90 protein-coding genes, 1 tRNA gene, 1 rRNA gene and 1 other RNA gene (2 of these 93 only partly in view) are annotated in these 115,343 nt (G+C 68.3%); 44 read left to right on the top strand and 49 right to left on the bottom strand.

All coding sequences use genetic code 11. The features are described from left to right. Positions 1–77: ribosomal RNA gene (locus RS883_RS11120) — 16S ribosomal RNA — on the bottom strand; it reaches 1,410 nt to the left of the window's first position. Between the two features lie 425 nt (positions 78–502). Continuing rightward, positions 503–1,213, bottom strand: a complete 711-nt coding sequence (locus RS883_RS11125; RefSeq protein WP_315760263.1) for a FadR/GntR family transcriptional regulator — start codon at positions 1,211–1,213, stop codon at positions 503–505. A gap of 132 nt (positions 1,214–1,345) precedes the next feature. Here RS883_RS11125 and RS883_RS11130 point away from each other — a divergent pair, with 132 nt between their 5' ends. From RS883_RS11130 to RS883_RS11150, 5 genes are read left to right on the top strand one after another with little or no spacing between them, the layout of a single operon-like run. Continuing rightward, a complete protein-coding gene (locus RS883_RS11130; RefSeq protein ID WP_315760264.1) occupies positions 1,346–2,944 on the top strand; it encodes a sodium:solute symporter family transporter in 1,599 nt (532 codons plus the stop codon). A gap of 2 nt (positions 2,945–2,946) precedes the next feature. Beyond that, complete coding sequence (locus tag RS883_RS11135) at positions 2,947–3,804, top strand: 2-dehydro-3-deoxygalactonokinase (RefSeq protein ID WP_315760265.1); 858 nt, start codon at positions 2,947–2,949, stop codon at positions 3,802–3,804. Next, positions 3,801–4,430, top strand: coding sequence for a 2-dehydro-3-deoxy-6-phosphogalactonate aldolase (locus RS883_RS11140; protein ID WP_315760266.1), 630 nt, complete (start codon positions 3,801–3,803; stop codon positions 4,428–4,430). The genes RS883_RS11135 and RS883_RS11140 overlap by 4 nt, the downstream gene beginning before the upstream one ends. 12 nt (positions 4,431–4,442) lie before the next feature. Beyond that, a complete protein-coding gene (galA, locus tag RS883_RS11145; RefSeq protein ID WP_315760267.1) occupies positions 4,443–6,920 on the top strand; it encodes a beta-galactosidase GalA in 2,478 nt (825 codons plus the stop codon). Beyond that, complete coding sequence (locus RS883_RS11150; protein ID WP_315760268.1) at positions 6,917–7,927, top strand: glycoside hydrolase family 53 protein; 1,011 nt, start codon at positions 6,917–6,919, stop codon at positions 7,925–7,927. Before galA ends, RS883_RS11150 begins: the two co-directional genes overlap by 4 nt. 55 nt (positions 7,928–7,982) lie before the next feature. Here the strand turns inward: RS883_RS11150 and RS883_RS11155 are convergent, their stop codons facing one another. The 7 genes from RS883_RS11155 to RS883_RS11185 are packed head-to-tail and all read right to left on the bottom strand — an operon-like array spanning position 7,983 to position 19,729. Then, entirely contained in the window at positions 7,983–8,318 is a 336-nt protein-coding gene (locus RS883_RS11155; RefSeq protein ID WP_315760269.1) for a hypothetical protein, read from the bottom strand. A gap of 60 nt (positions 8,319–8,378) precedes the next feature. Next, complete coding sequence (locus RS883_RS11160; RefSeq protein ID WP_315760270.1) at positions 8,379–9,593, bottom strand: Gfo/Idh/MocA family oxidoreductase; 1,215 nt, start codon at positions 9,591–9,593, stop codon at positions 8,379–8,381. A 54-nt stretch (positions 9,594–9,647) separates the two neighbouring features. Next, positions 9,648–11,261 carry a DUF5597 domain-containing protein gene (locus tag RS883_RS11165; RefSeq protein WP_315760271.1) on the bottom strand — a complete coding sequence of 538 codons (1,614 nt, stop codon included), beginning with the start codon at positions 11,259–11,261 and terminating at the stop codon, positions 9,648–9,650. Continuing rightward, entirely contained in the window at positions 11,258–13,591 is a 2,334-nt protein-coding gene (locus tag RS883_RS11170) for a TIM-barrel domain-containing protein (RefSeq protein ID WP_315760272.1), read from the bottom strand. The genes RS883_RS11165 and RS883_RS11170 overlap by 4 nt, the downstream gene beginning before the upstream one ends. A gap of 29 nt (positions 13,592–13,620) precedes the next feature. Continuing rightward, positions 13,621–15,156 carry a tryptophan halogenase family protein gene (locus RS883_RS11175; protein WP_315760273.1) on the bottom strand — a complete coding sequence of 512 codons (1,536 nt, stop codon included), beginning with the start codon at positions 15,154–15,156 and terminating at the stop codon, positions 13,621–13,623. After that, entirely contained in the window at positions 15,153–16,694 is a 1,542-nt protein-coding gene (locus RS883_RS11180) for a tryptophan halogenase family protein (protein WP_315760274.1), read from the bottom strand. Before RS883_RS11180 ends, RS883_RS11175 begins: the two co-directional genes overlap by 4 nt. A 26-nt stretch (positions 16,695–16,720) precedes the next feature. Beyond that, the gene (locus RS883_RS11185) at positions 16,721–19,729 is read right to left on the bottom strand and encodes a TonB-dependent receptor (RefSeq protein WP_315760275.1); all 3,009 of its coding nucleotides are present in this window, start codon (positions 19,727–19,729) and stop codon (positions 16,721–16,723) included. Between the two features lie 385 nt (positions 19,730–20,114). Here RS883_RS11185 and RS883_RS11190 point away from each other — a divergent pair, with 385 nt between their 5' ends. From RS883_RS11190 to RS883_RS11235, 10 genes are all read left to right on the top strand, one after another. Further along, a complete protein-coding gene (locus RS883_RS11190; protein WP_315760276.1) occupies positions 20,115–21,272 on the top strand; it encodes a sensor histidine kinase in 1,158 nt (385 codons plus the stop codon). Further along, positions 21,259–22,056 (top strand): LytR/AlgR family response regulator transcription factor, encoded by a 798-nt coding sequence (locus tag RS883_RS11195; protein ID WP_315760277.1) that lies wholly within the window; start codon positions 21,259–21,261, stop codon positions 22,054–22,056. Before RS883_RS11190 ends, RS883_RS11195 begins: the two co-directional genes overlap by 14 nt. 67 nt (positions 22,057–22,123) lie before the next feature. After that, a complete protein-coding gene (locus RS883_RS11200) occupies positions 22,124–23,029 on the top strand; it encodes an alpha/beta hydrolase (protein ID WP_315760278.1) in 906 nt (301 codons plus the stop codon). Positions 23,030–23,157: 128 nt separating this feature from the next. After that, the gene (locus RS883_RS11205; protein ID WP_315760279.1) at positions 23,158–23,550 is read left to right on the top strand and encodes a hypothetical protein; all 393 of its coding nucleotides are present in this window, start codon (positions 23,158–23,160) and stop codon (positions 23,548–23,550) included. A 53-nt stretch (positions 23,551–23,603) separates the two neighbouring features. Beyond that, complete coding sequence (locus RS883_RS11210; RefSeq protein WP_315760280.1) at positions 23,604–24,074, top strand: DUF5991 domain-containing protein; 471 nt, start codon at positions 23,604–23,606, stop codon at positions 24,072–24,074. Positions 24,075–24,151: 77 nt separating this feature from the next. Next, positions 24,152–24,676, top strand: coding sequence for a TetR/AcrR family transcriptional regulator (locus RS883_RS11215; RefSeq protein WP_315760281.1), 525 nt, complete (start codon positions 24,152–24,154; stop codon positions 24,674–24,676). A gap of 18 nt (positions 24,677–24,694) precedes the next feature. Next, complete coding sequence (locus RS883_RS11220) at positions 24,695–25,327, top strand: hypothetical protein (protein ID WP_315760282.1); 633 nt, start codon at positions 24,695–24,697, stop codon at positions 25,325–25,327. 26 nt (positions 25,328–25,353) lie between these two features. Further along, on the top strand, positions 25,354–26,097 hold the full coding sequence (locus tag RS883_RS11225) for a zinc ribbon domain-containing protein (RefSeq protein ID WP_315760283.1): 744 nt from the start codon (positions 25,354–25,356) through the stop codon (positions 26,095–26,097). Positions 26,098–26,123: 26 nt separating this feature from the next. Further along, positions 26,124–26,456: a hypothetical protein gene (locus tag RS883_RS11230; RefSeq protein ID WP_315760284.1), complete on the top strand. Its 333-nt coding sequence runs from the start codon at positions 26,124–26,126 to the stop codon at positions 26,454–26,456. A 4-nt stretch (positions 26,457–26,460) separates the two neighbouring features. Continuing rightward, the gene (locus RS883_RS11235; RefSeq protein WP_315760285.1) at positions 26,461–28,092 is read left to right on the top strand and encodes a hypothetical protein; all 1,632 of its coding nucleotides are present in this window, start codon (positions 26,461–26,463) and stop codon (positions 28,090–28,092) included. Here the strand turns inward: RS883_RS11235 and RS883_RS11240 are convergent. The 9 genes from RS883_RS11240 to katG form a co-directional block, all read right to left on the bottom strand. Further along, positions 28,089–29,060 carry a hypothetical protein gene (locus RS883_RS11240; protein ID WP_315760286.1) on the bottom strand — a complete coding sequence of 324 codons (972 nt, stop codon included), beginning with the start codon at positions 29,058–29,060 and terminating at the stop codon, positions 28,089–28,091. The two genes, RS883_RS11235 and RS883_RS11240, sit on opposite strands and share 4 nt — an antisense overlap. Further along, positions 29,057–30,148: a GNAT family N-acetyltransferase gene (locus tag RS883_RS11245; protein ID WP_315760287.1), complete on the bottom strand. Its 1,092-nt coding sequence runs from the start codon at positions 30,146–30,148 to the stop codon at positions 29,057–29,059. Before RS883_RS11245 ends, RS883_RS11240 begins: the two co-directional genes overlap by 4 nt. After that, positions 30,145–31,269 carry a hypothetical protein gene (locus RS883_RS11250; protein ID WP_315760288.1) on the bottom strand — a complete coding sequence of 375 codons (1,125 nt, stop codon included), beginning with the start codon at positions 31,267–31,269 and terminating at the stop codon, positions 30,145–30,147. Before RS883_RS11250 ends, RS883_RS11245 begins: the two co-directional genes overlap by 4 nt. After that, positions 31,266–32,138 (bottom strand): ThiF family adenylyltransferase, encoded by an 873-nt coding sequence (locus RS883_RS11255; protein ID WP_315760289.1) that lies wholly within the window; start codon positions 32,136–32,138, stop codon positions 31,266–31,268. Before RS883_RS11255 ends, RS883_RS11250 begins: the two co-directional genes overlap by 4 nt. Beyond that, positions 32,135–33,082, bottom strand: a complete 948-nt coding sequence (locus tag RS883_RS11260) for a hypothetical protein (RefSeq protein ID WP_315760290.1) — start codon at positions 33,080–33,082, stop codon at positions 32,135–32,137. Before RS883_RS11260 ends, RS883_RS11255 begins: the two co-directional genes overlap by 4 nt. 86 nt (positions 33,083–33,168) lie before the next feature. After that, positions 33,169–33,891: an SAM-dependent methyltransferase gene (locus RS883_RS11265; protein ID WP_315760291.1), complete on the bottom strand. Its 723-nt coding sequence runs from the start codon at positions 33,889–33,891 to the stop codon at positions 33,169–33,171. 69 nt (positions 33,892–33,960) lie between these two features. Next, positions 33,961–34,992, bottom strand: coding sequence for a ferritin-like domain-containing protein (locus RS883_RS11270; protein WP_315760292.1), 1,032 nt, complete (start codon positions 34,990–34,992; stop codon positions 33,961–33,963). Positions 34,993–35,003: 11 nt separating this feature from the next. Then, entirely contained in the window at positions 35,004–35,879 is an 876-nt protein-coding gene (locus RS883_RS11275; RefSeq protein ID WP_315760293.1) for a ferritin-like domain-containing protein, read from the bottom strand. A gap of 288 nt (positions 35,880–36,167) precedes the next feature. Next, on the bottom strand, positions 36,168–38,405 hold the full coding sequence (katG, locus tag RS883_RS11280) for a catalase/peroxidase HPI (RefSeq protein WP_315760294.1): 2,238 nt from the start codon (positions 38,403–38,405) through the stop codon (positions 36,168–36,170). A gap of 278 nt (positions 38,406–38,683) precedes the next feature. Here katG and RS883_RS11285 point away from each other — a divergent pair, with 278 nt between their 5' ends. The 9 genes from RS883_RS11285 (at position 38,684) to RS883_RS11325 (ending at position 48,632) form a co-directional block, all read left to right on the top strand. Further along, positions 38,684–39,352 (top strand): SAM-dependent methyltransferase, encoded by a 669-nt coding sequence (locus tag RS883_RS11285; RefSeq protein WP_315760295.1) that lies wholly within the window; start codon positions 38,684–38,686, stop codon positions 39,350–39,352. Positions 39,353–39,424: 72 nt separating this feature from the next. Continuing rightward, entirely contained in the window at positions 39,425–40,171 is a 747-nt protein-coding gene (locus RS883_RS11290; protein WP_315760296.1) for a GntR family transcriptional regulator, read from the top strand. Between the two features lie 94 nt (positions 40,172–40,265). Next, positions 40,266–41,627, top strand: a complete 1,362-nt coding sequence (locus RS883_RS11295) for an amidohydrolase family protein (protein WP_315760297.1) — start codon at positions 40,266–40,268, stop codon at positions 41,625–41,627. After that, on the top strand, positions 41,624–42,934 hold the full coding sequence (locus tag RS883_RS11300) for an MFS transporter (protein ID WP_315760298.1): 1,311 nt from the start codon (positions 41,624–41,626) through the stop codon (positions 42,932–42,934). The genes RS883_RS11295 and RS883_RS11300 overlap by 4 nt, the downstream gene beginning before the upstream one ends. Further along, positions 42,931–43,728, top strand: a complete 798-nt coding sequence (locus RS883_RS11305; RefSeq protein WP_315760299.1) for a gluconate 2-dehydrogenase subunit 3 family protein — start codon at positions 42,931–42,933, stop codon at positions 43,726–43,728. Before RS883_RS11300 ends, RS883_RS11305 begins: the two co-directional genes overlap by 4 nt. Then, a complete protein-coding gene (locus RS883_RS11310) occupies positions 43,728–45,506 on the top strand; it encodes a GMC family oxidoreductase (protein WP_315760301.1) in 1,779 nt (592 codons plus the stop codon). The genes RS883_RS11305 and RS883_RS11310 overlap by 1 nt, the downstream gene beginning before the upstream one ends. A gap of 15 nt (positions 45,507–45,521) precedes the next feature. After that, positions 45,522–45,911 (top strand): c-type cytochrome, encoded by a 390-nt coding sequence (locus tag RS883_RS11315; protein ID WP_315760302.1) that lies wholly within the window; start codon positions 45,522–45,524, stop codon positions 45,909–45,911. Continuing rightward, entirely contained in the window at positions 45,908–47,143 is a 1,236-nt protein-coding gene (locus RS883_RS11320; protein ID WP_315760303.1) for an iron-containing alcohol dehydrogenase, read from the top strand. The genes RS883_RS11315 and RS883_RS11320 overlap by 4 nt, the downstream gene beginning before the upstream one ends. Before the next feature lie 13 nt (positions 47,144–47,156). Beyond that, complete coding sequence (locus RS883_RS11325; RefSeq protein WP_315760304.1) at positions 47,157–48,632, top strand: NAD-dependent succinate-semialdehyde dehydrogenase; 1,476 nt, start codon at positions 47,157–47,159, stop codon at positions 48,630–48,632. Between the two features lie 234 nt (positions 48,633–48,866). Here RS883_RS11325 and RS883_RS11330 read toward each other — a convergent pair whose 3' ends face one another. Together RS883_RS11330 and RS883_RS11335 are read right to left on the bottom strand one after the other, a co-directional pair. Beyond that, entirely contained in the window at positions 48,867–49,646 is a 780-nt protein-coding gene (locus tag RS883_RS11330; protein WP_315760305.1) for an enoyl-CoA hydratase, read from the bottom strand. Further along, positions 49,643–50,776 (bottom strand): CoA transferase, encoded by a 1,134-nt coding sequence (locus RS883_RS11335; RefSeq protein ID WP_315760306.1) that lies wholly within the window; start codon positions 50,774–50,776, stop codon positions 49,643–49,645. The genes RS883_RS11330 and RS883_RS11335 overlap by 4 nt, the downstream gene beginning before the upstream one ends. A 224-nt stretch (positions 50,777–51,000) precedes the next feature. On the opposite strand from RS883_RS11335, the gene RS883_RS11340 reads away from it, so the two are divergent. From RS883_RS11340 to RS883_RS11350, 3 genes are read left to right on the top strand one after another with little or no spacing between them, the layout of a single operon-like run. Beyond that, a complete protein-coding gene (locus tag RS883_RS11340) occupies positions 51,001–52,872 on the top strand; it encodes a PQQ-binding-like beta-propeller repeat protein (protein ID WP_315760307.1) in 1,872 nt (623 codons plus the stop codon). Positions 52,873–52,883: 11 nt separating this feature from the next. Beyond that, positions 52,884–53,210 (top strand): hypothetical protein, encoded by a 327-nt coding sequence (locus RS883_RS11345; RefSeq protein ID WP_315760308.1) that lies wholly within the window; start codon positions 52,884–52,886, stop codon positions 53,208–53,210. Then, the gene (locus tag RS883_RS11350; protein WP_315760309.1) at positions 53,210–53,734 is read left to right on the top strand and encodes a gamma carbonic anhydrase family protein; all 525 of its coding nucleotides are present in this window, start codon (positions 53,210–53,212) and stop codon (positions 53,732–53,734) included. The genes RS883_RS11345 and RS883_RS11350 overlap by 1 nt, the downstream gene beginning before the upstream one ends. A gap of 244 nt (positions 53,735–53,978) precedes the next feature. Here RS883_RS11350 and RS883_RS11355 read toward each other — a convergent pair whose 3' ends face one another. From RS883_RS11355 to RS883_RS11365, 3 genes are read right to left on the bottom strand one after another with little or no spacing between them, the layout of a single operon-like run. Then, on the bottom strand, positions 53,979–54,968 hold the full coding sequence (locus RS883_RS11355; RefSeq protein WP_315760310.1) for an SMP-30/gluconolactonase/LRE family protein: 990 nt from the start codon (positions 54,966–54,968) through the stop codon (positions 53,979–53,981). Between the two features lie 11 nt (positions 54,969–54,979). Beyond that, positions 54,980–55,408: a hypothetical protein gene (locus tag RS883_RS11360; protein WP_315760311.1), complete on the bottom strand. Its 429-nt coding sequence runs from the start codon at positions 55,406–55,408 to the stop codon at positions 54,980–54,982. A 17-nt stretch (positions 55,409–55,425) separates the two neighbouring features. Further along, positions 55,426–56,319, bottom strand: a complete 894-nt coding sequence (locus RS883_RS11365) for a cupin domain-containing protein (RefSeq protein ID WP_315760312.1) — start codon at positions 56,317–56,319, stop codon at positions 55,426–55,428. Between the two features lie 106 nt (positions 56,320–56,425). Between RS883_RS11365 and RS883_RS11370 the strand changes: the two genes are divergently transcribed. Together RS883_RS11370 and RS883_RS11375 are read left to right on the top strand one after the other, a co-directional pair. Beyond that, a complete protein-coding gene (locus RS883_RS11370) occupies positions 56,426–57,748 on the top strand; it encodes an MFS transporter (RefSeq protein WP_315760313.1) in 1,323 nt (440 codons plus the stop codon). 20 nt (positions 57,749–57,768) lie between these two features. Then, positions 57,769–58,743: a cupin domain-containing protein gene (locus RS883_RS11375; protein ID WP_315760315.1), complete on the top strand. Its 975-nt coding sequence runs from the start codon at positions 57,769–57,771 to the stop codon at positions 58,741–58,743. A gap of 215 nt (positions 58,744–58,958) precedes the next feature. Here the strand turns inward: RS883_RS11375 and ffs are convergent. From ffs to RS883_RS11400, 5 genes are all read right to left on the bottom strand, one after another. Then, an RNA gene (gene ffs, locus RS883_RS11380) (signal recognition particle sRNA small type) lies at positions 58,959–59,056 on the bottom strand. 24 nt (positions 59,057–59,080) lie between these two features. Beyond that, on the bottom strand, positions 59,081–60,166 hold the full coding sequence (locus RS883_RS11385) for a catalase family protein (RefSeq protein WP_315760316.1): 1,086 nt from the start codon (positions 60,164–60,166) through the stop codon (positions 59,081–59,083). Between the two features lie 64 nt (positions 60,167–60,230). Continuing rightward, positions 60,231–60,569 carry a 2Fe-2S iron-sulfur cluster-binding protein gene (locus RS883_RS11390; protein ID WP_315760317.1) on the bottom strand — a complete coding sequence of 113 codons (339 nt, stop codon included), beginning with the start codon at positions 60,567–60,569 and terminating at the stop codon, positions 60,231–60,233. Continuing rightward, positions 60,566–61,657, bottom strand: a complete 1,092-nt coding sequence (locus tag RS883_RS11395; protein WP_315760318.1) for a cysteine desulfurase family protein — start codon at positions 61,655–61,657, stop codon at positions 60,566–60,568. Before RS883_RS11395 ends, RS883_RS11390 begins: the two co-directional genes overlap by 4 nt. Continuing rightward, entirely contained in the window at positions 61,654–62,718 is a 1,065-nt protein-coding gene (locus RS883_RS11400) for a cysteine desulfurase family protein (protein ID WP_409977415.1), read from the bottom strand. Before RS883_RS11400 ends, RS883_RS11395 begins: the two co-directional genes overlap by 4 nt. 141 nt (positions 62,719–62,859) lie before the next feature. On the opposite strand from RS883_RS11400, the gene RS883_RS11405 reads away from it, so the two are divergent. Together RS883_RS11405 and RS883_RS11410 are read left to right on the top strand one after the other, a co-directional pair. Next, a complete protein-coding gene (locus tag RS883_RS11405) occupies positions 62,860–63,516 on the top strand; it encodes an alpha/beta hydrolase (RefSeq protein ID WP_315760320.1) in 657 nt (218 codons plus the stop codon). Positions 63,517–63,519: 3 nt separating this feature from the next. Beyond that, complete coding sequence (locus RS883_RS11410) at positions 63,520–63,999, top strand: GFA family protein (RefSeq protein WP_315760321.1); 480 nt, start codon at positions 63,520–63,522, stop codon at positions 63,997–63,999. Here the strand turns inward: RS883_RS11410 and RS883_RS11415 are convergent. Beyond that, on the bottom strand, positions 63,996–65,237 hold the full coding sequence (locus RS883_RS11415) for a threonine synthase (RefSeq protein WP_315760322.1): 1,242 nt from the start codon (positions 65,235–65,237) through the stop codon (positions 63,996–63,998). The two genes, RS883_RS11410 and RS883_RS11415, sit on opposite strands and share 4 nt — an antisense overlap. Positions 65,238–65,312: 75 nt before the next feature. Here RS883_RS11415 and RS883_RS11420 point away from each other — a divergent pair, with 75 nt between their 5' ends. Further along, positions 65,313–66,314, top strand: a complete 1,002-nt coding sequence (locus RS883_RS11420; RefSeq protein ID WP_315760323.1) for an acyltransferase — start codon at positions 65,313–65,315, stop codon at positions 66,312–66,314. Here the strand turns inward: RS883_RS11420 and RS883_RS11425 are convergent. The 3 genes from RS883_RS11425 to RS883_RS11435 form a co-directional block, all read right to left on the bottom strand. Further along, positions 66,259–67,662 (bottom strand): pitrilysin family protein, encoded by a 1,404-nt coding sequence (locus RS883_RS11425; RefSeq protein WP_315765079.1) that lies wholly within the window; start codon positions 67,660–67,662, stop codon positions 66,259–66,261. The two genes, RS883_RS11420 and RS883_RS11425, sit on opposite strands and share 56 nt — an antisense overlap. Next, positions 67,662–69,077 carry a pitrilysin family protein gene (locus tag RS883_RS11430; RefSeq protein WP_315760324.1) on the bottom strand — a complete coding sequence of 472 codons (1,416 nt, stop codon included), beginning with the start codon at positions 69,075–69,077 and terminating at the stop codon, positions 67,662–67,664. The genes RS883_RS11425 and RS883_RS11430 overlap by 1 nt, the downstream gene beginning before the upstream one ends. Before the next feature lie 81 nt (positions 69,078–69,158). Beyond that, positions 69,159–70,484, bottom strand: a complete 1,326-nt coding sequence (locus tag RS883_RS11435; RefSeq protein WP_315760325.1) for a hypothetical protein — start codon at positions 70,482–70,484, stop codon at positions 69,159–69,161. A 291-nt stretch (positions 70,485–70,775) separates the two neighbouring features. Here RS883_RS11435 and rpoB point away from each other — a divergent pair, with 291 nt between their 5' ends. Both rpoB and rpoC read left to right on the top strand, forming a co-directional pair. Beyond that, positions 70,776–74,921: a DNA-directed RNA polymerase subunit beta gene (rpoB, locus tag RS883_RS11440; protein WP_315760326.1), complete on the top strand. Its 4,146-nt coding sequence runs from the start codon at positions 70,776–70,778 to the stop codon at positions 74,919–74,921. A 127-nt stretch (positions 74,922–75,048) separates the two neighbouring features. After that, complete coding sequence (gene rpoC / locus RS883_RS11445; protein ID WP_315760327.1) at positions 75,049–79,332, top strand: DNA-directed RNA polymerase subunit beta'; 4,284 nt, start codon at positions 75,049–75,051, stop codon at positions 79,330–79,332. Positions 79,333–79,557: 225 nt separating this feature from the next. Here rpoC and RS883_RS11450 read toward each other — a convergent pair whose 3' ends face one another. The 4 genes from RS883_RS11450 to RS883_RS11465 form a co-directional block, all read right to left on the bottom strand. Next, positions 79,558–80,178 carry an ATP-binding cassette domain-containing protein gene (locus RS883_RS11450; protein WP_315760328.1) on the bottom strand — a complete coding sequence of 207 codons (621 nt, stop codon included), beginning with the start codon at positions 80,176–80,178 and terminating at the stop codon, positions 79,558–79,560. Continuing rightward, positions 80,168–80,848: a molybdate ABC transporter permease subunit gene (gene modB / locus RS883_RS11455; RefSeq protein ID WP_315765083.1), complete on the bottom strand. Its 681-nt coding sequence runs from the start codon at positions 80,846–80,848 to the stop codon at positions 80,168–80,170. Before modB ends, RS883_RS11450 begins: the two co-directional genes overlap by 11 nt. 189 nt (positions 80,849–81,037) lie before the next feature. Further along, positions 81,038–82,978, bottom strand: coding sequence for a glycoside hydrolase family 127 protein (locus RS883_RS11460; protein WP_315760329.1), 1,941 nt, complete (start codon positions 82,976–82,978; stop codon positions 81,038–81,040). A gap of 144 nt (positions 82,979–83,122) precedes the next feature. Continuing rightward, positions 83,123–84,385 carry a hypothetical protein gene (locus tag RS883_RS11465; protein ID WP_315760330.1) on the bottom strand — a complete coding sequence of 421 codons (1,263 nt, stop codon included), beginning with the start codon at positions 84,383–84,385 and terminating at the stop codon, positions 83,123–83,125. Positions 84,386–84,555: 170 nt separating this feature from the next. On the opposite strand from RS883_RS11465, the gene RS883_RS11470 reads away from it, so the two are divergent. From RS883_RS11470 to RS883_RS11485, 4 genes are all read left to right on the top strand, one after another. Continuing rightward, positions 84,556–85,239, top strand: coding sequence for an SDR family NAD(P)-dependent oxidoreductase (locus RS883_RS11470; RefSeq protein WP_315760331.1), 684 nt, complete (start codon positions 84,556–84,558; stop codon positions 85,237–85,239). 252 nt (positions 85,240–85,491) lie between these two features. Further along, the gene (gene gyrA, locus RS883_RS11475) at positions 85,492–88,293 is read left to right on the top strand and encodes a DNA gyrase subunit A (protein ID WP_315760332.1); all 2,802 of its coding nucleotides are present in this window, start codon (positions 85,492–85,494) and stop codon (positions 88,291–88,293) included. Beyond that, the gene (locus tag RS883_RS11480; protein ID WP_315760333.1) at positions 88,283–88,639 is read left to right on the top strand and encodes a DUF952 domain-containing protein; all 357 of its coding nucleotides are present in this window, start codon (positions 88,283–88,285) and stop codon (positions 88,637–88,639) included. The genes gyrA and RS883_RS11480 overlap by 11 nt, the downstream gene beginning before the upstream one ends. A gap of 79 nt (positions 88,640–88,718) precedes the next feature. Continuing rightward, positions 88,719–89,780: an SDR family oxidoreductase gene (locus RS883_RS11485; RefSeq protein ID WP_315760334.1), complete on the top strand. Its 1,062-nt coding sequence runs from the start codon at positions 88,719–88,721 to the stop codon at positions 89,778–89,780. A 13-nt stretch (positions 89,781–89,793) separates the two neighbouring features. Here the strand turns inward: RS883_RS11485 and RS883_RS11490 are convergent, their stop codons facing one another. From RS883_RS11490 to RS883_RS11515, 6 genes are all read right to left on the bottom strand, one after another. Next, positions 89,794–91,179 carry an alpha,alpha-trehalose-phosphate synthase (UDP-forming) gene (locus RS883_RS11490; RefSeq protein ID WP_315760335.1) on the bottom strand — a complete coding sequence of 462 codons (1,386 nt, stop codon included), beginning with the start codon at positions 91,177–91,179 and terminating at the stop codon, positions 89,794–89,796. Then, entirely contained in the window at positions 91,176–92,972 is a 1,797-nt protein-coding gene (locus RS883_RS11495; protein ID WP_315760336.1) for a glycoside hydrolase family 15 protein, read from the bottom strand. Before RS883_RS11495 ends, RS883_RS11490 begins: the two co-directional genes overlap by 4 nt. Continuing rightward, on the bottom strand, positions 92,969–93,724 hold the full coding sequence (gene otsB / locus RS883_RS11500; protein ID WP_315760337.1) for a trehalose-phosphatase: 756 nt from the start codon (positions 93,722–93,724) through the stop codon (positions 92,969–92,971). Before otsB ends, RS883_RS11495 begins: the two co-directional genes overlap by 4 nt. 71 nt (positions 93,725–93,795) lie before the next feature. Next, positions 93,796–95,268 (bottom strand): NAD(P)/FAD-dependent oxidoreductase, encoded by a 1,473-nt coding sequence (locus RS883_RS11505; protein WP_315760338.1) that lies wholly within the window; start codon positions 95,266–95,268, stop codon positions 93,796–93,798. A gap of 191 nt (positions 95,269–95,459) precedes the next feature. Then, positions 95,460–99,659: a translocation/assembly module TamB domain-containing protein gene (locus RS883_RS11510; RefSeq protein WP_315760339.1), complete on the bottom strand. Its 4,200-nt coding sequence runs from the start codon at positions 99,657–99,659 to the stop codon at positions 95,460–95,462. Then, positions 99,659–101,887, bottom strand: a complete 2,229-nt coding sequence (locus RS883_RS11515) for an autotransporter assembly complex protein TamA (RefSeq protein ID WP_425475055.1) — start codon at positions 101,885–101,887, stop codon at positions 99,659–99,661. The genes RS883_RS11510 and RS883_RS11515 overlap by 1 nt, the downstream gene beginning before the upstream one ends. A 213-nt stretch (positions 101,888–102,100) precedes the next feature. Here RS883_RS11515 and RS883_RS11520 point away from each other — a divergent pair, with 213 nt between their 5' ends. Then, entirely contained in the window at positions 102,101–103,129 is a 1,029-nt protein-coding gene (locus tag RS883_RS11520; protein ID WP_315760340.1) for a YihY/virulence factor BrkB family protein, read from the top strand. Here RS883_RS11520 and RS883_RS11525 read toward each other — a convergent pair. Both RS883_RS11525 and RS883_RS11530 read right to left on the bottom strand, forming a co-directional pair. Next, the gene (locus RS883_RS11525) at positions 103,126–103,593 is read right to left on the bottom strand and encodes a DUF1203 domain-containing protein (RefSeq protein WP_315760341.1); all 468 of its coding nucleotides are present in this window, start codon (positions 103,591–103,593) and stop codon (positions 103,126–103,128) included. The two genes, RS883_RS11520 and RS883_RS11525, sit on opposite strands and share 4 nt — an antisense overlap. Before the next feature lie 87 nt (positions 103,594–103,680). Continuing rightward, on the bottom strand, positions 103,681–104,184 hold the full coding sequence (locus RS883_RS11530; RefSeq protein WP_315760342.1) for a helix-turn-helix domain-containing protein: 504 nt from the start codon (positions 104,182–104,184) through the stop codon (positions 103,681–103,683). 61 nt (positions 104,185–104,245) lie between these two features. Between RS883_RS11530 and RS883_RS11535 the strand changes: the two genes are divergently transcribed. From RS883_RS11535 to RS883_RS11545, 3 genes are all read left to right on the top strand, one after another. Beyond that, positions 104,246–105,349, top strand: a complete 1,104-nt coding sequence (locus RS883_RS11535; protein WP_315760343.1) for a branched-chain amino acid aminotransferase — start codon at positions 104,246–104,248, stop codon at positions 105,347–105,349. Positions 105,350–105,408: 59 nt separating this feature from the next. Further along, positions 105,409–105,483 (top strand) — tRNA-Gln (locus tag RS883_RS11540). An 87-nt stretch (positions 105,484–105,570) separates the two neighbouring features. Then, positions 105,571–107,334, top strand: coding sequence for a DUF885 domain-containing protein (locus RS883_RS11545; protein ID WP_409977344.1), 1,764 nt, complete (start codon positions 105,571–105,573; stop codon positions 107,332–107,334). A gap of 2 nt (positions 107,335–107,336) precedes the next feature. Here the strand turns inward: RS883_RS11545 and RS883_RS11550 are convergent, their stop codons facing one another. The 3 genes from RS883_RS11550 to RS883_RS11560 form a co-directional block, all read right to left on the bottom strand. Further along, positions 107,337–108,137 (bottom strand): transglutaminase family protein, encoded by an 801-nt coding sequence (locus tag RS883_RS11550; RefSeq protein ID WP_315760344.1) that lies wholly within the window; start codon positions 108,135–108,137, stop codon positions 107,337–107,339. Then, on the bottom strand, positions 108,137–109,072 hold the full coding sequence (locus RS883_RS11555; protein WP_315765091.1) for an alpha-E domain-containing protein: 936 nt from the start codon (positions 109,070–109,072) through the stop codon (positions 108,137–108,139). Before RS883_RS11555 ends, RS883_RS11550 begins: the two co-directional genes overlap by 1 nt. 153 nt (positions 109,073–109,225) lie before the next feature. Next, complete coding sequence (locus tag RS883_RS11560) at positions 109,226–110,713, bottom strand: circularly permuted type 2 ATP-grasp protein (protein WP_315760345.1); 1,488 nt, start codon at positions 110,711–110,713, stop codon at positions 109,226–109,228. A gap of 140 nt (positions 110,714–110,853) precedes the next feature. Between RS883_RS11560 and RS883_RS11565 the strand changes: the two genes are divergently transcribed. Then, on the top strand, positions 110,854–112,443 hold the full coding sequence (locus RS883_RS11565) for a class II 3-deoxy-7-phosphoheptulonate synthase (RefSeq protein ID WP_315760346.1): 1,590 nt from the start codon (positions 110,854–110,856) through the stop codon (positions 112,441–112,443). A 297-nt stretch (positions 112,444–112,740) separates the two neighbouring features. On the opposite strand, the gene RS883_RS11570 is transcribed toward RS883_RS11565, so the two are convergent. Further along, complete coding sequence (locus RS883_RS11570) at positions 112,741–113,067, bottom strand: HNH endonuclease (RefSeq protein WP_315765094.1); 327 nt, start codon at positions 113,065–113,067, stop codon at positions 112,741–112,743. 40 nt (positions 113,068–113,107) lie between these two features. Further along, complete coding sequence (locus RS883_RS11575) at positions 113,108–114,097, bottom strand: mannose-1-phosphate guanylyltransferase (RefSeq protein WP_315765095.1); 990 nt, start codon at positions 114,095–114,097, stop codon at positions 113,108–113,110. A 237-nt stretch (positions 114,098–114,334) separates the two neighbouring features. On the opposite strand from RS883_RS11575, the gene RS883_RS11580 reads away from it, so the two are divergent. Continuing rightward, positions 114,335–115,343, top strand: partial view of a TIGR03013 family XrtA/PEP-CTERM system glycosyltransferase gene (locus tag RS883_RS11580; protein ID WP_315765097.1) — the 5' portion only. Its footprint extends 380 nt past the window's final position; only the first 1,009 of its 1,389 coding nucleotides appear in the window; the start codon lies at positions 114,335–114,337; its stop codon lies beyond the right edge, outside the window.

The raw sequence follows: 115,343 nt of genomic DNA on the forward strand, positions 1-115,343 counted from the left end.
CGAAGCCTTCGTTCGACTTGCATGTGTTAGGCATGCCGCCAGCGTTCGTTCTGAGCCAGGATCAAACTCTCAAGTTTGATGTCCGATCTCGCAGCAGCCGGAATGGACCACCACGAAACCGCTCATTTCTAGGAGCCGTTCCTGCACAAATCATTTCACGTATGGAAACGTGTAAGGACATGCTGGCCACAGGCGTGAGCCCGTGAACCGTGGAACGACTTGACTTTAACCGAATACCTGACGCCTAAAAACCGCCAAGACCCGGAGCCGCCGCCCACATGTCCCTTCATCTCAATCACAATGTCAAAGAGCGACAAAAACCGACGCACTGTCCACCCCGTTTACCGGGTGACCCGTGCGCCTTGCTTTTGGTGACCGTCTGAGCGCTCCGTGTCGGTGCGCCCCGTCGGTGAGAGGCCATCTATGCGTCGAATCGGACCCCGTCAAGCGCGATGTTGGACTTTTTTGACGGCCCTGCATTTTTCTGCGGAACCGATCCCCTTCACGCCGTCGCGATCAGGTCGAGCACGTCGCCGATGATCCGCCGCATCGCCGTTCGCGCGCCTTCTACGTCGCGCGCCTCGATCGCGTCGGCGACCGCTGCATGGTCTCCGATATTGGCGCTCCGCCCCTTGATGCGGTTGGTATAGCGGATCGAGGTGCGCAGCGCCGTCGCGACCATCGTCTGGAACTGCGCATAGAACGGGTTCTTCGAGGCACGCAGCACCGCGACGTGGAACGCGATGTCGGCGTCGAGCACATTGCCGTGCCCCCGCTCGGCCTCCCGCATCTGGTCCAGGCCATCCCGGATCGCCTTCAGGTCGTCGGCTTCGTGGAAGCGCGCCGCCAGCGCCGCCGCCTCGGGCTCGATCGCGACGCGGAGCTCGTTGAACTGGCGAAGGAGCTCGACCGACACCTTTCGCTCCAGCAGCCAGCGAAGCACGTCGGGATCGAACAGGTTCCAGTTCGCGGAGGGCTGCACCACCGTCCCCTGCCGCGGCCGTGCGCTGACCAGCCCCTTGGCGGTCAGCATCTTCACCGCTTCGCGCGTAACCGATCGACTGACGCCATGCGCCTTGGCGATCTCCGCCTCGGTCGGGAAGCGCCTCGCTTCATAGCGGCCGACGACGATCGCCTTGCCCAGCGTGTCGAGCATCCCGTGCGTCAGGTTGCGTCCGAGGTCGACCGTCGGTTCTGCATCCCCGTTGCTCATATCGCTCTCCATCGCCGGCTTCTGGCCCAAAGGGCGGTCGCTGTCATGTGCTCGGCAGTGGACATGACGGTTTTGTCGTATAAATCATCATCCCCGGGGCCGTGAAGCCCCAGCGGCGGGAGGGGACCATCAATGAGACTGGCGCCGATCGATCTGGCGGTCGTGATCGTCTATGCCATCGCGATCTTCGCGCTGGCGCAATGGGTCAGCCGCGACAGGGGCGGACGGGCGAAGGACAGCTCGGACTACTTCCTCGCGTCTAAGTCGCTGCCCTGGTGGGCGATCGGCGCCTCGCTGATCGCGGCGAACATATCGGCCGAGCAGATCGTCGGCATGGCGGGCTCGGGCTACGCAATCGGCCTCGCCATCGCATCCTATGAATGGATGGCCGCGTTCACGCTGTTGATCGTCGGCAAGTTCTTCCTGCCGATCTTCCTTCAGAACCGCATCTACACGATGCCGCAGTTCCTGGAGCAGCGGTACGGGCCGTCGATCCGGACGATCATGGCGATCTTCTGGCTGGCGCTCTACGTCTTCGTCAACCTGACCTCGATCATCTGGCTCGGCTCGATCGCCGTCAACGAAGTGGCGGGCGTCGATCAGACGGTGGCGCTCGTCGCGCTCGGCGCATTCGCCCTCCTTTATCAGCTGCGCGGCGGATTGAAGGCGGTGGCGCTGACCGACATCGTGCAGGTGACGCTGCTGGTGCTGGGCGGCCTGCTCGTCTCCGCGCTGACGCTGCGCGAGATCGGCGGCGCGGGCGGGATCCTTGGCGGCTTTGCCGAGCTGACGCGGCGCGCGCCGGGGCATTTCGACATGATCCTCTCGCCCGACAATCCGCACTACAAGGAACTGCCGGGCATCGCCGTCCTGGTCGGCGGCATGTGGATCGCCAATCTCAGCTATTGGGGGTTCAACCAGTATATCATCCAGCGGGCGCTGGCGGCCAAGAACCTGGGCGAGGCGCAGAAGGGCATCGTGTTCGCGGCGTTCCTCAAAATGCTCATGCCGCTGGTCATCGTGCTGCCGGGGATCGCCGCGGTGCTGCTCGCCCCCGATCTCGACCGCGCCGATCAGGCCTATCCGACGATGCTGCGCCTGTTGCCGCCGGGACTGCTCGGCCTCGTCTTCGCCGCGCTGATCGCCGCGATCATCGCGTCGACCGCCTCCAAGATCAATTCGATCGCAACGATCTTCACGCTCGACCTCTATGCCAAGCGGCGCGGCATCCCGACCGGCGCCGAGGACGAGGCGCCGCGCGATCCTGCGACCGAACGCCGGCTCGTGCTGGTCGGCCGGGTTACCGCGTCGATCGCGATCCTGATCGCCATCGTGACGGCCCGCCCGCTGATCGGCCAGTCGGACCAGGCATTCCAGTTCATCCAGGAGTTCTCCGGCTTCTTCACGCCGGGCATCACCGTCATCTTCCTGCTCGGCCTGTTCTGGAAGCGCGCCAACGAAGCGGGTGCGATCGCGGCGGCGGTGTCGTCGGTCGTCCTCTCTTACCTGCTGCGCGAGCTGCTGCCCAGCCTTCCCTTCCTCAACCGGATGTCGCTGGTGTTCGCGCTCAGCCTGGCGCTCGCGGTCGTGCTGTCGCTGGTCGTCCGCGCGCGGACGGACGCCAACCGCATCACGATGGAGGGCGTCGTGTTCCGCACCGCGCCGAGCTACAACATCGCGAGCTTGGGGATCGTCCTGACCCTGATCGCGCTCTACGCGACGTGGTGGTGAGCATGGCATTTCTGGCGATCGACTGGGGCACGACCAACCGGCGCGTGTTCCGCATCGAGCATGGCGTGGTCGTCGCCACGGAACGCGACGATCGCGGCGCGTCGAGCCTGTCGCCCGCCGACTATCCGGAGGAGGTCGCGGGCATCCGCGCGCGGATGGGCGACCTTCCCGTGCTGATGGCGGGTATGGTCGGGTCGACGATCGGCTGGCGCGAGGCGCCCTATGTGGCCGCGCCCGCGGGCCTTGGCGACCTTGCCGCGTCGCTCGAGCGGATCGACGATCGGACGGCGATCGTCCCCGGTGTCGCCGTCCGCGATGCTGCCAACCCGGACGTGATGCGCGGCGAGGAAGTGCAGTTGCTGGGCGCGGTCGAGGCCGGGATGGTGCCCCCCGACGCCTTGCTCTGTCAGCCCGGCACGCATTGCAAATGGGTCCGCATGGTCAATGGCCGCATCGCCGGCTTCGACACCGCGATGACGGGCGAGCTGTTCGCGATGTTGCGGTTGCACGGCATCCTGGCGCCGCAACTCAAGGCGCCGGTCACCGATGGCGAGCCGTTCCGCGAGGGCGTGCGCCGCGGCGCGGACCGCGACCTGGCCGCCGCGCTGTTCAAGATCCGCGCCGCCAAGGTGCTCGGCTATCGCGACGATGCCGATGCGGCGAGCTATGCCAGCGGGCTGCTGATCGGCGCCGATGTGGCCACGCGGCTGGACGGCACGCCCGTCGCGATCCTCGCCGATGCAGCGCTCGGCAGCCTCTACGCCGCCGCGATGGAGACGCTGGGCGGCACCAGCACGCTGGTCGACAGCCACCAGGCGTTCGTCGCCGGCATCATCCGCATTCGGGAGCTTCAACCATGACCTATCGCCAGCGTTTCGATGAGGCGTTCGCACGCTTTCCGCTGATCGCGATCCTGCGCGGCGTTCGCCCGGACGAGGTCGTCGACATCGGCGAGGCGCTGGTCTCGGCCGGCTTCACCGTGATCGAGGTCCCGCTCAACTCGCCCGAGCCGTTCGAGAGCATCGCGCGGCTGTCGCAGGCACTCGAGGGTCGCGCGGTGATCGGCGCCGGCACGGTGCTGCGCGTCGAGGACGTGCACGCCGTCGCGGACGCAGGCGGCACGCTCGTCATCGCGCCCAACGCCAACCCCCGCGTGATCGCCGCCGCGGTCGAAGCCGGCCTCGTCGCCCTGCCCGGCATCGCCACGCCGACCGAGGCGTTCGCCGCGATCGACGCGGGTGCCGCCGCGCTCAAGCTGTTCCCTGCGGAGGGATCGACGCCCGCCGTGCTCAAGGCGATGCGCGCGGTGCTCCCGGCGGACACGCGCGTGCTGCCGGTCGGCGGGATCGCGCCCGATAATATGACGCCGTGGCGGTCGGCGGGCGCCGCGGGCTTCGGCCTCGGCTCGGCGCTCTACAAGCCCGGCATGAGCGCGGACGAGGTCGCCGAAAACGCGCGCGCCTTCGCCGCGGCGATCGCTCGCTGAAGGAGAACTGGCGTGAAGACTTCGCGACGGGAAGCGATCGCCGCCACCATGGCCACCGGCGTCATGCTGCCCCTGCTGGCGCGCGCGGGCGGCGCGTCGGCGACGCTCGCTGACGAGCCGTCGCCGCGCCGGATCGATCGGCTGGCCGAGTGGCGCTTCCACCTCGGCCACGCCAGCGACACCGCGCGCGACTTCGGCTTCGGGCGCCATCAGCGCACCTATGCCAAGGCCGGCGTGACCGCCGACGCGACCAAGCCGGACTATGACGACAAGGGTTGGCAGGCGGTCCGGGTTCCGCACGACTGGGCGGTCGCCCTCCCCTTTGCCGAGCCGAAGACGCCGCCCGCCAAGGACGAGGCCGACGCCGCCGCCGCGCACGGCTTCAAGGCGATCGGCCGCGACTTTCCCGAGAACAGCGTCGGCTGGTACCGCACCCCCATCTCGATCACCGCGGCCGATCGCGATCGGCGCGTCAGCCTCGAGTTCGACGGCGTGTTCCGCGACTGCATCGTGTTCGTGAACGGCTACATCGTCGCTCGCAACGAGAGTGGTTATGCGCCCTTCTCGATCTCGATCGGCGACTTCCTCGACTATGACGGTGGGTCGAACGTCGTCGCGGTTCGCGTCGACGCGTCGCTCGGCGAAGGCTGGTTCTACGAGGGCGCGGGCATCTATCGCCATGTCGACCTTGTCCGCACCGACGCCGTCCACGTGCTCCAATGGGGCAGCGTCGTTCGCACCACCATCGATGCGAGCGGTGCCGCCGTCACCGCCGCGCTGGAGGTCCGCAACGAGGGCCGATCGCCGGTCGACGCCGTCGTCCGCCAGCGCATCGTCGATCCCGCCGGCCGCGGCGCGGCAACACTCCCCGAAACGCGCCTCACCCTCGCGCCGGGCGTGACGGCGACCGCGACCGGCGAGGCGCGCATCGCCGCGCCGCAGCTCTGGTCGATCGAAACGCCCCGGCTCTACCATCTGCACTCCGAAGTGCTCGTCGGCGACCGCGTCGTCGATCGCTATGTCACCCCGTTCGGGATCCGCACGATCCGCTTCGACGCCGCGCGCGGCTTCCTCCTCAACGAGCGGCCGGTGAAGCTGCTCGGCACCTGCAACCATCAGGATCATGCCGGCGTCGGTGCGGGCATCCCCGATGCGCTCCACGCCTGGCGCATCGACCAGTTGCAGGAAATGGGCTCCAACGCGTGGCGCAGCGCCCACAACCCGCCCGCCGCAGCCCTCCTCGACCTGTGCGATGCCAAGGGCATGCTGATGATCGTCGAGGCGCGGCGGAACAGCAGCGATCCGGTCGCAATGGACGAGCTGACACGCATCCTCCGCCGCGACCGCAATCACCCGTGCGTCATCGCCTGGTCGCTCGGCAACGAGGAGCCGCAGCAGGGGAGCGCGCGCGGCGCGCGCGTGACGCAGGTGATGCAGGACCGGGTGCGCGAGCTCGACCCGACGCGGCCGACAACCTTCGCCTTCGACAGCAGCTGGGACGCGGGTGCGGCCAAGGTGGTCGACGTCGTCGGCTTCAACTATCGCACCGACAAGATGCCGGGGTTCAAGGCCGCCAATCCGGGCGTTCCCGTTTATGGCTCCGAAACGGGGAGCACCGTGGCGACGCGCGGCGCCTATGCCAACGATCCCGCCAGGCACGTCGTCCGCGCCTATGACACCGAGCATCCCTGGTGGGCGTCGACCGCCGAGGCGTGGTGGACGATCGTCGCCGACCGGCCCGACCTTGCCGGCGGCTTCATCTGGACGGGCTTCGACTATCGCGGAGAGCCGACGCCCTACCCCGCCTTCCCCAGCATCTCGAGCTATTTCGGCGTGCTCGACACCTGCGGCTTTCCCAAGGACAATTTCTATTATTATCGCGCGTGGTGGCGGCCCGACCAGCCGCTCGTCCACCTGCTCCCGCACTGGACATGGCCGGGGCGGGAGGGGCAGCCGATCGAGGTTTGGGTCCATGGCAATTGCGAAGAGGTCGAGCTCCTGCTCAACGGCCGCTCGCTCGGGCGTAAGCCGATGCCGCGCAACCGCCACCTCGCCTGGTCCGTGCCCTATGCGCCCGGCAGGCTCGAAGCGCGCGGGTACGACAAGGGACGCCGGACCGCGCGCGATCTGCGCGAGACCACCGGCGCGCCCGCATCGGTCGTGCTGACCGCCGATTGCCGGATGCCCGATGCCACCGGCGACGACGTCGTGATGGTCCGCGCCGAAATCGTCGACGCCCGCGGCCGCACCGTTCCCGATGCCGAGGACCTGATCCGCTTCGCGGTCGCGGGCGATGCCGCCGTCATCGGCGTGGGCAACGGCAATCCGACCAGCTGGGAGCCCGATCAGGCGAGCCAGCGCCGTGCCTTTGCCGGCCTCGCCCAGGCGATCGTCCGCGTCGGCCGCGACGTCCGGCCGATCCGCATCACCGCGACCGCCGACGGGCTAAAGGCGGGCGTGCTGATGCTGTTGCCAAAAGCCGTCGCATGATCCGCCGCACCTTCCTCGCGCTGGCAGCCTGTACGCTCGCCACCGCGCCGCTCCAGGCGCAGGACAAGTTGCCGTCCGCGTTCGCCTATGGCGCCGACATCAGCTGGGTGACAGAGCAGGAGGCGGCGGGGCTCAGCTTCCGCGATGCGCAGGGCAAGCCCGCCGACCTCTACGACCTCGTCGCCGACAACGGCATCGACACGATCCGCCTGCGCGTCTGGGTCGATCCGGCCAAGCGATGGAACGGCCGTGAGGACGTGCTCGCCAAGGCGCGGCGCGCGCGCGATCATGGCATGCGGATCATGATCGACTTCCACTACAGCGACAATTGGGCCGACCCCGGCAAGCAGATCAAGCCGGCCGCCTGGACCAGCCACGACGTCGATACGCTCACGAAGGCGGTCGCCGACCACACCCGCGACACGCTCGCCTATCTGAAGACCAACGGTATCGACGTCGCCTGGGTTCAGGTGGGCAACGAGATCACCAACGGGCTGTTGTGGCCCGACGGCAAGACCGACCGCTTCGATCATCTCGCCCGGTTCACCAATGCCGGCTACGATGCGGTCAAGTCGGTCTATCCTGGCGCCGAGGTCATCATCCACATCGACAATGGCTGGGACACCGCCAAGGCGGTGGGATGGTTCGACAGCTTCACGCGGAACGGCGGCAAGGTCGACGTGATCGGCCTGTCCTACTACCCCTTCTACACGCCCTCCAAGGACTGGAAGGTGGAATCGCCCAAGGTCGGCACGACGATGGCGACGCTGGTGAAGCGCTTCGACAAGCCCGTGATGATCGTCGAGATCGGCCACCAGTACGACCAGCCGGCCGAGGCGCGCGCGATGCTGACCGACATGATCCGCCGCACCCGCGCGATCGGCCCGATGGCCCGCGGCGTCGTCTATTGGGAGCCGGGCACGATCCCGACCTGGAGCGGCTACAGGCTGGGCGCGACGAACCGCGAGCACCAGCTGACGGAGGCGATGGCGGCGTTCCGGCATTAGCCGTGGAGCCGCTCGTCGGTGAGTAGTCAGACCGTTTTGAGTTGAGGGCGGCGGTTCAACTCCGTAGCGGAGCGGTCACGGTAATCAGGGCCGTATAATCGGGGTCCTCGACGGCCTCGTCTTCATCCGCCAACTGGTAGATGCCTGGACCCGCGGCCTCGATGGCATCAAGAACGGGAGCGATGACGAACGGCTCGTCATCGTCCTGAGAAATCATGATGCCGTCCTGCAGATCCGCGGATAGGACGGTTCCAAACACCTGGCGCTGTCGCAGAAATCGCCCGCTATGATCGACGTAGGTCAGGCCCAGCAGGAGCGTGCATCCGACCAGATCACGCGCGAACTCGGCGTCCCAGTCGTCGTCACCATCCAGGCTCTCGAACCTTCCCATACGACATGTCCCCACGTCGGCAATTGTCAGCAAGCGGACCTTGGCTGTCCGCCCGCCTCCTTACCGCCGCATCGTCCCATCCGGGTTGAGGTTCACGCTCCGCCCCGCCTTTGCGGACGCATAGATTGCCTCGATCAGGCGAATGTCGCGCAGTCCCATGTCGCCGCCGGTGCGGATCGGCTTGTTGTCGCGGATCGCGTCGGCGAAGTGATCGAGCTGGCGCGCGAACTGGACGTCCGGATCGCCGGGGTTGAACTCGCGCGCGTTCCGCCCCTCGATCCGCATCTTCTGCCCGGCATAGCTGGTCGCCGGGTCCATGATGAGCGCCCCCTCGGTCCCGCGCACCTCGGCCATGTTGATGCCGGCGGAGTCGTATGAGGTGACGAGCTGCGCCACTGCGCCTGACGGGAACTTCCACTGCGAGGAGACATGCGCGAAGATCGACGCGAACCGCGGGTCGCCCGCCGGCCGGAACGCCTCGGCACTGATCCGCTCGGGCATCTCGCCGGTCAGATAGAGCGCCGACTGGAGCCCGTAGATGCCGTAGTCCTCCAGCGGCCCACCGCCCGCCAGCGTGCCGTCGACGCGCCAATTCTCCGCCGCGGTCGTCGGCCCCATGCGATACGACTGCTCGGTGCGCAGCAGTCGGATCGTGCCGACCGCCTTCTCCTTCATCAGCCGCATCGCCTCCAGGTTGAAGGGCTCGAAATGCGAGCGATAGGCGAGCATCAGCTTGCAATTGGCGCGGCGACCCGCGGCGATCATCCGCTCGCAATCGGCGCTGGTGAGCGCCATCGGCTTTTCGCAGAGCACATGCTTGCCCGCAGCAAAGGCGCGCACCACCCAGTCGGCATGCAGCGCCGTCGGCAGCACAACATAGACCGCGTCGATCCGCCGATCGCGCGCGATCGCGTCGAACCGATCATAGCTGTAACGCGCATCGGCGGGCACGCCGTACGCGTCGCCCACCTGCTTCAGCTTGGCCGGATTGCCCGAAACGATCGCGGCGATGTGCGCGCGCTCGGCATTCTTGAAGCGCGGCATCATCTGGTTGAGCGCATAACCACCCAACCCCACGATCGCGATGCCGACGCTGTCCGGCCGCTTGCGCTGCGGCGGCGACGCCGGAAGCTTGACGCCACCCGGCAGCGGCTTGCCCTCGACCCGCGGCGCGCCGCCGGTCTGCGCGAGGGTCGAGCCCGCAAGCGCGGCAGTCGCGGCGATGCCGCCCCCCGCCTGGATGAGTCCGCGCCGCGTGATGCCGTCGTTCGCCATGATCCACTCCCTTTTGCCGCATCATGCGCAGCGAGCGCCCGATGCCGCAAGGGGTTAGCGGTAACTTGTCATGGTGACGCGCAGCATCACGGGCTCGGCGGTGAAGTTGAACCCATAATCCGACTGGTCGCCGTTCCACAGCCGCGTGGTCACCCATTTGCCGCCCACGAAGCTGCCTTCCTCGGCGCGGATGATCTCGCCGCTCTCGCCCGCCACCGGGTCGGCAAGGGCGATCCGCGCGCGCACGTGGCTGCCGGCGATCAGGAAGGTGTCGGGGGCGATCTGCGCGGCGACCAGCCCGCCGACCGGGCGATCGGCGTCTGGATGCGGATCGGTCTTGAGCCAGCTGGCCCATTCAGCCTCGCCCATCTGCCACTGGCCATATTCGGCCGAAACGCGCCAGCGGCCCATCACCTTGCCGCTCTCCGGCATCCCCTTGGCCGTGCCCCAGGTCGGGTGGTCCCGCGCGATCCGCGCCCAGTCGGCGGCGATCGGCGCGAACAGGCGATAGGGTGCGGCGAAGGCCGCGAGCGTGCCGTCCTCCAGGCTCTTGGCGCCGAGCGGGTAGTTGAAGAACCCCGTGCCATCCATGCCGAACGGCGCAAAACCGATCGCGCCCTTGCCAAGCGCCGGCCAGAAGAAGCGCGCGAAGTCGGCGGCATTGCCGATCTCCGGCACCATCAGCGCATTGTCGGGCCGCGCGTATTTGTCGAGGAACGCGGCGACTTCCTTGGGATCGCGCTTGTAGATGTCGGGGGCGACCAGATCGAGGTGCGGCGCTGCGGCCTTCCACACCGGGATCACGTTCCAGTTCGGCCCACCCGACGGCCCGACATCGCCGCCCTCGTCGGTGAAGGCGTTGCCGAGCGCCGCGTTGGTGTACATCGGCAGCGGCTTGACCGCCTTCCCGGCCGCGGCGACCGCGTCGACATAGCGGGCGAGGTGCCAGCTCTGGAAGAACTGCTCGGCACGCTTGCCGAACACCGCCTCCCACGTTCCCGCCTTGACCTTGAGCGCGCGGACGAGCTCGGCCGGGACCGGGCCCTTGAACAGCCGCTCGGCGGCGGGCGCGTGGTCGCGGGCAAGGCGATAGCTGCCCGCCTCGTTCTGGACCTGCACCATGATGACGGTGTTCTGCGCATCGACGCGCGCGAGATGCGTCATCAGCGCGACGAAGGCGCGGCGGTCGGCGGCGAGCGTCTCGGCGCCATGCGGGCTCAGCACGTAATGCGCCTTGCCCTCCGCGGTCCGCATCCGCGGGAAGCGCTTGCCGTCGCGCTTCACCCATTCGGGCGCGTAGCTCGCGCCGGTGTTCTTCCACGTCGCGAACCACAAGAGCACGAGCCTTTTGTCGTGCGCCCGCGCCTCGGCCAGCAGCGTGTCGACGAAGCCGAAGTCGAACCGGCCCTCGACCGGCTCGACCTGTTCCCAGGCGACCGGCATCTCCAGCGTGTTGGCGTGCATCGCCTCGACCACCGGCCACACCTTGGGGAGCGCGGCGGGATAGTTGCTCGAATTGTTCGCCTGTGCGCCGAGCATCAGGAAGGGCGCGCCGTCGACGATCAGCGCATGGCGCCCGTTCCTGCTTTCGAGCCGCGGCAGGGGCCGCTCCTGCGCCGAAAGCGGGGCGGCGAGAAGCGCGAGGGCGGCGAGGATCAGCGGCTTCACGGTGCGCGCACCACCTCGACCAGCGACGCGGCGTCCTGCCCGCTCGGCAGGCGGCCGCTTGCCGAAAGCCGACCACTCGCCTCGTTCCAGACGAGTTCGGCCTTCATCCCGCCCCCTCGCTGATAGGCGTTGGTGACGCCGTCGTCGTCGTAGAGCGTGAAGCGCGCATCGCGCCCCGGATAGACGCGGATCGCCTTCAGCGCCTGCTTCTCGCTGGTGTTCCGGATCGCCGCGCCCACCGGCACGATCGAGCCTGCGCGCACGAACAGGGGCATCCGCTCGATCGGCGCCGCCGCCTCGATCGTCTGGCCGCCGGTGTAGCGCTTGTTGGTCCACCAGTCGTACCAGTCGGCGCCCGCGGGCAGGTACACTGACCGGCTCGTCCGCCCCTGCTCCAGCACCGGCGCCACCAGGAATGCCGGCCCCAGCATATACTGGTCGCGGATGTCGGCGACCTTGGGATCGCTTCCGAAATCCATGAACAGCGCGCGCATGAACGGTGCCCCGCCCTCATAGGTGCCGCGCCCCAGCGAGTAGAGATAGGGGATCATCGAGTAGCGAAGCCGCAGCCAGTCGGCGAGGATCGGCTCGGCCGCCGCGCCATATTCCCACAGCGCCGTCGCCGGTCGCTGGCCGTGGATGCGCAGCGTGGGCGTGAAGCTGTTATACTGGAACCAGCGGACGAACAGCTCGGGATAGTCGCGGTAGCCCGCCCCCATCGCGGTCGCGCCGGTCGGATCGACCAGCACCGGCCGCTCCGCCGCCGGCCCGTTCGGCCACTGCCATCCGCCGGTGTCGCTGCTGGTATAGGCGATCCCGCTCGCCGCCATGCCCAGCGTCGCGGGCACCTGCCGCCGCAGTGCCTCCCAGCTCGAATGCACGTCCGCGGTCCAGAAGATCGCCCCCATCGCGGTCGCGCCGGTGAACGCCGCGCGCGCGAGGATGAGGTTGCGGAAATCCGGCCGGTCCTTTGCCGAGCCCTCCGCCACGCCGCCGGTGTGGACCAGCGGGAACAGGTTGTAGAAGCGGTCGCCCGAGCCGATCGAATAGAGCTTCCCCGCCGGGACCAGATCGGGCTCGGTCTCATCCAGCCAGAACCAGTCGAAGCCCTGGCTCGCAAGATTGTCGCGGATCCGCTCCCAGAACCACCTTCGCGCATCCGGATTGGTGCTGTCGAGCAGCGCCCCCGCCCGGTCCGAACGGACGGCAAGGCCATAGGCCGGCTGGCCGTCGGGATCCTTCAGGAACCAGCCCTTCGACGCGAGCATGTCGTAATACCGCCCCTCGCGCTCGTATCGCGGCCACACCGATAGCATGGTGTGGAGCCCGCGCGCGTGCAGTTCGCGGTTCATCCCCGCCGGGTCGGGGAAGGCGGCGCGGTCGATGTCCATCTGCCCCATCCGGGTCCAGTGGAACCAGTCGAGCACCATGACGTCGAGCGGCAGATTGCGGCTGCGATAGCCATCGGCGACCGCCATCAGCTCGGCCTGGTTCTCATAGCGCGCCTTGGACTGGATCAGGCCGAACGCCGCCTTGGGCGGCAGCGGGGTCTTGCCCGTCAGCCGTGCATAGCCGGCATAGAGCTCGTCCGTCGTCTTCCCCGTCACAATGAAGAACGACACCCGCTCACCGACGCGCGACTGGAAATGCGCCTTGTCGTTGATCCCCGGCGACACCGTCGTGACCGACGGATTGTCCCACAGGATCGCGTATCCCTTGTCGGTGACGAGGAAGGGCACGCACACCGTCTCGCCGGTCGGCGCATCGTAATTGTGGCGGCAGTCGATCGTCCGGCCGCGCAGGTCGAGTGCGCCTTCCTGGTTCTGGCCCAGCCCGTAATAATGCGTGCCCCGCACTTCGCCGAAGCTTGCGCCGACGCGGAAGGTCTTCTCGCCGCTCACCTCGTGCGGCGCCAGTTCCCAGCCGTCCATCGCCACGATCTCGCGCCCGTCCGCTCCGCTGACCGCGATCGAGACCGGCGGCAGCGAGGGCACGAAATAGCGCTCCATCTGCGTCGGTTGCCTGGGCCAGGGTTGCGCCTTGACCGTCACCGACAGCGCGGGCGAGGCATAGACGTCGCCCGCCGCCTCCGCGCGGTGCGTCCAGCCGGCCCGCTCCGGCTTGCCGCTGATGCCGTATCCCGGCCCCTTCTCGATCTCCGCAGGATCGAGCGCGATCGAGACGTGGACGATGCCGGGGCCATAGGGCTCGATCGACACGCGGCTGCCGTTGCGGTCGAGCATGGGAAAGCTTTGCGCCTGCGCCGCCGAAGCCGCGGACAGCGACAGGCCGGCGAGGAGAAGGTGGCGAACGGTCTTGGGCAGGGGCACTCGGTCACTCCGGCTGATGGGTACGCATCTCATCCGACGCGTCGCTCGGGCAATGGGTGGGCGGCCGTTCCGTCCAGAAACGCCTCATGGAACGGCAGCGCTTCGGCGGTGCGCGCGATCACGCTGCGCAGATGGGCCAGGAAGCGGCCGGTTTCGTCGGGCGGCAGCAGGACCGTCATCGGGTCGGCGGCGGCGGGCAGGATGTTCTGGCCGACCAGCACCGCAAGCCAGCTGTCCGTCGTGAACAGGCCGTTGGCGATCGGCAGCAGCCGCCCCTTGCCTCGCCACAGCGCCAGCCGCTCGGCCAGGCTGTCGGGCAGCGGCGCCGCGCGGACGTCGCACCAGAAGTCGGAATCGTCGCGCGTGCTGGCATGGTAATGAAGGATGATGAAGTCGCGGATATGCTCATATTCCTCGACCAGCCAGGCATTGTACGCGTCAATCTCCTCGCCCGCGAAACCGCTGTCGGGGAACAGCGCGAGCAGCCTCAGGATGCCTTGCTGGATGAGGTGGATGCTCGTCGATTCCAGCGGCTCGATGAACCCGCCCGACAGGCCGATCGCCACGCAGTTGCGCTCCCACATCCGCTCGCGCCGCCCCGGCACGAACCGCAGCACGCGCGGTTCGGCGGTGGCGGGCGCGTCCAGGCCGTCGATCAGCGCAGTCCGCGCCACCTCGTCGCTGGCATGGCTGCTGGAATAGACATGGCCGTTGCCGGTGCGGTGCTGAAGCGGGATGCGCCAGCGCCAGCCCGCGCTGTCGGCGGTCGCGCGGGTATAGGGGAGCGGCGGGCCGATCCGCTCGGTCGGGACCGCGACGGCGCTGTCGCAGGGCAGCCAGTGCCGCCAGCTTCGATAGGGCACGCCCAGCGCCTCGCCGAGCAGGAGCGCGCGAAACCCGCTGCAATCGATGAAGAACTCGCCCTCGACACGGCGCCCATCCCTCAGCGTCACGCCGGTGAGGAAGCCGTCCTCGCCGCGCTTCTCGATCGAGGCGATGCGCCCTTCGACGCGCCGCACGCCGCGCTGTTCGGCGAAGTTGCGCAGGAAACGGGCATAGAGGCCGGCGTCGAAATGATAGGCATAGCTCAGCCCAGAGAGCACCGCGTCGCGATTGGCCGTTGGCTTGGCGAAGCGACCGCGCATCGCCGCGGCGGCCGCGATCGAATAGGGGCCGAGCGCGCCGGGATCCAGATCGGGTCGCCGCAGCAGCCGCTGGCGCAGCCACATCTGGTGGAACGGCACACCCATCTGCGCGCGGCCGATCGTGCCGAACGGATGGAGATAGCGGTCGCCCAGCCGGCCCCAATCGACGAACTCGATGCCGAGCTTGAAGGTGGCCCGCGTTGCCGCGACGAACGCCGCCTCGTCGATGCCGAGCGCGGCGTTGAAGTCGAGCAGCGGCGGGATCGTCGCCTCGCCGACACCGACGGTGCCGATCTCTTCGGACTCCACCAGCGTCAGCGACATGCCCGCGGCGCACAGGCGCGACAGCGCGGCCGCGGTCATCCACCCGGCCGAGCCGCCGCCGACGATGACGACGCTCCGGATCGGCGCATGGCTCATGCCGCGTGCGCCCGCTGACCGAAGCGGTTGCTCTGCGCAAAGCGAACCAGCTCGCGATTGGAGGGCAGATGGCGGATCGCGTGGTCGGCCTGCGCCTTCACACGCCCGAACGCCGCCCTCGCTTCCTCATAGTGGCGCAGCGCCGGCGCGCGAGCCGACAGGTCGGTGCGCCATCCCATGCCGTAGAGCACATATTGCCAGCTCGCCTCGGCGAAGATGTCGACATTGGCGTCGACGTCGATCTCGTTGGGCGGGCGGTGGCGCCAGCGGTCGAGCCGCTCGGCCAGCGTGTCCGGAATGCTCGAAGCCTCGCGATTGTCGCGCCAGAAGTCCGAGTCCGCCCGTTCGCTCAGGCAGTAATGGAGCTTGAGGAAGTCGAGCGCGCGGGCATAGCGCGCGGCCATTTTGGCGTTGAACTGGCGCGCCGCGGTCTCGAACTCGCCCGCCCAGGGGAACAGGTTGGCGATCAGCGAGACCGCGATCTCCGACAGGACGATGCCGGTCGCTTCCAGCGGCTCGAAGAACCCGCTCGACAGCCCGACCGCGACGCAGTTGCGCTGCCAGCTGACCGGGCGATACCCCGCGTCGAAGCGGAAGCGCCGGACCTCCAGCGCATCACTCGCCGGACCGGCATGCGCGCGCAGCGCCGCCTCCGCCGCATCGTCGCTCTGATGCGCCGACGAATAGACGTGCCCGATCCCGCGACGCGCTTCGAGGCCGATGTCCCAGATCCAGCCCGCCGACTGCGCCGTCGCGATCGTGTACGAGGCGATCGGTGTGTCGGCCTGCGCATAGGGGAGCTGGAGCGCGACCGCGCTGTCGCAGAACAATTGCTCGCGCACGGATCGCCACGGGCTCGCCATCGCCTTGCCGATCAGCTCGGCGCGGAAGCCCGTGCAGTCGATGTACAGGTCGGCGGTCAGCGTACCGCGCTCGGCAAGCACCAGCCGCTCGATCGACCCGTCCTTCGCTAGGACCACGTCCTGGAGCGTGTCGACGAGATGCGTGACCCCCGCCGCCACCGCCGCATCGCGCAGCAGCTCCGCCAGCGCCGCCGCATCGAAGTGGAAGGCGTAGTTGAGCGGCGCGACGTAATCGGCATGGCTCGGCAGCTTGGGCGCGCGGTGCGCATCGGCCGCCAGCGTCTGCGGCGTGCAGGCCGCGTCCCACGGCACGTCGCCCGCGGCGCCCAACAGCCAATAGGGCAGCAGCTCCGGCCCCGACGGATCGGCGGCCTGAAAGGCATGGAGATACCGATCCCCCGCCCCGCCCGTTCGCCAGCCGTCGAAGCGTGCGCCCTGCTTGAAGGTCGCGCCGCATCGGCGGACGAGCTCGGCCTCGTCGATGCCGATCCGCTGGAGCGTGCGGCGGATCGTGGGGAACGTCCCCTCGCCCACGCCAAGGATGCCGATCGCCTGCGATTCGACCAGCGTGATCTCGGCCCCGCCGGGGCGGTCGGCGGCGAGCGTGCGCGCCAGATAGCCCGCGGCCAGCCACCCTGCGGTGCCGCCCCCGACGATCACGACGCGCCGTGCCATGCCTCCCCTCCCGCCCCGCGCTGCCGTCAGAACGCCAGGTTCAGCCCCAGCGCGATGCGGCGGTCGCTCTGGAACCAGCTTCGCCGATAAAGCTCATCATTGCGATAGCCGCCCATCAACGTGCGCTGCGTCGAATTGAAGACGTTGGTGCCCTTCAGCGTGAACGCGACGAAGTCGGTCGCCTTCCACGTCAGCCCGGCGTCGACCTGGCCATAGGCGTCGCCATAGACGGGCAGCGCGATCTGGATGCTCTGCCCCGCCGCGCCGGGCGCCGGCACATAGGTATAGGTCGGCGTCGTGCCGTTGGAGTTGGTCGACTGGAGATAGCGCGACCGCCACGAATAGGCGACGCGCGCCGACAGGCGATTGCGCTCATAGAGCAGGGCGGCGTTGAAGTTGTGCTTCGACAGGCCTTGCAGCGGCGCGTCGTTGCGAACCGTGCCGAAGATGTCGCGATAGATGTCGCCGGGGTTCTTGCTGTCGATGAAGGTGTAGTTGCCCTCGAACCCGAAGCCCGCCAGCACACCCGGCAGCATGTCGAGGAAGGCGCGCCCGCCGACCTCCACGCCCTTCACCTCGGCCGCCTCCGCCGCGGCGATATAGTCGGTCGCGGCGCCCAGGGCGGTCTCCGTCGTGCCGTCCTGGTAATAGATGGTGATGTCACGCTGCGTCAGCGAGAAGATCGGCAGGTCGCGCAGCCGCTTGTAGAAGCCGTTGAGGTAGAACAGCGTGCCCGGCTTCACATACCATTCGAACGACAGGTCCAGATTGTCGGCACGCGCGGGCGGCAGGAAGGGGTTGCCCGTCGCCGCGGTGAAGTTGGTGAAGATGCCGGGGCCGCCGGGCACCGGGTTGCCCGCGGTCGCCACCCCCGTCTCGCCGCTGCCGCGCGTGGCGTTGAACGTCGGCAGGTCGAGCGTGATGTTGTACGCCGCGCGGATCTTGGTGTCCTCGCTCGGCTGAAGCTGGACATTGATCGCCGGCAGGAAGCGCGTGAATTCACGCTCGCCACCTCGCGGATCGATCCGGCGCGCCAGCTCGACCGTCTGGCCGTCGCGGACATAGGTGAAGGCGTTCTGGACGATGAAGCCCTGCGACTCGTTCTTGATGCGAACCAGGCGCGCGCCGATGTTGCCGGTCACGCCCAGTCTGCCGGGCTCATAGTCGCGGCCGAACCGCGCCTGCGCATAGACGGCCCAGTTCTGCGTGCGCCAGGTGCCGAGATCCTGCGGCTGGAACTCGTTGGGACGCGCCCGCGCGCCGCCATAGGTGCTCGACTGGAGCGGCCCGGAGGCCGAGCAGTTGAACTCCGTCCCTGCCGGACAGAAGCCCGTGGGCGGCGGCCGGTGCAGGTCATCGACATCGACGTTGCGGACCAAATCGATCGTCGGCCACAGCATCTGCGCGGGCACGTTGACCTGTCCGTGGAAGAAATTGTCGAACGCGTACGCATCGACATCGCCCGGCGCCGCATTGGCGAAGGTGAGCTGCGGGTCGCCGTTCCATCCGCGGCCCAGCGCCGTCCAGGTATAACCGTTGTTGAAGTCGCGCTCGCGCCGGTCCGACCAGCGGGCGCCGGCCTTGATCGCGCGGAAGAAGCTGTCGTCCTCGAACTGGTATTCGGCGTCCAGATTGGCGCTGTTCAGCGTGCCGCGATTGTCCTCGTTATGCGGCATCGCCGCGGCCCAGAAGTAATTGGCCGGGTTGGTGAACCGCTCGCCCGAGGTGTCGACGCTCACGACGGGGAAGTCGCCCGACAGGTCGAGGCCGAAGGAGGATGGGAAACCCACCTCGCGGAAGATGGCGAGGCGGTCGACGGTCGAGGTCGACAGGATGTTCTGGTACGCGGCCGACACCTTGAACGGCCCCTGCCCCGGCCGCCACTCGACCTGAAGCGAGATGTCGCGCGTCAGCGATCCGGACCGTGTCCCCTCGGTCCCGCCCCCGCTCGTCACCGGCGCGCCGGTCGGCAGGAACGTCGTGTTGTCGCGCAGGAACATGCTGTCGGTCGAGATGAGCCCGCCATTCGCGTCGAACTGGCTGCGCGCGCGATCGACGACCAGGTCCTGCTGCGACACCAGCGAAAAATGCGACTGGTTGAGGTTTTCGTAGCGCGACTGGAAGAAGATGCCCGTGAACTCGAGGTCCTGGCTGGGCGCCCATTGCGCGGCGGCATAGACGCCGGTGCGGTCGCGCTGGAACTCCTCGTCGCCGAACGTGAAGCCGCCGGGGATGAACACGTCCTCGCTTTCGCCCGCCAGCCGCTTGCGGAAATAGGGCTCGGCGCGGATGAAGTTAGCGAGCGAGGTCAGGCGGCTGTGCGCCAGGTCGACGAGCAGGCCGATATCGCCGATCCCCGTCTCCCACCGGCCGGACACGAGCCCAGAGAAGGAATAGTCGGCGTTCTTGGCCAGGTCGCCATAGCTCCCCTCCGCACTGCCGGCGAAGTGCCAGCCGCGCGAATAGTCGAAGGGCAGCTTGGTGCGCAGGTCGATCTGGCCGCCGGTGCCGCCCTCGATCAGGTCGGCGGTCGCCGACTTGTAGACGTCGACCGCGGACATGAGCTCCGGCGTGACGTCGCCCCAGATCAGCGCGCGGCCGCCATTGGCGCTGAAGATCTCCCGCCCGTTCAGGCGCGACGCGACGCCGCTCAGCCCGCGGACCTGGATGCCCGATCCTTCGACAGAATAATGGTCGGGATCGTTGAGCGCGGCGAAGCGGACGATGCTGACGCCCGACACGCGTTGCAGCACTTCGGTGATCGAATTGTCGGGAAGCTTGCCCGCCTCGTCGGCGACGACCGAGTTGATGATGCTGTCGCTGCGGCGCTTGCGATCGTCCGCGGCCTGAAGCGCGGCGCGGCGGCCGGTGATGGTGATCGCCTCCGCCTGGTCGCCGCCTTCGTCGCCGGTCTGCTCGGCGGTGCCGGGTGCGTCGGCGTTGCTCTGCGCGTGCGCAGGCGCGGTCAGGAATGTCGCCACGACCAAGGTCGAGGCGCCCAGCCAGCGGACGAATTGCGGACGTAGCGTTGCCATCAGTGTCTCCCCTCCCATGCGTGCCACCGTCGTTCGGTGGGCGCCGGTTCGACGGGCGGCGCTTTCGACGAAGCGCGCGGCACCGGTCCGGCTCACACGAGGAATGAAGGACATGATTTGTCTGATAAGTCTATCACGCCGCCGCGGCGAAGTGCCTGAGATCGTTCACTTTCGCTAACCTCAGGGATCAAGTCGACCGGCCTGAAAAGCCGATAGTCCGCTTCGCAAACTCACGATCCGCTTCGTAACAATTCGGGGGTGTTCGGCGATTCATCTTGGCGCGGGGCGCGTCCCGGGCCGATTACTGATGCCTTGGCATCGCTCCCGATCCCGACTCGGCGGCGACCTCTTCAAAGCCAATCGGGTTTGTTGGATAACGCACCGCATGAAGTCCGCCGCCGTCGAGCTTGCCAGTCCCTTCGAGCCGCCCCGCGCCGTGGAGCGGGTTCGCGATGCCGCCGCGCAGCGCAACTGGTCGCCGCGCGGCGTCGTGACGATCATTGCGATCTGGACCGCCGCGGGCGTGTTCCAAGCGGTGCCGGACATGATCGGCGGCATCAACTGGACCGAGGTGATGGCGAAGTTCGTCGAAACCTGGTCCTGGGCGCTGCTGACCCCGGCGATTCTGATGATCGACCGGAGCCTGACCGCCGCCAATCTCAACGTCCTCCGCCTCGCGGTCGCGCACCTGTTGCTGAGCGTGCCGTTCAGCATCGTCCACACCTATCTGGCCGCGCTGATCCTTTATCCATTCCCGGCGGTCTGGTGGAATCCGCTGCGCAGCGTCGATTTTGGCGTCTATTTCTATCTGGGCGGCTGGATCACCTATTGCGCGTTCGTCGGCGCGCTTCAGGCGCTCAAGTTCCACAACCGGCTGCTGACGAGCCAGGTCGAGCTGGAGCGCGTGGAGAAGAGGCTGGTCGAGACGCGCCTCGACGCGCTGCGCCTTCAGCTCGAACCGCATTTCCTCTTCAACTCGCTCAATGCGATCTCGTCGGAGGTCGCCGCCCAGCCGGCGCTCGCGCGGGAAATGATCGAGGATCTGGCGACGCTGCTGCGCCATTCGCTCGACTGTCAGAACCGTTCGGAGATCAGTCTGGCGCAGGAGTTGGCGCTGCTCGACCGCTATATCGCCATTCAGAAGCACCGCTTCGGCGACCGCATCCAGTTCAGCATCGATGCCGATCCCGAGACGCTCGGCGCGCTGGTGCCGTCGATGTTCCTTCAGCCGCTGGTCGAGAATGCGGTGCGCCACGGCCTCGAACGACAGGTCGCGGGTGGGCATGTCGCGGTGTCGGTCGAGCGGATCGGCGACGAGCTGGAGGTCAGGGTGATCGACGACGGCGTCGGCCTGCCGGCCAACTGGCGGCCGGAGGTGTCGGCGGGCCTGGGCGTCCGCGTCACGCGTGAGCGGCTCCAGGCGCTCTATGCCGATGCCGGCGGGCACGCCTTCGACATCGCCCGGCGGCCGGAGGCCGGTACCGAGGTGACGATCCGCCTGCCGCTCCACGGTGTCGGCGGCGATCCCGATGCCTTCGCCTGACGCGCCGTCAGTCCTCGTCGTCGACGACGAGGCGCCGGCGCGTCGCCGCCTGACCGACCTGCTCGCTGCCGACGCCGCGATCGGCACGGTGCGGACGGCCGTCAACGGCGTCGAGGCGATCGAGGCGATCCGCACCGCGCGGCCCGACATCGTCTTCCTCGACGTGCAGATGCCCGGCATCGACGGCTTCGGCGTGATCGAGGCGATCGGCGCCGCCGACATGCCGCCGACCGTCTTCGTCACCGCTTATGACCGGTTCGCGATCCAGGCGTTCGAGGTGGAGGCGGTCGACTACCTCCTCAAGCCGTTTGGCGACCGCCGCTACGAACAGACGATGGCGCGCGTGCGGGCGCGGCTGCCGCAGCCCGGCGCCGCCGAGCCCGAGGACGGCAACGGTTTCGGTCCCGAAGTACTGAAGCTGATCGGCGCCCGCGCCAAGCCCGGCGCGATCTGGGACTGGATCGCGGTGCGCCAGCGCGACACGACGCGCTTGCTGATGACCGAGGAGATCGATTGGATCGAGGGCGCCGGCGTCTATGTCACCGTCCACGCCCAGGGCGAGGCGTTCCTGTACCGCGCGGGGCTGGCGGCCGTGGCCGAGCGGCTCGATCCGTTTCGCTTCGTGCGCATCCACCGATCGCACATCGTCAACGTCCGCGCGATCGCCTCGCTCGCCCGCCGCTCGCATGGCGAGTTCGAGGTGACGCTGAAATCGGGCGCGCAGCTCCAGATGAGCCGCACCTATCGCGCCGGCGTCGAGGCGATCCTGGGCCAGCCGCTCTGATCCGGTTGAAAAGCATGGCGGGTTGGTCGACCAAGATTCGATAACAACGCCGGGGGAGGCCCAAGCTATGATCTTCGCAAGTTTCTGGACGGCGCTGGCGCTCAGCATGGCGCCGTCGCCTCAGCAACCATCCGGCGAGCCGGTGCTGGGCATGGAAACGGTCCGCCTCTGGCCCGGCCGCGCGCCTGAGGCCAAGGGCGATGGCCCCGACGAGACGCCGACGCTGGCGATCATGCGCCCGCATCGCGGGCACGAGAACGGCACCGCGATCGTGGTCGCGCCGGGCGGCGGCTATGTCGGGCTCGCCGACAATCTGGAGGGGCGGCAGGTCGCCGACTGGTTCGCCTCTCGCGGCGTCACTGCTTTCGTCCTCAAATATCGCGTCGGGCCCAAGGCGCGGCTGCCGATCCCCTTCGCCGACGGGCAGCGCGCCGTCCGCTATGTTCGCGCCAATGCCGCCACGCTCGGAATCGACCCCGCGCGCATCGGCATGATCGGCTTCTCCGCCGGCGGCCATCTGAGCGCCACTGTCGCCACGCTGGGCGAAGCCGGCCGCGCCGACGCGTCCGACCCGATCGATCGCGTCAGCAGCCGCCCCGACTTCCTCGTCCTCGGCTATCCCTGGCTGGAGGGGATGAAGCTCGATGCGCGGGGCCGATCGCAATATTGCGACTTCTCGCCGGTCAATTGCGATCCGAAGCGCTTCGAACGCTATCAGCCAGTCCGCACCGTGACCGAGCGGACGCCGCCGACCTTCATCTATCACACCACCGCCGACGGCCTGGTCCCCGCGATGGGCAGCCTGCGCTTCTACGAGGCGCTTCAGGCGAAGAAGGTGCCGGTCGAACTGCACGTGTTCGCCAACGGCGACCACGGCACCGGCCTGGGCGGGGCCGACCCGGCGCTCGCGCGCTGGCCAGAACTGATGGAAAACTGGCTGCGCGCGCAGCGATTGCTGGATCGGAAACCCTGACGGCAGAGGGCCGCGACGCGCTCACCTCACCGCATGCTTCAAACAATTGACCGCTGTTCAGTTGCGATTAATTGAACAGCGGTCATTTTGTCCTTCGTCGCCCACACCGGGCACGAAGGAGAAGGACGATGAAGCGCAATACCCTGATCGCCGCCGCGCTCGCGACCGCCGCCGTCGCCGCAAGCCAGCCTGCCGCCGCCTATCCGCTCAAGGTCACCGGCCAGAGCCGGGCGAGCGCGCAACTCCAGGTCGACGTGCTCCGCCAGATCGCCGAATATTCCAGCCGCACGGGCGGCTGTCGCTTCCTCTATTCGGCGCACATGAACGTCATGCCGCGCGCCTATGTGCCGCGCCAGCCGACGCGCCCCGCGCCGCAGCTCGGCGGCCATTACGAGGTGTGGACCGTCAACGCCTGCGCCGCCAAGCAGCGGTTCCAGGTCGCGATGTGGCCCTCGCCCCGCGGCGGCGCCGACTTCGCCATCACCCCGCTGACCGGCCGGATGTCGCTCGCAACCTCTTGAGGCGTAGCGACGACTTGAACGTTACACCCCCGAATTCATCCAGGAGAAGCATCGTGAAGACGAAGTTCCTTGGCACCAAGACGATCGCTCTGACGATCGCCGCCGCCGCCGCGGCGCTCCCCGCCGCCGCACCGGCCCAGGTCGCGGCATGGAATGGCCGCTATGTCTGGGAGGAGAATGTCGGCCGGCACGGCGGCACCACCCCCCAGGACAGCATCGCGGCGTTCATCACCTACACGCTGCGCGTTGGGCCGGGTAACGGCCCCACCGGCTGCACGCTGAACGGTCAGGGGTTCCAGACCAACAAGCGGATCGTCTGCACCGTGACGCCGCAGGGCCGGTCGGCGATCGTCAAATTCTATGGCTATGGTCCCGACAACATGTTCGACGACGGCTATCGCCGCGGCCAGCCGCTGTTCACGCTGACGCGGGGGCCACGCGGCGTCGCCACGACGCTCCAGGCGCTTCAGGCGTCGAGCCGCACCACACCGCGCAGAGGCACGCTGTTCCGGCGCGCGGGGTAAGCGGGATCATGGGCAGGCGTTCCGATCACAGCCGCGAAGAATTGCGCGAGTTGATCCTGACCACGGGAGAGGCCCTGATGGCGGAAACTGGCCTGGCCGGCTTCTCCGCCAGAGAGGTCGCCAAGCGGGTCGGCTATACGGTCGGCACCATCCACAACGTCTTCGGCAACGTGGACGGGTTGGTGATGGCGATCAACACCGCGACCTTCGCGCTGTGGGCCGATGCACTCCGCACGCGGTTGGCCGAACCGGACAAGGATCGGATCGCCGCGCTGGTGAGCGCCTATTTCGCCTTCGCCCGCGACAATCCGCTGCGCTGGTCGGCGATCTACGAGCATCGCCTCTCGATCGAGGCGATCCCCGACGACCAGATCGAGGTGCGCGGGCGGCTGACCGGCATCGTCGTCGAGGAAGTGGCGGCGGCGCTGGACCGCGCGCCCGACGAGGGGGTGGGCACGCTCGCCCGCTCGCTGGTCGCGACGGTCCACGGCCACTGCACCTTCGACGCCAACGGATCCTGGGCGGCGATGGGCCAGCGCGATGCCGAGACGGTGGCGCTGGCCCGCGTGCGCGAAAGCATCGCGGCGGCACGGTCCGCCTGATTTTTGGGAGAGATCGACATGGGTCTCATCAAGCTACTCGGCCATTTCGCGAGCAAGCAGTTCCAGAAGACGCCGACCGGCTATGTCTATCGCTACAATGCGAAGGGACCGCCGGTGGCGGTGACGGCCGACGATTACGATCATTATGTCCGCCGCGCCGGCTGGAGCTTCATCTTCCACTGCGCCGGCTTCATGCTCGCGGTGATCGCCGCGGCGATGCTGACCGAACGCTGGTTCCCGAACGGCGACGAGGCGGGCGGCATGGTGCTGATGGGTCTGCTGCTCGTCGGCATCGTCTTCGGCATCATCAAGTCGCTCGCCTGGAGCATGCGCGCGCCCGAACGCGAACTCGGCGCCGCGCCACAGGGCGATGTCCAGGCACCCACCCGCCCGCAGCGCCCGGCCGGCGGCCGCAAGCCCCCCAAGGCCGAGCGTCACGTCTCGGGCTGGGTCTTCCTGTTCTACTTCATCGCCGAAATCGTCGCCGGCGCGGTGATCGCCACGATCGCCTATTCGATCTTCAAGTCGAACCAGGATCTGGCGATCGCGGCCGGCTTCATCGGCTTCGGCGCGGGCATGTTCATCGTCGACCACATCTGCGTCCGCCGCACCGGCGAAAGCGTGCTCTCCAACCTTCCCTACATCCCCTGAGTCCCCTTTCGAGAGGAGCAACTGTCATGGCCTTTTGCACCCATTGCGGCGCCCAGCTGCCCGCCGACGCCCGCTTCTGCCCCGATTGCGGAAAGCCCGCCGGCGCCCCCGCCGACACGGCGCCGGCCCCGCCGCCGGTCAGCCCGGCGCCCCCCGCACCGCCGATCGCCGAACCGCGACCCAGCCCCGATCCCGGGCCGACGCCGATGGGCATGCAGCGGGAGGCGCAGCAGCGTCGCCGCGGCGGCTCCGGCGGAGGCGGCGGGCTGATCCTGCCGATCATGGTCGTGGTGGCACTGTTCGTCATCGGCATCATGCTGTGGTCGCAGCGCGACGGCACCCGCCCGATCGCCGGCACCGATACCGAGGAAGCGCAGGGCAAGGCGTCCGGCGAAGCGACCGCCAGGAACACCGGCGACGATGACGCGGCAACCGCACCCGAGGCGCGCACCGTCGACCTAGACAGCCCCGACGACGCAACGAGGACGACCGTCATCAGCCTCGACCGCGCCTTCCGCGACGATCCGCAGGGTGCGCGCGCTCGCTATGCCGGGCCGGTGACCGTGAGCGGCACCGTCGCCGCGCCGACCCCCGGCGCCGCGCCGTCGATCTCGCTCGAGGGGCGAATGCCGTTCAACTATGTCGTCGCCAATCTCCGCGATCCGTCGGGTTTCGCCGGCGCCGCGCGCGGCAGCGCCGTCACGCTCACCTGCAGCGGCGTCACCGCGATCGCCGGCACGACGATCCTCCAGGGTTGCGCGCTCGACTGAGCGCGTTCGCAGCAGGAGCCAGGATGATGACGAGCGCCCCCGTCTTCCCGATCGTCAACCGGATCGCCTTGATCCTGTTTGCGCTGGCACTGGCGCTGGTGACCGCCATCGTCGCGCACGATCTGATCCAGGTTGCGCGCGGCTGCGCGCCGGGCGACACCGACTGCCAGCTGCGGATGCATCATTACCGCAGCAGCATCTCGCTCGGCGCATGGGTGGCGTGGCTCTGGGCGGTCGTCGCCCTGTGGTGGGCGCTGTCCCGCCGAGTGGCGGCGCGGGGACGCGCGAGCTGGTGGCTGGCGATCTTCTGGCTGCCGCCGCTGGTTCTCGCCGCCTACGCGCTCGATCTGGCCTTCTGAGCCGATGCGCAAGCGGCTTCTCCTGCCGATCGGCGCCGTCGCGATCGCCGCGGCGCTGCTCTGGGCCGGATCGCGGCCGGTGGGCGAAGCCGCGACGCGCTCGCCAGTCGCCGCCGATGCCGGCATCGCGGCGAGGGGCGCGGCGGCATTCGAGGGCGCGGCGTTCGGCGGCATCAGCATGGATGCACTCGACCGCAACGCCCTCCCCTGGCGCCTCGTCGCCGCGGCACTCGTCCTCGACGAACAGGCGCGCGACCCCGGCGCCCTGGTCGAACCCGCCACGCTGTCCCGCATCCTGGCGCGCTTCGGCTTCCTGACAGAGGCCAAGGTCGCGAACCGCCCCGCCGGCGTCGGCGAGCGACCCGGCGGCATGCCGCTCGGCCTCACCGCGGGCGACGTCGCGCCGGTGGGCGGCAGCGTCGTCCGCGTCGCCAATCTCGGCTGCGCGGCATGCCATGCCGGCGTCGCCTATCGCGCCGACGGCAGCCCCGATCCCGGCCGCGCGGTGCTCGGCATGCCCAACAGCTCGCTCGACCTCGAAGCCTACACGATGGCGGTGTTCGTGGCCTTGCGTCGCCATACCGGCGACGACCGCCTGCTGCCCACCGCCGCCGCGCTGTTCCCCGAAATGGGCTGGCGCGAGCGGACGAGCCTGCGCTTCCTCATCCTGCCGCTCGTCCGTCAACGGCTGGGCGAGCTCGACGGTCGCGACCGTCCGCTGCCCTTCCCCAATGGCACGCCGGGAAGCACCAACGGCGTCGCCGCGCTCAAATCGGCGCTGGGCCTCCCGCTGCTGGGCGGCGGGATGGCCGATGTCGGCACGGTGTCGATTCCCGAACTCGGCGACCGCGTGTGGCGGACCCGCCTGCTCGCCGACGGCGCCTACGGCGTTCCGGGCGAGGCGGCGCGGCCGACAACCGAGGCGGACCTCACCCCGGCCCACCTCGATGCGCTCGGCGCGATCACGACCTTCTTCACCGTGCCGAGCATGGGCGTGCATCCCGACGCCGCGATCGACGCGCTGGGCGATGCCGATGCGGTGATCGGCTTCCTCAAGGCCTATCGTCCCGCCCCCTTCCCCGGCGTGGTCGACTCCGCACGTGCCCGAACCGGCGCCACGATCTACGCGCGGAATTGCGCCGCCTGTCATGGCGATTATCGCATCGTGGGGCGCCGCGCACGACTGGCGCGCTTCCCCAACTGGATCGGCGAGGTCGGCACCGATCCGCTGCGCGCAACCGCGTTCGACCGCGCGCTCGTCGATGCGGTGGGGCGCAGCGCCTATGCCAGGCGGATCAGCGTCTCGGTCGGCAAGGGCTATGCCGCGCCGCCGCTGACGGGGCTCTGGGCGTCGGCACCGTACCTCCATAACGGGTCCGTCCCGACGCTCGACGCGCTGCTTTCGCCCGAACGGCGGCCGCTGCGCTTCCAGGTCGGCGGCCACGCGCTCGACTTCGATCGCGTCGGCCTGCGCCTCACGCCGGACGGGCGCTATCCGGCGGGCTACCGGCCCTTTTCGCGGCCGGTGTGGCTCGACGCCCGCCGGCCCGGCCGCGGCAATAGCGGCCATACGTTCGGTGCCGAGCTGCCCGACGGCGACAAGCAGGCGCTGATCGCCTTCCTCAAGCTTCTCTAGACGAGCAGTTCGTCGATCGGACGGCGCGCCCGTGCGGGTTGCTCCCCGATAGGCCGCCGCCCAATGCGGAACGCGCTGACGATCCGCCGGTCCTCGCCCAGCCCCGCCGCTCGCACCACCGCTGCCGCCGCCTCTTGATCGTCCGCCAGCGCGGCGAGCACCGCGGCGCCGAACCCCGCCGCCTCGATCCGCAGCCACAGGCGGTAGAAAGCGGCGCCGCTATCGAACGGCGCTTCGTCCGCGGGTCGATGAAACACGACCAGCCCCGCCGCGCCCGCGATCTTCGCCCCCTCGGCGAGCAGCGGCCGCGCCAACCCGATGCGATCGAGCAGCCGAAAACCCGGGCCGAGCACCAGCGCCGCCCCCCGCGCCTCGATCGATCCCATCGCCATCGCCTCGGCATTGAGCCCGTCGGTCGCCCAGCGTGGATGCCCCCGGTCGAGCCGCATCCACGACAGGAGTTCGCCGCGAAAACCACGCTCGCGCATGAAGCCATAGCTCGCCGCATCGTAACGCTTTGCGAGCCGCTTCAGCGTCGCCGGATCGGTGAGCACCGCCGCATCGTCGGCCGCCAGTGCCGCCGCAGCACGGCGATCCTCCGGCGACGGCGCCGCGAACTTGCCGCGCCAGGATCGCCGCGCCTCGACCGCTGCCGCCAGCGGATCGCCCTCACCGCCCGCCACCAGCCGCCACCCGGCAACCCCGCGCAACATCGCTTCGTCGCCCGGCACCCCGACGGGCACCAACGCCAGCCCATGCCGCCCGGCGGCGATCCGCATCCCCTCCGCTGCCGCGCCCAGGCTGATCCCCGCATCATTGCCGCGCGGATCGCCGACCGTCAGCCGGCAGCGCACATCCTCGAACAGCGCGAGCCCGTCATCGTCCACCAGCCGCCAGCGCGCGGGCTGGACGTTGTGGACGCTCGGCGCCAGCGCCGCCTCCGCCACCAGCGCGCGGCGATCGATCATGCGAGACCCTTGCGAAACAGATGAAGGTGGTGGAGCGGCCGCGCGCCGAGCTTCTCCATCTGGCGCAGGCTCGCCGCATTGACGTCGGCGATCCAGGTGATGCCGAGCTGCCGATAGCCCGCCTCGCGCAGGGCCGTCACCGTCCGCGCGAGCATGCCGCCCATCAGCCCCTGCCCGTGCATCGCCTGTGCCACCGAATAGAAGATGATGACCGCGCGCCGACGCCTCAGCCGATAGCGTAGATAGTGGAATGGGGTCGTCAGCCCGATGCGGGATCGGGTGGCGGCGAGCAGGCCGTTGAGATCGGGGATGCAGATGATCGTCCCGACCGGCCGCCCCTGATGCAGCAGCACCGACGACAGCCGCGGGTCGAGGATCGACATCATCTCGCCCGCCTGAAAGCGGAACTCCTCGGCAGTCAGCGGCACGAACATCGGATTGTCGGCGAACCCGTCGTTCAGCACCGCCCGCGCCTCCTCCATCCGCTCGGCAAAGCTCGCCTTGACGATGGGCGCGAAGGCGAAGTCGCCCCCGATCGGACGCAGGCCATCGATCCGCGCGTCGGCGAGGTCGAGCTCGAACGTCCGCATCGGGAAGAAGCGCTCGAACCCGTTTGCCTCCAGCATGCGCGGAACATGCGGCGGATTGACCACCATGTCGGTATAGGCCGGGCGACCGAAGCCACCGGTCATCACGCCGCATTGCTGCATCGCGGTCAGGTTGAAGTTGCCGACCAGCTCGGCCTCTCCCTGCTCGCGCGCGAACCGCTCCGCCGCACCGAGCAGTGCCGCGCCCGCCTCGGCATCGTCGGCGCAATCGAAGAAGCCGAACTGCGCGCGCCGCGTGCCGTGGACGACGTTCGACTGTCGGTGGACATGCGCGATGATCCGGCCGATCGGCCGGCCGCCGCGATGCGCGGTCCAGAAGGCGTAAGGGTTGCCGGCGGTCCAGAGCGGGTTGGCCGTGGGATCGAGCATCCGCCGCATGTCGCTCCGGAGCGGCGAGACATAGCCGTCCTCGGGCGCATAGGCGTTGAACGGCGCCTCGAAAAAGGCATCGACGTCGCCTGTCCGAAGCTCGATCGTCATGCGGGTCGCTCCACCAGTCGCGCAGCCAGCTCGATCTCGGCATCGAGCGCCGCCCCCGCAAGCCCGCCCGCGTTGATCGCGAGCAGCCGTGGCGGCACCCGCGACAGCCGCAACAGATGCGTCGCCTGCGCCGCCTGGAGCAGGTCGCGCGCGGCGTCGCCCGCCCGCTCGCCGGCGATCACGCGGCGGCGAAGCAGTTCGGCAAGGCTCGCTTCGGGATAGGCGGCAAGCGCCTGTCCCTCGATCACGCGCCCGCCCGCGAGCAGCGGATGCGCCGACAGGATCGCGGCGGGCTCGTCACTCTCGACCCGCGCGAGCGCCGCGACCAGTCCCGACGCGCGCGTCCGCCGCCCCGCCGCCCGCTCGATCAGCAACAGCAGCGCGGCGACCGCCCAGCCGGCGACGGCCAGCCTGGCCACCGTCTCGTCGGGCAGTGCCGGCAGCATCAGCAGCGCCGCGAGCACCAGCACGCCGCTCGCCCCCGATGCGACAGCGATGTCGGCCAGCAGCCCCGCGGGCGTGCCCCGATCGATCGTCAGCCGCGACGCGGCCAGCACCAGCAGCAGTATCGCGACGACCCCGCCGCGCACGGGCAGCGCGGGGAACAAGGCGACGAAATCGGTCAGCGCCAACGGAATGGTGAGCACCAGCGCGAGCAGGAACGTGTCCGCGGTCCGCCGCTCGGCCGGCCCCAGCCCGCCCCGCTCACGTACCAAAAGCGCGATCATCGCCGCGAGCATCACCGACTGGTACCCCGCGAGCGCCAGCACCGCGCCGTCGCTCCAGACCAGCCCCAGCGTCACCGCGACCCCGCTGAACACTAGCGCCCCTCCCAGCGCCAACAGCTTGACGCTTCGCGGCGCATGGCGGCGGCAAAGCTCCTCGACCAGCCGCACGGCGGCCAGCGGCAGCCAGGCCGCGACCACCATCAACGCGGCGATCACCGGCGCGCTCGGGCTTAACGCGGCGAGCAGCCGGAACGCCAGCAACCAGGCGGTCAAGGTGTAGAGCGCGCGCAGGCGAGCGCCGACCGCCGATCCCGCCCGCGCGACGCTCGTCCGCGCCACGAGCAGCGCGGCGAGCGCGAGCAGTGTGACGAGCGTCTCGACCGAAGCGATCACGCCATCATCTTCTGCATGAACCGCCGTACCGCAAAGCCGCGCATCGCGGCGATTGGCGTCGGCTTCGGCCCCTCGACGCGCATCCTGTGCGGGTTGAAGAAATAGCCGCGATGGTCGGTACCGCCTGAGCGCCCGAGGATGACGCGGATCGCCTCCTCCGCCATCATCGTCCCTGCCATCGTCACCATTGTCGCAAAGGAGAAGCGCGATCGCTTGCCCGCCGCGACCTCCGCGGCGATGTCGAGGTCGACATGCGCGTGGCTGCTGCTGTGCGTCAGCACATATTCGATCTCGCGCTGGAGGCATTCGGTGCGCATCTCGGGCGTCACCGCCGTCCAGTCGACGCCGACGGTCGGATAGCCAAGCCGCGCTTCCGGTCGCGGCGCCTCGGGCCGGACTACCGTCACCGAGGGGAGCGGCGAGGCGTACGCATCGATCACCGTTCGCCCATGCGCCGCCGCGCGGCGATAGAGGTGCACGCCCGCCGCCGCGTCGTCCATGCCGTTGACGATGACGTCGCTCGCGGGGACCAGCCGCTCCAGCGCGTCCGTCCACTCGGCGCCGAGCAGTTCGATCTCCGCCTCCGGATTGATGCGCAGCGCCCCCGCCCGCGCAGCCGCCGCCTTGTCCTGTCCAACCGTGTCCAGCGTCGCGAACAGCTGGCGGTTGAGGTTCGACACCTCGAACGTGTCGATATCGGCGATGGCGAAGCGGCCGACACCCGCGCGCACCAGCGCCATGAACGCTGCACCCCCCATCCCGCCGACGCCGGGGATCAGCACACGCGCCGCGCGCAGCCGCGCCTGCTCCGCCTCGGTCACGAAGCCGCGGTTGCGCGTCGTCATCTCGTCATAGCGGAACTCGGTCATCGCGCGGGCCTCAATCGATCAAGGGGTTTGTCGGCGGCGAGCCACTGGACCATCGGCGCGACCACCGCCTGGATGCCGAGGACGAGGCCCTGCACCGCCAGTTGCGGGATCGCGCTGCGCGGCACGCTCTTCGCCATGAAGCGCCGCGCGGTGGACAGGTCGATGCGCCCGATCTGCAGCACGTCGTCGCCGCGGTCATAGTCGAGCGCCTCGGCGCAGAAGCGGTTGTAGCGATCGTCGCGGTGCTTGGCGGCGACGTCGAACCGCTTCTTCAGATTGTCCGAGCCGCCGGTATAGGCGTCGGTGATAACCTGACGATCGGCATCGAAACCGGCATCCTCGCCCACCCCAAACGCCCCCCGCTCCCCCCGCATGATCTGGTGCGCCAGGTGGCGGTGCGCGAAGCTCGCCTGCGTGCCTGCCTGCGCCGGGAAGACGTCGTCGAACGTCTCGGCGACCATGCCGACGACCGCGGGCACCTGCGTCACGCTGCTGATCCAGAGCGGGCGGAGCCCCCGCCGGACGAACAGCGCGAAACAGGTGAGGCCATAGAGGATCCACGACAGCCCGCCGCTGCGCTCGGCCGGATCGACCATGACCAGGCCGAGGTGCAGCACCTCATGGGGCACGCCGCCCCGCTCCACCCGGAGCAGCGGCATCGCGTTGAACGCGACCGGCCGGCCGTCGCTCGCGCGCCGCACCAAGGTGACGACGCTCCGCTCCCAGGCGGCGCCATCCGGCGCGAACAGGCCGTAGTCGAGCTGCCGCCCATCCAGGCACGCGGCGACGACCGCTCGGCAGGCGGCAGTCAGCTCAGCCAACGCAGCCGGCGACAGCGCCAGCGCGGGCCGCTCGACGATCTCGACGCGGTGATCGCGCCCCGACCGGAAGCCGAGCTGGAGATACCGTCCCGTGAACGCCGCGAAGATGGCAATCGACCGCACCGCGCCTCCCTTAGCTTCGTTGGACAGACAGAACGAATTGGCCGCAATCCGCAAGGGGTTTGCGGCATCATGGGATCGCTGGTCGCTCAGGGCGCGCGGACGGCGCGCCAGCCCTCGCCATCGATGCTCGTGTCGCCGACGCGGCCTTCATAGGTGCGCCCGGCATGAACGAAGCGCAGGCGATCGCCGCGCAGCACGACCTCATTCAGCAACCCGCCGCCCAGCGTGCCGGCGACCTTCTGGTACCGCTGGTCGAGGTCGAGCGGGGCGCGGGTTCCGTCGGCCCGCATGAGCGTCCAGCGGCCGCCGACCACCGCCGGGACGATCCACAGATACACGCGGCGCGCATCGAGATTGACGAAGAAGTCATGCGTCCAGTCGCCCATGTCGAAGGCGTGGGAAACGACGCGCGCGCCCGGCTGCATCTCGTTAAGGATGCGCGGGCGCAGCCGCAGGTTGACCTCGGGCATCAGGTAGAGCGTCAGCACGTCGGCATCGCGCAGCCGCGTCTCGAACAAATTCTCGCGGCGAAAGCGGACGCGCTGCGCCACCTCCGCCTCCCGCGCGCGGAAATTGGCGCGGGCGACGAGGCGGGTGTCGATGTCGACGCCGATCGCCGTGGCCCCGCGCCTGCCCGCGGCGATCGGGATGCGGCCATCGCCCGATCCCAGGTCTAGGACGCGCTCGCCGGGCTTCACGTCTGCAAGGTCGAGCATCGCCGCGACGATCTCGTCGGGGCTCGGCACATAGGGCGCGTCGCGCGCCTGATCGGGCGCGGCGACGACAGCGATGGGCAAAAGCCAGAGCATTGCCGCGGTCGTAGCCGGTCGAGCGCCGTGGGCAAGCCCCGGCCGGATCACCGACCGGGGCTGCTCGGTTCAGTTCGCCTGGCTCAGCCGAACCGCGCCGTTGACGCCGGCGGGGAAGAACCCGCCCTGCTCCACCGCAGCCTTGTTGAGATAGACGATGTTGAGCACCTGTCCCGGCGTGCGGCTGAACGCGACCGCGTTGCCGTCGGTGGGGACGATGTTGGCGGCCTGATCGGCGCCCGAACCCTGCGAGCGGATGCCCTGGTCGATGTCGCTCGTTCCGTCGAGCGCGTCGCGCGCGTTCGAGATCGCCTCGGTCTTGTCGATCAGCGTCGGCGTCTCCACGCCCTTGCGGTAGAGCGTCGTGCGGATCATCGCGGCATGATACGCCTCGACCGCAAGGATGCCCGCCGCCGCCTCCAGGAACGGCTTGTTCGAGATGAGCAGCGGCGACGATCCCTTGTACGCCGTGACCCCGACATCCTCGAACAGGAAGGCGCCGAGAAGGAAGTTCTCGTCGCTGGAGAAGGGATCGAAGGACTCGCTCTCGCCGATCAGCCCCGCTGCCCGCGCCGCGGCGGAAAATGCGTCGCCGCTCCCGGTGCCCAGGTTGATCTGCGGCTGCGCGATCGCCGAGGTACCGAGCGCCTGGCGAAGGAACGCGACGTGCGCGACCTCGTCCTGCGCGATCTCTCGCGCGAAGCGGGCGATGGCGGGGTCGCTGAACGCCACGCGCCGGCCGCCGCGCACCGCACCCTGCGTCCCCGTGCCGCTGAGCAGGTTGTCGGCCAGCCCGGTCCCGAACGCCGCGAACGAATAGAACTGCGCCTCGAGATACTCAAGGTTGAGCGCGAAATTGAGCACGTCCTGGACCGAGGGCGCGGGCGTCGTCGGGCTGGGCGTAGGGGTCGGCGTGGGGCTTGGCGTCGGGGTGGGCCGGACGACGATGTCGTCGTTGCTGTCGTCGCAGGCGGCGAGCACCGCGGCGCCCGCCGCGACGAACGAGGCCTGGCCGGCGGTGCGGAGAAAGGCGCGGCGCGCATCGCGCCGCTCGTCGCAGGCGCGCAGGACGTTGGCGATCATGCTGTCATCATGGTTCATCGCAGAGCTCCTCAATTGGCCGCGCTGGTGCGGATGGTGCCGTTGACGCCGTTCGGGAAGAACCCGCCGGCAGAGACGGCAAGGCGGTTGAGGTAGGCGATGTTGAGCACTTGCCCCGACGTCCGGCTGAACGCGATGCCGTTGGCGTCTGCCGGCACGACGTTGCTCGCATCCTCGCGCGGGGCGACGCCCTGGTCGAGATCGTCCGGTCCGTCGAGCGCGTCGCGCGCGTTCGAGATCGCCTCGGTCGCGGCGATGATCGAGGGTTCGGCGATGCCCTTCTGATAAAGCGTCGTCCGCGCGATGCTAGCGTGATAGCCCTCGACCGCAAGGATGCCCGCGGCCGCCTCGAGGAACACGGGGTTCGAGATCAGCGTCGACGAACCCTTGTAGGCGGTGACGCCGACATCCTCGAACAGGAAGGTCGCGAGCAGGAAGTTCTCGTCGCTGGCATAGGGATCAAAGGACTCGCCGGCACCGATCAGCCCGGCCGAGCGCGCCGCCAGCGAAAAGGCGGAGGTCGGCGAGACGCTGAGGTCGAGCGCAGGCCGCGCGATCGCGTTCGTGGTCAGGAGCGAGCGGACGAAGGCGACGTGCAGCCGTTCGTTGGTCGCGATCTCGCGCGCGAACTGCGCGACGAAGGGATCGCGGAAATTGACCTGGCGCGCACCCGTCAGGTTGACCGTCCCGGCCGTGCCCGTGCCACCAACCTGCGCGGCATCGAGGTCGGTGCCGAACACCGCGCGGCTGTAGAAGGTCGCTTCCAAATATTCGAGGTTGAGCGCGAAGTTGAACACGTCGGCATCGGTGGGGGCCGCCTGGGCGCGCAACTGAGGCGCGCGGGTCGCAAGCGCCACGGCGCCGACCGCGCCGGCAGCCACGCCCATGCTGCGAAAAAAGTCACGTCGGTCGTTTCGACGGCGCCCATGCGCGTCGACCACACCCTCTTCCATGTGCATTGACGGTCTCCCTGGCCCATACCGGGCGAGGCGAGAACAGGCCGTGTAAGCCTTTGTTCCTCCTTATGTTTTTTACTTACATGATCCATGTGATGGACTTGTCGGACGATTGCGCGTTCGAACCGCGTCCATCCTGATCCACGTTACTTCAAGGAAAAGCGCCGCCGTGCGGGGAGCACGACGGCGCTGATCTACTGTGAGGATTTCTAAAACGGCTTACTCGGCCGGTTCGGCGACCCCCACCGGCTGGACGCTGTCCGGCTTCTGGACGACGTCGAAGCGGTCGGCGTTCATCACCTTGGTCCAGGCGGCCACGAAGTCGCGGACGAACTTCTCCTCGTTGCCGGTCTCGGCATAGACCTCCGCCACCGCACGCAGCTGGCTGTTCGACCCGAAGATCAGGTCGGTGCGCGTCGCCTTCCAGCGCTCGTGCTTGCCGGCGCGGTCATAGCCGATGAACTCCTCATCGGCGCTGGTGTCGACCACCTTCCAGAAGGTGTCGTTACCCAGCAGGTTGACGAAGAAGTCGTTGGTCAGCTGGCCCTTGCGGTCGGTGAACACGCCTTCCGGCGCGTCCTTGTGGTTGGCGCCCAGCACGCGTAGGCCGCCGACCAGCACCGTCATCTCGGGCACCGACAGGCCGAGCAGCGACGCCCGGTCGAGTAGCAGTTCCTCGGTCTTCACGGTGTGCTTGGTCTTGAGATAGTTGCGGAACCCGTCCGCAACCGGCTCCATCACCGCAAAGCTGTCGGCATCGGTCCAGTCCTGCTCAGCATCGCCGCGACCGCCGGTGAAGGGCACCTCGACGTCGAAGCCGGCATCCTTCGCCGCCTTCTCGACCGCCGCTGTGCCCGCGAGGACGATCGCATCGGCGACCGACAGAGACCCACGCAGTTCCTCGATCTTGGCGAGTACCTGCGCGAGCTCCTCAGGCTCGTTCACCGCCCAGCCGCGCTGCGGCTCCAGGCGGATGCGCGCACCGTTGGCGCCGCCGCGATGATCCGACCGGCGATAGGTCGAGGCCGAGGCCCAGGCGACCTTAACCAGCTGACCGACCGAGAAGCCGGCATCCAGGATCGCCGATTTGAACGCCGCAACGTCGGCATCCGACGGCGTGGTGCCGGCGGGCACCGGATCCTGCCAGATCAGGTCCTCGGCGGGGACTTCCGGCCCGAGGTACCGGACCTTGGGGCCCATGTCGCGGTGGGTCAGCTTGAACCAGGCGCGCGCGAACGCGTCCTTGAACGCCTCATGGTCGCGGCGGAACTTCTCGGAGATCACGCGGAACTCGGGATCGACCTTCAGCGCCATGTCCGCCGTCGTCATCATCGTCGGCACGCGCTTGTTCGGATCATGTGCCGCCGGCGCCATGTCCTCTTCCTTCTGGTTGATCGGCTGCCACTGCTTGGCGCCCGCCGGGCTGCGGACGAGCTCGTAGTCATAGTCGAGCAGCAGGCGGAAATAATTCTCCGACCATTCGGTTGGGGTGTTCACCCACGCGCCCTCGATCCCGCTGGTGATCGTGTGCTCGCCGATGCCGCTCTCATACGCGCTCGCCCAGCCGAGACCCTGGAGCGCGAGGTCCGCGCCCTCCGGCGCTTCGTCGACGAGCGTCGGGTCGCCGGCACCATGCGCCTTGCCAAAGGTGTGCCCACCCGCGGTCAGCGCCACGGTCTCCTCATGGTTCATCGCCATGCGGGCGAAGGTTTCCTTGATGTCGCGCGCCGACTGGAGCGCGTCGGGCACACCGCCCGGCCCTTCCGGGTTCACATAGATGAGGCCCATCTGGATCGCCGCCAGCGGCTGCTCCAGCTCGAGCTCCTCTTCGGGCAGGATGCGCGTCTTGTTGTCGGGATGGCCGACGAACTGCTCTTCCGAACCCCAGTAGATGTCCTTTTCGGGCTCGAACACGTCGCGGCGACCGCCGCCGAAGCCGAACACCGGCCCGCCCATATTCTCGATCGCGACATTGCCGGTCAGGATGAACAGGTCGGCCCAGCTGATGTGCTTGCCGTATTTTTGCTTGATCGGCCACAGCAGGCGCCGCGCCTTGTCGAGGTTGCCGTTGTCCGGCCAGCTGTTGAGCGGCGCGAACCGCTGCTGCCCGCTGTTGGCGCCGCCGCGGCCGTCCGCGGTGCGATAGGTGCCGGCCGCGTGCCACGCCATGCGGATGAACAGGCCGCCGTAATTGCCGTAATCTGCCGGCCACCAGGGCTGGCTGTCGGTCATCAGCGCCTTCAGGTCCGCCTTTAGCGCGTCATAGTCGAGCTGCTTGAACGCCTCGGCATAGTCGAACTCGTGACCCATCGGGTCGGGCGAGGTGCCGCCCTGGTTGAGGACCTCCAGCGGCAGCGAATCGGGCCACCAATCCTTGTTGGTGCGGCCCAGCAGCCCACGCACGGTCGTCGGCTTTTCGATCGGGCAGCCGCTCATCTCACCGGTCTTTGCGTCCATGCTCGTCTCTCCTGTGGTCGCGATTGATTGATGTTCTAGGCGCGCGGTCGGCGCCAGGGTAGGCGGATGTTTCGTTCACAGAAACCGGCCGATCCGATCAAGCGCTCCGCGGGTTCGATGAAGCGGTGGAATGGAACGGCGACCGGTGGCGGGTGCGGGTGTTCCAGGCGGCCGATGCGCCAAATGGTGGCGGGACCCGGTGACGCGGGCCCCCGAGTGCGGCTATGGCAGCGCGACGCACCCGGCACGCCGGCGTGCGGGAAAGCTTCGGAGCGACGATGAACGACGTGGAAACCGGTCTTACCCTGTCGCGCTGGAAGCGGTTGTGCATGGGTGTCGAGCGGCGCAGTCGCCTGCGCGCCCCACGCGGCCCACGCAACCGGTCGGCGGACCAGGCGCGCTTCTTTCGCGAATGGCTGCGCGATCCGGTCGGCACCGCTTCGGTCGCCCCGTCGGGCGAGGCGTTGGTCGCGCTCATCACGCGAGAGATCGGCGTCGACAGCGGCCCGGTGCTCGAACTCGGTCCCGGCACCGGCGTGTTCACCCGCGCGCTCGTCGGCCGCGGCGTCAACGAGCGCGAGCTGACGCTGGTCGAACAGAACCCCACCTTCGCCGCGCTGCTCAAGGCGCGGCATCCCGGCGCAACGATTCTGACGATCGATGCCGCGACGCTCGACCACGTGCTGGAGCCCGATGCGCCGGCGTTCGGCGCCGCCGTTTGCGGGCTCGGCTTCCGCAGCATGCCCGCCGCGACGACCGAGGCGATCCTCAACGCCGCGTTCGCGCGGATGCAGCCGGATGCGGCGCTCTACCTCTTCACCTATGGCCGGCGCTGCTCGGTCTCGCCGGCGGTGCTCGCGCGGCTGGGCCTCCACGCGCATCGCGTCGGCATCGCCTATCGCAACCTGCCGCCCGCATCGGTCTGGCGCGTCACGCGCACCGGCTGAGCCGAGTGTCCCGCACCGGCCGATCAACAAGCCTATCGCTCATAGACCAAGTCCTATAGGATCAGGTCCAACATGGCGGGCGACTTGACGATGCGGCACACTCACGAAGAAGCGACGATGCTGAACGACGGCGTCGCGCCCCGCCCGCGCGGCGCCCGCCCCGCCGCCGGCCCGACGATGGTGCAGCAGGCGTACGACCATCTGCTCACCGCATTGATGACGCTCCAGATTGCACCGGGCGAGCGCATTGCGATCGACCAGGTCGCGCGCCGGCTGAACATTTCCCAGACCCCGATCCGCGAGGCGCTGAGCCAGCTCGAGGCCGAGAAGCTCGTCCACAAGATGCCGAACGTCGGCTATCGCGCCAGCGCACAGATGACGCGCGACGAGGTTCGCGACCTGTACACCCTTCGCCAGCTCATCGAACCTTATGCCGCCGCCCGCGCGGCCGAGGCGGTGACCGACGCCGCGGTCGAGGAACTGGAGGCGATTGACGCGGCGATGTCGGCGGTCAGCGAAGCGGGCGACTATTCGCGCTTTGCGGAGGCGGACGATCGCCTCCACCGCCTGATCGCCGGGATGAGCGGCAATCGCCTGATCGCCGACACGGTCGAGCGGCTGCATTCGCACCTCCACATCTTCCGCGCGCTCTACAGCACCAATGCCCCGACCGAGGCGGCGGCCGAGCATCGCAAGATCATCGACGCGCTCGTCGCGCGCGATCCTGCGGCGGCCGAAAAGGCGGTGCGCACCCACCTAGAGCGCTCGCAGCAGCGGATGGATCGTGTGCTCGCCGCCGGTGCGGCGAACGCCAATTGAGCGCTTGACAGCCTAGACCCCGCACCGTACCCAAATCGTATATGATACGAAATGGAGAGGCGGGATGCGGCGGAGTTTGCGCCATAGCCTGAATATGCTGGCAACCAGCGCGGCGCTGATCGCGGGTGCAGGCATTGCAAGCGCTGAAACGGTGGTGCTCGAAAATTTCACGCTGATCGACGGCACCGGCCGTGCGCCGCAGCGTAACCAGTCGCTCGTCATGGTCGACGGCCGCGTGACCCAGGTCGGCCCCGCCGCCCGCATCAAGGCGCCGCGCGGCGCCACGCGCGAGAATCTGCGCGGCAAGTTCCTGATGCCCGGCATCATCGACAGCCACGTCCACCTCGGCCTGGTCGACGGCATCGACCAGAGCTTCCCCAAATATTACGATCGCGCCAATGTCGAGGAGCAGCTTAAGCTCTACGCCGCCTACGGCGTGACTTCGGTCTACACGCTCGGCACCGATGGCGACGAGATCCACACGATCATCGCCGACCAGCGCCGCATTGGCCGCATCGACGGCGCGCGCGCGTTCACCGCGGGTCGCGGCGTCGTCTACAAGGGCAGCTATGGCGGCGTCCCCGGCCTCGACCAGCAGGTCTCGACCCCGGCCGAGACGGTGGCGATGGTCCGGCGCGAGGTCGCCAAGGGCGATGACTTCGTCAAATTGTGGATGGACGACGAGTTCGGCGACGTGGCCGAGCGGATGCCCTATTCGATCAGCAAGGCCGCGATCGACACCGCGCACGCGCTCAACAAGAAGGCGGTCGGCCACATCTTCTATCTGGAGAACGGCGCCGGCCTCGTCTCGCAAGGCGTCGACGGCTTCATGCATCAGGTGCGCGACAAGCCCATCGACGCCAAGCTGATCGCCGACATGAAGGCCAGGCAGACGTGGCAGATCGCCTCGACGCTCAGCCGTGAGGCGTCTTTCACCTACAAGCTTCTGCCCTTCGTCGACGATCCCTTCTTCGTGCGCGGGGTCGCCCCCACGACGATCGCCGCGCTGAAAAGCCCGGAGCGGCAGGCGCGCCTGTCGAACGGCCCGCACTTCGGCAAATACCCGCAGGTCCTCGACCTCGCACTCCAGAACTTCGGCACGATGGCGAAGGCCGGCATTCCCTATGGCATGGGCACCGATAGCGGGCCGACCGCACGCTTCCCGGGCTATTTCGCGCATTGGGAGCTGGAGCTGATGGTCAAGGCGGGCGTGACCCCCCTCCAGGCGCTGACTGCGGCGACCGGCACCAACGCCAGGTTCCTGAACGCGCGCGACATCGGCACCGTCGAGCGCGGCAAATGGGGCGACCTCCTCGTCCTCGACCGCGATCCGACCGCCGACATCCGCAACACGCGCAGCATTCGCGCGGTCTACGTCGCCGGGCGCAAGCAGCCGACGATCTGGGAGACGTGCACCGGTCAGGCCGCCAACGCCTGCGGACCCGCGACGCGATGACCGATCACGCGCTTGCCCCAGAGGCGGCGCCGGCAACGGCGGGCGCGCGGCCGACGCGCGCGCGCCACGTCGTCCTGTGGCTGACGGTGCTCGCCTATCTCATCACCTATATGGACCGCGTCGTCATCTCGACCGCGGCGCCGTCGATTCAGAAGGAGTTCGGCTTCTCGAACCAGACGCTGGGCTGGATCTTCGCGTCGTTCCAGATCTCCTATGCGCTGTTCCAGATCCCGGGGGGCTGGCTTGGCGACCGGTTCGGGCCGCGACGCGCACTGTCGGGCGTGGTCGTCTGGTGGTCGGCCTTCACCGCGATCACCGCCACCACCTGGTCGGCGGGGTCGATGATGGTCTCGCGCTTCCTGTTCGGCATGGGTGAGGCGGGCGCCTTCCCCATCGCCACGCGCAGCCTGTCGCGCTGGATGCTGCCCGCCGAGCGCGGCTGGGCGCAGGGCGTGACCCATGCCGGCGCGCGGCTGGGCGGTGCGGTTACGCCGGCGTTCGTCGCGCTGCTGATCGTCGGCTTCGGCTGGCGGATGCCGTTCTTGTTGTTCGCGCTCGTCGGCCTCGGCTGGGCGGCGCTTTGGTTCTGGTACTATCGCGACACCCCGCGCGATCATAAGTCGGTGAACGCCGCCGAGCTCGAGCTGATCGAGGGTGCGCTGGGCAAGGGCAAGGCGCGCGTCAGCGTCCCGTGGAAGAAGCTGCTCGCGCGGCCGCAGCTGTGGACGCTGTCGGCGATGTATTTTTGCTACGCCTATTGCATCAACATCTTCCTGACCTGGTTTCCGAAGTACCTCCACGACGCGCGCGGGTTCGACATCGCCGTCATGGGCCTGATGGCCAGCATGCCGCTGATGGCGGGCGTGGTCGGCGACCTGGCGGGCGGCTGGTTCAGCGATCTGCTGGTCAAGCGCGGCGCCGGCCTTCGCATGGGCCGCCGGGTGGTGGCGATCGTCGGGTTCCTGATCGCGGCGGCGATGATCCCGCTCGCGGCCGCGGCCGAGGGACATATCGCCAGCATTATCTTCTTCTGCGTGGCGCTGTTCGGGCTGGAGCTGACCGTCGGGGTCAGCTGGGCCGTGACGCTCGACATCGGCGGCGAATATGCCGGATCGGTGTCGGCGGTGATGAACACGCTGGGCAATATCGGCGCGGCGATCGCCGCGGCGGTGACGGGCTATATCGTCGCGGCGAGCGGCTGGTTCTCCGCCTTTGCGGTGCTGGCGGTGCTCTGCGTGATCGCGGCGGTGCTGTTCCTGCGCATCGACGCGTCGCGCCCGCTTTATGTCGAGGAGGCTCGCGCGTGAGCGACGACGACAAGACCCGCGCCGACCGGCGCACCATCCTGAAGTTCGCCGGGCTCGGCATGGGCGCAGCGGCGATGCCGCTCGCCGCGCAGCAGACCGATCCGATCCCGCAGCCGGGCGCCGCGCCCGTCCCCGCCCCGCCGGCGCCGCCCAGCGGCCACGACATGGCCGCACACGCCGCCAAGCCCGCTCAGTCGGCGGGCGACGCGCCGCGGCTTGGCTACATCTTCCTGGATGCGGAGGAAGCCGCCTTCGTCGAGGCGTTCGTCGACACGATCATCCCCGCCGACGAGTACAGCCCCAAGGGCAGCGAGCTGGGCGTCGCGACCTTCGTCGACCGCCAGCTCTATTCCGCCTGGGGTCAGGGCCGGAACATGTACCTGCAAGGCCCCTTTCAGGAGGGAACGCCCGAGCAGGGGTACCAGATGTCGCTCGCGCCCGCGGACATGGTGCGGCTCGGCATCGCCGACCTCAACGCCTGGGCGCGCAAGACCTATGCCGACAACAGCTTCGACACCGTGACCGACGCACAGCGCGTCGAGATCGTCACCGCGCTGGAGGCGAACAAGATCACGCTGGACGCGGTGCCGACGCCCTTGTTCTTCAACATGCTCTACCAGCTCACCACCGACGGTTTCTTCGCTGACCCGCTGCATGGCGGCAATCGCGGCAAGGCGTCGTGGACGATGCTGGGCTATCCCGGCGTCGGTGAGATGTTCGCCGACAAGATCGCCGAATGGCGCGGCAAGCCCTTCCGCGTCGATGACCCCCAGTCGATCCTGGACCTCAGCTGATGCCCACCAAGCTTCCCCCCGTCGACGTGGTGATCGTCGGCTCCGGCTGGACCGGCGGCATCGTCGCCAAGGAACTGGCGTCGACGGGCCTCAAGATCCTGATGCTCGAGCGTGGCAAGTTCCAGGACACCAACCCGGACTTCATCGCGCCGCAGTCGCACGACGCGCTGAAATATTCGCGCCGCCTGGACCTGGCGCAGGATCTGTCGAAGGAGACGATCACCTTCCGCAACGACCGCGGTCAGACCGCGCTGCCGATGCGCCAGTACGGCTTCTTCATCCCGGGATCGGGCGTGGGCGGATCGGGTGCGCACTGGTCGGGCCTCACCTGGCGCTGGGGCGAGTGGGAGCATCGCATGCTCTCCGGCACGGTCGAGAAATATGGCCGGTCGCTGATCCCCGAGGACATGACGATCCAGGATTGGCCGATCAGCTACAAGGACATCGAACCCTATTACGATCGGTTCGAAAAGGTCTGCGGCGTTTCGGGCAAGGCGGGCAACCTGCGCGGCAAGATCCAGGCGGGTGGCAACCCGTTCGAGGCGCGGCGTCAGAACGAGTTCCCGCTGCCGCCGATGACCCCGACGCAGAGCATGACCATGTTCGAGGGGGCGACGAAGAAGCTGGGTTACCACCCCTTCCCGATCCCCGCCTCGAACTGCTCGACCGACTATGTCAATCCGGACGGCGTCGCGCTGGGGGCGTGCCACTATTGCGGCCACTGCACCAACTACGGCTGCGAGGCGAACGCCAAGGCGAGCCCGCACTTCACGATGATCCCGCTCGCGCGCGCCAATACCGGGTTCGAGCTTCGCACCAATGCCATGGTGCTCAAGGTCAACCTGGACTCGACGGGCAAGAAGGCGACCGGCGTCACCTATGCCGACGCGCGCGGGCGCGAGTTCGAGCAGCCCGCCGACCTCGTCATCGTCAGCGCCTTCGTCATGGGCAACGTCCAGCTTATGCTGCATTCCGGCATCGGCAAGCCCTATGACCCGCAGACGGGCGAGGGCGTGGTCGGTCGCAACTATGCCTATCAGAGCCTGGGCGGCGCCCGGGTCGAGGTGCCGCGCGACGTCTTCATGAACCCGTTCATGGGCGCCGGCGCGCTCGGCATGTGGATCGACGATTTCGCCTCGAACAATTTCGATTTCGCCAAAGCCGGGTACATCGGCGGCGCCGGGATCAGCGCAGGCCAGAACAGCGGCGATCCCCTCACCTATCGCCCCACCACCCCCGGCTCGCCGCGCTGGGGCGCCGGATGGAAGAAGGGGATGGTCGAGGCATATCAGCACACCATGAGCGTCGGCTTCCAGGGCGCGGTGATGTCGTATCGCCAGAACTACATGGACCTCGACCCCACCTATCGCGACCATTGGGGCCGCCCGCTGCTTCGCCTGACCTTCGACTGGCAGTCGAACGAGCAGAAGGTGATGGCGGCGACGTTCGCGCATTGCCAGCGGATCGCCGGCGAGATCAGCGGCAAGGCGCCCGCGACCGCGACGCCTGGCCGCGCGATGGCGGGGCGGCGGTTCAACTCGGTTCCGTACCAGACCTCGCACAATACCGGCGGCGCCGTGTTCGGCGACGATCCGCGGACCAGCGCGGTCAACAAGTACATGCAGTCGTGGGACGTGCCCAACGTGTTCGTGCTCGGCGCCAGCGCGCTGCCACAGAACGCCGCGCGCAACCCCACCGGGCCGGTCGGCGCGCTCGCCTTCTGGGCGGCCGATGCGATCCGCGAGAAATATCTGAAGCGCCCCGGGCGCCTCGTCTGACCCATGGAGACGTCGATGCTTCGCAATGCCATCATCGGGTTCGCCCTGCTCGGCGCCGGCGCCGCGGCGGTCGCGCTGCCCGCCGGCCCGCCCCCCGGTGACGCCGCCAAGGGCAAGGTCGCCTTCGCCCGCTGCGCCGCGTGCCATGCGGTCGTGCCGAACAAGAACGGCGTCGGCCCCAGCCTGGCCGGCGTCGTCGGTCGCAAGGCGGCGAGCCTGCCCAGCTACCGCTATTCGCCCGCGCTCCAGAAGTCGGGACTGACGTGGAACGAGGCGACGATCGCGCGCTTCATCGCCGGCCCGTCCAAGCTCGTTCCCGGCACCAAGATGATGGCGCCCGCCGTTTCCAACCCCCAGGATCAGGCGAACATCGTCGCCTATCTCAAGACCACAGGCAGCAAGTGACCTTCCAAGCCCCTCTGTTCGGCGCGGCACGCCTGCCGCGTGCGATCCTGTTCGGCCGTGGCCAGCGTGCCGCGATCGGTGCCGCCAGTGCGCGGATTGGCCGCCGCGCCCTCGTCGTCACCGACGAGCGCCAGGCTGCGCAGCCCGAATTCGCCGCGATCCTCGCCGATCTGGATGCGAACGGCGTCGAGGTTCAGGTGTTCGCGGGCGTCATCCCCGACCTGCCCGTCTCGGCGATCGACGCGTGCGTCGCGCCCGCGCGCGACTTTGCGCCGAACGTCATCATCGGCATCGGCGGCGGCAGCGCGATCGACCATGCCAAGGTGGCGGCCGTCCTGCTGACGCATGGCGGCGAGGTCGCCGACTATTATGGCGAGTTCGCCGTGCCCGGCCCGGTCATTCCGCTGATTGCCGTGCCCACCACCGCCGGCACCGGCTCCGAAGCGACGCCCGTCGCGGTCGTCCATGACGAGGCGCGCGGCACCAAGATCGGCATCGCCAGCCCCTATCTGATCCCGGAAGTCGCGGTCTGCGATCCCGAGCTCACCGCCACCTGCCCGCCCTTCCTGACCGCGATCTCGGGCGCCGACGCGCTGACCCACGCGGTCGAGGCGTTCTCGAATGCCGCGCGGCCGATCGATCCGCTGCTGACCGAGGAGCATGTCTTCATCGGCAAGAACGCGATCTCCGACCAGTTCGCGCGCCTGGCGGTCGCCAACATCTTCAAGTTCCTGGATCGCGCGGTCAAGGACGGCAGCGACATGGAAGCGCGCGAGGGCGTGATGCTCGCCTCGCTGATGGCAGGCTGTGCGTTCGGCACGGCCGGGACGGCGGCGGCGCATGCGCTGCAATACCCGATCGGCAACCTCACCCACACCGCGCACGGCGTCGGCGTCGCCGCGCTCTTGCCGTTCGTCATGCAGTTCAACCGCCCCGCCGCCGCGCCCGCCTATGCCGAGCTCGCGGCGCTCGTCGGGCTGGACGGCGAGGACGAGGCGGCGAAGTCGCAGGCGTTCATCGAGGCGGTGTCGACGCTCTTTGCGGAGATCGGCATCCCGCGCTCGCTCGCGGACCTGGGCCTCGCCGCGGAACAGCAGGAATATGTCGCCGAGCATTCGCTGGCGGCACAGCGCCTCATCAAGAACAATCCGCGCCCGCTCGACATGGATGCGATGCGCGCGATCACGCAAGCGGCCTATGCCGGCGAACGCCGTCAGCTCGCCGCCATCTGAACGGGAAAGACACATGACCGCCAACGCCTTCGCCCCGGCCGGACAGCCGGGGCCGTTCGCCGTGCCCACCGACAACCTCATCGGTGACGCCTGGGTCCCCGCCGCCAGCGGCAAGCGCATCGACATCGCCGATCCCTCGTCGGGTGCGGTACTGACCTCTGTCGCGGATGCGAGCGTCGAAGAGGGCATCGCCGCGGTCGACGCCGCCGATGCCGCCGCCGCCGCCTGGGCCGCGACGCCGCCGCGCAAGCGCGCCGACTTCCTGCTCGCCTGCTTCCACGCGATGATGGCCGAGCAGGAGTGGCTGGCGCACCTGATCTCGCTGGAGAACGGCAAGGCGCTGACCGACGCCCGCGGCGAGGTCGCCTATGCCGCCGAGTTCTTCCGCTGGTATGCCGAGGAAGCGGTGCGCATCAATGGCGAGCTGTCGGTGTCGCCGTCGGGCGGCAACCGCATCCTCGTTCAGTACCAGCCGATCGGCATCGCGCTGCTCATCACGCCGTGGAACTTCCCCGCGGCGATGGCGACGCGCAAGATCGCGCCGGCGCTGGCGGCAGGGTGCACCTGCATCCTGAAGCCGGCCGAGGAAACGCCGCTGACCGCGCTCGCGGTGGCAGAGATCATGCGCCGTGCGGGCGTGCCGGCGGGCGTCGTCAACGTCGTCAACACCAGCGAACCCGGCCCGGTGTGCAGCGCGATCCTCCACGACCCGCGCGTGCGCAAGCTGAGCTTCACCGGCTCGACCGAGGTCGGCCGCATCCTCCTGCGCGAAGCCGCGGACCAGGTCATCAGCTCGTCGATGGAGCTTGGCGGCAATGCGCCGTTCCTCGTCCTCGACGATGCCGATCTCGATGAAGCGATCGAAGGCGCGATGGTCGCCAAGATGCGCAATGCCGGCGAGGCGTGCACCGCCGCCAACCGCTTTTATGTCCAGCGCGGCATCCACGACGCCTTTGTCGCCAAGCTCTCCGAGCGGATGGGCGCGATGACGGTCGGCAACGGGATCGAGGCCGGCACGCAGTGCGGCGCGATGATCAACCAGGCCTCGATCGACAAGATCGAGCGACTGGTCGCCGATGCGGTCGGGCGCGGGGCGGAGGTGAAGCTCGGCGGGCAGACGCTCGACCGGCCGGGCTATTTCTATCCGCCGTCGGTGATCGCCAATGTCCAGCCGGGGTCGGAGATCCTGTCGACCGAGGTGTTCGGACCGGTCGCCGCCGTGATCCCGTTCGACACGCCCGAAGAGGCGGTCGCGCTCGCGAACGCCACCGAATACGGTCTGGCGGCGTACGTCTATTCGGGCGACCTCAAACGCGCGCTCCAAATGGCCGAGAAGATCGAGTGCGGCATGGTCGCGGTCAATCGCGGCCTCGTCTCCGATGCGGCCGCGCCGTTCGGCGGCGTAAAGCAGAGCGGCCTCGGCCGCGAAGGTTCGCACCACGGCCTGATCGAATATTGCGAGGCGAAGTATATCGCGGTGAGCTGGTGAGCGTTTAACCCCTTCCCGTCACCCCGGACTTGTTCCGGGGCCCACGGGGCTGCAAGCTAAGCGGCCGCTGAGTACGTGGTAAAGTGGACCCCGGAACAAGTCCGGGGTGACGGGAAGGGTGATCGCACTCATCAACCTGCCGTCATCCCGGCCTTGAGCCGGGATCCCGCTTCCTTCTTCAACGTCGCAAGGCAGCGGGACCCCGGGTCAGGCCCGGTGTGACGCGAAGGCGAATTACCGCCCCTCCCACTCCGGCACGCGCTTGGTCTTCGCCAGGAAGTCGCGGACGCCGCGCTGGAAGTCGTCGCTTCCGTACACCTCGGCGATCAGCCCCTCGATCTCGGGCAGGTTGCCGAACGTCATCGCGCGGATCGTCGCCTTGGTCGTGCGCGTGGTCAGCGGCGCGTTCTCCGCCGCGCGCGCCACCAAAGCATAGAGCTCGTCGTCGATTGCCTCCCGCTCGACCAGCTTCAAGAGGAACCCGCTGGCCAGCAGCTGCTCGGCGGTCAGCATGTCGCCCAGGAGCACCATTCGCTTGGCGAACTGAACCCCGATCGCCCCGCCGATCCGCGCGACGCTGGCCGCGGACAAGCAATTGCCGATCGTCCGCCCGATCGGTGATCCGAACTTGGCATCCGGCGTCGCGATACGGAAGTCGCAGGCGGAGGCGATGTTGATGCCGCCACCGACCGCCCATCCCTCGATCACCGCGATCGTCGTGCAGGGGATCGCATCGACCGCGGCCATGCATTCGTCGATGCCGCGCTCGTAATCGACGCCCTGCTCGCCGGTTTGATAGTCGGCGAACTTGGAGATGTCGGTGCCCGAGATGAACGCCTTGCCGCCGGTCCCGCGAAAGGTGACGACACGGATCGAAGGGTCGGCGGCGAAGCCGAGCGCCGCATCACGCAGCGCCAACCACATCTCGCTGGTCAGCGCATTGTGCGCGGCCGGGTTGTCGAAACGGACATGCGCCGCCGCACCGTCGCGCGCGACGAGGAGCTGGCCGCTCATTCCGCCGCCTCACGCGCGGGCAGCAGGCCGGCTTCGGCGAGCTCGGCGCGGATCGCGTCGCCATGCTCGTTGAGGAGCGGCGGCGGCAGGCGGACTTCCTGCGGCGTGCCGCGCATCTTGACGGGGAATCCCAGCGCTTTGAACTCGCCCTCGACCGGATGCGGCACCATCTGCACCATGTCGCGCGCGATCGCCTGTTCGCTTTCCACCGCCTCGCCATAGTCGAGGATCGGCGCGGCGGGGACGCCGGCGGCGAGCAGCGCGTCGATCCAATCCTGCTTCGTCCGCGTCTTGAAGGTCGGGGCGAGGTCGTCGATCAACACCAGCCGGTTCTGCACGCGCGCCGCGTTGGTCGAATAACGCGGGTCCTCCTGGAGCTCGGGCCGGCCGATCACCTGAAGGAAGGTCAGCCACAGCCCCTGGTTGGCGGCGCCGATCACGAACCAGCCGTCCGACGCCTCGACCGCCTGATAGGGCGCGGACATGCGGTTGGCCGACCCGATCGGCGTCGGCGCCTTGCCGGTGCCCCACAGCTCGGTCGTCTCCCAAATCGACAGGCCCATCGCCGCCTCTAGCAGCGAGGCATCGACATATTGTCCCTTGCCCGACGTCTGGCGGCCTATGATCGCCGAGAGGATCGCATAGGCGCTGAACAGACCCGCGCCGAGATCGGCGACGGCGATCGAATTTTTGGCCGGCTCCATGCCGGGGAAGCCGTTCGACGAGAGAATGCCCGACATCGCCTGCGCGATCAGGTCGAAACCCGGCCGCTGCGCCCAAGGTCCCGTCTGACCGAAGCCGGAGATCGAGGCGTAGACCAGCCGCGGGTTGATCGCGGCGAGCGTGTCGTAGTCGATACCCAGCCGCGCGGCGACGCCGGGCCGCGCATTCTCGACCAGGATGTCGGCCGTCTTGACCAGGGCATAGAGCACCTCGCGATCGGCCTCGTCCTTCAGGTTGAGCGTGATGCTGCGCTTGTTGCGGTTGAGCGCGAGGAAGCCGGGGCTGTCCTCTCCCTTCAGGCGGAAGCCCATCGAATGGCGCGTCGAATCGCCCGTCTTCGGCGGCTCGATCTTGATGACGTCGGCGCCCATGTCGCCCAGCAACATGCAGCAAAAGGGTCCGGCCATGACCTGCGAAATATCGAGGACACGCAGTCCTGCGAGCGGTAACATGGTCATCTAGCCTCTCCTGATCGAAAGCACGTGCGAACCGCACGGATCATATTGTATATGATCTATAGCCCGTCTAATCTGCCGTGCAACGCGATTTGCCGTCCGGGACTCTCCCCGCCAGGCAGACGATGAGGAGAGACCGCTTGACGACCCGCCCGGTGCGACCTTCCACCCGCCTGATGCTCGGCGCGGCCATGGCCGCCACGCTTTGTGCCCTTCCCGCCGCCGCGCAGCAAGCGGGCGACTGGACCAGCTATGGCCGCGACGAGGGACATGCCCGCCATTCGCCGCTGAAGCAGATCACGCCGGCGAACGTCTCGAACCTGAAGCGGCTCTGGTCCTATCACATGCGGCCAGAGGGCGCGGCGGCGGACACCGCGCCGCTGCCTGACGGCGTGCCCGCCAAGTTTCGCACCGGCTTTTCGGCGTCGGAGGCGACGCCGCTGGTCGTCAATGGCACCATGTACCTGTCGACGCCCTATCGCCGCGTCGTCGCGCTGGATGCGGCGACGGGCAACGAGAAGTGGGCGTTCGCCTTCCCCGGCAACGACCAGGCCTCGACCCGCGGCGTTGCCTATTGGCCGGGCGACGGCAAGACGCCCGCGCGCATCGTGTTCGGCACGCGCACCGGCAAGCTCTATGCGCTGGATGCCAAGACGGGCCGGCCGGCCGCCGGCTTCGGCGAGGCTGGCATCGTCGACATGAAGACGCCGGAGGTGATGAACGGCACCCGCGCGCCGCTCGGCATGAGCAGCCCGCCGGCGATCCACAAGAACCTCATCATCACCGGATCCCGCGTCCAGGAGATGCCGATCAAAGGCGCGTCGGGCGACGTGCGCGCCTGGGACGCGCGGACGGGCAAACTCGTTTGGACCTTCCACACCATCCCGCAACCCGGCGAGCCCAATTTCGGGACGTGGGAGGGCGACAGCTGGAAGGGCCGTTCGGGCACCAACATCTGGACCTTCGTCGTCGTCGACGACAAGCGCGGCATCGCCTATCTGCCGATCGGTACGCCGACGTTCGACCGCTGGGGCGGCGATCGGAAGGGGCAGAACCTGTACGGAAACTCGATCGTCGCGGTGGAGGCGGCGACGGGCAAATATCTCTGGCACTTCCAGACGATCCACCACGACATCTGGGACGTCGACCTGCCCGCCGCGACGCTGATCGACGTGAAGCGCGGCGGCAAGACGATCCCCGCCATCGCCGTCATGAACAAGATGGCGATCATGTTCATCCTCGACCGCGTGACGGGCAAGCCGCTCTACGACGTCAAGGAAGTGCCGGTTCCGACCGACAACGACACCGGCGAGCATCCCTGGCCGACGCAGCCGATGCCTGCCAAGCCCGCGCCGCTCAGCCGCCTGACGTTCGAGATGAGCGAGATGGTCGAGGGGCCGCCGGCGCTCCGCGCCACCTGCGACAAGATCGTCACCGACATGAAGGTCGTCGGATCGAAGATGTTCCAGCCGCTTCGCGCGGACTCGGCCGTCGCCTTCTTTCCCGGCAGCTTCGGCGGCATCGACTGGGGCAGCGGCTCGTTCGATCCGCTGAGCGGCCTCTACATCGTCAACATCAACAATCTCGCCAGCCCGCAGCAGATGGCCAAGCAGGAAGACGGCACCTGGGGCCTGAAATCCGGCTATGCCTATTTCCTCGATCCGGAGACGGGCAATCCGTGCAGCAAGCCGCCATGGGGCGAGCTGGTCGCGGTCAACGTCAACACCGGCGACGTCGCCTGGCGCAGCGTGCTCGGCGACAATGAAGATCCGGCGCTCAAGGATGCCGGCGGCATCAGCGCGGGCGGTCCGATCACGACGGCAAGCGGCGTGACCTTCATCGGCGCCACCCGCGATTCGATGATCCGCGCGTTCGAGACGCGGACGGGCAAGCTCCTGTGGAAGGACAAGCTTCCCGCCTCTAACTACGGCACGCCGATGACCTTCTCGCTGCCCGGCGGCAAGCAGGCGCTCGGCGTGGTCGCCACCGGCGGCTTCGCCTTCCAACCCGCGACCGCCGACGAGGTGGTCGTCTATGCCCTCCCCTGACGAGGTGTCCCATGCGTATCCGTGACCTGACGCTCTCCACCCTGCTGCTCGGCGCCGGGATCGGCACCGCCGTCGCCGGCCAACAGGCGGCTGCGCCTGCGGCCGCGACCCCGCCCGGCCCGGGCCTCGACCTCATCAAGGAGCGTTGCGGCTTCTGCCATTCGACGGCACAGGTGACGAGCGTGCGCAAGACGCCCGCCGCTTGGGCCGCCACGGTCCAGTCGATGATCGATCGCGGTGCGGAGCTGGAGCCAGAGGAGCAGAAGGTGATGAACGACTATCTCGCCGCGAACCTGGCCGGCGGCGACGCCAGCGCCCCGCCCGCGCCGCAGAACTGATGGCGCTCTATTCGATCGACGGCCATGCGCCGGTGGTGCCCGCATCGAGCTGGGTCGCGCCCTCCGCCGACGTGATCGGCGAGGTCGTGCTGGGCGAGGAGGTCGGCATCTGGTTCGGCGCCGTCATCCGCGCGGACAACACGCCGATCGTGCTCGGCGACCGCACCAACGTCCAGGAAGGATGCATGCTGCACTCAGACCCCGGCGTGCCGCTGACCGTGGGCGAGGATTGCACGGTCGGCCATCACGCGATCCTGCACGGCTGCACGATCGGCGACCGCGTGCTGGTCGGCATGGGCGCGACGGTGCTCAACAATGCGGTGATCGGCGACGACTGCCTGATCGGCGCCGGCGCGCTGGTGACGGAAGGCAAGACCTTCCCGCCCGGCAGCCTGATCGTCGGCTCTCCGGCCAGGGTCGTGCGCGAGCTGTCACCCGAAGCGCTGGCGGCGCTGAAGCTGTCGGCGGCGGGTTACGCGGCGCGGCAGGCGCACTTCAAGGCGAACCTTACGCGGGTGGATTAGCCGCTTAGTCCCTACCGTCACCCCGGACTTGTTCCGGAGTCCACCGTGCCGCGAGACAAGCGGCCGCTGAGTACGCGGTGAGGTGGACCCCGGAACAAGTCCGGGGTGACGGAGGTGAGTGACACTGCCCACCTCTAATCTTGTACCCCGGCGAAGGCCGGGGTCCAGTTGGTGTGTCGCTGATGGCGGCGCGCAACGCGGGCCGCCCGCAACTGTACCCCGGCCATCGCCGGGGTACAGAAGTCTACTTCGCAAACCTCGGCATCATCCCCACGCCCTTGATCGGCACGCGATAGACGCTCTTCGACGCGGTGATCCACAGCGCGTTGCCACCCTCGCCAAAGGCCAGGTTCGCCGCCGTCTCCGGCAACCGGATGCGGCCGAGCTGCTTGCCCGCGGCGGTCATGATCCAGATGCCGCCGGGGCCCGTCGCCCAGATGTTGCCGCGCTTGTCGACCTTCAGGCCGTCCGCGCCGCCGCCCGGCTCTTTCGGGAACACGAACACCGTGCGCCGCGCACCCAGCTTGCCGCTGCGCGCGACCGGATAGGCGAAGATCGTCGCCTGCCCGAAATCGGCGATGTAGAGCGTGTCGCCCTTGGGCGAGAAGCCGATGCCGTTGGGAAGGACCAGGTCGGTGATCGGCGCGGTCAGCTTGCCATCGGCGTAGCGCAGCACGCCGTTATACGGCAGCTCCTTGGCCGGATCCTTGTCCATCCCGTTGAACAGGCCGAACGGCGGATCGGTGATCCACAGCGAGCCGTCGGAGGCATAGACCATGTCGTTGGGGCTGTTCAGCCGCTTGCCGTCCAGCCGATCGACGAACGGCTCGACCTTGCCCGCGGCATCGACCTTAACGATGCGGCGGGCGCCCATCTGCGCCATCAGCACGCGGCCGTCGGCGGCGGGCACCAGCCCGTTGGAGCCGATGCTCTTGCCCTTGGGCGGGTTGGGCAGGCCGCCCGAATTGTCGAGCAGTTCGACCACGTTGCCCGCACGATCGACGGTGCGCAGCTTGTCGCCGTTGACGTCGGAAAACCAGAGCTTGCCCTGGTGCCACAGCGGCCCCTCGACAAAGGTGAAGCCGGTGGCGACGCGCTCGATCGCGGCGTTTGGAGCGATCAGCGCGTCGAGCGCGGGATCGGCGCGTTCGATCCGCGGGGCGGGTGCCGCCTCTTGGGCGGCCACCGGTGCGGCGAACAGCGCAAGGGCAGAGAGAGAGGCGGAAAGGCGCATCGTCGGCATCCTCAAACGGCGTCGGTCAACAGGACCAGATAGTCCTTGTTGGTGACGGTATCCTCGATCAGCGGCCAGACTTTTTGATGGATGTCGGACTTTACCCAAACCTGACGCTGCTCCTCGCTCTCGTAAGTGAGCTGGAAACGATAGTTGATGCCGTTGGCGGGTGCCGGCTGACCCTGGATGACGGTGCGGATCTTGAGCATCTTGAGGTCGATGAACCCGCGCCCGCGAAAGCTCTCCGCCGCGGGGCGGAAGCGCTTGTGAAAATGGTCGAGCATCTCGGCCTCGCGCGCCGGATCGATCGCGAGATCGCAATAGAGGACGATTGGCTTGCGCGCCGCGCGGCGTGCCTGCGGCAGCGCCGAGGCGGCACTCGCCGCGCCCGCGCCGATCCCGGCAAGTCCCATCAGTTTCAACAGATTACGTCGTTCCATTCTCATCCTCCCTGAAGTTAGCGGCCGCGCGACTGCGCCGCGGCATAGGCGGCCTTGGCCGCCTGATCCTTGGCGACGCCGACGACCATCAGCTCGAGCGGGGCGGTGCCCGTCTGCCGGATCGCGCGCGACTGCCCGATATCGACGGGGATCGCGTCGCCCGCGCGGATCATCGCCTTCTCGCCCGCGACCTCGACCTCGCCCGTGCCGCCGATGACGTAGAGCATCTCGCTCATCCCCGCCTTGGCCGCGCTGCCGACGCTGGCGCCTGCCGGGATCAGCAGGTGATCGACATAGCTCCACGTCGTCGCAAAGATCGTTGGGTCGAGCGCACGGCGATAGCCGACCTCGCCCTGCCCGCCATCCATCGCCTTGACCGGCTTCAGCAGCGCGCGGTCGAAGCGCATGCTGATGAACTGCGGCACCCGGTCCAGCGCCGCGCCCTCGCGCGTGTCGCCCAGGTCGAAATTGTCGTATCGCTTGGTCATACCGACATTGATATTGAGCCATTGCAGCGGCTTGTCGGTCGCATTGTAGATCGCGTGCGAATGCCCCATCCGGTCCGGCACCGCCGCCGGTCCCTTGATCGTCGAGGTGCGGCCGTCGATCGTGAACTGTGCCTCGCCATCCAGGATGACGAACATTTCCTCGCTCTGGTTGTGGAAATGCTGGCCGATGCTGCTCTTGGGCAGGATCTCGCCGCGATGGACGAAGATGAGGTTGGTGCTGAGCGCATCCGGCCCGAGCAGGCCGGCGAAGCGCATCGACCCGGCGCCGCCATGCACGCCTTCGAGCTCGCGCAGCTTGGCCGGATCATGCCGGCCGATGCGCTCCTGAAGTGTCTGCGACGCGGCCGGACTGGCCGCCACCAGAAGCGCGGCGATCGCCACCATGCCGAAGCCCGTTTTCATCCGCACCCTCCCGAGATCGCCGGTCCAGCCGGTATTTACTCGGCGTTATAACCCGCCTACACGAGAATCATATAGGATATTTCGCGACCAGCGAAGGGAGAGGGTGATGGCGTCGACCGGGCGATCAAGGATACGCGTACAGCTCGTCTTCCTGCTGTTCGTCATCAGCGCGATCGCTTTCCTCGACCGCACCAACATCTCGGTCGCCGGCGTCCAGATGCGCCAGGAATATGGCATCGACCAGATCCAGCTCGGCTGGGTCTTCAGCGCGTTTCTCATCGGTTATGCCGTCTTTCAGGTCCCGGCCGGGTGGCTGGCCGCCAAGTACGGGCCGCGTCGCCTGCTGACTTGGGCGCTGGTCTGGTGGGGTCTGTTCAGCGTCGCCACCGCGCTTGTCTCGCCCCAGGGTGCCAATGCGATCCTGATGCTCGCGATCGTCCGCTTCGCGCTCGGCATCGGCGAGGCGGCGGTGTATCCGTCCGCCAACCAGTTCATCTCGCGCTGGGTGCCGGCCAGCGAGCGGGGCAAGGCCAATGGGCTGATCTTCGCAGGCGTCGGCGCGGGCTCGGGCCTCACCCCGCCGCTCATCACCGCGGTCATTGCCTTTGCCGGCTGGCGCGCGTCCTTCTACGTCTGCGCGGCGATCGGACTGGTCGTCGCCGCGATCTGGTACGTCGTCGCGCGCGACCGGCCGCAGGATCATGCCCGCGTCGACGCCGCCGAGCTTGCACATATCGAGGCGGGGCTGCCCCCTGCCCCCGTCGACACCGATCGCGTTGCGATCCCGTGGGGCGCGATCCTGTCGAGCCGCAACGTCTGGGGCCTGTTCTTCAGCTATTTCGCGTTCGGCTACGTCATCTGGATCTTCTTCTCCTGGTTCTTCATCTATTTGGCAGAGGCGCGCGGCCTCGATCTCAAGTCGAGCGCGCTCTACGGCATGGCCCCGTTCCTTGCGATGACGATCGGGTGCCTGGGCGGCGGCGTGCTCAATGATGCGATCTCGAAGCGGCGCGGGCTCTATGCCGGGCGATCGGGGCTGGCGATGGTGTCGTTCGTGCTCACCGGCATCTTCCTGCTGATCGGCAGCCGCGTCGACAGCGCGCCGCTCGCGGTGCTCACGCTCGCGCTGGGTGGCGGGGCGATCTACCTGTCGCAGAGCGGCTTCTGGTCCGTCACCGCCGATATCGCCGGGCGGCATGCCGGCGTCGTTTCCGGGTTGATGAATGCCGGCTGCCAGGTCGGCGGCGCGCTCACCTCGTCGCTGACGCCGTGGATCGCCGCGCAATATGGCTGGGTCGCGGCGTTTGGCACCGGCGCGGTCATCGTGCTGGTGGGGACGCTCGCTTGGGCGATCGTCGATCCGAACCGGCTGATCGGCGCGGGTCGGAGCCGCGAATTCGTCGGCGATCCTGCACCGGTCGCACCATGAACAAGCATAAGGGAGGGGTCATGCGCATTACGAGTCTCTGGGCCGCAAGCTGCACCGCCGCACTGGTATCGGCACTCGCGCTGCAAGCCGCCGCGGCACAGACGCCGCCGACCCAGGGCCCGCGCCCTGCCCCGCCTCCGCCGTTCAATGCCTGGACGCCGAAGAAAACGCCCTACACGCCCTGGCGCGCGCCCAACCGTCCATGGTGGAAGCTGAGCGACGTCAAGGCATTGCACAAGGGCAAGGCCGCCTGGACCCAGCCGGTGATCCGCAACAAGGACCTGGTCGCCGACTGGCACCAGCTGGCGCCCGGCAGCCGCACCACGACGCTCGCCTACTCGGACAACCGCACCGCGATCATCGTGTGGGAAGGCGAGATGCGCGTGACCATGGCGGGCCAGGAACCGTTCACCGCGCGCAAGGGGTTCGAGATCAACGTTCCCTATCGCGTGCCGTTCACGCTGGAGGCGACGGGCGCCGCGCCGGCGCTCTATTTCCAGATCAACGCGGCCAGCGACATGCCGCTCTATCCCGCGGATGCTGCCGCACCGCCAAAGGTCGCGGGCTGGGCGTATGAGAAGCGGATCGTCACCGGGGGGCCGGGCGGCTTCGACGAGCGGCACAAGCCGTTCGTCGACTATTACGCCGCGCATGTGGAGGGCGGCGCGCGGCCGGGCGCGTTCATCGCCGACCAGCATCTATTCGTGAACAACATCCGTGGCCGCGCGACACCGACCCCGCCCGCCTCCAACCTCGGCCATTTCCATGTCGGGTACGACGAGTTCTGGTTCGTCATGGAGGGCAACGTGACGCTTCAGGTCGAAGGCGCCCCGGTCTTCACCGCCGCCGCCGGCGACGTCATCTCCGCGCCGCAGGGCCACTGGCACCGCGCCAGCTTCGGCGGACCGGAGGGGCAATGGGGCACGCGCGTGGCGGTCAATCCGTATCCGGCGGGCGGCCACGCTTACTCGGAGGAGTCGGGCGGTCGGCAGTAAGCCCTCCTTGTTCCCCGGCGAAGGCCGGGGTCCAGTTGGGAAGGCTGAAGTGGCTGAGCGATGCCAGCCATCACGATCGGCTCGCAACTGGACCCCGGACTTCGCCGGGGAACAAGAGCGGGCTGTGCTCCCGCGCAGGCGGGAGCCCAGCGCCACGCACGGTGGCGCTTGCCGCTGTAGGCTCCCGCCTTCGCGGGAGCACGCCAGAATGTGTTGAGGGTGGGAGCCGGAACGACCCGCAACGAGGTCGTTACGGCTGCTTCCTTCCGGACCTGACCGAGTTGGCGACAGCTGCGTCCGCCCGACTCCCAGGCGCCATATGGCGGCGTCCGGCCGATCAGGCAAGGGCCGCGAGCGACGCGGGCTCGTGCAGCGGACATCCGTTCGCACGCCGCCGCCGGTCGGCCGAGGATTTGTACGGATCCTTGCGCGCGCGATTGATGTTGCCGAGCGGCCGGTGCGCGGCAAGGCCATGCCAGGGCGCGAACGACAGCGCCTCGTCTATCGCCTCGGCGTCCGGCCCCCATCCCGCCTGCGGCGCGACCTCCAGCAGCGCGACCGTGCGATAGGGGCTCGCCGCCTCATCCCACTCGACGCTCGCATCCTCGATCGGCATCGCGTCCGTGTCGGTGCAGAGCTGGAAGCGGAGCTCCCACACGCCGCCATGCTCGGCGAGCGCGGCGCCGGTATCCTCGCGGATCGCGTCGCGCCGCCCCTTGGTGTCGATCGTCGCCTCGCGCAGCGCCAGCAACTCGGGCGCGACCGGGCGGAGCTGGAACTTGGCGACATGATCGCCGAAGCGGTACGGTGTCTGGCTGAAATAGGTCGTGCCCAGCGGATGCACTTGCGGCGCGCCGCCCATCGTCTTGAGCATCGTGCTTTCGAGGCCCACCGCCTCCAGCCCCGCCTCGATCCCGCGCAGCGCCGCCGACAGCGCCTTCTTGGCGCCCTCGCCCTTGTCGGTGGTCTTGGCGAGCAGCTTGAGATTGCCGAGGAACTGGTCCGCCGTCTTCGCGGCAAAGGCGGGCGCGTTCGCCATCACGAAGTCCTGCGTCGTGTCGTCCTCGCTGCCCGGCAGGCGCTCGCCCTCGACGCCCAGCACCTTGAGCGCAAGCCCGCGCGGAACCGAGATCGCGTCGTCCAGAATGTCACCCGGATTGGTCGAGATGCGCAGCACCGCGTCATAGCGTCCGGGTGCCGCGAACAGCCCCTGCGCCAGCTCGGGCGGCAAATCGGCCGCGATCGTCAGCGTCGCCCTGGCGATCGCGTGACCCTTGGCATGGACCGACCGCACGCCCCGGCCATAATCGGCGAGCGTCGTGTCGAGAATCTGACCGAACTGCTCCTTCAGCCCCTCGATCGTCTCGGCCTCATCCTCGCGGATCGTCTCGAGCTCGGGGGAATAGGCGACATAGCCGGGCATTGAACGCTCCGTAAGCTTTTGCAGGAGAGGTCCTAATCGATGCGAAGCGGGGCCGGTTCCGGCTTCAGCCGCGACCGCGCATATCGCGCCGCTCGGGCGGGATGCGCACGGTCAGTGCATCCCATGCCGCCTCGATCCAGATCTGACAGGCGAGCCGGCTGGTGCGCGTCGCCCCGGCGGCAAGGTCGAGCATGTCTTCCTCCTCTTCGCTCGGTGGCGGCAGGCGGTCGAAATCCTCGGGCGCGATGATGACGTGGCAGGTCGAGCAGGCCATCTGCCCCTCGCACGTCCCCTCCAGCGGTTGACCGTCATTCTGCGCGACGTCGAGCAGCCGGTCGCCAGGCGTCGCCACGACCTCTCGCACGGCGACGCCGTCCGCGGCGACGAAGCGGACGCGCGTCATGCCGCCAGCCTCTGCGCGGCGACGGCGGCATCCAGGCGGGCGAGCGCGTCCAGCAATTCGGCTTCCTTCGTATAACGGCCAAAGCCGATGCGGATGCTCGACCGCGCTTCGCGGTCCGACAGGCCGATCGCGCGCAGCACATGGCTGGGTCTTCCCGACCCGCTGGCACAGGCCGAGCCGGCGGAAAAGGCGAGGTCGCGGCACTCGGAGATCAGCCGCGCGACGTCTAGGCCCGCGAGGGTCAGGTTGAGATTGCCGCGATAGCGATGCGTCGGCGATCCGTTGAGCTGCCAGCGCGGCCCAAGCGCCTCACGCGCCGCGTCGAACAACGCACCCACATGCGCGGCGTCCTCGACCATACGCGACTTCGCCAGCTTGGCCGCGGCGCCGAAGCCCGCGCACAAGGCCGGACTCAGCGTCCCGGACCGACCCAGCGCCTCCTGCCCGCCGCCATGCAGCAGCGGCGCGAGTTGAACCCCATCCCGCACCCACAGCGCGCCGATCCCTTTCGGCCCATGGATTTTGTGCGCCGACACCGCGATCAGGTCGCACCCCTCGGGCGTCTCAAGCCGTCCGAAGCCCTGGACCGCGTCGCACAGCATCAGCGCGCCCGCCGATCGCGCGATCGCCGCCAGCTCGGCGATCGGCTGAATCACCCCGATCTCATTGTTGACGAGCATCGCCGCGACGAGCCCGGTGCCCGGCACAATCGCGGCGCGGGCGGCGTCGAGGTCGACCCGCCCGTCGCTCCCCACCGGCAGCACCGTGACCTGACGCCCCCGCGCCGCCTCCGCTGCGACGGAATCGAGCACCGCGGCATGTTCGGTCGCCAGCGTGACGATCGGGCCGCTGGTGCCCTTGATCGCCCAGTTGAGCGCCTCCGTCGCGCCGCTGGTGAACGCGACCGCGCCGCCAGCGGGCATCAGCGATGCGATCGCGTCGCGCGCCACTTCCACCGCCGCACGCGCCGCGCGGCCGGGGCCATGCGCGCTGTGCGGATTGGCGTGCTGCGTCTCCAGCCATGGCAGCATCGCCGCCAAGGCCTCGCGCGCGAGCGGCGTCGTCGCCTGATAATCGAGATAGATCATGTGAGCAGGTCGTCGCCCGGCGCCGCCGCGCCCGCATCGCGGCGGATCGCGCTCCACGCGGCGAGGAAACGCTCGACGTCGCTCGCGCTGGTCGACCGGCCGAAGCTCACGCGGATCACCTCTGCCGCCGCTTCCGGCGCGATCCCCATCTGCGCGAGCACATGGCTCGGCCGCATCGTTCCCGACGAACAGGCGGCGCCGGCGGAAATCGAGATCCCCATCAGGTCGAAGCGGATGAGCTGCGTCGCCGACGCGACGCCCGGCATTCGATAGGCCGCGATGGTCGGCGTCCGCCGCTCGGCACCGGGCGCCACCATCTCCGCCCCCGCCGCGGCCAGGCCGTGGTCGAGCCGCGCGCGCAGCTCGGCAAGGTAGATCAGGTCCTCGGGACTGCCCGTCGCCGCGACGAAGCCGACCGCCCCGGGCAGGTTTTCCGTCCCGCCGCGATAGCCGCGCTCCTGTCCCCCGGAGGGGCGCAGGCTGGCGAAGTCGCGGATCAGCAGCGCGCCGACGCCCGGGGGTCCGCCGCGCTTGTGCCCCGACAGGGCGACGAAATCGGCATGATGCTGCGGCAGATCGTCATCGTCCCAGCCGACCGGCATCTGCGCCGCGTCGACCAGGACCAGCCCGCCCGCCTCGTGCACCAGCGCCGCGATCGCCGCGATCGGCTGAAGCACGCCCGTTTCGTTGTTGCCCCACTGCACCGCAACCAGCGCCGGCGACGGCCCCTCGACCAGCGCGGCGGCCAGGGCGGCAAGGTCGATCGTGCCGTCGGTCAGCACCGGCAGCCGATCGGCCTCCGGCGCCGCGCGCAGAACCGCCTCATGCTCGGTCGCGGAAACGAGCACGCGCGCCACCTCGGCGCGGGTCACCGCGATCGCGATCGCCTCGGTCGCGCCGCTGGTGAAGACGAGCTCGCCGGACCAGCCATAAGCGGCGATCAGCCGCGCGCGTGCCGCCTCCAGCGCAGCGCGGGCGGCGCGGCCCTCGCTGTGCGGCGACGAGGGATTGGCCCAGCTCGCCATCGTATCCGCGACCGCCGCGATCGCCGGCGCGATCATCGGCGTGGCCGCGGCGTGATCCAGATAGAGGCGATGGCTCAATGGGCTTCCTTCCCGGCGGCGTTGCGTGTCGGGCCGCCCCGCTTATATAGCCGTCGCATTGGCGGGCGCTACCGGCACCCGGTCACACACAGGAACCCGATGCCCGAAGTCATCTTCCCCGGCCCCGAAGGCCGCCTCGAAGGGCGTTTCGCCCCCGCCCCTCGCCCCCGCGCGCCGGTGGCGATGATCCTGCACCCGCACCCGCAATCGGGCGGCACGATGAACAACCGCATCGTGCAGGAGCTCTACAAGACGTTCCAGCGCCGCGGCTTTGCGACGCTCCGCTTCAACTTCCGCGGCGTCGGCAAGAGCCAGGGGACGTTCGACAACGGCGTCGGCGAGCTGTCGGACGCGGCGAGCGCGCTCGACTGGGTGCAGAGCTTCCACCCGGAGGCGCAGACGACCTGGATCGCGGGCGTCAGCTTCGGCGCATGGATCGGCATGCAGCTCCTGATGCGCCGACCGGAAATCCGCGGCTTCATCTCGATCGCGCCGCCGGCCAACATGTACGACTTCACCTTCCTGGCGCCCTGCCCCTCCTCGGGCATCATCATCCAGGGTGATGCGGACGAGGTGGTGACGCCCAGCGCGACGCAAAAGCTGGTCGACAAGCTGCGTACGCAGAAGCACATCACCATCCATCACGACACCATCCCCGGCGCGAACCACTTCTTCGAGCACGAGATGCCGCAGCTGATGGGAAGCGTCGACCGCTATCTCGACATGCGGCTCGATCCCAACTCGCCGATCCGCTGACCGATGGCCGGGCTGCCCGCGACCGGTGGATGCCAGTGCGGCGCGGTCCGCTATCGCATCGACGCCGTGATCGCGGACAGCCCGCACATCTGCCACTGCCGAATGTGCCAGCGCGCCGTGGGCGGGCCGTTCGCCGCCCTGTTCGCGGCGCCCGACGACGCGATCGAGTGGACGCGTGGCGAGCCGGCATCGTGGCGGAGTTCGTCGGAGGCGACGCGCGGCTTCTGCGCCGAATGCGGCACGCCGCTCTATTACCTCGGCAACGGCAGCGGACGAATCAACGTGACGATCGCCTCGCTCGACAACCCGGAAGCGTTTGCGCCGCAGACGCAGGTCGGCGTGGAGGGACGGCTCGACTGGTTCGAGGCGCTGCCTGCCCTGCCCTCGCGCGGCGAGACCGGAAGAGACAATGCCGACTGGGCGGACAGGATCGCGGCCAGCAATCGGCAATATGATCCCTCGTCACCCCGGCGGAGCGCCTAAAGGCTCGCCAGATCGATGAACGCGTGGCGGTCCAGCGTGCGCGAGCGGTCGGGGAGCGGGTATTTCAGCCCCGTCGCGCAGTTGAACAGCACCACCTGCTCGTCGCGCCCGACCAGCCCGTCGGCCAGCGCCTGCTCATAGGCGGCGAGCGTCGCGCCGCCCTCTGGACAGAGCAGCAGCCCGTCCTCCAGCCCCGCCCGCTCGGTCGCGGCCAGGATCGCGGGATCGCCGACCGCGAGGGCCCGGCCGCCGCTCTCGCGTACAGCGTCGAGGATCAGGAAATCGCCGACCGCCTTGGGCACGCGGATGCCCGCGGCGACGGTGGCGGCGTCCTCCCAGCGCTCGGCATGGCGCTCGCCCGCCTCGAACGCGCGAACGATCGGCGCGCAGCCTGCGGCCTGCACCGCATACATGCGCGGGCGCCGCGCGCCGATCAGGCCGATCGCCTCCAGCTCGTCGAACGCCTTCCACATGCCGATCAGCCCGGTGCCGCCGCCGGTCGGATAGAAGATCGCGTCGGGCAGCTCCCAGCCGAGCTGCTCGGCAAGCTCCAGCCCCATCGTCTTCTTGCCCTCGATCCGATAGGGTTCCTTGAGCGTCGACAGGTCGTACCAACCATTCTCGGCGCACGCCTTGGCGACGATCGCGCCGCAATCGTCGATCAAGCCGTTGACGCGATAGACGCGGCCACCCTGCGCCGCGATCTCCCGCACGTTGACCTCGGGCGTGTCGTCGGGACACAGGATCACGGCCTCGATCCCGGCGCGCGTCGCATAGGCAGCGGCGGCCGCGCCCGCATTGCCGTTGGTGGGCATCGCGATCGTTCGCACGCCCAGCGCCTTTGCCATGCTGATCGCCATGACCAGCCCGCGTGCCTTGAAGCTGCCGGTGGGCAGGCGCCCCTCGTCCTTGACCAGGGGCGCACGCGCTGCCAGCCGCTCGGCCGCGGCGGTCAGCGGGATCAGCGGCGTTTCGCTCTCGCCCAGGCTGACGATGTTCGCCACGTCGCGCACCGGCAACAGCTCGCGCCAGCGCCAAAGGTCGCGCGGGCGGGCGGCGAGCGCATCCCTGGTCAGCGCGCCGCGCACGCCGTCCAGGTCATAGCGCACGAGCAGCGGCCGGCCGGCGCGCGACAGGCCCTGCACCACATCGGCGTCGTAGCGCTCGCCGGTCAGCCCGCATTCCAGGTGCGTGACGAAGCTCGGGCGGGCGGCGGTCAGATTGTCGTTCCAGATCATCGACCAAGCGATTGCGCGCGCGGGTTGCGGTGGTCAAGCGAGGCTTCGTTCACCTTTGCCCGTTAAGCCGGCGGCATGGGGCAGGCAGAGCGTCCGGCGCGGCTGATGGGGCTGCAACAGCTGCGCGGGATCGCGGCGCTGGGCGTCGTCGTCTTCCATGCGAGCGAGCTTGGCGGCCTGCCCTTCCTGCCGGGCGCGTTCGGCGTCGACCTGTTCTTCGTGCTGAGCGGCTTCCTGATGGTCGCGATCACCGGCGAGCCGACGCGGCCGGGCGCCTTCCTCGCTGCTCGGTTCCGCCGGGTGGCACCGCTCTATTGGCTGGCGACGCTGACGTTGGCGGCGGGGTTGGCGATCGTCGGCACCGCGCCCGACCCGGTCCGGATCGTCAGCGCGCTCGCCTTCCTGCCCCAGGGCAATGCCGGGCCGACCGCGATGGGGTTGCCGGTGCTCAGCCCCGGCTGGTCGCTGCATTACGAGGTCGGCTTCTACGCGCTGTTCGCCGCGACGCTGCTGCTGCCGCTGCGGTGGCGGACACCGCTGCTGTCGGCGCTTCTCCTGGCACTCGCCGCGATCGGTACAGCAGGCTGGCGCACCGCATGGACCGACCCGATCCTGATCGAATTCGCCGCGGGCCTGTGGCTGGGCGAGGTCTGGCGCGGGCCGGCGGATGCGCGGACGGTCGCCATCGGCATCGTCGCGGTGATGCTCGCCTTTGCGCTGACGATGCCCGGCCTGCTCGACCGCGTGCGGCTGTTCGCCGCGACGCTGGCGATCGCGGCAATGGCGTGGACGCTGGCGAAGGAGCCGGTTCGCCCGCGTCCCCGGCTGGAGGCGCTGGGCGATGCGAGCTATGCCATCTATCTCGCGCACCTGCTCGCGATGAAGCCGATGTTCGGGCTGGCGACCAGCCTGCCGCCGGTGCTGCTGATCGCGCCCGCGATCGTCATCGGCGTGGCGCTCGGCGTGGCCGTCCACCGCTGGATCGAGCGCCCGATCGCGTGGGCGCTCGATCCGTCGCGGGTCAGGGCACGGTCACGCGTTGGAAGGTCACGCCCTTCAGTTCCGGCAGCGCCTTGAGCTGCGGCTCCACGCTGGCGAGATCGCCGACGACGACCAACGTCGCCTTGTCGATCGGCTGCGTCGCCACCGCCGCCGCCTGAACTTGGCTCGGGGTCACCGCGAGCACCGCGGGGACATAGGTCTGGAGCCAGTCCGCCGGCCAGCCGAGCCCGTCGCGCTGCGCCATCGAGTTGATGAGCGACTGCGCCGTCGCGTTCTGGATCGAGAACAGCCCTGCGAGATAGTTGCGCGAGCCCGCCACTTCCTCGGCCGGGGGCGTCGTCTGCTGAAGGCCGCGGATCTCCTTGAACACTTCCGTCAGCGAGGCGCCGGTCGCCGCGCTGGTGACGTCGGCCTGGAACACCCAGGTGCCCGCCCCCGGCCAGAACTGGATCGAGGAGCCGGGCGAATAGGTATAGCCCTTGTCCTCGCGGATGTTGCGGGTGATGCGCGAGCTGAACGCCCCGCCCAGCAGCGCATTGGACACGCGTTCCGGCACGTCGCCCGCGCTCGCGCCGGCCGGCGCCGGGAAGGCGAGGCGCAGCGTCGACTGCGGCGCGCCGGGGCGATCGATCATCAGCACGACCGGGCCGGGCGCAGGGGTATAGGGCACCTTGACCCGCTCGGGCCCCGGCGCCCAGCCGCCGAACGCGCGCTGGATCGCCGCCTTCGCCGCGGCGGTGTCGAAGCGGCCGGCGATGTAGAGGTGCGCGCGCTTCGCCCCGAAATTGCCGGCGAAGAACGCCTTGGTCTCGTCGAGCGTATAGCCGGTGAGCTGTGCCTGCGTCGGCACATAGCGGCCATAGGGATGCTCGGCGCCGTAATAGCGTTTGAACAGCGCCGCGGTCGCCAGCGTTCCTGGCTGCGACATCGCGATCGCCAGGCGGCGCGCGGCGGCGGCCTTCACCCGGTCGAACTCGCTGGCGGGGAAATCGGGCTTGGTCGCGACGTCGCCCAGCAGCGCAACGGCATCGCCGACATGCTCGGACAGGACGTCGATGCCGAAGCTCGTCTTCTCCTCACCCGGGACGACGTTGAGGTTGCCGCCCATGTCGGCGGCGGCGGTGGCGAGTTGGCCGGCCGACTTGCCCGCCGCGCCCTGCTTCGTCATCTCGGCGGCGAGCTGCGACAGCCACACCTTCTCCGCCTCGTTGACGCCGCCGGCATAGACGTCGAGCATCATCACCGCCTTGGGCACGGCGCCATAGGGCACCAGCGTGACGGCCATGCCGTTGGGCAGGCGATAGGTCTCGCTTGCCGGCACGTTGAAGGGCTTGGGGCTGCCGATCGGCGGCGCGGGCGGATAGGACTGCGCGGCGGCGGGTGCGGCCGCGAGCAGCGCGATGGCGGAGACGAGCGAGCGCATCACTTGGCAGCTCCCTGAGCCGGGGCGGCGGGCTGCGCCGCGCCGGGTTCGATGACATAGATCGAGCGGTTGGTCGGGCGGAGATATTCCTTTGCGACCTTCTGGATCAGCGCGGGCGTCACCTTGGCGAAGCCGTCCTCGATCAAATTGACCTTGCGCGGGTCGTTGTCGAACAGCGCATAGACCGCGAGCAGGTCGATCAGGCCAACACGGCCCTGCCCGTCGATCGTCGAATAAAGGTCCGACCGGATCTTCGTCCTCGCACGGTCGAGCTCGGCCTGGCTGACGGGCGTGTTGCGCAGCCCCTCGACCACGCCGTCGATCGCGGCGGTGATCTCCGCTTGCGACTTGGACGGATCGTGCGTGAAGCTGAAGCTCCACAGCATCGGGCCGTTATAATTGTACATCGTGCCGAGCAACGCGTTGATGCCGCCGTCAATCGACCCGGTGATGCCGCGCTTTTGAACGAGCTCGGCATAAAGGCGGCTATCTTCGCCCTGGACCAGAATCTGGTCGATCAGGCCCATCGCATACCATTCGGGCGTACCGCGCGTCGGCACCTTGTAGCCCGCGGCATAGCCGGGGCGCGGCGCGAGGCGATCGACGCGGCTCTTGAACTTGGCCTGCGTCTGGCGCGGTTCGCTGATGTCGGGAAGCGGCAGCTTGGGCTTGGAGGGGATCGCGGCGAAATACTTCTCGACCATGCCGCGCGTCGCCGCATAGTCGATGTCGCCGGCAACGACGAGCACCGCGTTCGACGGGCGATAGAAGCTGTCGGAGAAGGTCTTTGCATCGGCGACCGTCGCCGCCTCAATCTCCGTCAGGTCGCCGTAGAAATTGTGCGCATTGTGCCAATTCTCGTTGGCGAGCATCGGCAGGTCGATCCACGGCCAGGTCGAATAGGGCTGGTTGAGGACGTTGACCTTGACCTCGTTGCCGACGACGCCCTGCTGGTTCTTGAGCACGGTCTCGTCGATGACCGGGCGGGCCATGCGATCGCCCTCCAGCCACAGGATGCGTTCCAGCGCGTTCGAGGGGACGATCTCGAAATAGTTGGTGAAGTCGAAGCGGGTCGAGCCGTTGTTGATGCCGCCGACGCCGGTGATCGTGGTGTCGAACACGCCCTTGGGCGCGTTGCCCGACCCCTGGAACATCAGGTGCTCGAACAGGTGGGCGAAGCCGGTGCGGTTGCGCGGCTCGATGCGGAAACCAATGCCATAATAGACGCCGACGGTGACGGTCGGCGCGATCGCATCCTTCGACAGCACGACGCGCAGGCCGTTGGGCAACGTGAAATACTGCATGTCGATGGCGAGCTTCGCCGGCGCCGCCGCTGGCGCCGGCGCCTGTGCCGCCGCCAGACCCGGCCATCCCGCCGCCAGCGCGAGCGCCGCGGCCATTTGCCTCAACTTCATCGGTAATCCCCCGAACGTGACTGTGTTACTCTACCGAGACAGCAGCCGCCCGCAAGCGGGATTTCGTACCGGGGGAAACGATCAGGCGGCGGCCGATGACCGGATCGGATAGGGCCGCACCGCCAGCCCTTCGACGTTGAGCGCGCCGCGGTCGACATAGATGGGCACGAGCTTGCCCGTCGTCGCGTTCGGGCGGCCGATCATGAAAGCCGCCGAACTGCGCCCCGGCGCCCCGCCCTGCCCGCGATAGCGTGCATCGACCAGGATGATCGGCGCGAAGAAGCGGCGCCCGCCCGCCTCGACGATATTGAGCTGGTCGAGCGGCGCGCCCATTGTCGCGCGATGCTCACGATGCTCGGCGGGCTTCAGCGCATAGCGGCTGTGCTGGGCGGGATCGACGGGCTCCGACAGGTGGGCGAGGATGCGTTCGTCCTGATCGGCGCTGGCGGCGAGCATCCAGGCCGAGACCAGCATGTCCGAGACCGACTGGTCGCTCGAATTGACCAGCGCGAACTGGAACTCGCAATAGCCGACATTGTCGTCGGTCACGCCGGCGCGCACCGGCTGAAGCTCAATGCCGAGCGCGGGCGCGGGCCGCTGAAACGCGGTGATGGTGCCCGCCGGCGCCGGTGCGGGATTGCGGAACGCGGTGATCGTACCGGCGGGGATTTCCGGGCGCGGCGGCAGCGGCGGACCGGCGGGACGCGAGAGGAACTGCCGCGGCTCGGGCGGCGGCGGCGGCGTGACCGGGCGCGGCGCCGGCGGCGTGACCGGGCGCGGCGCCGGCGGCGGTGGCGGCGAGGCGACGGGCGCGGGCGGCGGCACGGTGGCCGGGACAGGTACCGGCGGGACGGGTGCGGGTTCCGGCGCCTGCACCTCGACCGGCGCCTCGACGAAACCGTCGCTGGCGCGGCGGCGCAGGAAGAACCAAGCGCCGACCGCGAGGGCGATCACGATCGCGCCCAGGATCCAGGGCCAGGACGAGCCTTCCGATGCGGCGGCTGGCGTGGCCGGCGTCGGCTCGGTGACCGGCGCCGCAGCTTCTGGGGTAGGTGTCGGCGTAGGCTCGGGCGCTGCGGCGACCGGTGCCGCGACCTGCGGCTCGGGCTCGGCCACCGGCGCTGCGGCGGTCGGCGTCGGGGTCGCGGTGGGTGTCGGACGCGGTGTCGGGGTCGCCCGCGGGGTCGGCGTGGGCGTCGGCACCGCGATGCGCGGCGGCGCCGGGGTCGGCACGGGCGTCGGGGTCGGCGTGGGCGCCGGCTGCGTCTCCTGCCCCTCCCCCGGCGGGAGCGAGAAGCGGATCGGCGGCAGGATGCGCTCGGGCGTCTGCGCGGGCGGCGTCTCTTGCGCCAACGACGGCGCGGCCGGCACGATCGCGGCGGCGAGCAACAGGGGGAACCGGAACATGGGGCGGCGCTTTATCGCTGCATGCCCTGCCGCCGCTAGTCCCCGCGCGCGCCGGGCGGCGCTTTTTGTGCGCCTGTTGTTTGACAGGCGCACCACCCCCGCCTATATCGCCGCTCTGCCTTCATGACCGGGATAGGGTGTGCCGTCGCGCAGCATGCCGTACGAATAGGTCTGACAGGTTATTTCAGGACGCCCCGAAAGCTGCGGTTCCACCCGGAACACGCGGCTTTTTGCGTCCCTGATGGCATTTGCAGCGCCCGAAATTCTGGCTGAAGAGGCAAGCAGCAGCTTATGGCAACCAAGGCAATCGAAGGCGGCACGCTGAAGCGCCGCATCCGCAAGGTGTTCGGCGACATCCACGAAGTGGTGCAGATGCCGAACCTGATCGAGGTGCAGCGCGAGAGCTACGAGCAGTTCCTGCGTTCCGATCCTTCGATCGGCTATGTCTCCGGCCTGGAAAAGACGCTGCGCAGCGTGTTTCCGATCCGCGACTTCGCCGGCACCGCCGAGCTCGACTTCGTCAATTACGAGCTCGAGAGCCCCAAGTTCGACCAGGAAGAGTGCCGCCAGCGCGGCATCACCTATGCCGCGCCGATGCGCGTCACCCTGCGCCTCATCGTGTTCGAGGTGGATCCCGATACGGAAGCCCGTTCGGTTCTCGATATCAAGGAGCAGGACGTCTACATGGGCGACATGCCCCTGATGACGGGCAACGGCACCTTCATCGTCAACGGCACCGAGCGCGTCATCGTCAGCCAGATGCACCGTTCGCCGGGCGTCCTGTTCGACCATGACCGCGGCAAGACGCACGCATCGGGCAAGTATCTGTTCGCTGCGCGCGTGATCCCGTATCGTGGCTCGTGGCTCGACTTCGAGTTCGACGCCAAGGACATCGTCAACGTCCGCATCGACCGGAAGCGCAAGCTGCCGGTGACGTCGCTGCTCTATGCCCTGGGCCTGAACAGCGAGGACATCCTCAACCACTTCTACAACACCGTCACCTATGTGCGCGGTCCGAACGGCTGGCAGATCCCCTTCGCGGCGGAGAACTGGCGCGGCACCAAGCCGATGTTCGATATCGTCGACGCCAAGTCGGGCGAGGTCATCTTCCCCGCCGGGCAGAAGATTTCGCCGCGCGCCGCGAACAAGGCGGCCAAGGACGGCCTGTCCGAGCTCCTGATCCCGACCGAAGAGATCTTCGGCCGCTATTCGGCGTTCGATCTCATCAACGAGACCACCGGCCAGATCTATATCGAGGCGGGTGACGAGGTTTCGGCCGAGAATCTGGAGCTGCTGGACAAGGCCGGCATCGACCGTGTCGAGTTGCTCGACATCGACCATGTCTCGACGGGTCCGTGGATCCGCAACACGCTGAAGGCCGACAAGGCCGAGGAGCGCGAGCAGGCGCTGTCCGACATTTATCGCGTCATGCGCCCCGGTGAGCCGCCGACGCTGGAGACCGCGGAGTCGCTGTTCGCGGGCCTGTTCTTCGATCCGGAGCGCTACGACCTGTCGGCCGTCGGCCGCGTCAAGCTCAACATGCGCCTCGACCTCGACGCGCCGGACACGGTGACGACGCTTCGTACCGAGGACATCCTGGCAGTCATCAAGACGCTGGTCGGCCTGAAGGACGGCAAGGGCGAGATCGACGACATCGACAATCTCGGCAACCGCCGCGTGCGTTCGGTGGGCGAGCTGCTCGAGAACCAGTACCGCGTCGGTCTTCTGCGCATGGAGCGTGCGGTCAAGGAGCGCATGAGCTCGGTCGACGTGTCGACCGTCATGCCGAACGACCTCATCAACGCGAAGCCTGCGGTCGCCGCGGTCCGCGAATTCTTCGGCTCGTCGCAGCTGTCGCAGTTCATGGACCAGACCAACCCGCTGTCCGAAGTGACGCACAAGCGTCGCGTCTCGGCGCTCGGGCCGGGCGGTCTCACGCGTGAGCGTGCGGGCTTCGAGGTTCGCGACGTCCACCCGACGCACTATGGCCGTATCTGCCCGATCGAGACGCCCGAAGGGCCGAACATCGGCCTCATCAACAGCCTCGCGACCTTCAGCCGCGTCAACAAGTATGGCTTCATCGAGACGCCGTACCGCCGCATCATCGACGGCAAGGTGACCAATGAGGTCGTCTATCTGTCGGCGATGGAAGAGCAGAAGCACACCGTCGCGCAGGCGTCGGCGGCGCTCGACGCCGAGAACCGCTTCTCCGAGGAGCTGGTGTCGGCGCGTCAGGGCGGCGAGTTCCTGATGGCGCTGCCCGAGCAGATCACGCTGATGGACGTGTCGCCCAAGCAGCTGGTGTCGGTCGCGGCCTCGCTCATCCCCTTCCTGGAGAATGACGACGCCAACCGCGCGCTGATGGGCTCGAACATGCAGCGTCAGGCGGTGCCGCTTCTCCAGGCCGAGGCGCCGTTCGTCGGCACCGGCATGGAAGAGACGGTGGCGCGGGACTCCGGCGCGGCGATCGCGGCGAAGCGCGACGGCATCGTCGACCAGGTCGACGCGGCGCGTATCGTCATCCGCGCGACCGGCGACGTCGATGCCAGCGAGAGCGGTGTCGACATCTACACGCTGATGAAGTTCGAGCGTTCGAACCAGTCGACCTGCATCAACCAGCGTCCGCTGGTGAAGGTGGGCGATCCGGTGCGCGCGGGCGACGTCATCGCCGACGGTCCCTCGACCGAGTTCGGCGAGCTGGCGCTCGGCCGCAACGTGCTCGTCGCGTTCATGCCCTGGAACGGCTACAACTATGAGGACTCGATCCTCATCAGCGAGCGTATCGTCAAGGACGACGTCTTCACCTCGATCCACATCGAGGAGTTCGAGGTCATGGCCCGCGACACCAAGCTCGGGCCGGAGGACATCACCCGCGATATCCCGAACGTCGGCGAGGAAGCGCTCCGCAACCTCGACGAGGCGGGCATCGTCTATATCGGTGCAGAGGTCGAGCCGGGCGACATCCTGGTCGGCAAGATCACGCCCAAGGGCGAGAGCCCGATGACGCCGGAGGAAAAGCTCCTCCGCGCCATCTTCGGCGAAAAGGCGTCCGACGTGCGCGACACGTCGCTGCGCCTGCCGCCGGGCGTGTCGGGGACGATCGTCGACGTTCGCGTCTTCAATCGCCACGGCATCGACAAGGACGAGCGCGCGATGGCGATCGAGCGCGAGGAGATCGAGCGCCTGAAGAAGGACTCGGACGACGAGCGCGGCATCCTCAACCGGGCGACCTGGTCGCGCCTTCGCGACATGCTGATCGGGCAGGTCGCGACGGGTGTGCCGAAGGGCGCCAAGAAGGGCTCGACCATCGACGACGCGCTGCTGGAAAGTGTCGAGCGTCACGAATGGTGGAAGTTCGCCGTCGCCGACGACGCGGTCCAGGCCAACCTGGAAGGCGTGAAGGCCCAGTACGACGAAGCCGCCAAGCGTATCCGTGAGAAGTTCGAGGATCGCCGTGAGAAGCTGGAGCGCGGCGACGAGCTGCCGCCGGGCGTGCTCAAGATGGTCAAGGTGTTCGTGGCCATCAAGCGCAAGCTCCAGCCGGGCGACAAGATGGCTGGGCGTCACGGGAACAAGGGCATCATCAGCCGCATCCTGCCGGCCGAGGACATGCCCTTCCTCGAGGACGGGACGCCGGTCGACTTCGTGCTCAACCCGCTGGGCGTGCCGTCGCGCATGAACGTCGGGCAGATCTTCGAGACGCACCTGGGCTGGGCCGCTCGCGGCCTTGGCCGCAAGATCGGTGCGGCACTCGATAGCTGGCGCGAGGCGAACCCGAACCCGCAGGCAGGCGAGCCGCCCGAGGCGGTCAAGGCGCTGCTCACCGAGATCTACGGCGACAACTACGCCGCCGAGATCGAGGCGCGCAGCCCCGAGCAGATCGCCGACCTGGCCAGCCACGTGCGCAAGGGCGTCCCGATGGGCACCCCGGTGTTCGACGGCGCGGTCGAGGCGGACGTGACCGCGATGCTCCGCCTGGCGGGTCTGGACGAGTCCGGTCAGGTCGACCTGTATGACGGCCGCACCGGCGATCGCTTCGATCGCAAGGTGACGGTGGGGTACAAGTACGTGCTCAAGCTGCACCACCTGGTCGACGACAAGATCCACGCGCGTTCGATCGGGCCGTACAGCCTCGTCACCCAGCAGCCGCTGGGCGGCAAGGCGCAGTTCGGCGGCCAGCGCTTCGGCGAGATGGAGGTCTGGGCGCTCCAGGCCTACGGCGCGGCGTATACCTTGCAGGAAATGCTGACGGTGAAGTCCGACGACGTGGTCGGCCGTACCAAGGTCTATGAGGCGATCGTCAAGGGCGACGACACCTTCGAGGCCGGCATTCCGGAGAGCTTCAACGTGCTCGTCAAGGAAATGCGCTCGCTGGGTCTCAACGTCGAGCTGAAGTCGATGGACGACGGCGACGAGCTGGCCGAGGCGGCGGAGTAAGCCTTCTTCTCCCTCTCCCCTTCAGGGGAGAGGGCCGGGGAGAGGGGCAGTGAGACCCACTTCCCTCTCCGGACTTCCCCTCTCCCAACCCTCTCCCCTGAAGGGGAGAGGGCTATGAGGTAAGAAAATGAACGAACTGACCAACTTCGCGAACCCGGTCGCCAAGACCGAGACCTTCGACCAGATCCAGATCGGCATCGCTTCGCCCGACCGCATCCGGTCGTGGTCGTTCGGCGAGATCAAGAAGCCCGAGACGATCAACTATCGCACGTTCAAGCCCGAGCGTGACGGCCTGTTCTGCGCGCGCATCTTCGGTCCGATCAAGGACTACGAGTGCCTGTGCGGCAAGTACAAGCGCATGAAGTACAAGGGCATCGTCTGCGAGAAGTGCGGCGTCGAGGTCACCGTCTCGAAGGTCCGTCGCGAGCGCATGGGCCATATCGAGCTGGCCGCGCCGGTCGCGCACATCTGGTTCCTGAAGTCGCTGCCGAGCCGCATCGGCCTGCTCCTCGACATGCAGCTCAAGCAGCTTGAGCGCGTGCTTTACTTCGAGAGCTACATCGTCACCGAGCCGGGCCTGACCCCGCTCGAGAAGTTCCAGCTCCTCACCGAGGACGAGCTGCTCGACGCGCAGGACCAGTATGGCGAGGACGCGTTCTCGGCCGGGATTGGCGCCGAGGCGGTCAAGGCGATGCTCATGGACCTCGACCTTGAGGGTGAGCGCCGCGACCTGCTCGAGGAACTCGCGACCACCAAGTCGGAGCTCAAGCCCAAGAAGATCATCAAGCGGCTCAAGGTCGTCGAGAGCTTCATCGATTCGGGCAACCGTCCCGAGTGGATGATCCTGGACGTCGTGCCGGTCATCCCACCCGAGCTGCGCCCGCTGGTGCCGCTGGACGGCGGTCGCTTCGCGACGTCGGACCTCAACGACCTGTATCGCCGCGTCATCAACCGCAACAACCGCCTGAAGCGGCTGATGGAGCTGCGTGCGCCAGACATCATCGTCCGCAACGAAAAGCGCATGCTGCAGGAGGCCGTCGACGCCCTGTTCGACAACGGCCGTCGCGGCCGGACGATCACGGGTGCCAACAAGCGTCCGCTCAAGTCGCTGTCCGACATGCTCAAGGGCAAGCAGGGCCGCTTCCGCCAGAACCTGCTCGGCAAGCGCGTCGACTATTCGGGCCGTTCGGTCATCGTGACCGGTCCGGAGCTCAAGCTGCACCAGTGCGGCCTGCCCAAGAAGATGGCGCTCGAGCTGTTCAAGCCGTTCATCTACGCCCGGCTCGACGCCAAGGGCCTGTCGATGACGCTCAAGCAGGCCAAGAAGTGGGTCGAGAAGGAGCGCAAGGAAGTCTGGGACATCCTCGACGAAGTCATTCGCGAGCACCCCGTCCTCCTGAACCGCGCGCCGACGCTTCACCGTCTGGGCATCCAGGCGTTTGAGCCCGTTCTGATCGAGGGCAAGGCGATCCAGCTGCACCCGCTCGTCTGCTCGGCGTTCAACGCCGACTTCGACGGTGACCAGATGGCCGTCCACGTTCCGCTGAGCCTTGAGGCGCAGCTGGAAGCGCGCGTCCTGATGATGTCGACCAACAACATCCTCTCGCCCGCGAACGGCAAGCCGATCATCGTGCCGTCGCAGGACATGGTGCTGGGCCTCTACTACCTCTCGCTCGAGAAGTCGGGCGAGCCGGGTGAAGGCATGGTGCTGGCCGACATGGAGGAGGTCCACCAGGCTTTGTTCAACGGCGCGGTGACGCTCCACACCAAGATCGTCAGCCGCGTTCCGCAGACGGACGAGGACGGCAAGCAGTACCTCAAGCGCTTCGAGACGACGCCGGGCCGCATGCTGCTGGGCGAGACGCTGCCGAAGAGCCACAAGGTGCCGTTCGAGATCGTCAACCGCCTCCTCACCAAGAAGGACGTGGGCGACGTGATCGACGAGGTCTATCGCCACACCGGCCAGAAGGAGACCGTGCTGTTCGCCGACGCGATCATGGCGCTCGGTTTCCGTCACGCCTTCCGTGCGGGCATCTCGTTCGGCAAGGACGACATGATCATCCCCGCCGCCAAGGAAGCGATGGTCGATGAGACGCGTGCGCTCGTGAAGGATTACGAGCAGCAGTATCAGGACGGCCTCATCACCCAGCAGGAAAAGTACAACAAGGTGATCGACGCCTGGAGCCGTTGCGGCGACCAGGTGGCGGCGGCCATGATGGACGAGATCAAGGCGGTGAAGCGCTACGAGGACGGCGAGTTCGCCGGCCGCGAGAAGCCGATCAACTCGATCTACATGATGGCCCACTCGGGTGCCCGCGGTTCGCAGGCGCAGATCAAGCAGTTGGCCGGCATGCGCGGGCTGATGGCCAAGCCGTCGGGCGAGATCATCGAGACGCCGATCATCTCGAACTTCAAGGAAGGCCTGACCGTCCTTGAGTACTTCAACTCGACGCACGGCGCCCGCAAGGGCCTGGCGGACACGGCGCTCAAGACGGCGAACTCGGGTTACCTGACCCGCCGTCTGGTCGACGTGTCGCAGGACTGCGTCGTGATGGAGGACGATTGCGGCACCGAGCGCGCGCTGGAAATGCGGGCGATCGTGCAGGGCGGTTCGGTCATCGCGTCGCTGGGCGAGCGCATCCTGGGCCGCACCACGGCCGAGGACGTGGTCGACGCCAAGACGGGCGAGGTCGTCATCCCGCTGGGCACGCTACTCGACGAGCCGATGATCGCGCAGATCGAGGCGCTGGGTATCCAGGGCATGAAGATCCGCAGCCCGCTGGTCTGCGAAGCGAAGCAGGGTGTCTGCGGCAAGTGCTACGGGCGTGACCTCGCCCGCGGTACGCCGGTCAACATCGGTGAGGCGGTCGGCGTCATCGCCGCGCAGTCGATCGGTGAGCCGGGCACGCAGCTGACCATGCGTACGTTCCACATCGGTGGTGCGGCGCAGCTCAACGAGCAGTCCAACCTCGAGGCGCCGGTCGACGGCACCGTCGAGTTCCGCGACCTGCGCCTGATCGTCGACCAGCGTGGTCGCCGCGTCACGCTGTCGCGCTCGGGTGAGATCGCGATCCTCGACATGGACGGCCGCGAGCTGTCGACGCACCGCATCCCGTACGGCGCCTATGTAATGTTCGACGACGGGCACGTCCTGTCGAAGGGCGATCGCATGGCCGAGTGGGACCCGTTCACCATGCCGGTCATCACCGAGAACCCCGGCATCGTGAAGTATCAGGACCTGATGGAAGGCAAGACGCTGACCGAGCAGGCCGACGATGCGACGGGTATCTCGCAGCGCGTGGTCACCGAGTATCGCGGCAAGGCGAAGGAGGATCTTCGTCCCCGCCTGACGCTGCTCGACGAAGCGTCGGGCGAGAGCGGCCGCTACATGCTCGCGCCCGGCACGGTGCTGTCGGTCGAGGACGGTGCGCAGGTCCAGGCGGGCGACGTGCTTGCCCGTGCCAGCCGTGAATCGGCCAAGACCCGCGACATCACCGGCGGTCTGCCGCGCGTCGCCGAGCTGTTCGAGGCGCGTACCCCCAAGGACTCGGCGATCATCGCCAAGGTCTCGGGCCGCGTCCTGTTCGGCAAGGACTACAAGGCGAAGCGCAAGATCGGCATCCAGCCCGACGATGGTGGCGAGGTGGTCGAGTATCTCGTCCCCAAGTCGAAGGTCATCGACGTGCAGGAAGGCGACTATGTCAAGCGCGGCGACAACCTGATCGGCGGTTCGCCCGATCCGCACGACATCCTCGAGACGATGGGCGTGGAGCCGCTGGCCGAGTATCTGGTCAGCGAAATCCAGGAAGTCTATCGACTCCAGGGCGTGAAGATCAACGACAAGCACATCGAGGTGATCGTTCGCCAGATGCTGCAGAAGGTCGAGATCACCGACGGCGGCGACACCACGCTCCTGAAGGGCGAGCAGCTGGATCGTGACGAGATGGACGAGGCCAACTCGAAGCTCGACAAGAACCAGCAGCCTGCTCAGGGCAAGCCGGTCCTCCTGGGCATCACCAAGGCGTCGCTGCAGACCCGCAGCTTCATCTCGGCCGCTTCGTTCCAGGAGACGACCCGCGTGCTGACCGAGGCTTCGGTCCAGGGCAAGGTCGATACACTGAACGGCCTGAAGGAGAATGTCATCGTCGGCCGCCTGATCCCGGCGGGTACCGGCGCGGGCATGAACCGGATGCGCGTTGCGGCATCGTCGCGCGATGCGGCGCTTCGCGTCGCGCAGCGCCGGATGGCGGAAGCGATGATCGTCGCCCCGAACTCGGCCGAGGAAGAGCACGCCGCCGAACTGGCGCGCTCGGTCCGCGACGCCCAGGGCACGGGCAACGACCCGCTGGCCGAAGTCGCGCCCTCGGGCACCGGCACCGACGCCGATGCGGGCGAGTATCTGAACGACTGATCGTCGGTTCGGATGTGAGTTGAAAAAGCCGCCGTCCGGGGTGCCGGGCGGCGGTTTTTTTGTGGGTGGTGGCTCCAAGATCCTCCCCTGGAAGGGGAGGTGGCAGGCCGCAGGCCTGACGGAGGGGTAGGTCTCCTCGAGCGCTTACGTTTCGTTGGAGGCGACTACCCCTCCACCCCCGCTTTGCGGCGGTCTCCCTCCCCCTCCGGGGAGGAACTTAGGAGATCACATTCGCACAATCCGCGAGCCCAGCCGCTCCGCCTCTTCCGCATCGTGCGTGACCAGCAGGATCGGAAGCTTCAGCCGATCGCGAACGTCCTCGACCGCGCGCGCGACTTCTTCGCGGCGGGCGACGTCGAGGAAGCTCATCGGCTCATCCAAGAGCAGGAAGTCCGGCGCGCTGAGCAGTGCCCGCCCGATCGCCACGCGGCGCGCCTCGCCGCCTGAAAGGCTGCGGGGGCGGCGGCGGAGCAGGTGTTCGATCCCCAGCAGGGCGACGACAGCGTCGAAGTCGATCCACCGCCGTTTGCCGGCCGCCCGCCGCTCGCCATAGCGCAGGTTCGCCGCGACGCTGAGGTGCGGGAACAGCCGCCCGTCCTGGAAGACATAACCCGCCCGCCGTGCCTCGGGCGGCAGGTCGATGCGCGCGGCGCTGTCGAAGAGCGTGCGGCCGTTGACGCTCACCCGCCCCTCGTCGGGACGGAGCAGCCCCGCCACCATGTCGAGTACGCTGGTCTTGCCCGCGCCCGACGGGCCGAACAGCACCGTCACCCCCGCCCCGCCCTCGACATGCGCCGACACCAGCGCATCGCCACGGCGCTTCACCAGCGACAGTTCAAAGGACATGGCCGCTCCGCCCACGCGCCAGCGCCTCCGACGCGATCAGCGCGGCGAGCGAGAGCACGACCGACACCACCGCCAGCCGCCAGACCTGCGCATCGCCGCCCGGCACCTGGAGCGCCGAATAGATCGCGATCGGCAGCGTCCGCGTCTCGCCCGGGATGTTCGAGACGAAGGTGATCGTCGCGCCGAATTCCCCCAGCGCGCGTGCAAAACCCAGCACCGCGCCCGCGAGCACGCCAGGCAGGCTCAGCGGGAGCGTGATGCTGAAGAAGCTGTCCAGCCGCCCCGCCCCCAGGGTCCGCGCCGCGCCCTCCAGCCGGCGGTCGACCGCCTCGATCGACAGTCGCATCGCGCGGACCATCAGCGGCAGCGCCATCACCCCCGCCGCGATCGCCGCCCCCGTCCAGCGGAACAGCACGCTCGCGCCAAACCAGCGCTCCAGCGGCCCACCGAGCGGCCCTACCGGCGCAAACGCCATGAGGAGGAGCCAGCCGGTGACGACCGGCGGCAGCACGAGCGGCAGATGGACGATCCCGTCGAGCAGCACGCGTCCCGGAAACCGGCCGCGCGCAAGGATCCAAGCGAGCGCGAACGCGACCGGCAACGTCGCCGCCACCGCCACCCCGCCGACGAGCAGCGACAGGCGGACGACTTCCCATTCGTCAGGCGACAGCGTGAACACGCACCCGTGTTTACGGGCTAGAGCGCCGGCGGCAACGTCAAACGGCAGATCCTCCCCCGGCGGGGGAGGTGGCAGCCGCAGGCTGACGGAGGGGTACTCGCCGCAAACGCATCGCTTGCGGCCATGCCCCTCCACCCCCGCTTTGCGGCGGTCCCTCCCCCCTCCGGGGGAGGATCTAGGTCAGGCCAGCTTCCAGTAGGTCGCGTACCGCTCATGCGCGATGCGATGATAAGGCACCATCCGTACCGGCGTGCCGTCCGCCGCCGGCACGGTGAAGTCGAGCCCCGCGCCACGCCGCTCGATCCGCGCGGCCAGTTCCTGCGGATCGCCGGCCAGCTGCGGCACCGCGACCGGCCTGTCGTTGTACTTGCCGAACAATCGCTCGTTGACGACGATGTCCGCGCCCGGCGCCAGTCCCTCTCGCCCCAGCGTGCCCGCCAGCATCAGCGGACCATAGGTGAAGGCGACGATGTCCGGCGCGGCGGGCACCGGCTCGGCCCGCGGCGTCATGTCGAGCTGCAACGTCACCTCGTCGCCATCGCGCCAGCGCCGCTCGACCGCGACATAGCTGCCGGGCGCCGCCGACCGTGCGACTTCCTGCCCGTTGACGAGCACCACCGCCGCGCGGCTCCAGCCCGGATGGCGCAGCATCAGCGTCAGCTCGGCCGGCGTCTTCATCGACCAGCGCAGCCGCGTCGCCGCCTCGTCGGGGAAGCGCGTGACCTGCGTCAGCTTGGCACGCTTCGCCTTCCATTCGACTGCCGAGGGGATGAACAGGTTCACGTAGAGCGCGCGATCGTCGTGGAAGTAGATCGAATCGCGATACTTGACGTGGTTCTCCATCCCCGTGCCGGTGCAGCACCAGAAGCTGTCCTCCGGCGTGTGATAGAGCTTCATGTACCCCGGCTTCGCGCCCTGAAAATAGGTCGCCATCCCGCTGTCGGGGTCCTGCGAGGCGAGGATGCCGTTGTAGAGCGTCCGCTCGTAATAATCGCCATATTCGGCGGTCGGCGTCTCTAGGAACAGCGCACGCGTCAGCCGCAGCATGTTGTGCTGGCAGCAGGTCTCCGACGCCTTGGGCGAGAAGACGTGTTCGGCGGTGTCGACCGGCGCAAAGAAATGCTCGTTGTCGCCATGCCCGCCGCTGGCAAAGGATCGCGTGCGCGCGACCGTCCGCCAGAAGAAGCGCGCGGCGTCGCGATAACGCGGATCGCCTGTCGTCTCATACACGCGCTGGAAACCGGTGATCTTGGGCACCTGCGTATTGGCATGCAGGCCGTCGAGATGATCGCGGCCCTTGGCGAGCGGATCGAGGATCGCCCTGTGCGAGAAGCGCCGCGACAGCTCGCGATACTCGGCATTGCCGGTCATCGCGTAGAGATCGGCATAGATTTCGTTCATGCCGCCATGCTCGGTCGCCAGCATCGCCTCGAACTCGGCATCGCTCAGCGGGCGGCAGGCGGCGACACCCCAGTCGGCCAGCCGGATGAGTACCTCGCGAGAAGGCTTGCTGTCGGCCAGCAGCACCGCGTCGCGCAGGCCCGCATAGACCTTGTGCAGCGTGTACCATGGCACGCCGGTGATCTTCTCGCCGCGCAGGTGTCGGGCGAGCAGCGCCGGGCCATCGGGGAAGGCGCAGACGAGACCGCTCTTGGCGGCCACCTGACAGGCGGCAAGCTCCCGCGCGATATGGTCGATGCGCGCGGCATAGCGCTTGTCGCCGGTGCTGCGATGGGCGAGCGCGCAGGCCGACAGATAATGGCCGAGCGTATGGCCGTGGCAGTTGATGTCCGCCCAGGTCGCCTCCGACTCCCACCCGCCATAGACCGCCGCGCGCGGCTTGAGCCCGGCATTGACGCGGAAGTTGTGGAGCATCCGGTCGGGCTCCAGCCGCATCAGATACGCCTCGGTCATGCGCTGGGCGTGGAGGAACGGTCCCTCATGCAATTCGACGTCGGCCATGTCGAAGGGCTGGAGTTTGGGGGTGAACGCGACCGAGGGCGGCGGTGGCGGTGCGGACGTCTGGGCGATCGCGATCTCGGATGCGCCGAGCGCGAGGGCACCGGTCCCGACCCCGGCCAGAAAGGTGCGGCGCGAATGGCCGCCCGTAACGCTCGACATAGTCTCTCCCGATCCTTCTATTTAGTCAGACTAAATGGCGGATCGACCGGAATCAACTTGGTTTCTGCCCCGTACGCCGGCCAAGCGGCGCACAAAAAAGGGCCGGGGGTCGCCCCCCGGCCCTTCTTCATCGCTGAACCCGGATCAGTTCGACGCGGTCGCCGTGCCCGGCGTCGCCAGCCACTGCTTCCAGAACGTCGCGATCTCCGCCTTGGGCTGGGTCTTCACGACCTCGAACGCGGTGCCCGCCTCGGCGCGGTTGCCCGTGCCGACCAGCGCGTTGCCGAGGCGGAGGTTGACCTCCTCGGTGTTCACGCCGCCCTTCTGAAGGCCGAGCTTATAGAACTCGACCGCCTTGGCGTAGTTGCCGCTGCCCAGATACGCGTCGCCCAGCTGCGCCGCCGACTTGCCGTTCGCCGCCGAGCGTGCCTTGCCCTCGAGCGCCGCGAGCGAGCCCTCGACCTTGATCGCCGAGTTGGCATCATTGAGCAGCTGCGCCAGGCCCGTCGGCTGGATCTTGCCGGCCGCACGGCCCTCTTCGATCACAGCCTTGGTCTCGAACGGAAGGCCGACGCGGTACGCGATGTCGGCATATTCGAGATAGTCGTTCTGGTCCGCCAGCGACTTGGTCTGGCGCATCAGGCGGAACAGGTCGAGCTTGCCCTGATTGTCGAGCTGCGCGCTGTCGCGATAGACGAGCAGCGAGCGACGCCAGTTCTTGGCGTTGGGATAGTCGTTGAGCTGCATGCGCAGCCACTTGCTGACGCCTGCCGAATCCTTGGCGCCATAAAGCTTAGCGACGGCAAGGTCGTACCACGAATCGGGAACCGGCTGCCCGGCCGCCTTCTTGGCCTGCACCGCCTTTTCGAGCTCGGCGACACCGCCCTGCGCGTTGCCCAGGTCGAATTGGGTCTGCGCGATGCTGAGCGTCAGGTTCTCGGCATCGTTGTAGCCGAGCTGCTGCGCCTGCTGGAGATAGCGCAGCGCGCCCTGATAGTCCTTCTCCTGGCGCGCGATGTCGCCGCGGACGAAGGTCAGGCGCGGCTTGTCCTGCGTGCGCGGGTCGGCGAGCAGCGTGTCGAGTGCGGCCTTCATACCCGCGGTGTTCTTCTTGCGCGCCTCGAGCGGCAGGCGGAGCTGCGCGGCGAAATACTTCTCGTCGTCGTTCTTGATGAGCGCTTCGGCCGCGGTCAGCTGCGTGTCGGCAGTCGCGGTGTCGTTGGCCTGGAGCGCGGTCTGCGCGGCCATCGCCGCCTTGCGGAACTCCTCGCCGACCTTGAGCGCAGGGGCCTCGCCCTCCTTGCCCTTCTTCTGCTTCTGGGCGGGAGCGGCCGGCGACGCGGTCGCGACGGCGACGCCGCCGAGCGCCAGCATCGCGGTAAGCGCGGCCTTGGTCACGATCGACATGGGTAAACTTCTCCTCTCGGGGGACCTTAGCCCCTAAATGCCCCGGCGGCGGCATTCAAGCCGACGCGCTTGCGTCCGTCCGTGGCAGACGGGCGGTGAACGCTTTTTGAACGCCTGCGCTCCCGCCGGTCCGAATTGACGCCCGCGCGGCCGCTCCCTAGCGCGGCGCGATGGGATCGGCAGTCATCATCGGCGCCTCGGGCGGGATGGGCAAGGCACTGGCCGACGCGATTGAGGAAGAGGGCAACCACGACCGCGTCTGGCGCTTCTCGCGCGCCGACGGCTTCGACCTGACCGACGAGGCGAGCATCGCCGCCGCGGCCGCGCGTGTGGCAGCGGGGCCGGCGCCGACGCTGGTGATCGTCGCGACGGGCATCCTGCACGAGGGCGGCCACGGCCCCGAAAAGGCGCTCAAGGATATCGACGCCGACTGGCTGGCGCGTGTCTATGCCATCAACGCGATCGGGCCGGCGCTGGTCGCCAAGCATTTCGTGCCCCTGCTTCCCAAGAGCGGCACGCCCGTGTTCGCGGCGCTGTCGGCGCGGGTGGGATCGATCGGCGACAACGCGCTGGGCGGCTGGCACGGCTATCGCGCGTCGAAGGCGGCGCTCAACATGCTCCTGCGCAACGTCGCGATCGAGCTGAAGCGGCGGAGCGAGCGCGCGATTGTCGTCGGCCTCCATCCGGGCACGGTCGATACCGATCTGTCCAAGCCGTTCCAGGGCAACGTCGCGCCCGGAAAGCTGTTCGCCCCCGACCGCGCGGCGCTGCAACTGCTCGACGTGATCGAAGGGCTAAAGCCGCAGGACAGCGGCAAGGTCTTCGCCTGGGACGGGGCCGAGGTGCCGTTCTGACCGAACTCGCGCGCCCAGCCACATCGTCACCCCGGACTTGATCCGGGGTCCCGCTTCTTTCTTCTTCGTCAGGAGGCAGAAGAAGCGGGACCCCGGCTCGGAGGCCGGGGTGACGAGAAGATCGGATACACGGCACCCGGTCACGGCAAGTCACGGCGGCTCCCCCACGCGCACGCGTGCGCGAGGCTTGTTCGGCCGGGCGGAGGGGTCTAGGACCGTCACAGAACCTCCACACGAAAGCGAAAGCCTGCCTTGACCGACGAGACGTTGCTCGCCGACCCTTCGGACATTTCCCCCATCTCGATCGTCGACGAGATGAAGTCGAGCTATCTCGACTATGCCATGTCGGTCATCGTCGCGCGCGCGCTGCCCGACGTTCGCGACGGCCTGAAGCCCGTCCATCGCCGCATCCTGTTCTCGGCGAGCGAGAGCGGCTTCACCTACAACAAGCCCTATCGCAAGTCGGCGCGCATCGTCGGCGACGTCATCGGTAAGTACCATCCGCACGGCGACACCGCGATCTACGATGCGCTGGCCCGCATGACCCAGGACTGGTCGATGCGCGTGCCGCTAATCGACGGCCAGGGCAATTTCGGCTCGATGGACCCCGATCCGCCGGCGGCGATGCGGTATACCGAGGCGCGGCTGGCCCGCGTCACCAACGAACTGCTGGCGGACCTCGACAAGGACACCGTCGACTTCCAGCCCAATTACGACGGGTCGGAGCATGAGCCGACCGTCCTTCCGGCGCGCTTTCCCAACCTGCTCGTCAACGGCGCGGGCGGCATCGCCGTCGGCATGGCGACCAACGTGCCGCCGCATAATCTGGGCGAAGTCGTCAACGCCTGCCTCGCCTATGTCGACAGCCAGGGTGCGGTGACCGCCGACGAGCTGATGGAGATCGTCCCCGGCCCCGACTTCCCGACCGGCGCGATCATCCTCGGCCGCTCGGGCATCCGAAGCGCACACGGCACCGGCCGCGGCTCGATCATCCTGCGCAGCCGCCACACCTTCGAACAGCGCGGTGAGCGCCGCTCGATCGTCCTGACCGAGATCCCCTTCCAGCAGGGCAAGAACGCGCTGGTCGAGAAGATCGCGGAGGCCGCGAAGGACAAGCGCGTCGAGGGCGTCAGCGACATTCGCGACGAATCGAACCGCGAGGGCGTGCGGATCGTCATCGACCTGAAGCGCGACGCGACGCCCGAAGTCGTGCTCAACCAGATCTGGCGCCACACGCCCGCGCAGTCGAGCTTCGCCGCCAACATGCTCGCGATCCGCGGCGGCCGGCCCGAGCTCCTCAACCTGCGTGACATCATCGAGAGCTTCGTCCGGTTTCGCGAGGAGGTCATCACCCGCCGCTCGAAGTTCGAGCTGGCCAAGGCCCGCGACCGCGCGCACATCTTGCTCGGCCTCGTCATCGCGGTCACCAACCTGGACGAGGTGGTTCGCATCATCCGCGGGTCGGAAAGCCCCGCGGCGGCCCGCCACGCGCTCCTGATGCGCGAATGGCCGATCGGCGAGATCATCCAGTACATCCACCTGGTCGAGGCGATGGACGAGGAGGTCGAGGGCGACACCTATCGCCTGTCCGACGTCCAGGTCCGCGCGATCCTGGACCTCAGGCTCCACCGCCTGACCGCACTCGGCCGCGACGAGATCGGCGGCGAGCTTGCCGAACTCGCCGCCTCGATCGCCGAATTGCTCGAGATCCTCGGCAACCGCGTCAAGCTCTACGAAGTGATGCGCGGCGAGCTGGTCGAGGTGCGCGACGCCTTCGCCACCCCGCGCCGGACCGAGATCGCCGCCGCCGCCGACGGGATCGAGGACGAAGACCTGATCGAGCGCGAGGACATGGTCGTTACCGTGACCATGCAGGGCTATATCAAGCGCACCCCGCTCGATGCGTTCCGCGCCCAGGCGCGCGGCGGCAAGGGCCGCGCCGGCATGGCGACCAAGGACGAGGATGCGGTCACCAACCTGTTCGTCACCTCGACGCACACGCCAGTGCTGTTCTTCTCCACGCTCGGCCGCGTCTATCGCATGAAGGTGTGGCGCCTGCCCGAGGGCGGGCCGGCGACGCGCGGGCGACCGATGGTCAACCTCCTCCCGCTGGCGGCGGGCGAGACGATCTCGACCGTACTGCCACTGCCGGAGGACGAGGCCGAGTGGGGCAAGCTCCACGTCATGTTCGCGACCGCGCGCGGCTCGGTCCGCCGCAACTCGATGGACGCGTTTACCAACGTGCCCACCGCCGGCAAGATCGCGATGAAGTTCGAGGGTGAGGACGCCGACGATCGCCTGATCGGCGTCGCGTTGCTGGAAGAGGGCGACGATGTCCTGCTCGCCAGCCGCCAGGGCAAGGCGATCCGCTTCCCCGGCGAGGACGTTCGCGAATTTCAGAGCCGCAACTCGACCGGCGTGCGCGGCATGAGCCTGCGCACCGACGACGAGGTGATTTCACTGTCGATCCTCCACCGCGCCGGCATCCGCGACCAGGACGAGCGCGAGGAGTATCTCCGCTTCGCCGCCTGGAAGCCCGAGCGCGATGGCGAGATGGCCGATCAGGAACGCTATGCCGAGCTTCAGGCGCGCGAGCAGTTCATCCTGACCGTCTGCGCCAACGGCTATGGCAAGCTGTCCTCCGCCTATGAGTATCGCCGCACCGGCCGCGGCGGCCAGGGCATCACGAACATCGACAATATCGGCCGCAACGGCCCGGTGGTCGCCAGCTTCCCCGCCTCCAAGAGCGACCAGCTCATGCTCGTCACCGACCAGGCCAAGCTGATCCGCATGCCGCTCACGTCGCTGCGCGTCATCGGCCGCGGCTCGGCGGGCGTGCGGCTGTTCAACGTCGGCGACGGCGAGCATGTCGTGGGCGTCGCGCGCATCGACGAGGAGCCAGAGCCCGAGAACGCCGCTGAGGCGCTGATCGCTGAGGAGCGCGAGGAACTGGCCGAGCTCGAAGCCGACAAGGCGATCGTCGTCGACGACGGCACCAGCGAAGCGACGCTCAGCGAGCGTGTCGAGGAAGAGGATGACGACGATGCCGAATGATCGTCCGACACTCGCCTACAAGGTGTTAACGGCCGATCAGATGGCCGCGCTGGAGGCGGACGGCACCTTTGCCGGCGCGCCGGTGGATCTCGCCGACGGCTACGTCCATCTGTCCACCGCCGCGCAGCTCACCGAGACGGTCGACAAGCACTTCGCCGGGCAGGCCGATCTTCATGTCGCGGCGGTCGACCTGGAAGCGCTGGGCGAGACGGTGAAGTGGGAAGAAAGCCGCGGCGGGCAGCTGTTCCCGCACATCTACGGCGCGCTGCCGCTGGAAGCGGTGGTGGCGTACGGCCCGCTTCAGCTTGGAGACGATGGCGTCGTGCGGCTGCCCGTCGCCGGCTGAGGGATAGAGACTGCTCCTGCATCGTTAAGTGACGGAACGGCCGTGCATTTCAGCCGGCCGCAATCCGATCGGAACGATGATGAGCAAGACTGCCCTGGTCGTGGGTGCAAGCGGGATCGTCGGCAGCGCGGCGGCGCGTCTGCTGGTCGAGCGCGGCTGGCGGGTTCACGGATTGGCGCGGCGGCCCGTCGCACAGGACGGGGTCGTCCCGGTCGCCGCCGACCTGTTGGACGCCGCCGGCACGCGCGCGGCAATCGGCGGCCTCTCGCCCGACGCCGTCTTCATCACCACCTGGCTGCGGCAGGACAGCGAGGCGGAGAACATCCGCGTCAACAGCGCGATGGTCCGCAATCTGCTGGATGCGCTGCCCCGTCCTAACGGTCCGCGTCACGTCGCGCTCGTCACCGGGCTCAAGCATTATCTCGGCCCCTTCGAGGCCTATGGCCAGGGCAGCTTGCCCCAGACTCCGTTCCGAGAGACGCAGGGCCGCCTCGACATCGACAATTTCTATCACGCTCAGGAGGACGAGGTCTTCGCCGCCGCCGCGCGCGACGGCTTCAGCTGGAGCGTGCATCGCCCGCATACCGTGATCGGCAAGGCGGTCGGCAACGCCATGACCATGGGCACGACGCTCGCCGTCTATGCCACGCTGTGCCGCGAGCTCGGTCGTCCCTTCGTGTTCCCCGGTTCGGCCGCGCAGTGGGGGGGTCTCACCGACATGACCGATGCAGGGCAGCTCGCTCGACAACTGCTTTGGGCGACCGAAACGCCCGCCGCGCATGACGAGGCGTTCAACATCGTCAATGGCGACGTGTTTCGCTGGCAATGGATGTGGGGGCAGATCGCCGAGTGGTTCGGTCTGACGCCAGCACCCTTCGACGGCACCGCCCGCCCGCTCGCCGATCAGATGCAGGGCCTATCGGAGCCTTGGCGTGGGATCGCACAGCGAGAGGGCTTGGTCGAACCCGATCTCGACCGCCTGGCCTCGCCCTGGCACACCGACGCCGATCTCGGCCGCCCGATCGAGGTCGTGACCGACATGTCGAAGAGCCGTAAGCTGGGCTTCCTCGACTATCAGGCAACCGATGAGGCGTTCTTCGCCTTGTTCGAGCGGCTGCGCGCCGACCGGCTGATCCCCTAGCTGGCCGTCGGCGTCAGTTCGCCGCCACCTTCTCGATCAGCGCGTCGGTGAAACGCTTGCGCCACCACACCACGTCCTCCGCCTCGACATTGTCCATCATCGCGCGCCAGCGTTCGATGCGTTCGTAGAGCGGCATCTTCAGCGCGGCGATGATCGCGTCGCTGATCTCCTCGGCGCTGTACGGATTGATGAGCAGCGCGCCGACGCCCATCTGCGCCGCCGCACCGGCGAAGCGCGAGAGGATCAGGACGCCGGGGTTTTCGGGGTCCTGCGCCGCGACATATTCCTTGGCCACCAGGTTCATGCCGTCACGAAGCGGCGTCACCAGCCCGATCTTCGCCGCGCGATAGATACCGGCGAGCTGTTCGCGCGGATAGCCCTGGTTGACGTAGCGAATCGGCACCCAGTCGACATCGGCATAGGCGCCGTTGATCCGCCCCGACAGCCCGTCGAGCGCGGCACGGATCTTCTGATAACTTCCCACCGACCCGCGCGACGGCGGTGCGATCTGAAGCAGAAACACTTCCTTGCGCTCCTCGGGATGCGCCTGGAGGAAGCGTTCGTAGCCGAGGAAGCGCTCCTCCAGCCCCTTGGAATAATCGAGCCGGTCGACGCCGACGATCAGGTCGCGCCCAACCGCGCTGTCGCGCATCCGGCGGTAGGCGAGCCGCGCGGCGGGCGAGCGCGACGCCTCGATGAACTCGGTCGCGTCGATGCCGATCGGGTTGGCCATCACCTGCACGCGGCGGTCGCCGAGGCGCAGATACTCGCCCTCGACCACTGCCCCCATCTCGTCTACGGCATAGTCGCAGAAGCTGTCGAGCCATTCCTGCGTGTGGAAGCCGATCACGTCATAGTCGAACAGATGCCCGACCAGCTCGGCGGCCTCGGGAAGCACCGCCAACAGCCGGCGCGGCGGCCAGGGGATGTGGAGGAAGAAACCAATCCGGTTCTGGCACCCGCGGCGGCGCAGCTCGCTGCCCAGCGGGAACATGTGGTAATCCTGGATCCACACCGCATCGTCGGGTTCGATCAGCGGGCGGACGGTATCGGCAAAGCGCTGGTTAACGCGGCTGTACCCGCCGGCGAAGTCGCGCTCATATTCGGCCAGGTCGATGCGGTAATGGAACAGCGGCCACAACGTCCGGTTGGCGTAGCCGTTGTAATATTCGTCGACGTCCTGCTCTTCCAGGTCGACCGTCGCCGTGGTCACGTCGTCATAGCGCTGGAAATTGATGTGGCCGTTGAACTGTTCGGTCGTCTCGCCCGACCAGCCGAACCAGATGCCCTTATACTCGCGAAGCGCGGCCGCCAATGCCACCGCCAGTCCGCCCTGCGCCCCAGAATGCGAATCCTTGGGGGCCGAAACGCGGTTGGAGATGATGATGAGTCGACTCAACGGATCGCGCTCCATGGTTTACTCAGCAGGACGGCGCAGTTGATCATGCCGACCAGCGAATAGGTCTGCGGGTAATTGCCCCAAAGCTCGCCGGTGACGGGGTCGATATCCTCCGACAGCAGCCCCGCGCCCGTGCGGCGCGAGAGCATTTCCTCGAACAGCTCGCGCGCATCGCCATCGCGGCCGGTGAAGTGCAGCGCCTCGATGAGCCAGAAGGTGCACACGTTGAACGCGGTCTCGGGCAGGCCGAAATCATCCTCCGTGTCGTAGCGGAGCATGTGGCTGCCGCGCCTTAACCCATGTTCGACTGCCTCCAGCGTGCCGCGAAAGCGCGGGTCGTCGGGCGACTGGAAGCGCAGGTCGAGCAGCTGGATGAGGCTTGCGTCGAGGTCGTCGCCCGAGAAGGTCGCCGACATGCGCTGCGTGTCCTCGCGCCAGGCCGAGGTCTCGATCTTGTCGCGCATGATCGCCGCGCGGTCGTTCCAGAACTCGGCGCGGTCGGTCAGGCCCAGCCGCTCGGCCGCATTGCCCAGCCGGTCGCACGCCGCCCAGCACATCGCCGCCGAATAGGTGTGGACCGACTGGCGCGTGCGCAGCTCCCACAGGCCGGCATCGGGCTTGTCATAGAGCTCCCAGGCGCGCTCGCCGACGCGCTCCAGCGCCTCGAAATCCTCGACCCCCGCCATGCGGAACAGCCGCGCGTCGAAGAACGCCTGAACGTTGGACAGTACGATCTGGCCATAGGCGTCGTGCTGGACCTGCTCGGCCGCCTGGTTGCCGACGCGCACCGGCCCCATGCCGCGATAGCCGGCCAACCGCGGCGCCTGCACCTCCGGCAGCCGCTTCTCACCCAGCACGCCGTACAGCGGCTGAATCGAGCCGCCCTTGGCATCGTCGACGATGTTGCGAAGATAGCCGAGATAGCCCTCGAGCACGTCGAGCGCGCCGACGCGGTTCAGCGCCTGCACCGTGTAATAGGCGTCACGGATCCAGCAGTAGCGATAGTCCCAATTGCGCTGCGACCCGGCATGTTCGGGGATCGACGTCGTCAGCGCCGCGACGATCGCGCCCGTCTCCTCATGCTGACAAAGCTTGAGCGTGATCGCCGCGCGGATGACGACGTCCTGCCATTCGAGCGGGGTGGCAAGGCCGCGCGACCAATGCTGCCAATGCTGCGTCGTATAGGTCAGCATCTCCTCGACCGCCGTGGCGATGTCGCCGCCGAAGCTTTCGTCGGGGCCGAGGAAGAAGTAGAGAGGCCGCTCGACGCGGAACGGCAGCTCCTCCCAGAGCAGCCCGACCGGCGCATTGGTGGTGAGGCGAAGCTGCTGCCCCTCGAGCAGGAAGCGGATATGGTTCGAGCCCGACGTCCGCTCGACCGCGGCATCGCCCCAGCCGCGCGTCGGGCGAAGCCGCATGCGGATGCGCGGGCTGCCCGACACCGGCCGGATGACGCGCACGAACGCGACCGGGCGATAGGTGCGCCCCAGCCGTTCGAAGCGGGGGCAGAAGTCGATCACCTCGATCGCGCTGCCGCTCGCGTCGGTCATGCGGCTGACCAGGATCGGCGTGTTGCGGCGATACTCCTGCTTGACGCCGTGACAGTCCTGAAGATCGACCGACCACAGCCCCACCGCATCGTCGCTGGCCGGATCGCGGCCGTCGAGCAGCGAGGAGAAGACGGGATCGCCGTCGACGCGCGGCACGCAGCCCCACACGAGCCGGGCGGACGTGTCGATCAGCGCCGACACCTGGCAATTGCCGATCGGCCATAGGTCTAGGGTCGGGCTCACAGATATGCCTCCGTCGCGCGGGCCAGCCATTGGCGGACCGCGGTTACATCATCGAGTCGATAGCGGGCGTGCGTCTCTCGCTCCGGCCCGATCAGGATCCCGGCGCCGCCCAGCGCCTCGACCGCGCGAAAGCCGTCCTCGTCGGTGACGTCGTCACCCAGAAAGACGGGGCGGCTGCCGGCGAAGGGCGGCTCGCCCATCAGCCGCTCGATCGCCGCGCCCTTGTCGCCGGCACCGGCGCGCAGCTCGACCATCATCTTGCCGGGCTGGAGGTGGAGGCCGTGCGCGGCGGCGAGCCGTTCGGCCAGGGCATGCGCCTCGGCCTCCGCACCCGGCGCCATACGATAATGAAGGCCCGCGCCATAAGGCTTGGTCTCGACGATCACGCCCTCATGCCCGGCGGCAAACGCCCGCATCTCCGCCATGACGTCGTCGAGGCCGGCGGGCAGCTCGGGGCCGGCGGTGCGGCCATCGGGCCAGCGGAACTCGACGCCGTGGCTGCCGCCGATCACGAACGGCGTGCCGCCGAACATCGACACGATCCGCTCGCTCGCACGGCCGGTGACGATCGCCAGCCGCCCGTCGAGCGCATGGCCGACGCGCGCGAGCAGCCGGATCAGCTCGGCATCCGGATGGACGAGGTCGGGCCGGTCCTGAAGCTCGACGAGGGTGCCGTCGAAGTCGAGGAACAGCCCTGCTCCGCCGAGCAGGTCGCGCGGCGGCGCGGGCAATCGGGTGTTGGTGTCGATCAAGTCTGCCTCCGCACCCTTGGGAATGTTCCGGTCCCGGTGCGGTTCCGCAATGCGGCAAAAACCGATCCTTGTCAGGCCGCGTCTTTGCGCGCCGTCTCGGGGCTGGCGAACTCCATCGCATCGTCGACGCGGCCGAAGCGGAGCGCCATCAGGTCCTTGAGGTAATTCTGATGCAGCCGCCACGGCGCGCGCCGGCCCTGCTTGGGAAAACGGTCGACCGCGCGCTGGACATAGGTGGAGGTGAAATCGAGGAACGCCTCGTCCCCCGCCTCGCCCTCGCCCACCCGCGGCGTTGCCGACCGCATGCCCTTCGCACGCATCGCCTTGAGCAAGCGACAGACATAGGCGGCGGTCAGGTCGGCCTTCAGCGTCCATGACGCGTTGGTATAGCCGAAGACATAGGCGAGGTTCGGCACGTCGCTGAACATCATCCCCTTGTAGTTCAGCGTCCTGGCGAAATCGATCGGCGTGCCGTCGAAACTGACGGGCATGTCGTCCATCAGCTTGAGCTCCAGCCCGGTCGCGGTGACCACGATGTCGGCGGGCACATGCGTGCCGTCGGCCATGACGATGCCGTCCGCGTCGAAACGCTCGATGCTGCCGGTGACGACGCTCGCCCGCCCCGTGCGCAGCGCCTCGAACAGGTCGCCGTCGGGCACAAGGCACAGCCGCTGGTCCCAGGGGTCGTAGCGCGGGGTGAAGTGCGTCTCGACATCGTAATCGGGGCCGAGATGGTCGCGCACCCAGCCGATCAGCTTCTTCGCCGCCGGCTTCGGGTTCTTGCGCATTTGGCTGTAGAAGAATTGCCCGATCAGCGCGTTGCGCCAGCGGATCGTCCGCGCCGCGCCGCCCGCACCCAGGGCGCGGCGAAGGCCATTGGCGACGCGATCGGCGGCCGGGCGCGCGACGACATAGGTCGGCGATCGCTGCACCATCGTCACCGCCGCGCCCTGGTCGGCGAGCGCGGGCACCAGCGTCATCGCCGTCGCGCCGCTGCCGATCACCGCGACGCGCTTGGCCGCGACGTTCAGGTCTTCGGGCCAGAACTGGGGATGGACGATCCGCCCGGCGAACGCCTCCGCGCCGGGAAACTTGGGCGCATGGCCGCGCTCGTAATCATAATAGCCCGTGCACATCACCACGAAGCGACAGGCGAACGTCCGCCGCTCCCCCGCCTGATCGATCGTCAGCGTCCACGCGGCATCGGCGCTCGACCAGTCGGCGGCAATGACGCGCGTTTGCGTCTGGATATGCGGCTCGACCCCGGTCTCGCGCGCGGTGTCCTGAAGATAGGACAGGATCGACCCGCCATCGGCGATCGCCTTCGCCCCCGTCCACGGCCGGAAGTTATAGCCGAGCGTGTACATGTCCGAATCCGACCGCACGCCGGGATAGCGGAACAGGTCCCAGGTCCCGCCCAGCCGCTCGCGCGCCTCCAGCACCGTGAAGCTGAGATCGGGACACTCGACCTTCAAATGCCGGGCCATGCCGATCCCCGACAAGCCGGCCCCCACCACCACGACATCGAACCACTGGTCGGCCATCAAGCGCTCTCCCGAGCGTACCGGATATTCGATTGGCTACGCCAGAACCACTTAAATCCGTTCGTCCTGAGTAGCCGCTGAGCCTGTCGAAGCGGCGTATCGAAGGACCGCCACGGGTACTTCGATACGCGCCTTCGCCTTCGCTCAGTCGCTACTCAGCACGAACGGAGGAAATGTACTCCTGTATGTTCTCAATAATCCCGCGAATACCGCAGGTTCACGCTCGACCCGCCGAAGCTGCCCGTCTGCGACAGGAGCGACAGCGCCTTGGTCAGCGCGATCTCGAGCTGGGTGGCGGTGAAGCCGCGCGCGTCGGTGATGATCTCCACATAGATGTCGTCGGTCAGATACTGGCCCGCCGCCAGCGCCGTTCCGCGACCCGATGCCTCGTCGGCGCCAAGGATGCGGAGGCGGTCGATGCCGCCCGCCTGGCGAAGCTCGCCCAGCGGATTGAGCCCGCCGCCCGAGCCACGCAGGGAATTGAGCGCGCTCGCCAGCTGGATCGCCTGGACCGCCGACAGGTTGGTGACCGACCGGCCGAACAGGATCCGCGACAGCACCTCGTCCTGCGCAAGCGCGGGCGTCGAGGTGAAGGACAGTCGCGGCCGCTGTGCCGTACCCGTCACGTTGATCGTCGCGGTCACGCCCTCCGCCGTGGTCGAGGCCGAGATGGTGATGTTCGGGTTGGTGAGCTCGTTACCCTCATAGGTGATGAGGCCGCGGTCGAGCTCGAAGCGCTTGCCCGCAAAGCTGTAGGTGCCGCGGATCGCCTCGATCTCGCCCGAGATGCGCGGCGCCGCGGAGGTGCCGGTGACGCGCAGGTCCGCCTGCCACTCGCTCTCCAGCCCCATGCCCGACACGAACAGCCGGTTGTCGGCGCTGACGCGGATGTTGAGGCGGAACAGCCCGGCGGACGGCGCCGGCGCGCTGCCCGGCTGTGCGTTGGCCGCTTCCAGCGGCGCGCCGCGGCGCCGAACGCCGGTCAGCTCCGGCACTTCGGCCGAGCCCTGGCGGATCACCTGGTAGCGCGCCTCCGGGATGCGGATGTCGCCCTCGATCAGGCCACCATTCGCGCCGTTGGTGACGCGGACGTTGCCGGTCGCGGTCGCGCCGATCATGTCGCTGCGCGCCAGCCGCGCATTGTCGAGCGTCGCGCGGACGTCGATTGGGAAGCCGCTGTTCGCCGCGAGGCCGACATAGCCCTGCGCCGAGACGCTGCCGTCGCCCGCGGTCGCGCGCAGTTCCTCGAGCACGAAGCGGTCGTTGGTGAAGCGCCCGGTCAGCCGCATCGCCGACAGCCGCGTTCCATAGGTCTCGTTCTCATAGACGAGGTTGTTGGCGCGGACGAGGCCGGTGACGCGCGGCGCGCCGAGCGTGCCCGACAGGTCCGCGGCGACGCCGATCGGCCCGGCAAGCTGCTGGTTGGCGATGCCGCTCAGCGACCACAGCACCTCTGCCGGGCCGTTGTAGCGGATGCCGCCCGACAGCGGCGCGCCCGCGCTCATGCCGGTCTGCACCGACACGCGGCCGATCGTCGCGCCCTGGCGCTGGACCAGCGCCTTGATGTCGGTGCGGCCGCCCGACAGGCCGACGATCGACTGGATGTCGACCGGCGTCGACACGGTCGACAGGCCGGAGCGGGTGAAGTTGTTGACCAGGATGCGCGCATTGCCCGTCGGCATCGCCGCGCCCGCCGCCTGCGCGACCTCGAAGCTGCCCGTCGCGCTGCCGCCCAGGCCCAGGCCGGGGACCAGCGCATTGGCGATCTGGAGGTCGAGGCTGTCTAGCCTCCCCTGCAGCGCATAGCCATTGCCATAGCGGCCGGCGAGCCGCGCGCTGCCGCGATCGAAATCGATGCGCGTGGGCAGCAGGCGATAGGCGCCGCCCGCGACGTCGATCCGCGCCGGGCTCGCGGTCTTGAAGTTGATGCCGTTGCCCTTGCCCTTCAGCGCCACGACCCACAGCGCAGGGCTGAGCCGCGCATTGGCCGCGATCTCGAACGGCACGCCGGTGGTGCCGTTGGCGACCGCCTGAACATAACCGTTGCCACCGCGATAGTCGCCGCGTGCCCGGGCGCGGGTGACGACATAATCGCCCTGGCGCAGGTTCGCGACCTGAGCGTCGAAGGTGACCGCGGGCGCATCGTCATAGAGGACGACGCGCGCGTTCGCGATGGCCTGGCCGATGGTCAGCCCCATGTCGCCGGGAATGACCGCGTTCGACGCGCGCGCGGCGACGGTGGCGGCCTGATAGCGGCCGACCGCGCCCAGTTCCGCGCGTCCGTTGACGCCCGATCCGGCGAAGTCCAGCGCCCCAGTGAACGGTCCTGCGTCCGTCGCCGCGACGCGGCCGTTGAATGTGATGCCGGCGAACACGCTGTTGCGGATGTCGGCGGTCAGCCGCGGACTGGTGCGCAGGAGGACGTTGGCGTTGAACGGCCCGTAATTGGTGCCGCCGGTGGCGGCGATGGCATAGGCCTCGCCCTGCCCGCGCACCCGCGCCTCCAAATTGACGAGCCCGACCCCCACACCCGGCCGCGGCGCGCGCAGCAGCACGACGGGCTGCGCGACGCTGCCCGACACGCGCGCGAACAGCGGGCCGTATTGCGTCGAATACGCATCCGCCTCGACGACCAGCGGCCCGGCGAAGTTATAGCTGCCGCGCCCACGCGTGATCCGGAACTGCGGCGCGTTGAGGCGGAGATTGTCGAAGTTGACGATCCCCTCAGGAGTCAGCGCAACGTTGACCGCCGCCGTGGCGTTGCCGCCCAGGAAGTTGCGGATGCCGTCGTTGAACAGCCGCTTGGTTTGCGTGACGATGCGACCCTTGATGCCATAGCCGGCGGGCGTCATCACCAGGTCGGCATCGGTCTGGAGATCGATGATGCCGATCGAGGCAACTTCGTAGTCGTTGACCCGGCCCTTGAGCGCGCCGGTGTAGCGCCCGGTGCCCATGTCGGCGACGAGGATCGCGGTCGCGTCGATGCGGTCGGAGCGGACGCGCATGTTGTCCGACAGGATCTGGTCGCCGTTGATCGCGATGTCGCCGTTGAGCGCCACGTTGGTGACGAGGCCCCCGACCGCGGCGTTCAGCCCGTTGATCCGGGCGGCGCGCGCGTTGACGGGGATCAGGATGCGCTCGGCATCGACCGTCGCCTTGCCCTCGGCATAGAGCCGCTCGACCACCGTTTCGCCGAAGCCGATCGCCGCGGCGGTTAGCTTATAGTCGACGGTGGGCGTCGCGAACGCGCCGTTCAGCGCCACCGCGGCGCGTACGGCGTTGCCGTTCAGGTTCTCGGCGATCGCACCGGGGGTCAGCAACTGGCCTTCGACGCGGAAATTCTCGAACCGGCTGCGGCCAAGGTCGAGCATGCCCGCGGTCGCCACCGCCAGCGCGGACGAGCGCAGGCGAAGCTGGGTGTCGAGCCGCCGCGCTTCCAGCATCCGCGCGTCGAGCGCGATCTGGAGATTGGGGCTCGTCAGCCGCTCGACCGGTCCTTCGAGATAGAGGCCGGGACGCGCGGCGCCGCGCACCTGAAAGAAGCCGTCTCGGCCAGTGATGCCCAGATTGGCGAGCTGCGCATTGCCCAGCGTGCCGGCCAGCCGTCCCTGCCAGCGCGACCAGGTGCCCGCGCCGTCGATCGTCGCGAACAGCGGCGCCTTCAGCCCCGCCATCGACCCGATCAGCCCGGTCGCAGGCGCGTTGAGCTTGAGGTCGAGGTCGAACTTGTCGGCGTCGGGCACCGCGTCGAGCGCGATCGTTACGCGATCGCCGCCGGCGATCCCCGGCGCGGTCAGCGTCGCGCCGTTGGCGGTCAGCTGTGCGCGGCGATCGGCAATGTGGACGACGCCGTCGATCTTCGCGAGATAGCGCTTGCCCGCGACCGGCGGGGCAAGGTCGATGCGATCGATCGCGAGACGATTGACGTCGATGTCGAGGTCGGGAAGCAGCGGCGCGTTGGGGTCGCTTGGCACTTCCTTCAATTCGGGAAGCCGCGCGACGCGGACCAGCGGGCTGGTCAGGCTGCGCACGTCGACATGGTTGCGCGCAAAGGCGAATGGCCGCCAGTCGACCGCAAGCTGCGGCGAGGTCGCGAACACGCCCTTGGGATCGCTGACGCGCACGTCGCGCAGCACCATCGCGCCATAGATCGAACCGTCGATCCGCCCGACCTTGACGTTCAGGCCCGACGCGGTGGTGAACGCGCCGATCCGATCGACCAGGAAGCGGCGGCCGGGCGCGGTGTTGAGCCCCAGCACCACCACGAGCAGCAGCAGCGCGATGGCGATCAGCGCGATGCCGATCCACTTCAGGATACGCTGCCACAGCGGGCGGCGGACGATGACGATGCGCTCGGGCAGCGCTTCGGGCGGGAGCGTTTCCTCCGCCATCAGAATGCCTGCCCGATCGAGATGTACAGAGCGATCAGCGATTCGCCTTCCTTGCGCGCGATCGGCGTCGCCACGTCGACGCGCATCGGCCCGAAATTGGTGTAGAACCGCCCGCCGATACCCGCGCCGAAGCGCAGGTCGCGCCCCTTGGGCAACGTCGAGTCATAGACCTGACCGGCATCCAGGAACGGCACGATCCCGAAATTGCCGAACCGGTACCGCGCCTCCAGTGCGAATTCGTTGAGGCTGCGCCCGCCGATCGGGCGGAACACCGTCGGCGAATTGTCGTCGGAGACTTCCTCCTCGGGATCGAAGTCGGGGTTCGCCTCGATCGTCCGCGGCCCGAGCTGTTGGAAGCCGAAGCCGCGCACCGACCCGCCGCCGCCCGCATAATAGCGCCGCGAGGGCGCCAGGTCGTCGCGCGAGATGCCCGCGATCGACCCGGCGCGCGCACGTCCGGCGATCACCAGATTGTCCATGACCGGGAAGTAACCGGTCAGCTCCACCATCGAGCGGAGATAGGGCCGCACCGAGCCCTGCACCGACGTCTCCGGGCTGAGGTTCAGCTTCACGCGAAAGCCGCGCGTCGGGTTGAGCAGGTCGTCGGACGTGTCATAGCCGACGAACAGCGGCACCGCGGCGATGCCATAGGTCCGCCGCACGCGCTCGTTCCGGCCGAAGTCGAACACGTCCTCGTTGGTGCCGATCAGCTCGCCGCCATAATAATAGGTCCAGCGCTTCTGCCAGATCGGCGTCGAGTCATAGCTCCAGCGCGCCGACAGCGTGCCCGTGAACGCCTCGAACGCGTCATAGTTGGAGCGGTTCGCCGACACGCCGGTCTGGAAGGTGCGGTCGCGGCGACCCGCGTTCGATCGGCGGAAGGTGACGCCCGCGCCCTGCTCCTGCGTACCCGCGATCGCGTTTACGATCAGCGCGCCTTCGGCCGGGAACAGGTTGCGGTGCTGCCACGTCCCTTCCAGCCTCAGGCCCTGGCCGGTGCCATAGCCGGCTTCGGCCGACAGGCGCCGCGCGGGGCCGGCATTCTGGCGGACGAGCATGTTCACCTGCTCGGTCTGGTCCGGACCCGGCACGCCGGTACGCTGCGGCTCGACCGACACGGTCGAGAACAGGCCGGTTGCGATCAGCGCGTCGCGCAGGTCGTCGACCCGCCGCGCGTCATAGAGTTCGCCCGCCTTGAAGCGCGGGAACAGCTTCACATGGTCGAGGTCGAAAGCAAGATCGCCCTCGGTCGAGATCGTCCCGAACGACGATCGCGGCCCGGTATCGACGGGCAGCGTATAGGCACCGGTGAAATCACGCTCGTCGAGCAGGATGTCGCGCTGCCCCAGCTTGACGAAGGGATAGCCCTGCTGCGGCAGCTTGAGGGAGACGTTCGCCTCCGCGCCCTGGATGCGCGCGGCCTCGATCGGATCGCCGACCTTGAGCGGCAATTCGCGGCGGATCAGGTCGGGCGGGACCGTCTGGTTCGCCGTCACCGCGACGCTGCCGAGATTGTAGCGCTTGCCCGGCGTCGCGCTGATCGTCGCGCGCAGATTGCCCGAGTTCGCCGGGTTCTGCTCGACGGTCGAAACCGCGGTGCCGTCATAATAGCCGAGCGACCGCATCAGCCGTACGGCGAGCTGCTCGTCCTCCCGCGCGCGCGCTGACACCATCGTCGCGTTGGCGGCCTTGCCCTTCCCGTCCTGAAGCGCCGACAGGCTCTTGAACTGGTCGTCCAGCTCGATCTCCTTCAGCCCCTCGACCACCGTCGTATAGCGGATCTCGACCGTGCGCGGATCGGGACCGCCCGCGACCTCGACTGGCGGCGTCACGTCGAAGGTCGAGAGCGGCGGCAGCGGCTGGGCGAGCACGTTCTCGGCGGGCAGCGGCTGAGGCGGAATGGCGTTGGGGTCGGTCACCTGCGGTGCGACGGGCGCCGGTGTCGCCGTCGTCTGGCCGGGTCGCGACGGCTGGGCGGGCGTGGGAGCAGCCGGCGCCTCGAACGACTGCATCGGCTCGAGCGGCGCGTTGATGTCGCCCGACAGGCTGGGCAGCTCGGCCTGGAACGTCTCGTCGGGAACGATCTGGCCGGTGCCGGCGGGGGCGTCAGACGTGGGGCTGGGCGCGGGCGTCGGCGCGGGCGCGGACTGGCCGGGGCGCGTCGGATCGGGCGTGATCTGCGCCGCCAGCGGACCCGCGACGACCGCGGCGCTTGCCACAAGCGCCAAGCGCAATGCCTTGAAACCCCGTTCCCCCACGCCGTCCCCGTCACTTCGTAATGGGGCTTGAATGTCCCCCTCAACGTCTCCGAACGTTCGTCTCCACATTTCGCTCCCACAACGACCCCAATTTTCATCGACAGATCAGCGACAAAAGCTGTGCATCCCTCCCGGCGCTCGGACGTTCCCCTGTCGATCGACCACGTATCGACCGGGAGCAACATGGCCGACGCAGCCTCAATCGCCGCGCCTCAATCGACGCAAGCCGCTGATCCGGCGGCATTGCCCGGCAGCGGGTCGGAGCGTCCCTGGCAGCATCCGTGGCACGCCTGGCGCTCGATCCTGGCGCGCGTGTGGGTGATGACGGGCTATCACAACCTGTCGCTGATGGCGGCGGGCGTCGCCTTCTATGCCTTCCTGTCGGTCGCCCCACTGCTCGGCGCGATCGTCATGAGCTATGGCCTGTTCGCCGATCCGCAGACCGTCGTTCAGCACATGCAGACGATCTTCGAGCTTGTCCCTGCCGACGCCGCGCGGCTGATCTCGGACCAGCTCATCGCCGTCGTCTCGACCACCGCGGGCAAGGCGGGGCTCGGCCTCGCCGTCGCGCTCGTCCTGGCGATCTATGGCGCGATGCGGGCGTCCAGCGCGATCATCCAGGCGCTGAACGTCATCTATGAGGAGGAGGAGAGCCGCAACTTCATCGTCACGACGCTCCTGTCGGCAATGCTCACCATTGGCGCGATCGTCGCGGCGATCGTCGGGCTCCTGTCCGCCGTCGCGCTCGGCTACCTCAAGTTCCTCACCGATTATCTGGGGCCGGCGGGCGTGGTGACGATGCAGGTCGTCACCTGGGTGATCGCGGCGCTGATCGCGAGCGCGGCGTTCGGCTTCGTCTATCGCTTCGGCCCGGATCGCGCGCCGGCGCGGTGGCAGTGGCTGACGATCGGCTCGGTCACCGCGACCGTGCTGTGGCTGGCAGCGACGGTGGGCTTCGGGCTCTATGCCGCCAACTTCGCCAACTACAACGCGACCTATGGCGCGCTCGGCGCGGTCGTCGTGCTGCTGATGTGGTTGTTCGTGTCGAGCTTCGCCGTGCTGATCGGCGCCGAGCTGAATGCCGAGGCAGAGCGGCAGACCTCCTTCGATTCCACCACCGGCCCCGCCCGCCCGATCGGGCAGCGCGGCGCGCGCATGGCCGACAGCCTGCCCAGCAAGCGCCAGCACAAGCCCAAGCGCGGGCAGTATTAGGCTCGCTCGATGCGCGCCGCGTAACAGCCGCGGCGCGCATAATGCGCGTGGAGATAGGCGACCGCCTCCCTCGCCAGCCACGCCTCGATCAGCGGGGCGAGCCTGGCTCCGTCGCACAGCTCGCCATTGACCATCTCGCCCGCCGCATCGAATGCGCGCAGCGAGATCGGCCGAGCGGCGATGGCGGGCGGGATCGTGTCGACCACGTCCAGTGCCTCGAGCGCCCCCTCCCGCACGAAGATCGCGTGCGACGCGCGATAGGCGGTGTCGGCGGGCTGGTGCGTGTAGTTGAGGAGCAGCGCCGTCTCGCCGATCGCAAGATCGCGAACCTCGATGCGATCGGGATAGCCGGGCGACGCATCGGCGATCACCCGCCGCACGCCGCGCGCGCTCAGTTCGGCGTCGGAAAGGCCATAGAGCGGGATGAACGGCGCGAGATCGAGCCCGAGGACACGGAACGACATCGACAGGGTCTCCAGCCGCGAAGCACCGCGGCACCCCGCCGTACCCTTTGCGGAATACCGCCGCGTCCCGCCGCTTGCGCTCGAACTTCAGCGGCCGAGCGCTGCGACCTTCGCGCGCTCCTCGGCCGGGATCAGGCCTTCGAGCACCGCCCAGAAGCCGCCGACCGCCCCCTGCCCCGCGCTCTGATAGGCCGCCGACATCCGCTCGCGAAGCGCCTCGAACAGCGCGCTCTCCAGCGCCGCACCCTCCGCCGTCAGCCGCAGCAGCCGCTGGCGCCGGTCGCGGTCGCCCGGGCGCATTTCAACCAGCCCGCGCTCGGTCAGCTCGGTCAGCACGCGGCCCAGCGACTGCTTGGTGATCGCCAGCAGCGACAGGAGCTGGCTGACCGTCAGCCCCGGTTGCCGAGCGACGAAGTAGAGCGCGCGGTGATGCGCGCGGCCCAGGCCCTGCGCTGCCAGCCCTTCATCGATCGCGCGGGTCATGTGGCTATAACCGAAATAGATGAGCTCGACGCCCTTGCGGATTTCGGGCTCGCGCAGGAACAGCGGCGATGCGGCGCGAAAGGGTTCGCTTGAATTTGGGCCAGCCATGTTGACCTGTTCTGCCAGCACTCCTAGCGTCCCGCAACCTTCTGGCCTGGACATGCCCGCGATGACCCTGACGCTTGACGAGACGCCGACCTTCCCGCTCGAACGCCATGCGAGCCCGGTCGATGCAACGACGCGCGCGGGGATGCTGGAGAACCCGGGTTTCGGCCGGGTCTTCACCGACCATATGGCGGTCGCGCGCTGGAACGCCGAAAAGGGCTGGCACGATCTGGCGATCCAGCCGCGCGCGCCGCTTCAGATGGATCCGGCCTGCGCGGTGCTCCATTATGCGCAGGAAATCTTCGAGGGGCTCAAGGCCTATCGCACCGACGATGGCGGCGTGACGCTGTTCCGCGCCGACGCCAACGCCCGCCGTTTCGCCGACTCGGCGCGGCGCATGGCGATGGCCGAATTGCCGGAGGAACTGTTCCTCTCCTCGATCGAGGCGCTGGTCTCCGCCGACCGCGACTGGATCCCCTCGGGCGAGGGCAGCTCGCTATATCTCCGCCCCTTCATGATCGCGAGCGAGGTGTTCCTGGGCGTCAAGCCTTCGGCCGAGTATCTCTACATGGTCATCGCCTCGCCGGCGGGCGCCTATTTCAAGGGCGGTGCGCCCTCGATCACCGTCTGGATCAGCGACGATTATACCCGCGCGGCCCCCGGCGGCACCGGCGCGGCCAAGTGCGGCGGCAACTACGCCGCCAGCCTCCAGGCTCAGGCCGAGGCGATCCGCGAAGGCTGTGACCAGGTCGTGTTCCTCGACGCGGTCGAGCGCGCGCAGGTCGAGGAACTGGGCGGCATGAACACCTTCTTCGTGTTCGACGACGGCTCGGTACAGACGCCGCCGCTCACCGGCACGATCCTGCCCGGCATCACCCGTGATTCGATCCTGACGCTCGCCCGCGACATGGGCCTGACCGTGCGAGAGGCGCCCTACACGATCGACGCGTGGGAGGCCGATGCGGCGAGCGGGCGGCTGCGCGAAAGCTTCGCCTGCGGCACCGCGGCGGTGGTCACGCCGATCGGCCGGGTGCGCGGCCGCACGCGCGACTTCCGCATCGGCAATGGCGGCCCGGGCGAGCTGACGAGCAAGCTTCGCGACCAGCTCGTCGCGATCCAGAAGGAGCAGGCGCCCGACCCGCATGGCTGGGTTCGCCGCATCCTCTGAAATCCCCTTTTCACCGGCCCGCGCGCCGCTATAAGCGCGCGCTCGCCGATGGGCGCTGCTGGGGCGTCGCCAAGTGGTAAGGCAACGGTTTTTGGTACCGTCATTCGGAGGTTCGAATCCTCCCGCCCCAGCCAATCCTCGAACTTGCGCCTGCGCAACCGCTTGACTTCGCGGGCGCCGTACCGTCGTTTCCCGGCTCTTTCCATGCAGGAGCGGCTTCGGTGATCGGCAAACTCGGCTTCCTATTGCTCGCCGCCGCCTCGGCAACGTTGCCCGTGGCGGTCGCGCCGCTCGCCGCGCAGACGGCAGCGGCGACGCCCGATCCGCGGCTCAAGGCGCTGTACGATGCCGAATGGGCGTTCCGGTCGCGCGAGTTCGCCGACCTTGCCGATGCCAAGCCCGGCGAGCCCTCCGCCGACGATCACCTGCCCAGCGTCACGCCCGCCGCCTACCAGCGCCGCCTGGCGTACTGGAAGGACATGCTCGCCAAGGTCGATGCGATCCCCGTCGCCGGCCTCAGCGACGAGGATCGGATGAACCACGCGGTGTTCCGCACCTATCTGTGGGAGCAGGTCAACAATATCGAGTACCGGACCTACGAAGCGCCGTTCAACAGCGACAGCTTCTTCTGGACCGGCCTCAGCCCCCGCCGCCCCTATGCGCGCACGATCGACTATCGCCGCTATCTTGGCCGGATGCGCGACGTGCCGCGCTATTTCGACGAGCAGATCGCCAACATGCGCGCCGGCCTGTCGCGCGGCTACAGCGTGCCGAGCGTCACCACCACCGGCCGCGACAAGACGATCGAGCCCTTCGCGGCGGCGGGCGAGACCAACCCGTTCTTCAAGCCCTTTGCCGAGATGCCCGCCTCGATCCCCTTGGCCGAGCGCACCGCGCTCCAGGCCGAAGCGCGCCAGGTGATCGCGACCACGCTCGCACCCGCCTATGCCAAGCTCCTCGCCTTCATGCGGACCGAGTATCTGCCGAAGACGCGGCGGACGATCGACGCGCAGTCGCTGCCGGACGGGCGGCGCTTCTATCAGGACCGCATCCGCGAATACACGACGCTCGATCTCACGCCCGACCAGATCCATCAGATCGGCCTCAAGGAAGTCGCGCGGATCGACGCCGACATGCAGGCGACGATGAAGGAGACGGGCTTCAACGGAAGCTTTCCCGAGTTCCTCAAGTTCATGCGAACCGACCCGCGCTTCTATGCGCGAACGCCCAAAGAGCTGCTGTCGCTGTCGGCCTATGTCGTCAAGAAGATGGACGGCAAGCTCAAGGACAATTTCGCCACCCTTCCCCGCTATCGCTTCACCATCCTCCCCGTGCCGGACGAGATCGCGCCGATCTATACTTCGGGTCGCGGCGGGCTCGATGCGTGCCTGATGAACACCTATGACTTGGCCCAGCGGCCGCTCTACAACATTCCCGCGCTGACGCTGCACGAGTGCAATCCCGGTCACAGCTTCCAGGCCGCCGTCGCGCTCGAAGCGCCGGAGCGACCCCGCTTTCGCCAGGAGACCTATTTTTCCGGCTATGGCGAAGGCTGGGGCCTCTACACCGAATGGCTGGGCAAGGAGCTCGGCATCTATGAGGGGCCGTACGAGGAGTTCGGCCGCCAGACGTTCGAGATGTGGCGCGCCGCGCGGCTGGTGGTCGACACCGGCATCCATGCCAAGGGTTGGACGCGCAGCCAGGCGATCGACTATTTCACGCAGCACACCGCGCTCGCCCCGCTCGACATCGCCAACGAGGTCGACCGCTACATCAGTTGGCCGGGCCAGGCGCTCGCCTACAAGCTCGGCGAGCTGTCGATCCGGCGGATGCGGGCCAAGGCGGAGAAGGCGCTGGGCGACCGCTTCGACATCCGGCGTTTCCACGACACCGTGCTCGGCATGGGATCGGTGCCGCTATCGACCTTCGAGGACGAGATCGACCGCTTCATCGCGCGGGAACGGGCGCTGCCGCCCGAACGCTGAGGCTATTCGCCGCCGGCCTGCTCGACGATCAGCGCGACGTCGAGCATCTCCTCGCCGTGGCCCAGCCGCGATCCGGCGACCGGCGCCGCACCCACGGTGTCGAGCCCGATCGCCACGCGCACATAGCGCTCGTCGACCCGCGCGCCTTCGGACGGGTCGACCGCGATCCACCCCGCGTCGCCGGCATGCGCCTCGACCCAGCCATGCGGCGCGCAGTCGCGGCCCTCATGCTGCTGATAGCCGCTGACATAGCGCGCCGGGATGTCGATCGCGCGAAGCCCGGCGACCAGCATCTGCGCCAGTTCGCGCCCGCTCGCCGCCGTGCCGTCGAACGCACTCGCGGCGTCGCGCAGTTCCTCACCGTTCGCCGCCAGGGTGAAGCGATCGCGCAGCGCGCGCGCCGCCGCGTCGATCCGCGCTTCGGCATCGCCGCCGACCGCCGCCTCGCGCATGAAGGCGGTCAGCGCCTCGCCCGCGATCGTGCGGTCGGTCTCGCGCAGGTAGAAGTCGGGCGGCAGCGGTTCGGCGGTACCGTGGACGCGGCCATGCGGGTCGCCGGTCAGCACCTCGCCGCGGACGCTGATCTCGATCCCCTCCAGCGGCCCCTCGGCATAAAGCATCGCCTGGCGGTTGCCGAGCCCGTCGCGGCTCTCGCGCAGCCGCGCGTCGCAATCGACGTCGATCGACCAGGCGACGACGGTCTGGTCGTCGGTGTCGTCCGGCGTCATCCTGAGCAGCTGGACCAGCCGCGTCTGCGGCTCGCTGAAGCGATAGCGGGTACGATGTTCGACGATGATGCGCATCAGATGAACCGGAACTGCTGGGCGATGGCACGGTCGAGCGCGAGGTTCTCCGCGATGAACGCGCCCAGCCATTCGTGAAGGCCACCGACGATCACTTCGGGCGTCCGCGTCTTGTGCATCCGCGCCAATCGCGCGCGCGCCATGCGGTCGGCGCCGCCCTGGAGGCCCGTGCGCTTGCCGAGCAGGTTCAGCATCTCGACCGTCTCCTCGACGCACGCCGCCAGCGACCGCGGCAGCTCGGGCCGGGTCAGCAAGAGGTCGATGACGAGATTCGGCCGCAGTCCTTCCGAATAGAGCCAGCGATAGGCCGTGACCGCCGACACGGTCTGGAGGATCGTCGTCCACTGGTCGCGGTCGACGATGCCGCCGACCGGCTCGCCCTCCGGCAACAGCAGGTGGTATTTGACGTCGACCAGCCGCGCGGTGTTGTCGGCCCGCTCGATCGCCGAGCCCAGGCGGATCAGCCACACCGCCTCGTTGCGCATCATCCGCAGGATCGCGCCCTCGAACCCGCGCGTCTCGGCCTTGACCGCCTCGACCAGGCTCAGCGTCGCCATCGCGTTGCCCGGCCGCATCCGCGAGTTGAACAGCAGCCACGCGCGGTTGATCGCGGTCCACGCCTCTCGCGTCAGCGCGGTGCGGACCGCGCGCGCATTGTTGCGCGCCATGTCGAGGCAGCGGACGATCGAGCCGCCATGGCCGCTGTCGATCGTCAGGAAGCGCGCCACATTGGTCTGGTCGGGCTGCGCGCCGGATGCGGCGAATGCCTCGTCGGTATAGGTGACGCGCAGCGCGCTTTCCCACGCCGCCTCGCCCGCTGGGGTGGCGGAGAGCGCATCGAGCCGCACCGTCGCCTCGACCAGCCGCGCGACGAAATCGGCGCGCTCGACATAGCGCCCGAGCCAATAGAGCGACGCCGCGGTCCGAGAGAGCATCAGCATCTCAGATCCTCCCCCGGAGGGGAAGGGGGACCATGCGCAGCATGGTGGAGGGGTATTGGCCTCGAGCGCATCGCCTGCGGCGACACCCCTCCACCAGCCTGCGGCTGGTCCCCCTCCCCTTGTAGGGGAGGATTTTAACACCGCCCCTCACGACCCCAGCTCCTGTTGCTGGAACATCCCGCCCATCGCCTGCATCTGCCGCGCTTCGGGCAGCAGGACGAAGCTGTCCTTCGTCCCCCCGCCCTGGCTGGAATTCACGACCAGCGATCCTTCCTTGAGCGCCACGCGGGTCAGACCGCCGGGCACCACCTGAACGCCGTTGCGCCCAGTCAGCACGAACGGGCGGAAATCAACATGCCGCGGCGCGAGGCCCTTTTCCGTCAGCGTCGGCACCGTCGACAGCGCCAGCGTCGGCTGCGCGATATAGCGATGCGGCTCGGCGATCAGTGCCGCGCGGAACTGCTCGATCTCGTCGCGGGTCGCCGTTGGCCCCACGAGCATGCCGTAACCGCCCGATCCGTCGACCAGCTTCACGACCAGCTCGGGCAATCGCTCCAGCACATATTTCAGCGCCTGCGGCTCGCGGCAGCGATAGGTCTCGACGTTCGGCAGCTTCGCCTCCCCGCCCGAATAGTATCGGACGATCTCCGGCATGTAGCTGTAGATCGCCTTGTCGTCGGCGATGCCGTTGCCGGGCGCGTTGAGCAGCGTGACGTTGCCCGCGCGATACGCCGACATGATGCCCGGTACGCCGAGCAGCGAATCCGGCCTGAACACGACCGGGTCGAGGAAGTCGTCGTCGATCCGCCGATAGATGACGTCGACCTTCACCCGCCCGGCGATCGTCTGCATCCATACGATGTCGTCGTCGACTACCAGATCGGCCGGCTCGACCAGCTCGATCCCCATCGAATCGGCCAGGAAGCTGTGCTCGTAATAGGCGCTGTTGAAATGCCCGGGCGTCAGCACGACGCAGACCGGCCGGCTTCCCGCTCCGGCCGGCGCGACCGATCGCATCGTCTCGTGCAGCCGGTCGGGATAGCTGTCGACCGCGGCGACGCGGAACGAGCGGAACAGCTCGGGACACAGCCGGATCATCGCCTCGCGATTTTCGAGCATGTAGCTGACGCCCGAGGGCGTGCGCGCATTGTCCTCGAGCACGAAGAAGTCGTCGGGCCCGGTGCGCACCAGGTCGATGCCGCAGATATGCGCCCAGATGCCGTGCGGCGGGCGGATGCCGATCACCTCGGCCCGGAACTGCGGATTGCGGAAGATGATGTCGGGCGGCAGCACACCGTCCTTCAGGATGCGCCGCTCGCCATAGATGTCGTCAAGAAACGCGTTGATCGCTTCGACCCGCTGCACCAGTCCCTCGGACAGGCGCGCCCATTCGTCCGCCAGGAACACGCGGGGCACGATGTCGAAAGGGATGATCCGCTCGGCCGCATCGCGATCGCCATAGACGGCAAAGGTAATGCCGAGCTGTCGGAACGTGTTCTCCGCTGCTTCCAGCCGGCGGGCGAGTTCCTCACGCGGGGTGTCGGCAATCCAGTTGGCCAGCATCGCCAGCGGCTCACGCGGGTTTACCGGCCCGCCATGGCCCCAGATTTCATCGAACGCGCGTGTGTCCCCCATTCGCCCCCGACAATGTTTCAGCTTCGTGTCGGTTGCATGCTGACTCGCTTTGTTGCGCTGCACAAGCCACCGCAGAAACAAAGCTTACCGCTTACCCTTTCCGGGTTGATGCGCTTACCCAGTTGGCGTAAGGCGCGGCCATGACGACGTTGGCAGGCATCAAGATCAAGCGTTTTCGCGAGCAGCGCGGCATCAGCCGTGCGGCGTTCGGTACCTGGTACGGGGCGCCGGGCAGCACCGTGCAGGGCTGGGAAGAAGACGGCAAACGTGCCGCCGCGCCGATCGTCAATCAGATCGCGGCGAACGGCATCGCCCATCATGCCGACTGGTTCGTCACGCCGCGCAACATGGAGAGTGCAATGGGTAGCTGGTCCCCCGCAAGCTGGCAGTCGGCCGAAGCGCGGCAGATGCCCGATTATCCCGATCAGGCGGCGCTCGACGCGACGCTGACCGAGCTCGGCCGCTTTCCGCCGCTCGTGTTCGCGGGCGAGGCGCGCCAGCTCACCGCCGAACTCGGCCGCGTGGCGGAGGGACATGCGTTCCTGCTTCAGGGCGGCGACTGTGCCGAAAGCTTCGCCGAGTTCCACCCGAACAACATCCGCGACACTTTCCGCGTCATTCTCCAGATGGCGGTCGTCCTCACCTTCGCGTCCAAGCTGCCGACGGTGAAGGTCGGCCGCATGGCCGGTCAGTTCGCCAAACCGCGTTCGGCGCCGATGGAGGTCATCGACGGCGTCGAACTCCCCAGCTACCGCGGCGACAACGTCAACGACATCGCCTTCACGCCGGAGGGTCGCGTCCCCGATCCCGTCCGGCTGCTGCGCGCCTATTCGCAATCGGCGGCGACGCTCAATCTACTCCGCGCCTTCGCGCAGGGCGGCTATGCCAACCTCCACCAGGTCCACAAATGGACGCTCGACTTCATGGGTCGCAGCGCCTGGGCACAGCGTTACGCCGACGTCGCCGATCGGATCGGCGAGGCGCTCGACTTCATGGAAGCGTGCGGCATCAATGCCGAGACGGTGCCCCAGCTCTCGCGCACCGACTTCTACACCAGCCACGAGGCGCTGCTGCTCCCCTATGAGCAGGCGCTGACGCGGCAGGATTCGCTGACCGGCGACTGGTACGACACCTCGGCCCACTTCCTGTGGATCGGCGACCGCACGCGCTTCGAAGGCTCGGCGCATGTTGAGTATCTCCGCGGCATCGGCAATCCGATCGGCATGAAGTGCGGGCCGAGCCTCGAGCCCGACGCGTTGCTCCGCCTGCTCGACACGCTCAACCCGCAACGCGTCGCCGGGCGGATGACGCTCATCACCCGCTATGGCCACGACAAGATCGAGGCGCACCTGCCCGCGCTCGTTCGCGCGGTGAAGCGCGAGGGGCATTCGGTCGTCTGGAGTTGCGACCCGATGCACGGAAACACGATCAAGGCAGCGACCGGCTACAAGACGCGGCCGTTCGATCGCATCCTCGCCGAGGTGCGCGGCTTCTTCGCCGTCCACCGCGCAGAGGGCACGCACGCCGGCGGCATCCATGCCGAGATGACCGGCCAGGATGTCACCGAGTGCACCGGCGGCGCGATCGCAGTGAGCGAGCAGGCACTCGCCGACCGCTACCACACGCACTGCGACCCGCGCTTGAACGCGGGTCAGAGCATCGAGCTCGCCTTCTTGCTGGCCGAGATGCTCAACGAGGAACTGGGCGAGCGGAAGAAGGCGGCGGCCTGAGCCACTGCTGGGGCTTCCCGAACCGACGTGGAGATGGTCGCCTCGACCTCAATTCAGGACGCTTCTTCGACGAGGCAGAAGGAAGAAGGTGGTTCGCGCAAAGGCGCGAAGGCGCGAAGGGGCTGCGGAACTTGCCGCGTAGCGGCCCCGATCGACGACTTGCCGGGTGGTAGAACGGTAGAGGTGAAGCCGCTGCGCGGCAAAGCACGACCACTCTTCGCGCCTTTGCGCCTTTGCGTGAACCGTCTTCTTTTCCTTGGTGTATCGGTCGGACCTCTGATGACGTCCGATCAGCCATCACACAGACGGCTCCCCTCGCCCCTTCGCCCGCCGCGTCGGCGCGTGGAAGTCGGCGGGCTTGTCGGCCACCCAGGCCAGGAACTTCGCGAGTGCCGGATGCTGGGCCAGGTCGCTCATGTCCCCGCCCTGCCGCGCCAACTCCGCGTTGGTGAGCGCCGCGTGGATCGCCCGGTGACAGATCGGGTGGACGGGCACCGTCACCGTCCCGCCCTCCGCCTTCGGCACCGGATGATGCCACTCGACCTTCGCGCCGAGTGGCCGTCCGCATAGCGCGCAAACGGGCGGCGGCGCCGCTTCGGCCGCGGCGCGCCGCTCGCCCTCGATCGCGGCAAGCTTGCGCCGCACGCGGCCCACTAACCCACCATCAACGCTTCATCGCCTCCAGCAACTTCTTGACGTCCTGGCTGCGCCCACGCGGCAGGATCAGCACGTCGTCGCCGCTCGCCACCACGATCAGGTCCTCGACGCCGACCAGCGCCACGCGCTTGCCGTCCGCGCGCACCAGGCAGCCGCGCGTGTCGATCGCCACCACGTCGCCGCGGCAGACGTTGCCGCCCTCGTCGCAGTCGCTGATCGCGTGCAGCGCGTCCCAGCTGCCGACGTCGCTCCACCCCATCGTCACCGGCACCACGGCGACGCGCTCGGCCTTCTCCATCACCGCATAGTCGATCGAGTCCGATGGCGAGGCGGCAAAGGCGTCATGGTCTGGCCAGATACGCGCGCCCTCGCGCACCGCCTTGTCCATCGACTGCCGCGCGGCATGCAGCATCTCGGGCGCATGCACCGACAGCGCGTCTAGGAACTTGTCCGCACGAAAGAGGAAGATGCCACCGTTCCAGGCATGGTCGCCCGAAGCCACCATCGCCTCCGCCACGTCGCGCGGCGGTTTCTCGACGAAGCGCGCGACGCGGTGGACACCTTCGGTCAGCGGCTCGCCGACCTGGATATAGCCATAGCCCGTCTCCGGCGCGTCCGGCGTGATCCCGAACGTGACCAGCCAGCCGTCCTCGACCAGCGGCAAGGCGAGGTGGATCGCCTCATGAAAGGCGGTCACGTCAGCGATGACATGGTCCGACGGCATGACAAGCAAGGGCGCCGCCGGATCCTCCGCCGCCAGCGCCGCGAGCGCGATCGCGGGCGCCGTGTTCCGCCCCATCGGCTCCAGGATCAGCGCCGCAGCCGACGCGCCCGCTTCGTCGAGCTGCCCCTCGATCTGGTCGGCATGCATCGCATTGGCGACGACGATCGGATGCGCGAAGCGCTCGCCGGCGTCCGTGCGGCGCGCGGTCAGCTGGAGCATCGTTTCGTCGGCGGTCAGGGCGAGAAACTGCTTGGGTAACTCCGGCCGCGACATCGGCCATAAACGCGTTCCCGATCCGCCCGACAGGATGACGGGCACGATCAGCTTGGTTCCGAGCATCGACGATATTCCCCTTCGGTCGCCGAACGGCGATCGTTTCGGGGGGTAAACGCATGACCGCGCAGATGGAACCATCCGCGAGCGAGACATCGTTCAGCTTTTCTTCGTCAATTGATGCAACACCGCCCCCATGTCGGCATTCCTTACACCCGGCCGGCGGGGACGCGCGCGATGATCCGGTTGTTCAAGCATTATGTACCCAATGCGGTGCTGCTGCTCGGCCTGCTCGACTTCTTCTGCCTGCTCGCCGCGGCGGAGTTCGGGTGGCAGCTGCGCATCCACCAGCTCGATTTCGACCTCCAGCCGATCGTCACCCGCCTGCCACAGCTGTTGAGCTTCGCGGTCAGCCTGATGCTCGCGATGGTGGCGGTCGGCGCCTACAGCCCGCGCGCGCTCACCTCGATGCGGTTCGCCACCGCGCGGCTAATCGTCGCGGTGTCGCTGGGCACCATCTTCCTGTCGGTGGTCTTCTTCCTCCTGCCGACGATCACCTTCTGGCGCTCGAACCTCCTCTACGCGATGCTCGCCGCGCTCACGCTGATGTTCGTGCTGCGCCTGCTGATCGGCAAGACGCTGGGCGGACAAGTGTTCAAACGCCGGGTCGTCGTGCTGGGCGCCGGCCCGCGCGCCGAACGCATCAAGCAGCTCGCGCGCCAGCCCGGCGCCGGCTTCGTCGTCGTCGGCTTCGTCGCGATGAGCGAGAGCAACCGCGTCATCCCCGAAGCGATCTCGCGCGACGCGATCTACAACCTGTCCGACCATGTCGTCCTATTGAACGCCAGCGAAGTCGTGCTCGCGCTGGAGGAGCGCCGCAACGCACTTCCACTCAAGGACCTCGTCCGCATCAAGACGACCGGCGTCCACGTCAACGAGATCTCGACCTTTCTCGAGCGAGAGACGGGCCGCGTCGACCTCGACAGCGTCAATCCGAGCTGGCTGATCTTCTCGGACGGCTTCTCGTCGGGCCGCATGTTCTCCAGCGCGTTCAAGCGATTGTTCGACATCGGCGCGTCGCTGCTGCTCCTCACGCTCGCGCTGCCCGTCATCGTGCTGACCGCCCTCGCGGTGAAGCTCGACAGCAAGGGACCCGCTTTCTACCGCCAGCGCCGCGTCGGCCTCTACAATCAGGGCTTCGACATCGTGAAGCTGCGCTCGATGCGCATCGATGCAGAGGTCGCGG

It is taken from the genome of Sphingomonas sp. Y38-1Y (genome assembly GCF_032391395.1).
Taxonomy (GTDB): Bacteria; Pseudomonadota; Alphaproteobacteria; order Sphingomonadales; family Sphingomonadaceae; genus Sphingomonas.

Bases quoted from the DNA above. Each gene is read 5' to 3' on its own strand.
- RS883_RS11285 (WP_315760295.1), top strand. From the start codon at position 38,684: ATGAACGACGTGGAAACCGGTCTTACCCTGTCGCGCTGGAAGCGGTTG.
- RS883_RS11195 (WP_315760277.1), top strand. From the start codon at position 21,259: ATGCCTTCGCCTGACGCGCCGTCAGTCCTCGTCGTCGACGACGAGGCG.
- RS883_RS11200 (WP_315760278.1), top strand. From the start codon at position 22,124: ATGATCTTCGCAAGTTTCTGGACGGCGCTGGCGCTCAGCATGGCGCCG.
- RS883_RS11175 (WP_315760273.1), bottom strand. From the start codon at position 15,156: ATGAGCCATGCGCCGATCCGGAGCGTCGTCATCGTCGGCGGCGGCTCG.
- rpoC (WP_315760327.1), top strand. From the start codon at position 75,049: ATGAACGAACTGACCAACTTCGCGAACCCGGTCGCCAAGACCGAGACC.
- RS883_RS11485 (WP_315760334.1), top strand. From the start codon at position 88,719: ATGAGCAAGACTGCCCTGGTCGTGGGTGCAAGCGGGATCGTCGGCAGC.
- RS883_RS11385 (WP_315760316.1), bottom strand. From the start codon at position 60,166: ATGCCCGGCTATGTCGCCTATTCCCCCGAGCTCGAGACGATCCGCGAG.
- RS883_RS11205 (WP_315760279.1), top strand. From the start codon at position 23,158: ATGAAGCGCAATACCCTGATCGCCGCCGCGCTCGCGACCGCCGCCGTC.
- RS883_RS11180 (WP_315760274.1), bottom strand. From the start codon at position 16,694: ATGGCACGGCGCGTCGTGATCGTCGGGGGCGGCACCGCAGGGTGGCTG.
- RS883_RS11565 (WP_315760346.1), top strand. From the start codon at position 110,854: ATGACGACGTTGGCAGGCATCAAGATCAAGCGTTTTCGCGAGCAGCGC.
- RS883_RS11555 (WP_315765091.1), bottom strand. From the start codon at position 109,072: ATGCTCTCTCGGACCGCGGCGTCGCTCTATTGGCTCGGGCGCTATGTC.
- RS883_RS11315 (WP_315760302.1), top strand. From the start codon at position 45,522: ATGCTTCGCAATGCCATCATCGGGTTCGCCCTGCTCGGCGCCGGCGCC.
- RS883_RS11325 (WP_315760304.1), top strand. From the start codon at position 47,157: ATGACCGCCAACGCCTTCGCCCCGGCCGGACAGCCGGGGCCGTTCGCC.
- RS883_RS11235 (WP_315760285.1), top strand. From the start codon at position 26,461: ATGCGCAAGCGGCTTCTCCTGCCGATCGGCGCCGTCGCGATCGCCGCG.
- RS883_RS11265 (WP_315760291.1), bottom strand. From the start codon at position 33,891: ATGCTCTGGCTTTTGCCCATCGCTGTCGTCGCCGCGCCCGATCAGGCG.
- RS883_RS11535 (WP_315760343.1), top strand. From the start codon at position 104,246: ATGACCCTGACGCTTGACGAGACGCCGACCTTCCCGCTCGAACGCCAT.
- RS883_RS11460 (WP_315760329.1), bottom strand. From the start codon at position 82,978: ATGTCGAGCGTTACGGGCGGCCATTCGCGCCGCACCTTTCTGGCCGGG.
- RS883_RS11295 (WP_315760297.1), top strand. From the start codon at position 40,266: ATGCTGGCAACCAGCGCGGCGCTGATCGCGGGTGCAGGCATTGCAAGC.
- RS883_RS11155 (WP_315760269.1), bottom strand. From the start codon at position 8,318: ATGGGAAGGTTCGAGAGCCTGGATGGTGACGACGACTGGGACGCCGAG.
- RS883_RS11405 (WP_315760320.1), top strand. From the start codon at position 62,860: ATGCCCGAAGTCATCTTCCCCGGCCCCGAAGGCCGCCTCGAAGGGCGT.
- RS883_RS11160 (WP_315760270.1), bottom strand. From the start codon at position 9,593: ATGGCGAACGACGGCATCACGCGGCGCGGACTCATCCAGGCGGGGGGC.
- RS883_RS11140 (WP_315760266.1), top strand. From the start codon at position 3,801: ATGACCTATCGCCAGCGTTTCGATGAGGCGTTCGCACGCTTTCCGCTG.
- RS883_RS11365 (WP_315760312.1), bottom strand. From the start codon at position 56,319: ATGAAAACGGGCTTCGGCATGGTGGCGATCGCCGCGCTTCTGGTGGCG.
- RS883_RS11270 (WP_315760292.1), bottom strand. From the start codon at position 34,992: ATGAACCATGATGACAGCATGATCGCCAACGTCCTGCGCGCCTGCGAC.
- RS883_RS11240 (WP_315760286.1), bottom strand. From the start codon at position 29,060: ATGATCGATCGCCGCGCGCTGGTGGCGGAGGCGGCGCTGGCGCCGAGC.
- RS883_RS11290 (WP_315760296.1), top strand. From the start codon at position 39,425: ATGGCGGGCGACTTGACGATGCGGCACACTCACGAAGAAGCGACGATG.
- RS883_RS11225 (WP_315760283.1), top strand. From the start codon at position 25,354: ATGGCCTTTTGCACCCATTGCGGCGCCCAGCTGCCCGCCGACGCCCGC.
- RS883_RS11430 (WP_315760324.1), bottom strand. From the start codon at position 69,077: ATGAAGTTGAGGCAAATGGCCGCGGCGCTCGCGCTGGCGGCGGGATGG.
- RS883_RS11480 (WP_315760333.1), top strand. From the start codon at position 88,283: ATGCCGAATGATCGTCCGACACTCGCCTACAAGGTGTTAACGGCCGAT.
- RS883_RS11310 (WP_315760301.1), top strand. From the start codon at position 43,728: ATGCCCACCAAGCTTCCCCCCGTCGACGTGGTGATCGTCGGCTCCGGC.
- RS883_RS11215 (WP_315760281.1), top strand. From the start codon at position 24,152: ATGGCGGAAACTGGCCTGGCCGGCTTCTCCGCCAGAGAGGTCGCCAAG.
- RS883_RS11530 (WP_315760342.1), bottom strand. From the start codon at position 104,184: ATGGCTGGCCCAAATTCAAGCGAACCCTTTCGCGCCGCATCGCCGCTG.
- RS883_RS11255 (WP_315760289.1), bottom strand. From the start codon at position 32,138: ATGACCGAGTTCCGCTATGACGAGATGACGACGCGCAACCGCGGCTTC.
- RS883_RS11330 (WP_315760305.1), bottom strand. From the start codon at position 49,646: ATGAGCGGCCAGCTCCTCGTCGCGCGCGACGGTGCGGCGGCGCATGTC.
- RS883_RS11550 (WP_315760344.1), bottom strand. From the start codon at position 108,137: ATGCGCATCATCGTCGAACATCGTACCCGCTATCGCTTCAGCGAGCCG.
- RS883_RS11400 (WP_409977415.1), bottom strand. From the start codon at position 62,718: ATGATCGCGCCGGCGATCGCGGCGGTCGCGGATACGATGGCGAGCTGG.
- RS883_RS11575 (WP_315765095.1), bottom strand. From the start codon at position 114,097: ATGTCGCGGCCGGAGTTACCCAAGCAGTTTCTCGCCCTGACCGCCGAC.
- RS883_RS11355 (WP_315760310.1), bottom strand. From the start codon at position 54,968: ATGCGCCTTTCCGCCTCTCTCTCTGCCCTTGCGCTGTTCGCCGCACCG.
- RS883_RS11520 (WP_315760340.1), top strand. From the start codon at position 102,101: ATGGCCGACGCAGCCTCAATCGCCGCGCCTCAATCGACGCAAGCCGCT.
- RS883_RS11510 (WP_315760339.1), bottom strand. From the start codon at position 99,659: ATGGCGGAGGAAACGCTCCCGCCCGAAGCGCTGCCCGAGCGCATCGTC.
- RS883_RS11390 (WP_315760317.1), bottom strand. From the start codon at position 60,569: ATGACGCGCGTCCGCTTCGTCGCCGCGGACGGCGTCGCCGTGCGAGAG.
- katG (WP_315760294.1), bottom strand. From the start codon at position 38,405: ATGGACGCAAAGACCGGTGAGATGAGCGGCTGCCCGATCGAAAAGCCG.
- RS883_RS11335 (WP_315760306.1), bottom strand. From the start codon at position 50,776: ATGGCCGGACCCTTTTGCTGCATGTTGCTGGGCGACATGGGCGCCGAC.
- RS883_RS11370 (WP_315760313.1), top strand. From the start codon at position 56,426: ATGGCGTCGACCGGGCGATCAAGGATACGCGTACAGCTCGTCTTCCTG.
- RS883_RS11300 (WP_315760298.1), top strand. From the start codon at position 41,624: ATGACCGATCACGCGCTTGCCCCAGAGGCGGCGCCGGCAACGGCGGGC.
- RS883_RS11230 (WP_315760284.1), top strand. From the start codon at position 26,124: ATGACGAGCGCCCCCGTCTTCCCGATCGTCAACCGGATCGCCTTGATC.
- RS883_RS11345 (WP_315760308.1), top strand. From the start codon at position 52,884: ATGCGTATCCGTGACCTGACGCTCTCCACCCTGCTGCTCGGCGCCGGG.
- RS883_RS11340 (WP_315760307.1), top strand. From the start codon at position 51,001: ATGCTCGGCGCGGCCATGGCCGCCACGCTTTGTGCCCTTCCCGCCGCC.
- RS883_RS11525 (WP_315760341.1), bottom strand. From the start codon at position 103,593: ATGTCGTTCCGTGTCCTCGGGCTCGATCTCGCGCCGTTCATCCCGCTC.
- RS883_RS11245 (WP_315760287.1), bottom strand. From the start codon at position 30,148: ATGACGATCGAGCTTCGGACAGGCGACGTCGATGCCTTTTTCGAGGCG.
- RS883_RS11375 (WP_315760315.1), top strand. From the start codon at position 57,769: ATGCGCATTACGAGTCTCTGGGCCGCAAGCTGCACCGCCGCACTGGTA.
- RS883_RS11190 (WP_315760276.1), top strand. From the start codon at position 20,115: ATGAAGTCCGCCGCCGTCGAGCTTGCCAGTCCCTTCGAGCCGCCCCGC.
- RS883_RS11425 (WP_315765079.1), bottom strand. From the start codon at position 67,662: ATGCGCTCGCTCGTCTCCGCCATCGCGCTGCTCGCGGCCGCACCCGCC.
- RS883_RS11135 (WP_315760265.1), top strand. From the start codon at position 2,947: ATGGCATTTCTGGCGATCGACTGGGGCACGACCAACCGGCGCGTGTTC.
- RS883_RS11450 (WP_315760328.1), bottom strand. From the start codon at position 80,178: ATGTCCTTTGAACTGTCGCTGGTGAAGCGCCGTGGCGATGCGCTGGTG.
- RS883_RS11470 (WP_315760331.1), top strand. From the start codon at position 84,556: ATGGGATCGGCAGTCATCATCGGCGCCTCGGGCGGGATGGGCAAGGCA.
- RS883_RS11220 (WP_315760282.1), top strand. From the start codon at position 24,695: ATGGGTCTCATCAAGCTACTCGGCCATTTCGCGAGCAAGCAGTTCCAG.
- RS883_RS11275 (WP_315760293.1), bottom strand. From the start codon at position 35,879: ATGGGCGTGGCTGCCGGCGCGGTCGGCGCCGTGGCGCTTGCGACCCGC.
- RS883_RS11350 (WP_315760309.1), top strand. From the start codon at position 53,210: ATGGCGCTCTATTCGATCGACGGCCATGCGCCGGTGGTGCCCGCATCG.
- RS883_RS11415 (WP_315760322.1), bottom strand. From the start codon at position 65,237: ATGATCTGGAACGACAATCTGACCGCCGCCCGCCCGAGCTTCGTCACG.
- RS883_RS11465 (WP_315760330.1), bottom strand. From the start codon at position 84,385: ATGTCGATCGTGACCAAGGCCGCGCTTACCGCGATGCTGGCGCTCGGC.
- RS883_RS11560 (WP_315760345.1), bottom strand. From the start codon at position 110,713: ATGGGGGACACACGCGCGTTCGATGAAATCTGGGGCCATGGCGGGCCG.
- RS883_RS11125 (WP_315760263.1), bottom strand. From the start codon at position 1,213: ATGAGCAACGGGGATGCAGAACCGACGGTCGACCTCGGACGCAACCTG.
- RS883_RS11185 (WP_315760275.1), bottom strand. From the start codon at position 19,729: ATGGCAACGCTACGTCCGCAATTCGTCCGCTGGCTGGGCGCCTCGACC.
- rpoB (WP_315760326.1), top strand. From the start codon at position 70,776: ATGGCAACCAAGGCAATCGAAGGCGGCACGCTGAAGCGCCGCATCCGC.
- RS883_RS11150 (WP_315760268.1), top strand. From the start codon at position 6,917: ATGATCCGCCGCACCTTCCTCGCGCTGGCAGCCTGTACGCTCGCCACC.
- RS883_RS11420 (WP_315760323.1), top strand. From the start codon at position 65,313: ATGGGGCAGGCAGAGCGTCCGGCGCGGCTGATGGGGCTGCAACAGCTG.
- RS883_RS11410 (WP_315760321.1), top strand. From the start codon at position 63,520: ATGGCCGGGCTGCCCGCGACCGGTGGATGCCAGTGCGGCGCGGTCCGC.
- RS883_RS11395 (WP_315760318.1), bottom strand. From the start codon at position 61,657: ATGATCTATCTCGATTATCAGGCGACGACGCCGCTCGCGCGCGAGGCC.
- RS883_RS11435 (WP_315760325.1), bottom strand. From the start codon at position 70,484: ATGTTCCGGTTCCCCCTGTTGCTCGCCGCCGCGATCGTGCCGGCCGCG.
- RS883_RS11505 (WP_315760338.1), bottom strand. From the start codon at position 95,268: ATGGCCGACCAGTGGTTCGATGTCGTGGTGGTGGGGGCCGGCTTGTCG.
- RS883_RS11130 (WP_315760264.1), top strand. From the start codon at position 1,346: ATGAGACTGGCGCCGATCGATCTGGCGGTCGTGATCGTCTATGCCATC.
- RS883_RS11360 (WP_315760311.1), bottom strand. From the start codon at position 55,408: ATGGAACGACGTAATCTGTTGAAACTGATGGGACTTGCCGGGATCGGC.